Below are 115,343 nucleotides of genomic sequence, written 5' to 3' on the forward strand. Positions count from 1 at the left end.
ACGAGCAGCGAAGTGTGGGGCCATTTGACGGATTGCTCATGGCCCTCCTTCAGGTAGCGCTTACCCGTCCGATAGCCTTCCTCGGCGTAGTCAGCGACATCGTCCGCACCCTTCCGAAGCCTGTCCTTGGCTTGGCCGTAGTCACGCTCGGCTCGGGCCGCCTTCTGGCTGACGAGCCCTTCGACCGCGTCCCGTGTCGAGCCGGACAATTCGCGGACCTCGCTCTGGACCTTTCCGCCTAACTCCTTGACGGCTCCCGTCACTCTGTCCGTGTCGATCATCTGTTTTTCCTCGATAGCCAGATCTGGTCGGCGTAAGTCTTGGACGCGGTCCATGAGACGTGCCCCTTTACGCTCAACCCAATGCATCACGGCTTGTTGCGCGGTGCGTCGCCAGAGGCGGCTACAGCGTCGTCGCTGGCCCGTTCACCTTCAGGCAACTGGCCACGCTTTTCCAGTTCGGCGCGCAGCTCGCGTTCGGCTACAAGCCAGAACTGCATGTCGAGCCCCTCGGGCCGATGGTTGCGTTCCCAAAGCTCGTAGGCGCGCTCCCGGATTCGCTCGCGAGTAATCGCCTGCCGCGTAGTCGCTATTGCCCTGGCCTCCCTCGATCTGATGCGCTCAACCAGCAAGGCTGGGGTCCCGTCGGACGGGGACTTCAGCGCTCCTTCTTGAAGAACTTGCTCAAGATTTCGAAGATCTCCTTGCGGGCGTAGGCGGGCGCGAAGACGCCGTATTTGCCAACCATCGGCTTAGTCGCATGGCTACGTACGGAAACGAACGCTCATGGGCTCTCTCTATGATGAAAGGTCACAGGCGCGGGCCTGGCGAGCGAATGTTTATCCAGGACTGGCATCTAGCCCGTAGAAGGCCCGAAACATTCCATGAAAGCTTTGGGTGACGGCCGCGTAGCGCGCCAGCGACCAATCGAGGGCCCGCGTCATCGGAGGAAAGCGAGTATGAGCGTCGAGGGCTAAGCCAAGGAAGCGACCGGGTTCGTCAAGGAGGAGCTTCACGAACACGGCAAATCCCCAGAGAGCAAGGAAAAGGCTCAGGAAGGGCGCGATCTCCGAAATGAAGGTCGGATTGCGGACGGCAAGGCCCGAAGACCATCGCGCTCGGATCGGGTCATCCAGAGAAATAAAGCTGCGAAATAGGGCGTGAGGCTGCCGCCACGGCGCCGGCCATCGTCCGTCTTTCCCCAAACCGTTCCAGCCCTTCGGCAACGTCTGCTTTTTTCTGACCTGATCCCGAAAGCATCCATGGTGCTTTCGACCCAACACAATCAGCTAGACACCCAAATCGGTGCTCTAAAGCGGACATCCGCGGGCCACGCGGCGTGCATCTCATCGGACAGTCCCGCGCTTCAAGGCAGTCGTGGTCCATCGAGCTCGATACCCGCGAGGTAATCGTCGGAGCGATCCAGCCCCCCGCACCAGCACTCGATTCGTAACTACAAGATGCTGATCTGCAGGTCGAAGGTCTAGCTCCCATCAAACAGCGCCGAAGCGACCGCTTGCTCAGACTAAACATTCAAGATGGTAAGGGCCGCGCTTCCGGCGGCCCCTCGTTTCCTGTCCCAGAGCACCGGTCGGGCTAGAAGTCCCTCCCGCCACCACTAGTCATAGGCACAACTTCCTAACGAGGAGCCTCGGCCACAATAGCTTCAGTGGTCACTAGTAGACCGGCCACTGAGGCTGCGCCTTGCAAAGCCGCGCGCACCACTTTGGCAGGATCGACGATCCCGGCTTGAAGCATGTCAACATACTCCTCAGTCTGGGCGTTGAAGCCGTACGTAGCTGAGTTGTCGGCCAGAATCTTGCCCACAACGATGGAGCCCTCGACACCAGAGTTTTGCGCGATCTGACGGGTCGGGGCTTCGAGTGCCTTCAGAACGATCTTGATGCCAGCCATCACGTCCAGGTTGTCGTTCCTCAAACCCTGGGCTGCTGTCTTGGCGCGCAGGAGTGCAACCCCGCCGCCCGGAACTATGCCCTCTTCAACGGCCGCGCGGGTGGTGTTGAGCGCGTCGTCCACGCGGTCCTTTCTCTCCTTGACCTCGACCTCTGTCGAACCGCCGACGCGGATCACCGCGACGCCGCCAGCGAGCTTGGCGAGACGCTCCTGGAGCTTCTCACGGTCGTAGTCCGAGGTGGTCTCTTCGATCTGAGCCTTGATCTGGCCGACGCGGGCCTCGATGTCGGCCTTCTCGCCCGAACCGTCGATGATCGTGGTGTTCTCCTTCTCGATGCGGACGCGCTTGGCGCGGCCGAGCATCGGCAGGGTCACGTTCTCGAGCTTGATGCCGAGGTCTTCGGCGATCATCTGGCCCTTGGTGAGGATCGCGATATCCTCCAACATCGCCTTGCGGCGGTCGCCGAAGCCCGGAGCCTTCACGGCAGCGACCTTGAGGCCACCACGCAGCTTGTTGACGACGAGCGTGGCGAGAGCCTCACCCTCGATGTCCTCGGCGATGATGACGAGCGGCTTGCCGGTCTGCACCACGGCCTCGAGCACCGGCAGCATGGCCTGGAGCGAGGAGAGCTTCTTCTCGTGGATGAGGATGTAGGGGTCCTCGAGCTCGGCGACCATCTTCTCCGCGTTCGTGATGAAGTACGGGGAGAGGTAGCCGCGGTCGAACTGCATGCCCTCGACGACGTCGAGCTCGGTCTCGGCGGTCTTGGCTTCCTCGACGGTGATGACACCCTCGTTGCCGACCTTCTGCATGGCGTGGGCGATCATGTCGCCGATCTCCTTGTCGCCATTGGCCGAGATCGTGCCGACCTGAGCAATTTCCTCTGAGGAGGCAACCTTGCGCGCTCGCCCACCGATATCCTTCACGACTGCCGCCACAGCTAGATCGATGCCGCGCTTGAGATCCATCGGGTTCATGCCGGCGGCGACGTACTTCACGCCCTCGCGCACGATTGAAGCCGCCAGAACAGTCGCTGTCGTGGTGCCGTCGCCCGCCAAGTCGCTCGACTTCGAAGCCACCTCGCGCACCAGTTGAGCGCCCATGTTCTCGAACTTGTCGGCGAGCTCGATCTCCTTGGCGACGGTGACGCCATCCTTGGTGATGCGCGGAGCGCCATAGTTCTTGTCGAGCACCACATTGCGACCTTTGGGCCCGAGCGTGACTTTGACCGCGTTGGCCAAGAGCTCGACGCCGCGAAGCATCTTCTCGCGAGCATCGACGGAAAACCGTACATCTTTCGCGGGCATAGGAGGAGCCTCTATCGTGGTGGGTTAACCCTGAGGCACACCTGAGCGAGCGTCTCGATGACTTTCTGTGATTCAAGGATCAGCTTTGCGAATGCAAACGGATCGGACATTTAAGCTTCCAAGCTAAGCATGCGGATAAATTCCGCGGAATTCGTGGAGGCGGCAGAATTCACCGCCCCCGCATTCCCTGAGTCAACGACGCGCTTCTACTTCAATAGCAGCGGACGAATTCAGCGGGCTTGCGAAACATTAGCAAAGGTCTTGCTCGCTTCATCGACAGCCCGAGAAGACGTCTCCGTAAGCATCTTGCTATCTTGAATCATGCCTTCAAAGCCTTCTCGCACCAGCGTGCTCTGAATTGTCATGACTTCTTGTACAGACGTCGCGCGCGTTAGCTTGTTGAAGCCATCCATATTGCGCTGGAATTGCTTCTGACCAAGTTCGAACAGAATGCGCGAAGCATCCTGAATGGCTTGATTTAAAACGGTCCCGCATCGAGTAATCGCCTCGATGTTCTGCTTGGATTGAAAAGCGAGCCGATCACTGTCCTGTCCTGAGAAGCCGAGCTTTTTCGAAAAACGTTCAGCTGCCTGACGGGCCTGTTGAGACGCTGTTTCGACGCTGTTCTGCATGAGATGCTGGGTCGTTTCCGCCGCCTTCTCGCGCAGATCTGCGAGCTTATCAGCACCTTCCCGTGCTACCTCGACAAACTGCTTCCCCTGCTCAGCGGCACGCTTCGCACCCGTATCGCTAGCCGCCTTCGAACCCCCTGCAGAAGGAGCGCCCGCATTACTCTGCCGTCCATGGTCGTTATTTTGATTGTTCGACATACAGATATCTCCAACGCGCTTCTCAAAAACAGAAAGATATCCGGATCAATCTGAATTCGTTATGGAACAACTGGTAACGTTGTTGCAGCGCAACAGGGCGCGTTATTAGCCAAAATGGTAAGCCTTAAAATCAAAATATATCAAATAATATTTTGGAACAAAAAAAATACGAATTCAAAATCGCATAAATTGCTGAGCTAATAAGACTATTACTTGTTCACAGACATTTTATTCCTAGTAGATGAACCTCTGGTTGGACCCTGTCAAATCAGTCAATCCCAATCCTGACTGTCGAGAGAGCAGGACCCCTTCATATGATTCGCAATCGCCGTCATCAGAGCGTCGAGCGTATTGTAATGATGCGAGATCCCGTTCAGTCGGCCCGTTGATTCGATCAAGATCTCGAAATTGGACCCGTGTTTCACAGTGCCTAAGCTACGGCCCAATGGGTCTTTCAGCGTCCACGATCGCCCATCAGATCCAGTCGGCGTGAGAATGACGTCCACGGTTTAATAGCCCTCCCAAGGCGCCAAGCGCATCGCCGGCAAACACCGTAGAGCACGGCTTTTACACCGATGAACACAGCATCCGCTTCCGCGATTTCGCCCAGAAATATCTAAGAGTAAGCATCAAAGCTTCTCGCGTTGGGCGTAGGGCGGGATATCGACAAGCGTACCGATCAATCGGAGCAAGGCTTGTTGCTCTGGCTTTTCAGTCCCGTTGTTCAGGAAGGCGCCGAGTTCGACGTGGCTTCGCTGGCCTCCCGAAGGGCCGCCCGGCTGGTAGATAATGAATGCCCGGCCGTTGCTTGGTTCGCGGCCGAGGTACCACGTCTCGCCGCTAGCGGCTTGATAAAGCTCTCTTCGATCTGACACGTTGCTTCGCTCCACCAGTAGTCGAACTCCTACGTTTTCGGAGCGGAGTAACTTCTGGAATGATGTCCGTCAGTTGCGCATCTCGGGCAAGCCGGGCTGCTTTCAAGCGAACGATGTTTTCGTCGCGAGCGGTCGATTTTGCATGCACTTCGGCCCAAGCCCTTGTCGCACATTCGGCGCGGTCGGCCGCCTTCGCCAGCTTCGTAGCAGCTCGAGCTTGCTGACTAGTTTGATCCGTAATCATTCAGCATTCCAAGTATTTTTCGATTACATTAAAAAATGAAACGCGCCAGAGAAGCAAATAGCTTTTCAGGCATAAAGAGTAGCAAGGTGTATCGAAGCACCAACGAATGCTGGCACTCCGCATGAAAATATAGCCGACATCAGAATGTGACGTCCCTTGCGTTGGGCGCGTGGCTATCGGGCGTATCCCATGCGTGTCAGTGCTACCGCTCTCGCATCGCCAACCATCTGAGCCATCTCCAAGGTTGCGAAGGAGCACATGGCGTGCTCCGAATGCCCTCCATCCTCAGCAACTACGACCCATCTGAAACGCCCGGCGTTGACGGTGCAGGGCCGAGCATATGCCTTGAAAGTTCGAGTGCGCGGCCTGTTCATAAAGTATGGTGTCATAGCGTCAACAATAAATACATCTAAGTGTTAATAGTAAAATCTAAACATTTTGATGATCGAATCTCAACTTATGCATTATTATATTAGATTTGTCAACGGGCATTTTGTAATCTTCAAACAATTTTGCTAGTGCAATAGTTTTATCGTGAGAATTCAGATTCACATCTAGCAAAGATACGACAAGCGAGTCGGCTGCTGCCATCATACGAAGCTGGTGTTTGATGATAGACGTTGGTGGCAGAGATATTTTTTTACCGAATCGGATGGTGGTATTCATGCGATGGTTCCGCCGCTCAGTATTTTCACAGTTTTTTGGACTGACAAATCGGCCATGGCGCCAAAATTGTCTATGCATGTTAACGGATCATCGTCATTAAGGTTGCAGAGCTCAACCAAAGGCAGCTCATCGGGCGTGTTCAAACTCGCGAATTAGACGACAGCCGCCTTTCTCTGAGGCATCCGATGAGCTTTTCAGCTAGGCTGACGATTGGCTTCGGCTCATTTCGGGCGGATTGTCGTCGCCCATGACGGGACACCTTCCGAACGTCTTTCCGCCGCCTATCAGCGATTTAGCCCGCGTTCAGATGCGGCCAGGTCCGCCGGCGTCATCCGCCGCGATGCATGCACTCGTGCAAATAGCGACGCCAAAGCTGTCGGTATACTTCCATGTGTACGGCAAAACTTTTGCCGCCGCAGCTCATTATGGATGCCTCGGTAAAGTTCTTTCACCGCAACTCCGTATCGCCTGGTCACCGTCCCTCCAATTTGAGGGGTTGGAGCTCCAGCACTTCGATGACTTCGACAGGGCCGCCGGCCTTCGCGTCGTCGAACACGCCGATCACCAGACGCCCAGTGCCTACCGCGTAGGTGTCGAAATTTGAGCGTCCAGGCAGCAGAATGGGACCATCTCGGAACGGCGTATGGCCGTGAACCACGTGCTTGGCGCCGAGGCTGTAGTCGAAGTCCCGCGGGCAACGGTACCAGCACAGGATCTGCTCGCGCTGCTCTGGCATGCTCACGCTCGGGTCGAGGCCAGCGTGGACGAAAACCCTGTGCTCGTCCTCATGATAGAGTGGAAGCCGGTCAGCCCAGCGCAAATGGGTCAGTGAGACCCCTGCGCCGTATGAACGCACGGTGGCGGCCCCCCCGTTGCTCAGCCACCAATCAGGATCGAGCGGGGTCGAGCAGGACTTTACCATCATGTCTTCGTGGTTGCCTTTGAGGCAGATCCACGATTGACCCTCGGGAGCGCCAAATATCAGCGCTTCAATGATCTGCCGGCTCTCCGGGCCTCGATCGACGTAGTCGCCCGTGAACACGACCTTGCCGCCACCGCGCTTGCCAATTGCGCTGATCGCCTTTTCGAACAGGTCGAAGCGGCCATGCAGATCGGGAACGGCATAGGTGAAAGTCAAATCAGCCTCGCGATAAATGATGGCTTCTAATTAAGATAAATGCTGCCATCTAAATCATATGAAAGTTGGTTGATGCCACCATCTTTCAAAGATGGAATTGGCGGCCGCACTTGCCTCAGGCAGAAAGTTCCGCATGGGACGCAGGCAGATCAAAGATCCGAAAGAGACAACGACCTCTCGGTTCGCGAAAGGAACGCTCGATCGCGCCCGTGCCGTGCTAGAGCCGAAAGAGTCGATAGCGGGTTTTGTCCGAACAGCCGTTGAAGCTCTGCTCACTTGCCGCGATCGTGACCGAAAGCTGAAGCCCTAACTGATGATACCCCGTGACAATCCCAATCCCTCGGATTGTACCAAAGGGCCGGTTCGTTAAGTCGGGTCGCGGCTCCATTTGGCCGGTGTCGGCTGGCCGTTCTCGATGAAGCCGCGCATGTAGACCGACATCTCACCGAACCTCGGATCGGCCCGCACCTCCGCTCGGAAGGCCTCCTCCTGGCTCCACGCCGCGACCAGAGCGTCACGCGCTCCCCGTTGCGTGTCTTCCGAGCCCGACGTCGGGAAGCCCTGCTTGTTGAAGCCGACCGGGCGGGCCTGCGATGTCAGGCTCCACTTCCACGCGTCGGTGCTCGACCCAATGGGCCGAAAGAGCATGATCCGTCCGATGGTCTCGGATTCTGGGTCAACGGATGGATCGCGAGTGCGGACTAGGATGAAGTTGGGGCCGCCTTCGCCCCAGGTCGGTTGCCAGGTGAGACCCATTGCAGTTTGTCCACCTCAGGCGGCGTGAATTGTACCGCGAGCGCAATGATATCACCCTTGTTGACCCGCTGCCCGTCGATCTCATGCCGCGGCGGATGTCTGGTAATTACCACTTCGAATCCGTTCGCCTCGAGAAAGGCGAGCGCGTCTGCCAGCAGCCTGTACCACGCTCAACAAGCCCCGGCTCTGAGGTTGCGTCGGATCGCATTTCAAAAAAAATTAACTATTGCGACGCCAGGATTAAGACGTTCTGACGACTCGCTCCGCGGCAATATGGACCGCAAGTTTCTGTAAAACCTTACGAATGTGGTCTCGTACCGCGTTTTGCCCTGCATTCGCAGGCACGGGAAGAGGCGTAATTTTGCCGACACTTAAATGGAACACGGACTTACTCCCCCAGAGGCCTATGGTTGTAAGCCTCAATTTGTCAGAAAATCAAGCGAACATTGACTACGTAAGCTGTGGAAACTTGGATTGACTCTCGAAGGCACTTAACGATCCCGCGTAGATATTTTCGTTCATTGAATTCGAATTTCGTGCAACGTGAAGGTAAAATGCAGGAGAACATCGTGACATCGCGATATTACTTTGACGTAGAGAAGAACGGCGAGATCGTTCGCGATGAGTGTGGCGTCGAAGCTGGAAATGTTTCTGAAATAATAGAACAGGCGAAGCTTGGGCTTGAGGAGTTAAGAGAAACGCTGAAATTAGGCGGATCCGAAGGTTGGACGCTTGTCGTTCGAGACGACAGGAATACAAAACTTCTTCGGCTCTCAATGTAGCGTAACCAAATTGCCAGAATGGCGGTCGAGTTTGCTTCAACCGCGTTGGCCGCTGGATCTACTCGATAACTCCGCTGCCCACCCTAAGTCGCGAAATAGGGTCATGGCGGCAAGGTCGGAAGTGCGGCCACCGCTCTTGCTCGTGCGAAGCTCGACAAGTCATCGCGGATCCCGGCATAAGCGGACTTGGCGGCGCAGAGACGTTCATCGTTGCAATCGCGGTAAGCACGATTTCCCCCTCCTCACGCTGGACCATCACGGTGGTTGTGGTGGCCGGGCGTTGGGCCGCCTTTTGTTGAGCGCGCGCCTGGGCGATCAAACTTACGGCATGGGTTGTGATTTCGCCTGATGTCCGACACTCGCGTCCAATATCGTCCCACTCAGCAGGACCGTCATCGTGAACGTCGAAGAAGTAGCGAGGCACTCCGACACCAGCGAGATGGCATAGCTCGAAACGAGCAGTGTTATCGCTGACCGCGCCTATGTGAGAGAGTTACTCCAGGTCGAAGTCATTGTTCCTACGCCCGGGACTGGATCGCTCGGGAAGAAGGCTCGAAACGCTCAATGAAGCGCAGGCCGTCCCAAAGCTCTGCGGCCAACTCACTTGCCAAGCGCTCGGCCACAACCTTGGCGGCCTCGTCATTGGGCACAGGGATTGGTGTCGACGTCTAAACATTCCCTTCGGGATCTAGCAGCATCACACGATAGCTCAGCGGCTTGGACTCGTCCCCACCCGGTATGCCGCCCTGTGGGATATCGGACATGAGTTACTCCTTCGGCATCGGCGCGCGCGTCTGTTTCCAGCGTCCTAGAGCGATCAGCCGATATGCGCTGCCGCTCAGCTGCTCCACATGTATTCGCCACCGGGTACTATCAGCCTAAAATTCAGGCGCGCTTCAGCAGCCGCTCGTACTCCGCCTCAGCCAGACCATACGTGTCACCGACCAGAGCACCAAGTTTGTCTCGGTCCCTGACCACGATATGGCCTCGCCTGGCCTTAATCATGCCAGCCTCTTCCAAGGTTTGCGTGGCCATTGTCACGCTCGGCCGGCGGACACCTAGCATCAACGACAAAAACACATGCGTGAGAGGTAGATCGTCCGTCTGCAAGCGGTCTTGTGACATTAGGATCCAGCGAGCCAGCCTGCCCTCGATGTCCAAATCGGCATTCGCATAAACAGTCTGCCCAACCTGGACGATAAGGCTTTGCACGAACCGGCCTAGGACGCCGCGTAGACTCGGACTTCTGTGCATGGCGATCTGCAGGTCGGCTGCCGCAATACGCAACCCATGTCCCTCGCCTTGGACGAGCCCCATGTGCGGGGATTGATCGGCGCCCAGCACCAGCGGCACGCCCACAAACCCCTCATACCCAACGATGCCGACCTCGATCCGGCCGGTCTCCCTTCGGTCGGTGGCGGCCACCAGAGAAATGAGCCCGTCTTCGATGAAATACGCATGTCCGATCGGCTCGTTTGCCGCGATCAAGACTTGGTTCAACGCAAGCGGCACCTGCTCGAGGGCCGGTACGAGCAGAGCGAGGTCATCAGGATCGAGGATACTAAGGAGGCGGTTTCGCGGAGCGGAGTGGGGCAGGCCTTCTGACTCCTTGATACCGACGCCACGCTGCAGCCGAGTGTCCTCCATCCTCTTCTCCATGTCTTCGTCAGCGATAGCGCAGATCAAGCGCACGAAACTTTGCCTAAGATGGATCGCTTACCCAGAAAGGCTAACTAGGGAGCTGCGCATGCCGCGATTCTTCATCGACGTAGATGCAGATCACAGGATGACCCGGGACGAAGATGGCGCAGATTTCCTCAATTTGGAGGCGGCGCAGAAGGAGGCCCTCGCCGCGATGGAGGAAATATTGAGGGTGCGTCTTAGTGATGGCTCACCTCATGCGGCAACCAGTTCGATACGGGACGAAGCAGGCGAACTCGTCTTTATGGCTAATCTCTCCCTCACAATCAATGAAGATTGAACGCTCGGGTATCGAAGACGGAAAATGCGAAGACCGCGAAAACAGACAGCCGAGTGCGTTTAGATCTCGGATAGTTATCAGGAACTTGGCTGCAACCAAATGGCTTGCTCCTCGACAATCAGTTCGAGGAGCAACCAGATGGACAACTCAATTCTGATTATCGCGCTCGCGATTACGACCCTCGTGATCGTTGTCGTCGTTGCCGCCGTAATGCGCGGGCGCGTCGCTAAAGCAAAGGGCGACCCCGAGCGATCGAGCTTCACAAAGCAACATGGCGAGCCGCCCCGTCAGAACAGGCCGGGCACCGATCACTAGCTATGAGAAAGCCCGGCTCAGTGGGTGCTGGCCGGGCATAGGTCGGTCGACGGTGGTCCACTCGCTATGCCGCTTGCTGATTGATCTGGCTCCCAGCGAGTGCGCTGAGCCTCTCGTCGGTCGCTTTTTCCTCGTCGAGGTTCTGCTGTAGGACGCTCGCACAATCATCCCTGCCAAGCCGCTTTGCCCAGGCGATCAGGGTGCCGTAGCGGGTGATCTCGTAGTGTTCAACCGCCTGAGCAGACGCGAGCAAAGCCGCGTCGAGGACCTCTTTGTCGTCGACGTCGCCAGCTAGCTCGTTCGCCTCTTCAATGATGCCCATTGATCGCGGGGCAGGTGACGGCTTTTACCGATTGCCCATGCATCTGAAAGACCTGTTCGAGCCGTTGGATCTGCCCTTCCGTTTCGCGAAGATGCGTCTCGAAGCCCTGCTTGAGCTGCGGATTGGTCGCCTTGTCGATCATTTTCGGCAAAGCTTTGGTGATCTGGTTCTCCGCATAGTAGATATCCTGGAGTGTATGAACGAAGAGATCGTCCAACGTCTTGATGTCTTTAGTAAAAAGACCTATTATCGTCTCCTCACAGCTGAAGATTTTATGTGTGTTTGCGTACTTGCGCGGATATGAAGTCACGAAATATTCGCGCATGACCCGACAACAGGACGCGAGATCGCTTGTTCCTCATTTCGGTCGCAGCACGAAAAAGCCCGCTCGGCGAACTGGGCGGACTGCGGAACATCGGCCCCGAACGAACGCTTGCAGACCTACCAGCAAGCGGTGGGAGCAAGACCGAATGACGAGCGACGCCGTCGAACGCCAAGAGACTGCGAATCGCCTGATGGCTCAGATGGGCATGCCAGGCCGGTACCTCGTTGTCGGCGGGACGGATTGGGTTACTGTGAAAGTCCGAGACCTTACGGACGATCTACACGCCCTACTGGCGAGGAAGCTCGATCGCCTTCCTTATCGCATCGTGGATTGGAACGACCGAGAGACACCCACGTAGAAAAAGGCCCGGCTCAGCGGGTGCTGGCCGGGCCGTCGGTGCCAACGAAATCGAAGCTCGGACAATTAGAGGCTTCCTGTTCCGCCGCCATCTGGGATCGGGCCTGAAAGAAAAGGCGATTATATCATTCGCAAACCACGCGCTAAATGCACGGTATCCGAGAATTTTTCTCACTTACTGACGAGCAGGTGAGCCGGTAGTAATGGTTTGAGAGAACGATCAATTCGTAGGCAGTAGGGTGGGCCTGCGCGGCCGAGCGGAAGGTCTGGCCAATGGCGCGATTTTTCTTCGATATCCACGATGGCGTCGAAGTGCGTGACGAGATCGGACGCGAGCTTGAGCCTGGTCCAATTCTCCGAACTGAAGCCTTGAAAGTCGTTGCTAGGCTGATGGAAGCCGAGGCCGAGGATGCGAAGGAAACGACACTGCTTCTAACCGTACGTGACAGTTACGGATCTATTCATCTGAAGATCCGGCTTGTTTGTCAGGTTGAGGAGCATTAGCCGCTTCTCGCTTTGCAAGTTCGATGATCAGCATATCGAACAAGGTATTTATGCGGAAACCCATGTTTTGACCCGCCTGCTCTCTTGCCCGCTCGATTAGTGCGAGGATAGAGCTGCGATCTGCTTGATGCTCAGACATCAACCGCCCCTCGCACCACCGAACCTAAATTTATTCTGATGATAAGCGAACACAACTTGCGCTTGGATGCAATCCGTCAGCTATCGCGTGGAGGCACCTAAATTCTTAGTCTCTTCATTGCGGTTGACTGGCCGCGACAAAAAGCCCGCCGCGGCGAACCGGGCGGGCTGAAGGGAGGATCGGTGCAGCTAGGCCGATACGGAAGAGGCTTCGCCACTCCAAAACCATGCCACAGATTGCAGCAACGCGGTGTCGCCGACATGCCGCACGGCATGAGAAAACCTGCACTGGCTTTCGCGGGACTTCTCAAGCTCGCTCGACTAAATCGGATCAACTCGGATTCGAAGATTGGGAACGTCGAAGAAGACCACATTCGTCAAGTCGGCTATGGTAATCTTGGGTATGGTAGAAACCCTATCGCTGCGCTTGGTCTTGTTTTGTGGCCATGGCATCAGAAGCCTGACCCGCTGGCGCTGTGAGCGGCGCGTCAACCAACCGCCTATTGCAGGTAACTTGGGCATCACACCACCTGTGAACGAAGATAAATCGGCTATAGAGTATTTCCCACGACGAGGGCCGTGGCCATGAAAACGCGATCTCTTGACTGGTTGCGAACGCTGACCACCACATGCAGTCCATCTGCGTGAAACGGCTCGGCCGCTATTGTTTGCCCAAGCACTTGCTGGGCACGATGTCTGATAGCTTCGAGATTAGCGCATTCGGTCCCGACCTCATCATCATGAGAGAGAGTTCGATTCCGAACATCAAAGAAATACCGAGACAAGGCGCACACTCCAAGGAAGGCGGGAGCGCTCGTCTCTCTCAGTCGCAGGCACCTTAAGATCGTCCGCCAGCGATTCTCCGAGTTTAAATTATTGTACAGCAGATAACAATACGCCGTCCGTCGTTCTCGGTTTGCAGACTACGTGATCGCTCGCTGAAAATACTGCGATTTTCGGATCGATGCTGCTCTTTCAACCAGATTACTAAGAAGCCCGCTCGGCGAACCGGGCGGGCTGAGTTCTCGTTCTGGGAGGAGAGCTACACGTGGCGCCGCTCAATCCGGGCTGCCGTGCGCCGGCACACAAGGGCCAGACACAACAAAGCCCGCCCGTGAAACGCCAATTGGCCGGGCGGGCTCTGAAGCCGGGATTCGGGCTGAACTGAAACGTTCCCGAATTCAGGAGGTCTCCCAAGCCCGGCCACTTCAAGCTGGAGTGGAAGATACGCTCAGCTAACGATGTGGTTTAGGTAAGGTTTCGGATCGTTCTGCCGTACCCGTCCATATAACTGAGAGCGAGGAAGCCTCAGGGCTGTAGAACACCGTTGATGACGTGGATCACGCCGTTTGACTGCATCACGTTTGCGGTCGTCACCACGGCCGTGCCGCCTTTAGCGTCGGTCAGCATGACCTTCTTGCCCTTGGTAGTGACGGTGAGGGGCTCGCCCTGGGCGGTCTTGAGCGTGGTTTGTCCGCCGCCTTCCTTGACCGCCGCCATCAAGTCTTTCGCCGTATAGGTGCCGGGCACCACATGATAGGTCAGGATTGCGGTGAGCGTGCCCTTGTTCTGCGGCTGAACCAGCGTGTCGACCGTCCCCGGCGGCAACTTATTGAACGCGGCGTTGGTCGGGGCGAACACCGTGAAGGGGCCCGGACCTGACAGCGTGTCGACGAGGCCAGCAGCCTTCACGGCGGCGACGAGCGTGGTGTGATCCTTCGAGTTGACCGCGTTCTCGACGATTGTCTTGGAGGCGTACATCGGCGCGCCGCCGACCATCGGGTTCTTGGCCTGGGCCGCCCCAGCCGCGCTGAGCGTGACGGCGAGCGCGAGCATGCAGGCGCCACGGCGCGCTATAAGTCCCTTAAACATTGCGTTTCCTTGATCGGCCGTCTCGGTTGAGACTGACTGACCACTCCTACGGACCCATTGAGAGAAAAGTTTCGAGCAACCGACCTTCACGTGTGCGTCCAGGGTGCTCGCTGTCCGGTTCGCTACAAGCACAACAAAGCCCGCACCGGGGAGTTCAGCCGGGCGGGCTCTGAAGGTGGGACTCACAGGAATGAGACGGCCCAGGACCGGTGAACAGTTAGTGCGGGCGATGGTTTAGAAACAACAAAGCCCGCCCATGTGAGCCAATGGGACGGGCCTTGAAGCCGAGGCTCCGCTGTGTGGGGCTTGCCTCAAACGGCCCAATACGGCGGCCGGCGTCAAAAGGTTTCAGCCCAGATCACCTCTCGCAGTCACACAGTGCATCTTCATGATCTGCTCGGCCGCTATCGCACTGCCCTTTGAGCTTCCAAGGCATCGATCCGCTTCTGCATGCTCTGCAGAGCATCGCGTGGGCTAAACAAGTCATTGTAGGACTTCTTCAGGTCGTCGACCTGCATCTGCAATTCGACGTTTGCCTGCTCCTCCTTTGCCCGATGCGCACGTATTCGCCGCGCGGTACAACTTCGTCACTAAACTTTTCGATTTGCCCTATCATTCGATCTCGGCGACCGTCGGAGATCCGCTGGATGTCATCTCGTCGCTTCGATGAGGTCTCGATCTCGGCCTTCGTGGCAAGGGTCTTCGATTGCTCCTACAGATCGCACGCATCCCGGTTCAAGATGGCGATCCGTGGGCGACCCACCCGAGATCGCCGGGCCAGCTCTGCTCACCCTAGGCTTCCAGCAGGCCTTTCAGCCCATCCACCTCGGTTTAGGAGAGCGTCGGCCCGAACACCCCGCATGCGGCAAATGCGGTCGAAGAATAGGGCGCGGTTGAGCGGCATGCGAGCGGGAGTGCTCGCCGCGGAAGCGGTCATGGTGAATCTTATAAATGGTAAGATCGCTCGGCCTTACCGGAAGAGGGCGGGTGACCCGCCGACAAGAAAGCGCCGTACCGATCTGGCGGCTTGATCGTTTCGCGGCGCCAGACGTTAGCCGATGATGACGTATCGACTGATCGGTGTTGCGCTAGGCGCCTACGAAATCCATTTGCGGGGCGAGCCGGTTGGAAACCTCACTCGCACGGCTGGCACACGGCATCGGCCCGTGATCTGGCGAGCACGCCTCACCGAACGGCAAGCCATTTCAAACCACCCGCGGCCCTTCACGCGATCAGAGCACGAGTTTCGGACCTTCGCTGCCGCGCAAGCTTGGTTGGGACCGGAAACGACTGCCGCCAAAACGTAAGCGATCGGCTTCACCCGGCCGGCTGGGGTTAGATCAAATCCAGAAACACGAAGCCGCTACGAGGCCGCGTCGCCCGCCGGTCGTCTCAACACGGCGCGGGTGACGGCGGGTCGAGCGGTTTTCCTGCCCCACAGGCCGCTCGACCCGTCTGGAGCTTCGCCTCTACGGCCTCACGCGGCCTGCCCGAGTCTCAGAAGAATTCTGCAAAAACGCGGGCAGCTACTATTGTGTACCGTCTGAATCTTCTCGATCTGCCGGCAACGGACCGGGCGACCGCCTGCCCTCGAAGCGTGGTTCGGACCGTCAATCCTCGACCCGTTCCGATCAGCCCCGATGTCCGCTCTGAACCGCCGACCAACGGCTTGGAATGACCGGGTTGGGCGCGTTGCGGCCAGAGCAGCGGGAGGACGGACGTCCGCTTTCGGGCATCGCATGAACGCCCGCGAACGGCGAGGTTGGGTCGTAAGCAGCCCCCGGCGATAGGGACCAAGCGTCAGATTTCGACCACTAGGCCGCGAATCCCGGTTGATGCGCTTCCAGCCGCTAGAGACGCTCCCGCAGGAGTGCTGCCTCCGCCTCGGCGACGTCCAGCCTAGCCAGTGCCTCGTGGAGGATCTCGTCGGCGGCGGCCCTGCTTGCAAGAGTCGCGGCGCGCTCTTTCTCGAGTAGCTTGGCCGCCTCAGCTTGGGCCACGGTCCAAAGTTCGGCCGTCGCCCTAACCAATTGGCGTTGCACCCGTTCCGGTAGATCCTTGGAGACCAGGGCAGGACGATACGCCCGCTCGCCCTTCCAGTCCCGAAGCAGCGGGCCCACGTTGCGGTTCGAGCCGCCCCACTGCAGCAGCGGTATCACCTTGCGCAGCGACACGCGCTCGCCCGCCGCGTGCAGCCTGTCGGCAGCCGCGTAGACCTCGCTCTTGCCCGCCATTTCACGTTCTCCGCTACCTCGCCGTTGTCGATCGAGGACGGTTAAAGCTTCACATCCACGGACGACGGCCGCGGCGAAATCCGTGGTTGCAGGTAGCAGGTCGCGTTTCCTGCTACCTGCGTGCACGAGTAGCCGAAAGGCCCCTCCCCCCGACCCCGTCCTCCCGGACGGCGCTTCCACCGACCCCGTTGCCAGGACCGCGGATCCGGACAATCCTCGAAGGAACGGCATCGGCACCGAACGGCCGTCTGCGAAGGAACGGTAGCCGATCGTCCGCGTCGGACGTTCGGCGTTCGCCCCTCGGAAACGAAGGAACGGAGCATCGTGGTCCTCGTCCGCCGCCCGAAGACGGCCGACGCCGCCGTCGCCCGACTAGTGCGCGGTGCGCGGGCGATGCTCGCCTGGTCCCAGACTGAGCTCGCCGAACGTTCAGGTGTCGCTGCGCGGACGCTCGCCAACATCGAGACCGGCCGGCGCGTGCCGCGTGACGGCACCGTCGAGCGGCTCGCCGTCGCATTCGCCCAGGCCGGCATCGAGATGTTCGAAAGTCCCGACGGTTTCGGGCTTCTCCTCAAGATCTCGAAAGACGACGGGCAGGTCGCCTGATCCTGGAGCTTGGCAGACCTGCCCGCAGCAAGCTTTCCACAAAATCCGCAAACGCGGTCATTGACGAAGTGTGCATTAGTGCTGCAACTTCGTGAAGTCTGATCGACCCGAGCGCGACCTGCGGAGGGCGAAAAGACGACACGGGCTTCCGACGTCAAGCCAATACTCGGACTCGCTGCATCGGCCCGCTCCGCGGGCATACCCGCACCCGGCCTTCGGCCCCACCGTGCGGTGCTTACCACCCGGATCAATCGTCGATCGCCGCCGTATCCCGGCGGCCGGAGGGTAGCCATGCCGATCAGCATCGCCGGCGCTTCGAGCGCCACCACTGGCATGACCAATTGGGAGTGCCGCGCCCGCCGTCTCGCCCGCGAGCGGGCCGTTCTCGCCGAGCGCCTTCAGCGCCTCCTCGTCGAAATTCCGGACGCGGTCAGCTTCGATTTCCACGATCTGCGGCACCTTGCCGGATACCGGATCCTCGAGCACGAGGGCCTCGTCCACGCCGGTGTCTGGCGCGTGACCGGCCGCCTCACGATCATCGTGGCCGCGACACGCGTCCTGAAACGTCCGGATCTTCGACACCGTCTTTTCGCCCTCCGTGAGCTCGCCGAGCGCGAGTTCAAGCGCGTCGTCATCGCCACTCCGCGGGGCATCCTCCACGAAACCGGCCGCCTCCGTGCACGCCGCCTCGCCGGCCTCGTCGTAGCCCCGGAGCACTGACGCCATGGCCTCGACAGGAAAGATCATCCAATTCCCGACCGGCGAAACCGTAAAGCATGTGGGACCAGGTTCCGTCTTCGACATCGCCAGTCAGCTCCATCGCAAACTCGGGCGCCGGGGAGCCCTGCCCCGCAGGCCGGCGGCGCTCTCCATTCGCCTGGAGGCGCTCTGCGGCGTCGCCGACGCCACCATCCGCCGCCTTTCGGTCCTCGCGGCGGCCGGGTCGATCACGCACGAGACTGCCGCCCGCCTCGCCCTCCGACATGCCCGGGAGATCGGCGCCGACAGGTCCCCCCCGTCTGCAAAAATCCGGGGCGTCCCCAGCGTCTACGACCTCCATGTCGCCGGCCAAGCACCCGACTACTTCGCCCTCAGGATCGCATCCGGCGACGGAGCGCCATGGATCGGAAGCGCGGCGCGGCACTCCTACGGAAAGCTCCTGCGGGTGTGCCCAGACGGCAGCGCGATCTGCCTGCTCGTCGGACGCGCGCAGGGCGGCCCCATCCCTGTGAGGCTCGTCATGACACCATCGTGGCAGGTCACGATGGTCGGCCGATCGATGCGACCGAATTGGTGGACCCTGAAGCACATTCTCGTCGTCGGCGGCCTGCCGGCCGAGCCCACGGATGATTCCGACGTCACCGCCGCCGTCGTAGCGCACCTGCGATCGCGCCCGCATCTGCGGGTCCTGCCGGGAGGCCGTGCCGTGCAGCCCGATGCACCCCGCGACGCGACGGCGATCCAGGTCGTCCGGCTGCTCGCGATCGCCCTGCCCGGTCTTCTGACCGTCGACCATCATGGAGGTCGGAGATGAATGCCCGGCCCGACACTCAGACGAAATCCGCCCTCGCGGGCGCGCGGCTCTTCCTGAAGCGGCGCAAGGCCGCCCTGGCCGCGTCCGCCGGGCGTGTTGCCGGACGCCTGGGTCCGGTCCCGGCGGCCGCAAGCGTCGTCGCAGGCGCGACATTGGGGCGTGTCCCCGGTCTGATCGACGAGTTCCTCGATTCAGGCCCAGTCGTCATCGTCGTCGAGGCGGTCGACGACGACTGGGCCGCCGCGCTCGGCAGGGCCGTCCGCGACTGCGTCCTGACCAATGCGCGTATCCCGCCGAAGGCCGGCGTAGATGGGTACATCCCCGCCAAGCCCGATTCCGAAATAGGGCGCCAGGCGCGATCGGCCTCGCCCGTCCGCGTCTTCGCCGGCCCGTGTAGGATATCGGACAAGGAGTCCAAGGACGCGAGCGCAAGCATCGCCGACATGTGCTCGGTCGTCGCGATCGCAAGGGATCCCGGCCGGGAGATGCCACCCGCCGTGCTCCGGGCCGCCGATCACCGGCTCGTCGCCGAACGACTCGATGCGGATCTGCTCGTCCTCGTCGTCGCGGCGGTGACCAGCTGCCGTCCAAAAAAGATGCTGTCGGCGGAGCTGCTGCCCCTTCTCGATCTCGACGACATCCGATTGGCGGTTCACCGGGATCGGGGAGCCGACGGCTGCATCGACCGCCTCGAAGCTCTGCTCCGCCGCCGCATCTGCGCGAGCTCAACATCACCGCGCCTCGCAGACCTGCAGGGATACGGCGCCGCCGGCGAATGGGGTCGCTCGCTCGCCGAGGACCTGAAGGCCTACTTGAGATCGGAGATATGCGCCGCCGATCTGCCCAGAGGCGGCGTCTTCTGGGGACCCAGCGGCGTCGGCAAGACGCTGCTCGCCGCCGCGATCGCAGCGGAAGCCGGCGTGCCGCTCGTCGTCGGATCCCTCGGACGCTGGCAGTCCGCCGGCGAGGCGCATCTCGGGACCACCTGCAAGGCGATGCGCCAGTTCTTCGCCGATGCGCGCAGCCAGGCGCCTTGCATCGCCTTCGTGGACGAACTCGACTCGTTCGGGGATCGCAAGACGTTCCGCGACTACAATCGGGACTATTCCACGCAGATCGTGAACGCATTTCTCGAATGCCTCGACGGTGCCGAGCAGCGCGACGGCGTGGTCCTGCTCGGCGCCACCAACCAACCAGGTCGGATCGATTCAGCGATCGTCCGAAGTGGTCGCTTCGATCGGATGATCGAGATTCACATGCCGTCGAAAAGCGATCTCGCCCTCATCCTCCGGCACCATCTCGGGCCGGACCTGCCCGACGATGACCTGGAAGATGTCGCCCGCCGCTGCCTCGGCGGGACAGGTGCCGATTGCGCCGCCTTGATCAGACGCGCGCGCAGTCGCGCACGCAGAGCCGGCCGACGGCTCGAAAGAGCCGATCTTTTCATGGAGATCGGATCGGCCGTCGAACCTTTCGATCCCGAAACCGAACGGCGCATCGGCATCCATGAGATGGGGCATGTGCTCGCCGGACATCTTCTCGGCTTCGAGATCGGCAGTGTCGTCCTGCAGTCGCCGGATCCGAACCGAAGGGCCTTCGCCCTCGGTCGCACCAAGGGCGTAATGACGCCCGACCGGGCTCGCGATCTACTCTGCGTCTACGTTGCCGGGCGGGCGGCGGAGATCCTCGTCTTCGGCAGCGCTTCCGCCGGGGCGGCGCACGATCTCAAGGCGGCGACCGACATCGCATGGGACATCCACTACCGCTGGGCCTTTGGCACTCGATTGTCGGTTCTCTCCCCGCAATCGATCGACGCCGACCCGACCGTCATCGAGGACGAAATCCAGCGCGCGGCGGCGCGTGCCGAAGAAATCGTGTCTAGTCACCGAGCGACCCTCGACCAGCTGGCCGATACCCTGATCGAGCGAATCTCTTTGGAAGGATGCGAGGTCGTCGAACTGATTGCCCGATCCATCGACACTACTTCACCGGCCGCCACCCTCCCGCCGACTACGCTCCGCCTCGGCAAGGTCGAAGAGCCACGGTCGTAGAAAACGCCGCATTGTGGATCGGGCAACGGAAAGCGGCTTCCGATTCCGACTACTTCGGTCGGCAGACGGAGCGGACTCGTCGAAGCTATGCAACGGGGTTGGCGCCATGACCACGACCAGGGGAAAAGTCCGCGACCCGATTCCCGGCATGAACCGACGCTCGCGCGCTGCCGCCCGCGCGCTCGGTGGATCGGCGCGCCTCGCAGAAAGGTACGGTGCATCCGGCCCATGCAGGTCCGCGGAACCACACAGATCTCCTGTCGACGTCTTCCTGCGCGCTGCCGCACGCATGTTGGCGGATACCGATATCGATACGAACCTCGCCCGATTTAACGAAGAACCGAAGTAGAGACCGATGCCGGCATCCCGGGTCGTTCTTCGGCTTGTTCGTATTTGTTAGTCATTCTTGTTGATGGGATATCCATACATGATCGATTAGACGCCATACAACGAATTTTATCGATAAAAATGGACCGACGTCGATGAAAAGCAAGTTTGAAAAGTTGATCGACGCCGAAGACGATTACTTATCGGATGTATTCGACGTGAGCGATGCTCCGTACGTTTCGGATGATGCTTCCGACGATAATCTCAGTTCCTACGACAAATGGATCGAAGACACGCTCTTCGACGTGAATGCCGCAAAACGGATCAAGGTCAAAACGACATTCAAAGGCCAGAAACGCTTTGCCGTGTATGCACGCTTCTCACGATCCACGCAGAAGCAGTCGAGCATCGAACGGCAGAACGACAACTGCAACTACTACGTCGATCTTATCGGCGGGGTCGTCCTTGAGCATTTCGAAGATCGTGGAAAGAGCGGGGCGACGATGCGCGGGCGCTCCGGGCTAATGAAAATGCTCGAGCGCCTCGAGGAATTCGACGCGATCGTCTTCGAAGATTTCGACCGGTTCAGTCGCGAGCTCTATGATGCGGTCGAAATCTACGAACGTCTCGAGAAGGCGGGAGTGGAGCTCCATTCCGCCATCGACGAGCAGCTGCTCAGGAAAACGGACGTCACGCAAGCCGCCGCACGTGCCGAGCACGACCGGATCCGGAGACGGAACCTGACCTCGGCGGGGCTCTCTCAGCTTGTCCGCGAGGGCGGCATCCCGAGCGGCGCATGCTTCGGATACAGGGACACCGATACCCCGGGCTTTCCCGTGCCCGACGACGATCAGAAGGTCGTCGTGATCAAGATCATGGGTCTTGCGGCCGAGGGTATGACCTTCGCCAAGATCGCGAAGAAGCTTTCGGACGACGGAGATTACGCGCCGAACAACACGAAGAAATGGAACAGCAGTGGTGTCGCCGTCATCGTACGTCGCCCCATTTATACCGGTCGAATTTTCTACAGAAGGATCATCACGGTCAAAGACAGAAAATCGGACAAGGTCGAACAGTATCACAATGTCCGAGAGCGGATTGAGAAGAACTACAACAAGCGCTACCGCATCCTCTCCGACAAGCTCTTCAGGGCCGCCAACAAGGCCCGCAAACGCAAGGGGCGCCCGGGGAAGAGGAGCGATGACCTGAAGGCTGTAAATCTGTTCGGACATGCAGTCTGCGATTGTCCGGGAGCGCAGGAGCAACGCTACTGCCCCGGCGACAGACTCGCCGGTCGTCTGAACTGCAATCTTGCCGCCAAGCGGGCATCGTGTCTTGCCCCCGTCCAGAGCCTCGAGATCGAGCCGGTCGAAAGGGCAATCGTCCGTACCCTGGTCGAGACGTCAGAGCACGCCTTCGTCCAGGAGCATTTCGAACGCTACTACGATGATCGCATCGCCGAGCAGATCACGCTGTACGACGGCAGGATCACTGCGACGGAACGCGAACTCGACGAGGAACGAGCGCTTCGTCGACGGACCTACGACAGCGATCTGCGCCAGATGTATTCCGCCAAGGAGCTCGTACAGGACCGGCTGGAACGCGCGTCGCACATCAACGAGCTCGAGAACAGGCTCGCCCTGCAGATCCGGTCGAAAGCAGCTGTTTCAGAGCGGGCGGGCCGATCGGGCCAGATCTCGCGCGCCTTCGCCGCTCTGGACCTGCGTCTTCCCTTCCGCGTGCAGAACGAAGCCGATGCGGAGTTCCTCAAGATGTTTCGGAGGCTCGTGCCGGAGATCCGCATCGAACGCCATGGCAGGCCACGCGGTGAGATATCCGTCGTCATGAAGGTCGTCTGGGACGCGCTGCTGACGAACGATGAAGCCGCGATCGCGGAGGCTCCCTCCGTCACGTTGCGTGCGGATGCGTATCTGGACATCAAGTACGGGCTCAACGAATCCGCGCAGCTTTCGATGGAGGAGCAGGCCGCTCAGCGACTACACGCCCTGACCGACGAGCAATGGGCGCTCGTCGAGGCCATCCTTCCCGATACCAGGATGACGGACCATCACGGCGGTCGGGATACGACGACGAGGACCGTCGTCGACGCGATCGTCTTCAAGATGACGACCCGAATTCCTATCGGTCGGCTGCCTCTCTCGTTCGGACCCCGGAAGACGGTCTACAACGCGATCCTCCGCTTCATCTACGCAGGAGGTCTGGAAAAGCTGCGGATGCAGCTCGAGGACCGCTACCCTGAAATGGTCGGCGGATGGGATTTCGCATCGCTTTCGAGGTTCCGGCGGGCGGAGGAGGTGGCGGCAGTACCTCGCGTCGTCGTTCGACCCGCGCTTGTCGCACAGGCAAACGTGCGATCCGGCAACCATCGTTTGACGGAAGAGCAATGGCACGCCGTCGAGGACCTCATCGACGACAGCGTAAAGGTACCTGTCGGGCGCCAGGCTTGCTCGATACCGCCGCGAACCATTCTCGAACTCATGTTGCTCAAGCTCAGGACACGATGTGCATGGAGAAAGGTGCCGCTCGGCGAATTCGGATACAACGAGTTCTTCGCCGCGATGCACCGGGTCACCTACACCGGGACATGGGATCGAATCCTGCTGGTCTGGAACAGACGCTTTCCGGAACTGCTTGAGGGCGTGGACACCAGCGTCGTTCCAAGTGCCCGGTCGCGCAGGCTTGGTATCGAGGGCACCGAAGCGCATGTCAGGAAGCCTGAAGACACCCTGGCTCTCCGCATCTGGGATCCGGAGGGCAGGTTTCAGAAGGCCGCGGCGGACGATTGGATGGACCTGACCGATCGCGAGTGGTCGATCGTCGCCGACGTCCTGCCGCCGCTTTCGAAGCGCCGCCATCGTACGGCGACAAATGCTGTCCTATTCATCATGGCGACGCGGACGGCATGGCAGCAGCTGCCCTCCAGGTACGGCAGCAGAAGCTCGATCTACAAGGTCTTCGGACGCTTCGCGAAGGAGGACCGTGACGGCAGCTGCCTCATTCGTTCGATCGTTACGGCGCTCGAAGCGAACTCGCCGCAGACCCTGGCACGCATGGGGCGAGCGGGTTCTGCGCCCGGGACGAAGGCCTCGATCGTTCTGCCGGTAGAGCGGCTGACCGCGAGGCCTCCGAAGGCGAGACAGCCCACGATCAAAACGAACCTCAAGACGGCATCGAACCAACCTTCGGCGTCGCCTGCTGCGAGCGCGGACAACCCCTCCGTCAAACCATCAAGTGCGAACCAGCTCGACCTCTTCGGCTGACACGCCGAGGCACTCATCGCGAAGAGGCCCGGTGTTCACACGGAACACCGGGCCTTATTTAGTAATGCGGCATCGCGGTTTGCCTCGGCGCAAGGCCGCCGCTTTTCCAATGACCGTAAAAATAGATGCACCATATTTCAGCTGGTGCTGTTTTGACTCAAGATTTGCAGCGTCGTTCATTCTGGTCAATTAACGGCGGAATATTTCGATCAGAAACAGCAGCTTACAGATGGGATAGAGATTTTACGGCAAATCCGAAAAATCGGCGAGGAAAATACAGCAATCTGTGGATGGGCCCGATCCTGACCGCGCCATTTGGGAATTATGGCAGAAACCTCAAACATCTGAGAGATATAGATTCTTTTGCGTTCAGGAATTAGTCGCGGTCGGCCGCCGGGCCGTATACGACGCCGCGAGCTATGAAAACTAAGCCACAAAATCCTGCTGGCGTTACTTCAAGGCCATTTGGTGGTGTGATTTTACGGATCTTGCAATACGGTCTGTTTCTGCGTGATCGTCGATGGTCTGGCACGCTGCGGCGATCGGGTGGCTGCGCATCGGCGACGAGCTCGATCGTAGCGTTGCGAACAAGAAGCGCCCTACAGTTGATGCGGCTACCGGGGTTCCGTCGCTGAACCAGCGCGCGCCCAAGGGTCATGTCCTTCGACCGTTGGGACAGACGGGCAACGGCTTCTGTCGTTTTATGAAGCCCAAACCAGACTTCATGCGGCAGTCCGCAGTGATCGTCGGTTTCACGCACCGCATTTTGGAAGAAGGCTGAGAAACGTTCGCGTCGCAATGCAAACGTCGTGCAGATCGCAGGGTCCAGTGAACTCGGCGGCCGCGGGTCGATGGGCTTGCGTCCGGTCGATACGGGTGCCGAACAGCCGCCGGGATATGTCCCTAGCCGTGCGGGACGTGCGGCGGGAGGACCCCTCGTCGACTGCAAATCTGCCGAGGAACCGGTCGGCCGAGGCGTTCCGTTCGTCTCTGACAGGGGCTTCTGCACCTGGGGCCTGCAGGCAATTCAGGCCGCTGTAGATCGGGACCTGCATGGGGCATCCTTCGCCGCCATCGCGGATGTCTTCGTTGAGGTGGAAGGATCTCCGACTATCGAGATACCGCGACCGCTTCGCGATGGCGGTATCTGCAATCCTTCCTGCGAGATTTCGTCTTTCGAACAGGTCGACCATCGCGCCGAGGAGATTGTCGAGGTCGCGGCGGCATATTTCGAACCCTTCGTCGGTGCCGCGGCGATCCGTATCGGCAGCAATTGCTTCGCCGATGTCGGGGGCGCCTCGCCCATCGGCCTCAGCGCGGAGGCGCGGCTCTCCAAGGTGTTCGGCACGGGCATGTCGATCATGGTGCGGGCGCTGGTCGGCTGCCGCCGGGCCTATGGCGACGTGGTGCCCTAGTCGCTACTCGCCTTCGCCGGCAGCCAGCAATTCGTGTCCGCTGGCTTGCCCCATCGGCAGGATTCCTTCCCGAGTGGATCGCAAGCGTGCCAACCCCCGCCCCGTCGCGGGCGGACTTCGTGGTCTCAAAGATCGTCCGTGTGTTCGATTGGAGCTGCTGGTAGGGAGATCGGCGTAGGGTGCGGCCAACTATCGGCAGGCTGGCCCCACCGATCATCGTCGTAGCCGGTCCGAGCGTCTCCAAAAGAAGCGGCCGCGGCAGTACCCGGTCATCCGAGGTGGATACCGGATCCTGCCCTAGTGTCCGAGCGGTAAACGTATAGCTCTAGTAGCTCCGCAATATTACTATGGCGTCGCGCCGTTGCCGCGCCATCAGTGGAATGTCGTTGCCCCCTGCCCTCTTTCGGCTACCAGCATTGTCAGACACCTTTCAGGTGCCTCGAAGACACTGGGTTCATTGTCGTAATCGTAGGCGAGCAGCAGGGCTGCCGCTAAGGAAAGCCCATCATCAGAGCCGACGAAATACTTGAGAGATGGTTGGACGCGCGGGCAGCCACGATGATCTGCGTGATCAGTGTTCACGCTACGGACTTCGAGAGAGAAGCACGATATCGGATCGCCCCTTACGTAAGGCGTCTCGTCCTTCTCGCATGTGATGGCATAACAATTTTCCAGAGCAGCCCACAGATCTGAGAAATTGGATCGCTCCGTGACCACGGCGTCGCCCCGCAGCCCGTGTCTGACGATCGTGACCGCGAGCGGATTGTCGAGCGTCCTAGAATAGACGGACGGCTCAAGCTTCCCCTGGAGCACCCAGAGGCTCATCGGTTCCGGAGCTAGCGGAGCAGCAGGGAGCGTTCCTACGGGAAGCGAGCAGCTCATGCCTGCCGCCTTTAGCAATTCGAACTCCCAAAGGCCTCTTCGTAGATGATCGACTTCGATCGGCCCCTCGCCGTTCTCTCCGCTGCGCCAGCCGAAACAAGCGACCTGCTCGCCGAGGCGAATTTCGATGACGTTCTGAAAGTTATACCCGATCTCGGCGTACGGGGTCTTCCAGGCACCCATGGCTCGGCGGCTCATGGCACCGGGCTTTCCGCCGAAATAGGCGATAAAGAAACCCGCCACGTTGGCCGACTTCGTCACCACATGCGCTTCCGACGGGCCTTCCCAGCCAAATTGTTCGAGGAGGGCGTGTGCGGCGTCGCGAAGAAGGACGAGCACCTCCGCCTCCGAGCCGGGAATTTGATACGCGAACGAACTCTGCACGATAGGCCTCCATCTAGGCCTTATCGACCATGAATCGGTCTCGCAGACATGTCCACGCCCGGGTGTGGACAAATGAGCGAGGCTCGTCCGCGGAAGTTTCGCCCAGGCCCTGCCATCAGGAGCGACGTGGACCAAAGTTGCTGCCTCCGACATCGCTACCCGTGCCCAAGCTCGCCGAACGTCGAACGACCCAGCCTGTAGCGTAGCAGCGTAGCACTAGCGCGTAGCGCTACGATCGAGAGGAGCGTCGCTGGGTCAGCTTGGCAGGTGCCGGCTCCCCTCGACCGAGGGAGGTCCGATGCCGTCGAGCGACCGGAGCTTCAGGGTGCAGCCTGCCCTAAGTTCGCTTCTGGAGGCCGAAGCAATTGGGCTCGTGCCTAACGATGCGGTGTGCCGTTCCTTGCGAAGACCGGAGCGCCCGCGCCAAGCTGGCGATACGCAATCGAACACCGTTCGGACTTTCACATAACTCCTGAGGAAGCCCGTCGAGGATATCCCTGACCGCGACCTTCTCCTCGCCGGACGTCTGGATTAGCTCGGCCGAGGTTGGCGCCCGCGCCTGCCGAGAACGCTTCGAGCCGCGCGAGGATGCCAAGGCTTTGGCCGTTGCCCTCGAAGCCGCCGTCGTTCCCCATGCAGGAGTTGAGTGCTACCTCGCCGCCATGCCCGAAGGGCGGGTGGCCGAGGTCGTGGATCAGGCCGACAGCCTGGATCAAGGCTCGGCCGGGCAGATGAGCGGTCGCCTCATGAAGGGGAAACGTGGCGCGCAGCTGCTTGACGATGCTGCCCGCGATCTGCGCGACTTCGAGCGAATGTGTCAGACGCGTCCGATAGAAATCGCTGTCGCCGAGATTCAGGATCTGGGTCTTGCCCTGCAGCCTGCGGAACGAAGCCGAGTTGACGATGCGGCCGTAGTCGATGTCGCCGTCATCGCGGGCATCATCCGGCCGAGATGCCATCCCTCGCGACGCGCGTCCCAACTCATGATCACTCCCGCACCGAAAATACGGAAGGGACTGGTGAACCGTCACGGCGCCGGCAAGCAGCCGATTATCCATGGCTCTGGAAGCATTCGGCGACAGCAGGCCTGCTCCATGCCCCAGCCGGCGGTGTCGCCTCCTGCTTGTGCTTCAGTCGGCTTGCGAAATCGCGCTTCTCCACTTCGTAGGCATCGAGGACAGCCCTGGTCCAAAGCGCGATTCCCTCGGCCTTCAGACCGATCTTCTGGGCCTTGCTGTAGTGAATGCGGGTGACGGGAAGCGCGCGTTCCTTCATGTGCTCCTTCTCGTCCCCTTTCTTGTGCTCACGGTGAGACAGGATTGCGGAGCCGGCACCGCCGAGTCTGCGATCGTCGAGAAAGGTCTCCAGCGAGCGGCGCGCGTCGTGGGGCACCCAAGGCTCGATGCCGTGCTCGGCCAGGAGATCGATACCCACCTTCCTGGATGACCCGTCCTTGATCTTGCCGCGGACTTTTCTGCCGTCCCCCTGACCGGGCACCTTCTTCTTTCCCTTGTGGCGGATGCCCTGGAGGCGTCTTAAGAGACCACCAAGTCCGCCCACGCTTACGCACCCCTCGCCGCATGAACTGGGGAACAGCCATTTCGACCCGCGTGCGCCGCGGTTCGATCGATATCTCTCGATAATCTCGATCGTCTCCGGTGGTATTGGCAGGGAGTGCGGAAGCGGGTTGCCCTTAACCGTCTTCATCTCCTCCGGCGTCCAACTGAGGCATTTCCATCCGTCTGGAGTATCGGGCGAGATGAAGTAGCGTCCGGTCGGCGTTCGAAGGAGCTGCCCCGCTCTCTGTGCAGTCAGCACCGTCGCCCAAAGTGCTCCGACGACCGAGGCGTCGACCGCCCCCGCCCCTCGTTTGCCGTCAGAGGTTGCATGCAGGTGTTCCACGAGGACGAGCGTGCGGGCCAACTCGCGGATCGTGGGCGAGTGCTCGCGGGTGCCGCTCTTGCGCTCTGTCGACCATCGAGCCCAGAACACGAATTCGAGTTCGTCGAGCCCCGTAGCCTCGGAGTTTTCTGCGTAGGCCCAGTCCAGCATCTCCCTCGCGGCAGATATGATCCGGTATGTTTTCGCTGCCGAGCAGATTCTTTTCTTGTCGGAGGAGACCCTCTCCAGCTTCTTCTTGACGCGTTCCAGATCCCTGTATTTCAACAGCCCGACGGGTTTCTCCTCAATGTCGGCAAAGCACTCATGATGGAGGAGCGTCCCGTACTGAGAGGCCCATCTCGGCGAAAGTCTCGGAAGCTTGTCTGCAAGGAACTTCTTGCGGAGGTGAGCCCACGACCAGATCCGATCCGGCATGCCGTCATTCGGGCCGTGGATCTCGCCGTCGGCGTCGATCCACATCTCGTCCTGATATAGATGCCACGACCCGTCGTCGTAGTCCGACCGTACCTTCCGCATCTTGTCGAGATAGCGACGGGGATCGAGACCTTCGGCCTCGAAGGCCAGCACTTTCCGAGCGAGTTCGCGGGCGTCGCGGACGCCGGTGTCCTGGATCGTGCCGAGACGCCAGGAAGCCGTCCTGCGCCTGACATACCAGGTCGCCGCTGTCGAAGTGAGCCGAAGGACCAGCGCCATCTGTTCAGAATCGCGCCACTCGACCACCTGTCCCTTGGTTGCACCGCTCTCGACGTAGCGTTTGGCCTGGACGATGATGTCGTTGGTGAGTAGGAGCGTCGCCCTTTCGAGCGGCGCCACCACGCCGGTGGGTTCGGGTTTGGGCGGACGGATCCGGACGGGATCGGGCGCGCGGAAGGGTGGAATTGACTGACGCATGCCGGTCTCCATACAACCGCCGTACAACCAGGGTGTCCGGCACGGCATTTGGAGAGCAAGCCCATCTCCTTGAGAATTGGCAATGGTTTGCGTAGGTTATTGGCCGAAGAGATGGATAGGCTGGTTGATGAGATATTAGGGCAGCGGCCTTCCAAGCTGAATACGAGGGTTCGATTCCCTTCACCCGCTCCAGCCCATCTTTCTTGATTAATTTCAGATAATTGAGTGAAGCAGTCGCGTTCCGAGGACGCCTGTTTTCTCTCAGTTCTCACTCAACCCTGACATACCTTTGCTGCCTCCGGACAAGCTGGTCCGGGCGGCCGATTCGTTTCTTCCGATCAAAGGGTCCCCGCTCCTTCCACGGTCGTGGCCAGGGCGGCTTCGCATGGCGGACGCGGCAACTCACAGGCGCCACGTCTGATTGCCGGAAGCCGACGCCTAGTACTCACTCACGAGGGTATCTTTCGACCCGCGGCGGCGGGGGGATCGTCGAAATTCGATGATCCTCCCGCGCTGGGCCATTGTTGGTGCGCGCTCGCGACCCTGACGATGGGGACCCATCGGTCGGCAGAGAAGAACGCACCATGCGTGACTGTCGCCGATCAATAGATCGGAACGCACCGATCCCAGTAGTTGCTGTAGCGATAGCCGTAGCCGCACCCGCTGCCGATGTAGAGGACGCGCCGCGGACCGTAGCCGTAGCCGCCCCATCCTCCAGCATGGCGGAAGCCGCCACCGTGACCGCCGAAATGACCGTGGCCGAAACCTCCACCGAAGTGGCCGCCACCATGGCCGCCGCCGAAGTGACCTCCACCGAAGTGGCCGCCGCCGTGGCCACCGCCGAAGTGCCCACCGAAGGCGGAGGCCCCCGTCGTCGCGGCGGCGCCGAGCGGAACTGCAATTGCAGCAGCGATGAGCAGGGACTTGAACGTCTTATTGATCATAACGCTCTCCAATGTTAGGCCAAACGGTCTGTCCGGTCAGCGAACTGGAGACTTAAATAACTTTACGAATATTGATGTGCCTCGCCGCACGTGGCCAATGAAATCTTATCGTTGCCGCGAAATCCGCGTAAATCTGAATGATGCGGCGCACATTTGAGTGTGGATGGCCGATTTTACCGGGTCATTTGCACTATGTCCGTCGACCGTTACATCGTCACGGCTATCATCGGGATGAAAGTCGCGACGGTTTGCCGGATGACACGCTCAGACTCCTAAGACTTTTCGACGAACGTCGATTAGGAGGGCGCTTGTAAAGCTTCCCTACCCCGACGATCAGTTCATCAGCAAGCTTCTCAGCGATTTCCGATCGGTCTTGCCGACGCCGTTGGTCGGCAGGATGTCGAGGCTGCGGATCTGGGCCGGCACATAGATTCGAGCCAATGAGCTACGGATGAAGTCCTTGAGACCGGCTTCGTCGAGGGGCTCGCCGTCGCGCAGGACTACGAAGGCTACTGGCACCTCGCCGAGATCGGCGTCCGGCGCGCCGACGACGCAGCAATCGCGGACCGCCGGATGGGTGGCGAGCTGGCGCTCGATCAGGGCTGGCGAGATGTTCTCGCCGCCACGGATGATCACGTCCTTGATGCGGCCAGTGATGGCGAGGAAGCCGTCCGAGTCGAAACGTCCGAGGTCGCCGGTGCGCAGCCAGCCGTCGATGATCGGCTGATCGGCGCTGCCGAGATAGCCAGCCATCAGCGCGGGCCCAGTGATGCGGATCTCGCCCTCTCCGCCTTCGGGCGCGGGCTCGTCAGTTACGGGGTTGAACAGGCCCACCTCCTGGCCAACGAGAACCGTGCCGATCGTCCCGATCTTGCGGGCGCCCGGCGGGTTCATGGTCGAGGTGCAGGTCGCCTCTGAAAGCCCGTAGGAGACGAGCAGTTGCACGCCGAAGGCCGCCTCAATCTGCTCGTGCAGCGCCGGGGTGATCGGCGCCGAACCACAGCGCAGGAACTTTAGCCTCGGGAAGCGCTCGCCCTCGGTCAGGTGCGGCAGCATCCGCGCGTAGATCGTCGGGACGCCGGTCATGTAGGTCGGCCCATCGCGGCGCAGATGCTCGATCGCAATCTCAGGCTTGAAGCGGTCGGCGAGGATCAGGCTGGCGCCGGCCAGGAACGGCACGATCAACTGATTGTTCACGCCGTTGGTGTGGTAGAGTGGCATGATGTGGAGCAGCCGATCCTCCGGCGAGGTGCCGGTGTGGCTGAGAACGCCCTCGGCGTTGCAGATCAGCGCTCCGTGGCGCAGCAGCACGCCCTTCGGCCGGCCGGTGCTACCCGAAGTGAAGAGCAGTATGGCGTTGTCGTCGGGTCCGAGCGCCTCCTCGACGAAGACCCCCTCGCCTTTCACGGCGGTGACCGGCTTTATCGCCAGGGCGTTGAGCGCGGGCACGTCGAAGCGCTCGATGAGCGTTACGTCCACGACGAGGTGGCGCATGCCGACGACCTCGGCCTGCTCGGCCAGTGCCTCCGGGGCAAGCCCGGGTTCGAGGAAGCAGACGCAGGCACCGGCCTGCATCGCGCCGAAATAGGCCGAGATGCCCGCGATGGATTTCGGTGCGATCACGCCGACCGTCATGCCGCGCGCCACGCCCCAGGCATGGAAGCCGGCCGCGTAGGCATCGATCGCATCCCGGAGTGCGCCGTAGCCGACCGTTTCCGGGACGGTGATCGCTGTCAGTCCGACAGAGGCGTGGCGCGCCATCGCCTCGCGAAGGCGTCCGCTGATCGTCTCCGCCATGGTTTCGTTCCTCCCGGTTTTTTGTCAGCGCAGCTTGATCGCCGCGTCGCGTTCGAAGCTGCCATCCGCGTCGATCGCGGTGAGCGCGTCGGCTTCCGCCTCGGTCGGCCAGGACGACGGCTCGGCGCCGTCCGCCTCGAAGCTGAAGCCGGTGCGGGCGCGGACCTCGTCGAGGCTCGCCTGCGGATGCCAGGACGACAGGACGAGACGGCCGTCCCGCTTCGTGAACACCGCGATCGGCGTGACGACGCCGTGCATACCGCCCGAGGCAGTGACGAAGTCGAGGGTCTCGACCAGCGTGCGCTTGGAATGCTCGGTCCGCCACGTGACCGCGCGGCGGGCCGTGGGCAGCATCACTGCGCCGCCGCCTCCGCCGGGGAGCCGCACCTTCGGGGCGTGCCAGTCGCCGATCACCGAGACGTTGGTGCGCCCGAGCCCGTCGACCTGCGCCGCACCGAGGAAGCAGAGATCCATCTGGCCGCGGGTGCAGAGGTCGTAAAAATCCTCGTTCGAGAAGATCGAGCGCGAGCCCTCGGCGAGCACCGGGTCGGAGCTTGAGATCGGCACCTTCGAGGGGCGCGGGTCCACGCCGCCGGCGACGTTGATGTAGGTGAAGTCGAAGTCATAGGCCTGCTTGGCGAGCAGGCAGGCCAGCATCGGCAGGGCCGAGTTCACGCCGCTGAAGGTGATCTCGTTGGGGCGAACGAACCGCGCGAGGTTCGTGACGATGAAGGAGAAGCCCGACCACTCATGCATGGGCCGCCTCCCGCGCTTCCGGGGCCGCTGCGAGATGGGCCTTCAGCACGGCCTCTCCTTCCTCCATGTAGGCCTCAACGGCTGGGTAATCGACTTCGTAGTGGGGCCAGCACGAGCCCGGCCAGCCGGCATTCGCGACGACGCTGATGGCCTCGACGAGGAAGTGCGGAACCAGCGTCAGCTCGGGCTGCTCGCGGAACGAGGCACTCGGTGCGATCTTTTCCGCGACGATGAGAACCCGCTTGGCCGAGCGGCTCATGATCCGGTCCCAATGCGAGGTGCCGTAGACCCGCACGTCGCCTTCCTCGCTCACCTCGTTGGCGAGGATCACCGCGAAATCGGGGGTGATCTTCGGGATCGCGTAGACGGACTCGCCGGTGCCGTAGGGGTCCTCGACCTGTTTCCAGCCGTTGATGGCCGGCAGGTCCGAGCCGTGGATGCCGCCGCAGGGCATGAACGGCACGCCGAAGGCCGAGGCGCGCAGGCCCGCCGTCAGTGTCGCGCAGGCATGTTCTTCGAGCCGGATCTCGCCCTTCTCGACGGCCTTCCGGTACCAGGGAGCCAGGCCGAAATTGCCCTCCATAGCGACGATGCCGGCGCGAGCGCGGCCGAGCGCGCCTGCCCGGCACAGGATGTCGATGTCGTAGCCGGGGGACTGCTTGATGACCTCGAGATCCTTGCGGCCCTGGCGGATCAACTCGCGGACCAACGCGAAGGGGCCGCGATGCAGGAAGCTGCCACCGAGCGCCATCGAGCTGCCATCGGTGATCCGCCCAGCGAGATCCGCCAGCGGAACGATTTTCGAATGTCCGGAACTCACGAGGATGTCTCCCGAGCGGATGGTGTTCAGGCGGCGCGATAGGCGCGGATGCGCTCCTTCAGCCCCGGCCGTGCGGCGGAGGTGACGAGGTCGGCGAGATCTTGGGATCGGGTGTCGGCAGCGGTCGCGGCGTAGAGCGAAATGGCGGCCTCGGGCGCTAGCTGCGTCGCGGTCTCCGAAACGGTGGAGACGAGATCGGTCCATTCCGCGCTTGGGGAAAGGCGGGTGAGGAAACCGTCGGCCATGGCCTCCTTCGCGTCGAAGACGAGGCCGTCGCCGAGGATGGCTCGCGCACGGGTCGGCCCGACCCGCTCGGCGTAGCGTCGGGTGCCAAGGACGAGGCCGAAGCCCAGCCCCGGCATCCGGAAGGTCGCGGCCGGATCGGCGATGCGCCGGGCGCAGGAGCAGATCAGGTCGACGCCCGCGCCGAAGTTGCGGCCATGGGCCAGGGCGAGCGTGTCGAACGGGGCGTAGCGCACCGCCTGCAGAAGTTGCTCGATCCGGATGAAGCGCAGGACGAGATCGCCGGTCGACTGTTCTTCGTATCCGCCGAAATCGAAACCGGCGCTGAAGTTGCGCCCATTGCCCTTCAGAACGAGCAGCCGGACGCCGGACTCGGCAGCCTCGTGCACCTGGGCGAGCAAAGCCTCGACCAGTGTAGCCGAGAGCGGGTTCATCTTGTCGGGACGGTTGAGCGTCAGCGTCAGCGTGGTGCCGTCGCGCTCGATCAGAAGCTCGTCCATCATGCGCTCTTCGCCAAAGCAGCAGGCGTGACTTCGCCGAATACTTCATCGTTGTGCTCACCGAGCCCCGGCGGTTGCCGATAGATCGAAAAGCCCTCGCCCGAAAACTTCAGCGGCGAGACGAAGGTCTTGGTCTCGACACCCGAAGGCAGCGTGATCGGCTGGACCCAGCCCATATGCGCGACCTGATGGTCGGCCAGGGCATCGGAATAGCCGTTGATCGGCGAGCAGGGCACGCCGGCCTTGCGGAAGCGGGCGAGCAGATCCCCGCAGGTGTGTCTCGCGAAATCCCGTTCCAGGATCTCGAGCAGGTCCGTCTGGTGCTCGGCGCGGAGCGCCGTGGAGGCGAAGCGCGGATCGTCGATCAGGTCGGGCCGCTCGATCGCAAGGCAGGCCGCGCGATAGAGCGCGTTGTTGCCGGCCGCCATGGCGACATAGCCGTCCTTCGCCTTGAACGCCTGGTAGGGCGCGTTGCGCGGATGGGCCGAGCCGAGGCGCTCCGGATCCTTGCCGCTGCCGAAATACTGGCTTGTCTGGAGCGCGCCCATGGCGAGCGAGGCCCCGAACATCGAGGCGTCGATATGCGTGCCCGTGCCGCCATCGCGCACCTGCAGCAGCGCCGCGGCGATGGCGTAGGCGGCATAGAGCCCGGTTCCGAAATCCGAGATCGGCACGCCGCATTTCACCGGAGGCGCACCGGGCTCGCCGGTAACGCTCATGATGCCGCTCATGGCCTGCAGCGTCAGGTCGAAGCCGGCCTCGCGGGAGCGCGGACCTTCCTGGCCGTAGGCCGAAATCGAGCAGTAGACGAGACCGGGCTGCTCGACACTGACGGTCGCGTAGTCGAGACCGAGGCGCTGCATCACGCCGGGGCGGTTGTTCTCGAGAACGACATCTGCCGAGCGAATCAAGTCGCGTGCCTTCGTATTCCCGCCAGGGTCCTTGAGGTCGAGCGTGACCGAGCGCTTGTTGCGGTTCAGCGAGGCGAAGTTCTCGCTGTAGCCCTCGCTCATCGGAGGCCAGGCCCGCATGGTGTCGCCCCCGTCCGGGTTCTCGACCTTGATGACGTCGGCGCCCATGTCGGCGAGGAGCATGGCGCAGAAAGGGCCCGCAGCGACACTGCAGAACTCGATGACCCGGATGCCGGAAAGCGGTCGCAAGCTGAGTGCTCCTTATCAGACGAAGGCGCTCAAGGCGGCGGCGGGCGCCGGCCGTGGCGAAAGGGCGATGGGGTTGTACTGGAGCACCAGCGACAGCCGGCGGGCGCCGTCGACGACCGCGTCGTTGAAGCGGAGCAGTGCGACCGGATCGCTATCAGCGAGATGATCCAAGATGGTCAGGCCTCTGAGAGCTGCGCTATCCATCGTTCTAATATATGAAACATTGGTCTAATAATTTGATACTGCCTTTCGTGAGGTCGGGTCAAGCGACTGTGAGTGAAAAGTGTCCATTTCGAATCTGTCGTTGAGGGCAATGCTCTGAAAACTTTTGCCCAGTCAGTTGACGAACGGGATAAGACGTTACTACTCTAGCAAATATTGAACTGTCGTGCTAAATAATAGAACGATACAGACTGTAGGGGATGTTTTTCAATTCCTTACTCGGCAAGGCACGCAAGTGAGCTCATGGGAGGGAATGATGGACGCAACCGTGAAGGGACCGCCGACTAAGGGGGACGTCGTTCGCGTCGTCAGCGGCAACTTCCTCGAGATGTTCGACTTCATGGTCTACGGCTTCTACGCCTCGGCCGTGGCACAGGCCGTCTTCCCGAACGACAACGAATTCGTCTCGCTGATGCTGTCGCTGATGACATTCGGCATCGGCTTCCTAATGCGTCCGCTCGGCGCGATCGTGCTCGGCGCGTATATCGACCGGCACGGACGCCGCGCCGGACTGATCTTGAGCCTCGCCATCATGTCGGTGGGCGTCGCGCTGATCGCTTTCACGCCGACCTACGCGTCGATCGGCCTTGCCGCTCCGCTCTTGGTCGTAATCGGGCGCTTGCTCCAAGGCTTCTCGGCGGGAGCCGAGTCGGGCGGCGTCTCGGTCTATCTCTCCGAGATCGCGACACCCGGGAACCGCGGCTTCTATGTGAGTTGGCAATCGGCGAGCCAGCAGGTGGCCGTCGTCTTCGCGGCCGTCATCGGCGTAAGCCTACGCGGCCTTCTCACCGAACATCAGATGCTGGAATGGGGCTGGCGAATCCCCTTCCTGATTGGCTGCCTGATCGTGCCGATCCTGTTCTGGATCCGCCGCTCGATGCACGAGAGCGAGGAGTTCGCGCAGCGGACCAAGCGCCGCCAGCCGACTCTGGGCGAGATCTATGGCTCCCTCGCGCAGAACTGGGCGATCGTGCTGAAGGCCGTGCTGCTCGTCACGCTGACCAGCGTGTTCTTCTACATGATCACCGCCTATACGCCGACTTATGCTCGGCAGGTGCTGGGCTTGAGCGCCAACGACAGCTTCGTCGTCACGGTCTGCGTCGGCGTCGCGAACTTCATCTGGGTGCCGGTCATGGGAGCGGTATCCGACCGCGTCGGGCGCCTGCCCGTGCTGATCACTTTCTCGGTTCTAATCGCCATTACCGCCTATCCGATAATGGCGTGGCTCGTGTCCGAGCCTTCGTTCGTGCGACTCCTTGCGGTGCTGATGTGGATGTCGTTCCTTTATGGCGGCTACCAAGGCGTCATGGTCGTCACTCTGACCGAAATTATGCCGGCTGAAGTACGAGCCACTGGGTTCTCCCTCGCCTACAGCTTGGCGCAGGCGATCTTCGGAGGATTCACGCCGGCTGTCTGCACATATCTCATCCATGAGACGGGAAACCGTGCAATGCCTGGCTTATGGCTGACCTGCGCTGCACTGTTCTCGATTGTAGGAACTCTGACATTATTTCGAAATGTCGATCTTTTCCGCAGAGCGGTGACGCCGACAACAGCGTCCTCTTGAACAAAACATTCGGGGCGGCTCGCCGTTGGGGTTCGGGTGTCGATATCACTCTGAAGAAGGACGGCGCGTCACCGTGTCGGTGACGCGCCCAGGTTCAGATCTCTTTTCGGGCAATGTTCGCAGCAGGCTGAACGACCAAGCGGTGTCGAACGCCGCAATCCGTTCTGGAAGGGCTTTTAAATCTGCTTCCCTATTGAGTGCCCGAAAAGCCGACGTCCGGCAGGCAGCTAAAGTGGCTGCGCGCAATATGGCGGTTTTAGAGTTCTTGGGACATCGAATCTGCGGTTCTGAGTTCGGTCTATGCGCCTCGTCTGGCAGTTGCAGACGCGCGTCATCATGATTTCGAATGCCGGCTTGGCGAGTGTGATGCGGATCACAGATCGCCGACTTGAGATCTGTGAAACCGAGATTGTCTACGGCGCGACTGCCGTACAACTCGAAAGGCTCAAGTCATGAACAAGGTTTATTCCACTTTACTCATCGCGGTTGCTCTCACGATGAGCACCGCGACTTCACAGGCACGGCCGGCTCAAAAGGCGTTCGACGAGGCGCGTAGCCGGATGACCGCAACGCGCGGACAATATATGCGGCTCGACCGGTCGCCGACGAATGCGTGCGCAGCTGTCCTGGATGGCGGGGAAAACCGGTTCGACCGGATGTACAGCGGCATTGGAGCCTTCGATTGCAGAGCGGCATACTAACCGCTCTGCAAAACAGCGCCAGCATGACTTCAAATAGTTCAAAAGCCGCTTCGATCTTTCCCATACGATTTATCAAATGGAGAAGATCGCTCGGCAATCCTAATTTCGATCATGCCAAGACTAAAATCCCATGGGATATGCGGGTCGTCGTTTAGGTCGCCGACGCTTGCTCCACCCGCGAATTCTCGGCGATAACAATTTCCACTTGGCTGTTTTAAGCTGTATAGTATTCGCGGCAGAGTGACTGATTTCGAAGGCCGCCGCGATGACAAAGTCACGGTCTCACCATGGGGTTTGCGCGCCGATTCCATGGCAGTTGACGTGTCGCGTGAGCCGACGGGATGCGCTTGGCTGGCTGGCCGTCATGGCCGCAGGAATACCATCGGCACTCGCTCAGCCATCCGCCCAACCCGTTGTCGGATACCTTAGTCCCGAGTCACCTCAGCTCTTCGCAACCCGGCTCGCAGCGTTCCGCGAGGGTCTGGCCGAGGCCGGCTACGACGAAGGCCGCAACGTGATGCTCGAATTTCGGTGGGCCGAGGGACACTACGAGAGGTTGCCCGTGCTCGCTCAGGACCTCGTCGAGCACGGGATCAAGGTCCTCGTGGCGCCGGGTGGCGCTCCCGTAGCGTTTGCCGCGAAGTCGGCCACGCAGACGATCCCGATCGTTTTCGAGATGGGTGGAGATCCCGTCGCGCTCGGTGTCGTCGACAACTTGGCTCGACCGCCGGGGAACGTGACAGGCATCTCCAGTCTCAGCGTCGACGTCTCACGGAAACGCTTGGAGTTTCTGCGTAACGTTGTGCGGAACGCGTCCGCCTTTACCGTCATCGTTAACCCCACCAGCCCGACGGCACGATCGCAACTGCGCTCCTTGAACGAGGCTGCCGAAAACCTTGGTGTCGCGCTTCAGGTCTCATCCGTCAGTCGTCAGGAAGAGTTCGAGCCGATCTTCGCGAGCGTCCCCGGTGGGACAACGAAGGGGATCGTCTTTACCTCCGACCCCTACTTCGCAAATCGCAGCCAGCTCCTCGCCGAGCTGGCCCTTCGCTACGCGGTGCCGGCCATCACGCAGTCGAGAGACTTCGTTCTGGGCGGCGGATTGTTGAGCTATGGCGGCGACTTCACGCAATCGCATCTGCAGGCGGGGATCTACACGGGCGAGGTCCTGAAGGGAAAATCTCCGAAGGATCTGCCGGTGCAACTCGTGACGAAGGTCGAACTCTTCATCAACGCGAAGACCGCCGGCATCCTGGGCTTGACCGTACCGCCGTCGCTGCTCAGCGGTGCCGATACGGTCATCGAATGAGCCGAGACTCCTCTCCGTCACCGGGCTCGCACGGAACACCGTCGGAGACGGAGAAGACGGGGACTTCCTCCTTCAGCCCCTTCAACGGTCTCGATCCGAGCGAGGCAATCGCCACACGGCCGCGAAGGGGCTCGGCCAAGATCAGATCGATCAGGATTTGCCCGTCCGCTGCCGCCGCGCAAAGCCGTGCCGCGAGATTCACGACGGGGCCGATGGCGGTGTAGTCGTACCGCTCCTCGTATCCGATCCGTCCGACGGTCGCCGGTCCCATCGCGGCACCGACGCCGAAGCCGATTTGGTGGCCCTTGCCGCGCCACGAGACGATCAGCTCCTGCACCACAGCCTGCATGTCGATGGCCAGTCGAGCAGCCGCCAGGGCTGGGTCGGTCACGCGCACGGGGGCGTTCAAGATCGCCATGAGACCGTCGCCGGTGAAGGAGATCAAGGTCGCACGATGCAACGTGACCACGCGACCGAGTGCTTCGAAATAGCTGCCGAGCACCTCCATCACGGCGTCGGGTGATGAGGCGGCGGAGAAGGCCGTGAAGCCGCGCAGGTCGCAGAAGATGACCGAGACGTCCACGCGCTGGCCGTCGAGAACGTTGTCGTCTCCAGTCCGATCGACGAGCTCCGCGATCTGAGGCGAAAGGAATCGCTTCAGGCGCCTGATGCGTTCCTGTCGCTCCTGCGACAACGCCAGCTCGCCGGCCATCGCGTTAAACCGCGCTGCGAGCCGGCCCAGTTCGTCGACGGACGTGATCGAGATTCGATGGTCGAAATTGCCGGCGCCGATCTGCTCGGTGCCGTGCTCCAGACGCTGGATCGGGCCGGTCATTCGCCGAGCCAGCCAATAGGCGAGCCCCGCAGCGAGGAGCGCGCCGAGGATCAGCAGAGCTCCCGTGCGCAGCAACGCCCGAGAGATGGGCCCGAACGCCTCCGCCATGGGCACCATGACGATCACCGTCCAACCGACCGCTGGGATCGTCGACATCGAGCCCAGGACGTGTAGCCCCGAGGCGTCCATTCCTGTCGCGATCCCGCCGGAAGCGTGAATGACGTTGCGCAGTGCCACCAGCGGACGTGCTGCCGGGTCGTCAGCGCCGCGGAGGACGAGATTGATGTCGGGATGCGCTATGAGCCGGCCCGGGCTGTCGAGGACGAAGGCTTGCCCGGTTTCACCCACCTTGATGCCTGAGACCACCTCTTGAATCAGCTTGAGGTTGATCTCCGCGAGCGCGTAGCCAGCCGACGTCCGGTTACCGGCCACCGCGATCGTCATAAAGGGCTCTGAGCCACGGTGATAGGTGACCGGGCCATACCAGATCCGGCTCGCCCGAGCGCCCAGGACGCCCGGATCTGCGGCAAGGTCGGAGCCACGATCGAACCTGTTCAACTCGACCCGGGAGACATGCAGTCGCTCCCGCGCGTCTCCGTCAGCGAGCGTGAGGCTCACGATTGCGGGTACCCGCCGGAGCAGCAGTGCGGCATCAACCTTGTGACGATCAGCGAACGACGCCGTCCACGAGAGCTGAACCATCCAGGCTAGCTGCTCTCGGATGTTGTCGATGAACGCGTGGATCCGAAAGGCTGCGGCGCGTGCCTCCAGACCGAGCTGGTCGTGCAGTTGCTCTCGTCGATCGCGATAGCCCAGCCAGGCCTCCACGCTCCCGTTCGTGAAGAGTGGGAGTGCCACGGCGGCGAATAGCGCGACGAAGTACTTCCCGAACAAGGACCGACGAGGCCGCGTTTCTGCTCCAATCATGGCGCGTCCGGCTCGGGCTCATTTGCTTCATCCGGGGCAATGCTTGGACGGATCGAGACCAAGCTCATCACCACCCCGTCAAAACCTCCGGGTCGAGAGATCTCGGCGAACTGAACCTTCAATGACGCAATCGTACGCGGACCAATTCCGACGCAGGTGATCTCATCGAGCGCGAATATTTTCTTATGATTCTACAATGGCGATACCGCTCGCCGGCAGTATTCAAATGATTTTGTGACGGACACGAATCGGATTATTTCCGGGAGCCCTCGTCTCGGCAAGAGCAAAGATTCTGGCCTCAGAAATTCCCACTATTTACTGATAGCCGAGTGGCTCCGATGCTGGAATCCGTCAAGCTAGGCCGAATCCTATCGGCTAATCCTCTGTTCGCAGGAATCAGTGACGAGGCTCTGCAGGCGGTTGCCCGCCTCTCCGTGAGCCGCGAGCTGGCCGCCCACGAAATACTGTTCCAGAAAAACGACTTCGCGGATGCACTTTATGCCGTACGGCGCGGCGAAGTAAGGATTGTCACGCGAACGGCCGAAGGGCGCGAGCTTACGCTGAACCTGCTCGGTCCCGGTGATGTCTTCGGTGAAGTCGCCCTTTTGGACGGAGGGCGCCGCACTGCAGACGCGATCGCTACCGAAGTGACGACTCTCTCCGTCATTCGTCGATGCGATTTTCTCGACCTGCTCGCTCGGGAACCGGCTCTCGCACTCCGCTTGATCGACCTGATGTGCGCGCGCGTGCGGTGGATGAGCGAGCGCATGGAAGAAACGAACCTGTTGTCGCCCGCTGCACGCATCGGACGCCGCCTCGTGGATCTCGCCGAAGATTATGGCGATGACGTGCAAGTCACCCAGGACGAATTGGCCGTCTTTGCCAACACGACCCGCGAGACGGTCAACCGACAACTACAAGCTTGGAAGCGCCAAGGCTTGATCGAAGTTGGCCGCGGGCATTGCCGCATTCTGAGTCGACATGGACTTGAAAGAGCTACGTCGGAGTGCGGGCTCTCGCGGCGATGATCGCATGCCCATCTGAAGGCAACCGCTAATACTGAACGCTTGAGGTCCGTGCGGCAGCCGCTCAACCTACTCTGAAGAGAGCTACCTTTCCTCGATTGACAAAGTTGATTCTGTGGCGCGCGAGGCAAAAACTTGGCTGTCGTCGTGATTGTCGCCGTCCCGCTTGTCGAAATGTTCGGCGCGCCGGACACATCCAGCGAAGATTAATGTCCTTGAACGTAGGGGGCGTTGAGCACTCCGAGGATGCTGCCCAGGCGTCGTCTCGATCGGCCAGAATGCGAGCGCCGACCCGCCCTCTTCGACCAGCTTGGTCATATCACCGAGGTCCTCTCCGGTCGTGATCTATGCCGCTGTAGTTGCAGGTATCCGCAATCATATTCTGCCACAGAACCGGCTCGGGACTTAAGCCAAAAGGCCATGTTTGTGCAAAGATCTATTGATTGTGGGGAATATCGGTTCACGGTTATTCTACGCACCATCCAGCGATGGGGTGGAATTATGATTGTTAACCTGATTAAGCGGTCGCTCGCTCTGCACAGCACTTATAAGCTTGTCAGGGACTTCAGGACCGTGCCGTCTTCGAGATGGTCGCACTTGGCCGCCTTGCAAGACATTTTCAAGGTGTTGCCGAAGACGATGCTTCCCATGCCCCGCCTGTTCGATCTTCATGAAGCCGTAACGACCGTGAACGCTGAAGGCATTGCCGGCGCTTTCGTGGAGTGTGGAGTCTGGAATGGAGGAGCAGTCGGCCTCATGGGCCTTGCCGATCGTCGCTGCCCCGGTCCCGAGCGAGTGATTCATCTGTTCGACTCCTTCGAAGGGCTGCCACAACCCACCGAGAAGGACACGGATGTATACCAAGGCTACCTCGATGAGGGTCACCCAGAGGAGAGTTCAGATGCACTGAGAGCCATCGGCGCCTGCCGAGGTGAGGGTGCGGTCACTGTCCAGACATTTCTGACAAATCATGTCGGCATACCCCGAGACCAACTCGCTTTCCATGTGGGTTGGTTCCAGGACACTGTTCCAACCGCGGCAACGGCGCTCGGTCCCATAGCAATCCTGCGGCTCGATGGAGATTGGTATGAATCGACCAAGGTATGTATCGAGAATCTCTACGATCTCGTCGTTGAAGGTGGTTTTCTTGTCATAGACGATTACGGTACTTTTACAGGCTGTCGCGAGGCAATCGACGCGTTCTTTAAGGAACGTGGAGAAGCTCCCGACTTCATCCACTCGGATGATATGTGTGTTTATTTGCGAAAGCCTCGTGTAACCTATGGAAAGAGCATCAACTAGGGAGCCGCTCTCCAGTTGGGCGAGCGCGGCTGCATGACCTCGTGGCAGCAAGACGCTCGACCTTGGCGTTTCCCAACCCATCTGGCATGGCCGAGAAAAGAAGGCCAGTCGTCGCGCCACTACTAAGGTCTGCTGGCCGCCCGACGCAAACCAACAGCTGCTGGCAGCTACTCGCGCGTTGAACCTGCCGCGATGTATGCTTGCTTGATCAGCGTTGGGCACGACGCTGCCGAAACTAGTCCCTCGATCGTTCGGCGCATCACGTCACATAACACTACCTTTCCGCGTCGCGAGCGACTCAAGGTATTAGGGATCGGTCAGCAACATCGCTACTGCATGTCGCTCCATGCGGACTATCTAGCCGCAATCCGATCCATCTTACTTCGTTGCCTTCATTGCGGGAAGTATAATTGAAATTTACTGCCTGAGTTGGGCGCGCCGCTAAGGTCAGGCTTGATTGGCTCCCGCTCCAATGGGGAACGAAAGCGGCAGCGGGGAGGCAGGAATAACACTACTCAACGGAAATCTAGTAGTCCCGTTCGTCATCGTTGAAGCGGCAATCTTGCAGTATTCCTTAAGTGACGCTCGAACTCCTAAACAGAAGGCAGCGTATAGCCAGACGCCATTCCAATAGAAGACCGTAAATCCGATCAGCCCAAAAAGAATGATTGCCAGCGAAAATCCCGTACACCAGGAATCGATATCAACTTGATGTCTTCGAATGCGAGCGGAGCCGCGAGCAGGTGTCACGACAGTCACACCAATGAGTGCGAGGAGAGTGACCGCTGGAATGCCGTAAGCGAGGGCCAAACCAAGCCAAATGCTATCAACTGATCCATCCACAAATGGATTTCCAGTTAACTGCGCTCCTTTTCCGGTCCAAAAATTCGCGTGAATGTAAGGCATTGCCGCGTCCCATACGAGGATGCGGAAGTAACCAGTTTGTGGATCAAACGTAAGATTTCGAATAATCCAGGTGACTGGATTATTCGAAATTATACTGATTAATATGAGAAAGATAGTGACCAGCGCCAACAGCGCCTTCCAGCGCCACGCCGCACGCATCAGTGTCAGATCGTAAAGCTTGAAGGCGACGGCGATCCCGAGCGCAAGGATCGCAGCCGATGAGAGAGCAATCACGCACCCGAATCCACAGAACAAAAGGCCAATCAATCGAATGCTCGACGGCTGCATGTAAATCAGTACGCACGCCGAGATCGAACAAAACATCCCAAAGAGGATAGGATGATCAAAAGTGGACGCCGCTCTCAATAACTCTACACCAAAAACACTACGATTAAGTTGCGGGTAGTTTGCGTCGAGCGGCTCGCCTGGCGAATAAAATATTGGATTCAGTGTTTCACTCACGACATAATGATGGGTGAGCGTATCAAGTAAACCAATCATTGTGACAGCAACGACAACAACGGCGAGCGCTCTTCCGAATATCGAAAGTGCATCGCTTCCATAGAAATACGCACGCCCGATTACGTAGCTGCCGAAAAACTCGAGTCCTTGCGAGGCTGCCCCGACGATGACGTCACTTCCGGAGGCGGTGATCGGCGCGGCCACCAGCCAAAATGTCAAAGCAATCGCGAAAAAATCGGCCATAATAAAGGAGCGACGTCGTGCCAACGCGCCATTTGCGAGGTTAAATATTGCGGGAATTACAAGAATTAATGTGAGCAATTTCCCCGGCGTCAACTTGAGGGTTCCGACATAAACTGTCAGCATGTAGGGTGCGAACAACGCTATTGGCGTGATCCATATCAGGAACGGATTGCATCGCACCTTGAGAAGGTCGCGTTGCTTGGCCGCCATAGGCTGCTGTGTCGGCATCCGCTTCCATCATGAGTTCGCATCCCTTGGAGGATGTCCAAGCTGAATTCGTTCCGGGAAACCCAGGGTGCGCGGTCATTGAGATCAGTCATTTTGGAGTATGCACGCCTGCTTTAACGGTACAAGGCACGCATCTCAGTACAGGTTTCATCCATTCGGGCTACGATGTAGCCCACAACGCTTGCTTCTCCTAGCCGGTGCCGCGGGCCTTATTGAGTCGAGGGGCTCAATTCGCAGCCAGCGCTACTACTTCTGCAGATGCCAGATACAGTGCTCACGCCGGGTCCGGAACGTCGGCGAACATATCACTACCTCTAATGTAGAAGTCGGCGACCTCCGTGTACTCGGGCTAACCTATCGGATGGTGAAGGTGCCTGCACACGCGCATCGAGCATAGAGATTCCGAGCGCACAGGCGGGTGGAGGAGTCCCCTAATGTTGCAGAGCGATGCGCGTATGCCGCTTACCCGGCAGATTTGGGGGCGAATGCGTTCTCCCGAAGCGGCGCCGGGGGTGCTCATCATCGTCGAGAATCTCTCGGTTCCTTTCGATCGGCGAGCATGGGCCGAAGCGCTCGCTCTACGGGAGGCGGGCTACAAAGTTAGCGTTATATGCCCCAAAGGAAACGGTTTTTGTGCGAGCAAAGAATGCTTGGACGGAATACATATTTTTCGGCATTGGTTGCCGATCGCGTCTGGTGGGCCATTATCTTACATTTTGGAATATGTAGTGGCATTGATATTTCAGCTATATCTATCATTTCGGATAAAAATCACACATGGATTCGATGTCATTCATGCCTGTAATCCGCCTGATCTTATCGTATTGGTTGCTGTTTTACATAAATTATTGTTTCGGACGAAGTTTATATATGATCAGCATGATCTCAATCCTGAACTGTTCGAGGTAAAGTTTGGGCGACGGGGCATATTCTACAAAACTCTAGAAGTATTTGAGCGTTTGAGTTTCATGTGTGCCGACGCGAGCATTGCGATGAACGAAACTTGTAAGACGCTGGCCATTGAACGCGGGCGCATGCCTGCGGAGCGTGTTTGGACGGTCAAGAGTTACCCGGAGCTCAAAACCTTCCGGCCTGTTGAACGCGACGAAACGTTGCGTGGTGAATTCCGCCAGCTCGTCGGCTGGGTGGGCATCATGGGAGAGCAGGACGGTGTGGACATACTCGTCCGAGCGGCAGCGCACGTCGTCCACACCCTCGGCCGCACGGACATCGGCTTCATGATCATTGGAGACGGGCCGGAATTCAAGCGAATGCAGGCTCTCGCAAGGCAACTCCAGGTCGAGAATAACGTCAAGTTCACCGGCTATATTTCGGGCGAATCCCTCCTGCGGCACATGTCCATTCTAGACATTGGCGTAATTCCGGACCCGCCCAACCCATTCAACCATCATATATCGATGAACAAAGTGTTCGAATACATGGCCGTGGGCCTTCCTTTTGTCTTGTTCGATTTGGTTCAGAGTAAGAGCGAGGCGGGTGAAGCTGCGTTGATTGTGGATCGACCTACTCCCGATGTTTTGGCCAATGGGATCGTGACGCTTTTGGCGGACGCTCCGGCACGAGAGCGCATGGGTCGATATGGCCGTAGGCAGATTGCCCATGAGTTCAGCTGGACAAACGAGAAACCGAAGCTATTGGCGGCATATCGCCAAGTTCTTGGCGAATGGCTGCCTGCGACCGACGTGGTGACTGGAATTGTTCGCGAGCAGTCGTAATGCAACGGCCGTCGATTAGTGTTGTCATCCCGCATCTGAATGATCCGGGTGGGCTGAGGCGGTGCCTAATGTCGCTTTTCGCCCAAGCTTTTGACACGCGCCGTGTCGAAATCATCGTCGTAGACAACGGTTCGACGTCTCTTCCGGTCGAGATTAGGTCTGAATTCCAAGGAGTTGTGCTTGCTCAGGAAGAGGAGCCGGGCCCTGGTCGAGCGCGCAACAGGGGGGTCAGCGTCGCCACGGCGCCACTGATCGCCTTCATGGATGCCGATTGCGTGGCAGATCGCAATTGGCTTGCGACAATCGAGAGCGCCTTCGCCGACCAGGCGCTAGAGGTCGCCGGCGGTCAGGTGCGGATTGCAATGGCAAATCCCTCCCGGCCGACAATGCTCGAAGCGTACGAAAGCGTCTTTTCGTACCGCCAGAAGCACTACATCGAGAAGCTCGGCTTCTCTTGCGGCGGCAATCTTGCCATGCGCCGTTCGGTTTTTGATAGGGTCGGACCGTTTGCAGGTATCGAGATTTCAGAGGATCGTGATTGGGGCCAGCGTGCAACTGCCATGGGCGTGCGGACCCACTTCGTTCCCGAAATGACTGTCTATCACCCGCCGAGTAAGCTCCTCAGTGAACTCTATCGAAGGTGGGATCGGCACATCAGCCATGACTTCGCACGAAGACCTCGCGGATGGGTGGGGCGGACAAATTGGATCCTGAGGGCGGTCGCTGTGCTGTTTTCGCCGATCGTGGAGGTCCCGCGTACGTTGCCTTCGGCTCAGCTTGCGACGTGGAGGGAACGCTATCTGGTGTCGGTGGCGATTGGGAAAATCCGCGTGCATCGCGCGAAGCGTATGCTTGAGCAGGTTTTCGATCCGGGGCGCGCTGTAACGAGCCTGGACTGGAACAGGCCCAAAAGCAGCCGGCTGCATGCGTCCGCCTCGGAAAAGCAGGCGACTTTGGGTTAGCGCCAGCTTCGCAGGGCGCTGATCGTTCCCTCGGCATCGACCAAGCGGCATCCGGCTCGGACCAAATGCGCGACCTGCCCTCGTGAAGCGGCTTCCCCGGGCGACTAAGTCGAACGAACTAGCGACAGCTGTTGGGGTGCCGGACGAACAGTGGTGAGGTCGCTGAGCAACCGCACGCTGCGCTACGAGACGGTTTTCGGACGCAGCCCTGAGCGGCTAGTCGGAGGCCGCCCCTGCGTTGGTCGGATAAGCGAAGTCGCTCGTTATTGCCCTACACTGCAATGGATTACGCCGGTTCTGTTTTGTGATCCGCCTATTGCATGAATTGCTGGGTTTATTTCGATCCGTACTCTGTGAGACGTCACAATTCACGCCATTCGAGTCGCACCGAGTCAGGGCGGCGTAACGCGGGGGAAACTGATGCGCATATTGGTCACTGGAGGTGCCGGCCTGATCGGCGCTCACCTCGTCTCGAAGATCATTGCGGCCGGGCATGAGGCAATCGCCTTCGATAGTTTTCAGTTCTCGCATTTCGCGCCCATGAATAGCTTCGAGGCAGAGGCGCTCGCGTATCGCTTCGACGTGCTTCTTGCCGGGGCAACCACCCTGCGCGGGTCGACGACGAGTAAGCGAGAGCTTGCCGGCGTCCTGAGCGATCATTCCCCGGACTGCGTGATACACCTGGCTGCAACTCCGCTTGTGACCATGGCGACGTCCCACCCTGAGGAGGCCAAGCTTTCAATTTTTGATGGCACCATCAACCTGCTGGAACTTCTCCGTCAGAAGACGAGTGTGAAGCGTTTCGTCTACATCTCCTCCAGCATGGTTTATGGCGACTTCACGCAAGACCCGATGCCAGAAACCGGTCCGACCCGGCCAGTGAACATTTACGGAGCGCTCAAGCTCGCGGGGGAAGTCGCCACTGCCAGCTACCTGCGTAACAGCCCCATCGAGCCTGTGGTCGTGCGTCCATCGGCAGTCTACGGACCAACTGACGTCAACCGGCGAGTCGTCCAGCTCTTCTGTGAGAACGCTCTGTTGAACCGGCCTCTTCGCGTGAAGAGCAGCCGCGATACCGTAATGGACTTCAGTTTCGTGCAGGACGTGGCTGATGGTCTCCTGCTGGCCGCCACACAGCCTGGCGCTGCCGGTAGGACTTTCAACATCACGCGCGGCGAGGGCCGTTCGCTGGATGAATTGGCCGAGGCTGTCCAAGCCTATGCCGGCCGGCGTGTACAGATTGAGCGGGAACCAAGCTTTGATACCGATCGTCCCCGTCGCGGTTCGCTAGATATTTCGCAAGCCCGGGAATTCCTGGGATACTCGCCGAAATTTGGACTCGAGCAGGGTGTTGCGAACTACCTGCGGCATCTCCGGAGCCAGCCTGACAGCGTACCGCAGGTGGCATGATGCATTCGGTCATTCCGTTTTTCGGCAGCGCACGAGAGAACACTGAGATCGCATCCGAGGCGAGCGCAGCTATCCATGCTGTGCTTTGCTCTGGTCAGATGCTGCAAAGCAAATGGGTGGAAGCTTTCGAGGATGGGATCTCGGCTGCCGCCGGCCGCCGGCACACAGTCGCAGTCGGGTCGGCCACCGACGCGCTATTCTTCGCGCTGATCGCTCTCGGTGTAGGCCCGGGAGACGAGGTCATCACGACCGATCTCTCCTTTATCCCCTCGGCCTCATGCATCCTTCGAGCTGGTGCGACGCCTGTCTTGGTCGATGTCGCAGACGACTGCAATATCGACCTTGACAGGGCCGCTGCAGCGATCGGCCCGCGCACCAAGGCAATGATCTTCGTGCATCTGTTCGGCGGCCTGACCGACCCCGCACGGGTCGCCGCTTTCGCATCTCGTCACAGAATCGCACTGATCGAGGACGCTTCTCAGGCGTTCGGTGCTGCTTATGGGGATCGGCCCGCGGGAAGTACGGGCGACATCAGTGTCTTTAGCTTCGATCCTACCAAGGTCTTGAGCGCGCCGGGATCCGGCGGCTGCGCAATGACCAACGACAGCGCGTTGGCCGGTCAAATGCGGCGCTTGCGCTACCATGGAAAGGAGCAGGGCGCATTTCTCGAGCCGGGATACAATTCACAAATGTCGTCTCTGACGGCGGCAGTGCTCGACATTAAGCACCAGCGTCAATCGGTGTGGGCGGACCGCCGTCGACAGATTGCCGAGGTATACGACAACACACTCGACCGGCTTGGCTGGAAGCGCCCTCGTTGGGATCCGGCCGTCGTTCATGGACGCCACAAGTATGTATTTCTCGCACCCGACCGCGATCGTCTGCGGGATGAATTGCTATCCCATGGTGTGCCAACCATGATCCACTATGCCGTCCCATTCCACGAAGAACCTATTTTCTCCGCATTTGTTGACGATCCGACGGCCTATCCTCGGTCCAGCTCTTTCGCTCGTGCCACACTCTCTCTCCCGATCAATGGACATCTCGAGGACGAGGAGGTTGCGCGAATTGTGAGTGCGCTTGAGGCCTTCCAGACCAGTGCTGAGATCGCGGTAGACACATCGATGGACCCAGCGCCCATGGCTCGGAAGGTTGGCTAAGCGCACCTTGGGGATAGATCTGTCCCCAATAGAGGAAGTGTGACCTACCTGTCACGCTTCGCGCTCAGAAGATAAGCGGGACGGCGACCAGGCTCGTGCCGTAATGCGCCTTGTTCCCCCACCTCGGCTGCGCCCGGCAACCGTCGCGATCTCGATGGCCGCTGGGCCAGACGGCCACCGACGCTCGATTGCGTGGTCTTTTGCCTGGTTGCCGATCAGAAGCAACCCAAAGCTCGCGCTTGTAGAACTGAGCCCACGCAGCCAAGCGAAGGCCCTTCGGCCACGTCTGGCATCTCAGTTCACCGATTGCCTCGATCACGTGACCACTCAACTAGTCATGTTCCGCGTTGTCTGATCTCGCTGCCAGACAATCTCGTCGCCGAGCCCGGCTCTTTTTCCGGGCGTCCGCTGGCGAGTACGGGCGCGAGCACGGGCTGTAAGGCTGACGTAGAGATAGATCGCAATGCCCGCCCATAGCTGAGGTTTTGCCGCGAGCTTGGCGAGCGCGACACCATTCTCGACGCTTCTATGGCTGCGGTCTGCCGGGAATAGAGACGAAAGCTCGAGTAGACCATGATAGATCCTGCTGCGGACGGCTAACAAGGATCTCAAGTCGCGTGGAGCATATACGGTTGAAGTTTCAGATTTAAGGGATGCACGCTCTCTCGGATCGAACTGTAAGCGTACGAACGAATCGTCGGCAAGAACATTGGGAAAAGTCCCGAACCTCCTACGTCCAGCCTCTGATAATGCATAGACGCCCGAGCCGCCCACGCCCTCGCCTGCCGATGGCAAACATGCTCTAACGCGAAAATACTGTCGCACCGGCCATGAGCTCTTACTTACTTCGTACTGGCCGACTGGAGAGCAGACAAGTACGTCACCAACTTCGAGACGACGCGCGAGCGCGCGCAGCACGTTGGGTGTGACCATAACATCAGCATCAACGTAGAAGCGCGGAAACCATGTCGCTGAATCGTCGCCCACGTTCAAAGCGTAGACTTTGCTTGCCACCGAAACCTCGATGACCTCGACCGCGGATCCGAATTTCCTCGCAATGTCTGCAGTGTCGTCGATACACCCATTGCAAACTACAATAATTTCGAATTCGGTCCGTGACGTGCGTTCGAGCAATGTAGCCAGTAACCTTCCGATCACAGTGGCTTCATTGTGCGCAGGGATTATGATCGACATCATGGCGGCGTGTCGGTCGCGGTGAGTGTTTGATGTTTAATTATGAAATTTCAAAAATCATAATATTCAAGAAACAAAATGATCCTTTTGGCGATAATGTGATATGTAGCGACTCGCGTACATTGTTTTATAGTTGGATTCATAGCTCTTATATCTGCCCATGTTTACTTTCGACAAGACGACGCCTAGAAGATTTTCTTGAACGTTCTTGGCAGACTTCAAGCTCTTTTCTACGAGCTCTCGCTTGGTTCGCCCCCACTCGACAACAAGAATAAATCCTTCGATGAATCTAAAACTTGTTCTAACGTCGACGAGGGGAACCATCGGCGGAAGATCGGCGATGACGTAGTCGTATTCCGAAAGAAGCTTCTCGAAGAGCGTGACGGTTCCCGGCGCCGAGAAAAACTCGCTGCTATGGGCCGGCGTGGGGCCTATACAGCCGGGAAGGAAGTCCAACCGGGTGAGCGGCTCATGCCATATGAGTTCGCGAACCTTTTCGTGTTCAGAGGCAGCCTCGAGGATTCCGCCAGGTGCGCTCGGAGCGAGCTGCTGAGAGAGGCAAGGATTGTTCAGGTCGCAATCCACGAGAACGACGCGAGCACCGACGTGAGCCATCAGAATTGCCAGGGACGCGGCTGTCGACGACTTCCCCTCGTCTGGCAAGGTCGACGTAATCCCGATGATGCGGCTGGATCGGCCCACTCGAGGAGCGAGTGTCGACTTCAGCAGAAGGAATGCGTCCGCAAAGTGTGAGTGCGGCGCGTCGACGACGTTCCAGATCACATCATTGCTTCGCAAAATCGTCCGCTCAGAGCATGGCAGCGGAGTCGCCCCGCCGTGCCTTCGTTCATTCCGACCGGATGTCCTAAGCAGCGGAACCATGGCCAGGCACTCGGACTGTAAAACGTCGTTAATCTGATCGCTCGTTCTGAAGACGTTGTCGAACGTCTCACGCAAAAAGCCGAGGCCGGCTCCAAGCAGCAAGCCCGCCAAGGTCGTGCCCGCAAGAACGAGATTCGCCTTCGTTTGGTTTGTTGCGGTTGGAACTGTTGCACGAGCCATAATGGTTGCGATGCCGGCAGGAAACGATTGCTGCTGAAGTAACTCAGTATAACGCTGCGCTAGGTTGTTCGAGAGAGACGAGTAGGTTTGCGCCGAACTTTCTAGATTCCGTAGAACTGACTGCGCCTGATTGGTGGTGCGCGTCGTAGTGATCGCGTCATCAAGTCGCTTCTCGACGCTGCGCTGCCGCTCCATCGCGATTTCCAAGTTGCTCTTATAAGTCTCTGCGATGCTCTTCGTCTCGCTTGCGATAGCCGAGTTGATGACCTGCAATTTGCGCTGGAGGTTCTCAACGGCTTGATGCTTCGCGCCGTATCGGGCCGACCAATCGGCAATGCGCGCAGACAACTCGATAAATTCCGACCGCAATTTCGCCATGCCTGGGCTATTCGCCACATCGGAGACTGTAGCGGCGCTTCGCGGATCGACTTGATTTGCTTTTATGACGGCGTTGATGCGATCGAGCCGTGCGCGCGCTTCGGTGCTGCGTTCGCGCGCCGCGGCCACTTCGGCATTCAAAGCTCCGAGTTCCTGATCATTGAGGAGATGACCTTGCGCCGTTACGATCTTGTTCTTCGATTTGAAGTCGATCACGGCTTGGTCAGCCGCCAAACTCTGTAGATGAAGTTCGGCAAGCCGCTCCTGCATCCAGGTCGATGCGGCTAGGGTTCCTGCGGATCGGATGTCGCGTTGCCCATCGATGTAAGCCGAGGCGATTCCATTCGCGACATTGGCCGCCCTTAACGGATCGGACGCTCGGAACCTCACAGCGACTACATAGCTCCCGCCGACCCGCCAGACTTCCAGCCGAGCCTTCAGCGCTTCGATCGCCTGCGCCATCAACGCATCGCTACTAGGAGCGACTGCATCTTTCCCTTCTTTCTCGTCCGTGGCGAACAACGCAGCGACAAAATTCCGTAGTCGCGCGAATGCGCTTTCGGGCGGCTTCGTGAATTCGGGCACGTCCAAGAGGTGCAACTTGTCGATCACGGCGGCAAGGTTCTTGTCGGATCGTATAATCCCGATCTGCGTCTCAATGCCTGACCCATCGAGGGGGGCTTCGTCATAGACCGAAGCGTTGTTAAAGATCTGCACCTTGCGAGCTTCGACGAGCAGAGAGACCTCCGCACTGAATGTCGGCTGGACATTCCTCGTGTAAGCAAAGCCGATCCCCAGCCCGCATACCGCTGTCAGCATCATCAGGACGGCTTGTCGTCGGAGCATGCCACCGATGGACTTTAGCATCGGGCGAAGAGTATCCGGCTCTCGCGCGGTCTCTGCTTTCCATGGGATCGTTTCGGTGACACTGTTGAGCATGGTCTGACCGACTGTACCCGTAGCGAGTTGTGGCTGAGACGCGTCCAGCAGTCCTTTTCGTCGATTGCATCGACGGGATGCCAGCGAGCAGCTGCTCGGCCGAGTATGAAGATTGCGGTATGATTAGATATTCGGAATAGGTAGTAGTCGCCTCATACCAATGTGGTAGGTTTCAGATTAAAATTCGATCGATCGTATGTAGCTGGATGGCAGATACTTAGACCGAAGGTTGAGTTTTTCGCCCGGTTGCCGAGGGGCATAATGCGTGGGGGCGCCTCGAAGCTTGTTTGTATGCTATGGTATGGGCATTCTAAGCAGTGCAAAGCCGATCATGATTTGCGAATTCGGCCAAATAAGCTCTACTTAATTGTCGAAAAAATGCCTGCCTCGCTTCGAGGCGACTGGCTTTATGCCGTAGTTGGTCCGTGGGGTATTGTCGTGAGGGCACGCGCTGCTTTGGGGTCGCGATATTCACTACATGCCCTGCGTTAATGATTGGACGAGAATGAGCAGAATTGGATAGCGAGATGGGGCGGCCGCATTATTCTTCGTGAACATTGTTCATATCCGGCATCAGAATGCCGTCGGGCCGTTGACACTAAGAAAAAGTTTGCATTACGCTTAAACTCCAATTCAAACCGAGCCTCGTGGTCAAAATTTGAATTCGGCTGGGGGCGGATAGAAATCTCCAGTTTAAGTTCAGGATCGACAATAATATCGCGTTTGTTCAGTACAAATAGAGCGCAATAGGATGTCGATCATTTAAGTGGTTTGGGTCGAGTGCCATTTTAATAGTGGAGGGAGTCATGCAGCCGGCCGAACATGAGCAGATCGACCTTCCAATTAAAGTGGACAACGGTCCAAGGAGTACGCTTGGCCGGCTTTTCGGTCGCGTCGAAGCCAATAGAAAGCATCGTCTTGTGCTTATCATTGAGAGCCCAGTTCGGCGCGAAAGCCTGCATTTTCTGCTGGCTAACGTCCTGGAGGAGTGCACAGTAGAAAGCTATGCGGGACTCGATGAGATCTCGCGGGAGCAAGTCGATTTGATGCTGGTCTGCCAGTCATCCATTCCGCGGGCGATGTCGGAAGCGCGCGAGTATATCGATGCGGTGAAGGCAAAGTTCGCCTCGGTGGCTCTTCTGGTCATGTCCGACGAAGACGATATTGAGCTAGCAAGCGCTGTTCTGCGCTGCGGTGCAAAGGGCTATGTGATGGCGTCCCTCGGAACGTCGGCCTTCGTTGCGGCTATCCGGTTAGCCATGGCGGGAGGCGTCTACGTTCCAACGTCTCTAATCGAATATTGGACTTGCGGGCATAGGCCGACGGCCGACAGCTTACCTGACGATGATCAGGTCGGTGCAGATCATGACAGCAGTTGCGAGGCTGTCTCCTCCCGAACTAGCCCCGCGACAAACGTCTTCACGTTGCGCGAACTCGACGTCATCGAGCAGCTGAAGAGTGGGCAACCGAACAAGTTGATCGCTTATGGCCTCAATATGAGCGAGAGCACCGTAAAGGTGCACATGCGCAACATTATGCGTAAGCTCGGGGCCACCAATCGAACGCAAGTCGCGTTTTACGTTCGGGGTGGGGTCGCTCCTACGCCCTCGCAGCGCGTTCCGTCCATGGTCGCACAGAAGCTCTCCACCTCGTCTACTGCGCGTGCGGCGTCTTTGAGCGGCATGAACAGCGGAAGTCAGTCGTGTCTCGACGGACATCCTGAAAGTGATACTCAAACCTCGGGTCTGAAGCGGTTCGGATAACTCGGATCCGTGTCGTGACATCGTGAGATACGGCCATGCCCATTCGTGATGACGTCACTCTCGGAGATGGTGTCCGGATTTTCCATCCGGACCTGGTCAATCTCTACGGTTGCGCGATTGGTCCGGACAGCCAGATCGGTCCATTTGTGGAAATCCAGGCCGATGTCGTCATTGGAGGACGGTGCAAAATCTCGTCGCATTCCTTCATTTGCTCTGGCGTCCGCATCGATGATGAAGTGTTCGTAGGTCACGGAGTAGTCTTCACTAACGATCGCTGGCCATGTGCCACCAACGATGCCGGGAAGCTCCAGGGCGTGGACGATTGGACAATGGAGCCGACAATTGTGGCTCGCCGGGTCTCGATTGGGTCCAATGCAACGATCCTGTGCGGTGTCTCTCTTGGCGAAGGCGCGATGATCGCCGCGGGCGCCGTCGTTACGAGGGATGTCCCGCCCGGCGCTCTCGCCATGGGTGTGCCGGCCCGCATCATTGACCGTTACGATCGAACCCAGAGACTGACCGACCTGCGACCGCCGGCCAAGCTAGCGGTTGAATCTGTGACAGGTCGGGAGAGCCGTCCGCCCTCGCTGGCGGCCATACCCGCCGAGGCGGTCTGAATACGTTCGTATCGATAGGGCTGATAGTAGCGTCCATTGCGGCGCGCTGCCGGACGTTACGTAGTTGAATGGAGTTCGAAGGCGGAACTGGCTCCTTGTTCTTTCGAACATGCCATTGATTGCGCTTGCGAATTCGACGAGGCTCGTAACGATGGTTATCGGCATCACGCGATGGCGCCCTGACATCGGGGCAAGCGTTTGCATCTTCGGCGCTGCGTTTCCAGATTGTTATTCTGTGAGGTCAGGGGAACGATATTCTGACCTTTGGCGTAACGGGCTATTTCCGCCGCTACCGTGATCCGAATGTACGGGTCTCAATTGTTGCAGCGTTCGCGCGTTTCGAGTGCGCCGATCCTTCATTGCCAATCTAGCAGCTCGCGCTGCTGGTGGATGACAGCGTGCTGAAGCCTACCCGAGCGTAACGGCAGCGGTGACTTTAGGTTCTATGGCGCTTGTCCGAGGCACATCGTGCTGGCGTGTGATCATCGTGAGATCAATTAAACCGCCTTTCGGCCTTGTGGTGCTGGCCCTGAGCCTAGGCCCCGCGTTTGCCCTGAACAGTTCGGCCGATTCCGGGATGGATACGGCGGGTGTTGTCCAGCGGGCGGGAGCTTTTGACCGATACCCAACTCGACCGTCATGGAAGGTCAGTGGCATCGATTACGCTGTCGGAATCCCGGCAGGCACAGTCTTGAAGCCACCGACATCAATCTCAGACAAGCGGGTCTCAATTCACGCAGACGCGAAGCGCGTGGACATCGGGGGTAACGGGGTCGTGCTGGATGCATACGATTTTTCCGGCTGGCAGATCGAGTTGCTGCCGGGCGCTGGCAACCTCACGATCACACGATCGCGGTTCATCTCCAATTCCAAACAGAAGCTGTCATCCGTATACGCGCTTCGAGGCGGGACGGTAAAACTGATACACAATCTCTTTGATGGCGGGGGAGCAGCAAGCGCCGTCAACCCTCTTGTATCCGCGGGCGCGGGTGGCGCAATTATCGAGTACAATGTCTTTCGCAATGTTCCGAACGATGCCATCAACATAACGCAAGATGGTGATTATACGATTCAATACAACCTATTCGACTCACTTAATTTTGGCGCTGGCCACACGGATTGCGTTCAGACATTCTTCACGGGTATTAAGAGCCTAAAAATCAACTATAATACGGTCTATCAACCTGCTCCAGGGGTGGACGGATTTCCCGGAGGGGGCAACTCTTTCGTTCGCGTCGGCGATCAGCGCGGCCAGACCGTCGAGGCTCTCGAGATCGGGCATAACACCTTGATCTTTCGCGGAGAGGGCACAGCCCGCTTCGCAAACGTCTTCGATATCTCGGTCGACGGCGGTGCGGTCCTCAATCCGACCATCCACGACAATTTTGTAGATTCGACAGGGGTCCTCTACGGGATCTGGTCGCCCTATTACAACGAACTGACCAACCCAATTTATTATGACAATCGTGATCTCACGAAGGGTGCCCCGTTGCGAGCGGGACCGTACAACAGTCGAACAGCCGGCGTTCCAACTCGCTCGCCGGCACCCCCAGTCGTAACGAGCCTTGCGCGCGAGGGCGAACGGATCACTCTGAAGGGAACTGCACAGCCGGGCACGCAGATCAGCCTAACGACCGCCTCCGGTCTAAGGACTGGTGCCAAAGTCGAAAGAGATGGCGGTTGGATGATCGTCGCTACCTTGTCGCCTGATATCAAGCTTGGCGACCTGCGGGCGGTCGATACGTGGGGAAACGCAAGTCCTGCCACAGTAAGTCCTCTCAACCCGATCGAGACAGATAAGAGGGTTGGGCACGGCAAAAGCCGTTGAGTGCACGCCCCAAGTTTTATGGCTTCCCCATAACCCACTACAGGCGGTGCCTCGCGGGCAAATGGGGTGCACACGAGCTCATCTATCATCGGACGCAAGGCCGAGCGCGTACTCGTCAGAGCTTCTGATCTGTCGCTAGAACGCCATCTGGCTGCCGTCGTACCAGCACGCCCGTGAGGAAAGAGGGGCATTCCCGGCTGATACGTGTACGGTAGTCCGGGCAAGCAGGCTTTCGCTGCCACAGCAATCCGTCGGCCCAATGATAGCGCTTGGTGAGCCCGCAAAAGAGCGCCTTGGATTTCGCATCGTCTTTCATAGCAACAACCAGGATCCCGCTTGGCGTCAGCATTTCGGCGTATCGCTCGACCTCGCGCTGCGCCTCTTCGAGTCCGAGATAATACAAGACTTCGCTAAAGACGATGACGTCCCACATGTCGCTCGATTTGAATTCCCGAAGGTCGATCGCCTCGAAATGCGCTCGCTTCAACTGCAAATGATCCAAACATTGCGAGGTCTTTCGTGCTTCATCGATTGCAAAAGTACTGATATCTGTCCCGCGATAGCGACTGCATGACGACAACGCCGCTAACAGTGTTCCGCCGCAACAGCCCACATCCAAAACGGATGGGTTCGGGGGGGCTCTGAATTTGATCAGAGTCGCAGCAGCACTGTTGCCGGCATCGACGTTAATAGTTCCTCCGAGGTATGTGGAAAATTGGGGGCTCGAGAGAAGCGTGTCCCAGCTTTTGGCGGTACTGCCCGTCGATTTGGGCTCAAGTCTGCGACGCACCGGCGCTAGGCCATAGACAGCTTGTCGAAGCCAATAGCGCCCGAGATTGATCAGATTTGAGGCGAAACCCAATTTGTTCGGATAGTGGTCGGCTAGGTCCTGACGCATCTTAGTCATGGACGCCCCTTAACTTTTGTGTGGTGCAATCGACCGGTTCAGCATGTTACTTCATCCGGCATCAGGCAACCTGATCATTTGCATGATCCGCGGTGGGGCCTCGGCAAATGGCTAGGTTGCTGAATTCGGCATAGTCTCGTTTCTGCCGCTAATTCGAGGATCGCGCTTGAGTAGATCGAGAAAAGTTTGGATATAACATTTAGAAATCGATAAACGTCAAAACCGTAGTTTTCTAATGAAAATAACTTAGAACGACTGTTAAAAACTGAGGAGCGATATGGGATAATCAACTACGAAAAGGTGTCGCGCACGTATGGCTGCAACGTCTAGGTGCCGGAAAAGTACCTGCAACCCATAGATTCCAACATCGTGACTAGGTCGAGGTGTAATGAAAATTCTCGTTTATCCGCACGTGATGGAAATCGGCGGATCGCAGCTCAACGCGGTGCAGCTTGCCGGAGCCGTGCGCGATCTCGGACATGAGGTGATCGTGCTTTCTGAGCCGGGGCCGATGGTGGCTAAGGTTCGCGAGCTGGGGCTCGAGCATCTCGAGATCCCACGCTCGCGCGGCGTTCCGTCGGCTATGGTCTCAAATCGCCTCGCTCGCATAGTGCAAGATCGTCGAATCGATGTTGTGCACGGCTCCGAATGGCCGAGTGTGATAGAAGCCTTCTTCGGCCCCGGACTACGTTACCGAACACCCGTCGTCGGCACCGTCATGTCGATGTCTGTTGTCTGGTTCTTTCCCCGCACTGTACCTCTCTTCGTAGGTACCCAGGAAATGCATCAGGCGGCCATCAAAACGGGACATCGTCGGGTCATGTTGTTGGAACCTCCGGTCGACACCGAAGGGGATGATCCGTGCGTTGAGGACGGCAGAGATTTCCGACGTCGACTGGGCATCGGAGATGATGAGGCCATGATTGTCATGGTGTCTAGGCTGGCGTCGACACTCAAGTTGGAAGGCCTGATAGCGGCGTGCCAAGCCGTCGGCGAGATTGCCGCGGGTTCTGAACGTCGCGCGCGCTTGGTCATTGTCGGCGACGGCCCAGTACGCGAACAGGTGGCTGCCCAGAGTGCGGCCGCTAATGCCGCTGCCGACAGAGACGTTGTTATCCTGTGTGGCGAGATGGCCGATCCGCGTCCCGCTTATGCATCGGCCGACATTGTCATAGGGATGGGCGGATCCGCTTTGCGAGGACTGGCGTTCGCCAAGCCGCTCGTGGTCATCGGAGAGGAAGGCTTCAGCGAGACTCTCACTGACGATACCCTCGGCTACTTTCTGCAGAAGGGCTGGTACGGTCGCGGACCTGGATCGCTCGGCGCTGGGGTGCCGGCGCTCCGGCGAGCCCTGGAGCGCTTGATCGACTCTCCGGAAATGCGTTTCGGTCTAAGTAAGATGTCGCGGCAACTTGTGATCGACCGATTTAGTCTGAGACGGGCCGCCCGTTTTCTAGAGCAAGAATACTATGCTGCGATAGAAGATCCAGTTGCCACACACGTACGGGCAAAGGACGTCGCGCTTACCGCAGGAGGCCTGGCGACCCGATTAGTATGGAGAGAAATTATTAGACTTTCTGGTGTCTCGCGTCGGCAGTATTCGGGGCAATGACAGCACATAAACCCTCTACAAAATTACATGAATACTAATGTGGCGGCGTCGCGCGGCCCTGATCGATCGGATCGTCATGGTCTGAGCTGGTCCTTTGCCCTGCGAGGGCCTCGCCCTGATGTATGGCTTCTGAGTCGAGCCAGCCGATGACCCTCGCGGGAACGCCGGCAACCTTGGCCCGAGCCGGCACGTCCCGCGTCACAACCGCACCGGCGCCCACGATGCTTCCGCGCCCGACGGTCACGCCGGGCAAGATGACCGCGTTGACGCCGACATCTGCCCAATCCTCGATACGGACCGGTGCAACCCACAGGTCCGTTTGAATGATGGGGACGTCGATTGGGTATCCGGTATGTTCGGAACCGAGCGCCTTGGCACCTGGCCCCCATCCGACATGATCCCCGAGTTGCAGGTCGCGAGCGTCGAGGAAGCTCTGGGGACCAATCCAGGTCCCGCTTCCGATGACGCAGCGCCCATCGTGCCGGCCCTGGAGGACGGCTTGGTCGCCGATGAACACCCGCTCGCCGATCTCCATCGTCTCCGGATGGACCAACGAGATGTTCCGACCAACGCGGGCACCCGATCCGAGGCTTTTGACGAGGCTGCGCAGGACGACTCGCCTCATCATGGTATCGAAGTGGCCGGTGCCGGTAGCGTGTCTCGTGAAGAGATCCATCAACTGTTGCTGGTCGAGGCGCCGTCGCAACTCGTCCGCAAGGCCCAGCTCATGGTCTGGATCGGGTTCGCTGTCCCGCAAGCCATGGACGGCTCGCACAAAGCGCTCTCCATTCATGGAAGCACAGCCCCTACTTCGATAGGCTGTTCGCGCAAAATAGCTGGAGCCGGCGCCCGCAACTGAAATTTCCGTTGCTTGATCGGGATCGGTGCGCCACGCGCCGCGATCGACTGGGAGGTCGCTTCCAGTATTTCGACCACTTCGAGCCCGCTGAAGCCGTCGGTCGTTGGAGCTTCGCCCTTGTCGATGCAATCGATGAAATGCTCCAGTTCGGTCTGAAGGGCCTCCTTGGCCGCCAGGTGCGGCGCCCACATGTCCCCGGCGCGATAGCCGACCCGCAACTGCTCTGGTTCGGCCATATTCGCGATCGTGATGCCTCGATCGTAGACTTTGACCTTCTCGGTCGCTTCCAGGTCGTTGTATACGACCATCTTGCGTTCGCCGCCAACGAAAGTCTGCCTGACTTTGACGGGCGACAGCCAATTCACGCTGATATGCGCCACACATCGACTTTCAAAGTGTAGCGTTATGTGCGCCATGTTCTCCGGGCGTCCCGGAACATGACTCACGCCCGTCGCTGAGACCGCCACGGGGATTTCGTCGAGCAGATAACGAATGATCGACAGATCATGAACCGCAAGATCCCAGACGACATTGATATCGCTTTGAAATAGTCCAAGACTCGCACGTGTGCTGTTATAGTAATATATGTCTCCAAGGCCGCCACTGGCAATTAATTGGCGAATCTTTTGCACTGCAGGTGTGTATAGGAAAGTGTGATCAACCATTAGGACGAGCTTGCGCTGCTCAGCCTCCTCAATCAAATGAGCGACTTGTGCGGAGGTTTGCGCTAGCGGCTTCTCGACGAGCACGTGCTTGCCGGCCCTGAGGGCGGCCAGTGCCAATTCGTAGTGGGTGTGAGTGGGTGTCGCGATCGCGACGGCGCGTATACTCGGATCGCTGAATACCTCGCTTGCCGACGCCGTTGTGCGTATCCCTTGGTGGGCTCGCTCAGCTGCGCTCCGGCGAAGCGGATCACGATCCACCACAGCAACTAGCCGGGCTTCATCGAGTGCAGCGAAATTGCGGGCGAGATTGGGTCCCCAATATCCGTATCCGATGACGGCGACGCCGACAGGATCGAAGACCATAGCAATCACTCCCCCGCTGAAATCCTCACCGCGCTGCTGTTGCTGCCAGTGCAAATGTTCTGGCTGGCACGTTGAGACGCTGCATTACGGCACGGACCGACACGGCAAAGTATTCGTCAGTTTGAGGTACGACCGGCGTCTGGCCTCGGGCGATTCCCGACGTGCAAGATCGCGAACGACGCCGGCTACGTAAGCCATGTCGTCTTCCTCGAGACCTTGATGCACCGGGAGCAGGATAAGGCGTGATTTCAGGGCCAAGGCGTCGGGGAAGGATTGCCAATCCAGCCCTCGAAAGCAGCCGGTCCACCAGGGCGTCACGAAGATGCCGGCCGCCTGCAGGCGGTCGCACCAAGCGCGCTTGTCCGAAACGAGGATCGGCAGACCGAGCGGACACATTCCAGGAGGCAATTCCTCCTCGTCCCATAGGAATGTAATGCCGGGCGTGTCGGCCAGCGCGTGCCGAAGGCGCGCATAATGGGCGCGCCGCCGTGTCACGACGACCGTGGGATCAGTCCGTCTCAGAAGGCCAACTGCGAAACGCGAGGCGCGATGAAGGCTCGCACCGGTCGGCCATTCGTATGATTTGGGGAGATCAGGCAGGGCGTCACCATCGGCCGCGCCAACGGAGGTTCTCCTCCGAATGCGGCGACCGGGCAAGCGCAGGCTGTTGGACTGAAAGAACCAGCTTTCAGCCTGTCGGCCGAAACCTTTGACGATGGCAGCAGCATGCGGGCGGAACAGGGGCGGAGGCATCTCCTCCGTGCCCGGCATCCAGAGGAGACCTCCGTCGATTGCCGGCAAACTTTTGGGGAGGCTGAAAACCGAAGCATCCCCGACAAGCCCAGTCGCGGCGCTGAACAGTGACAGGGCGCAGTCCTCGAATAGCTTAATACCACGCTTTGAGCAGATTGCGCGGAGCTGACCTATTTCGGCCGCGCGGCCGAAATAGTGGATGATGTAGACGACCCGCGTTCTCGATGTGATGCGGCCGACGAGGTCGGCCAAGTCGATCCGTGCTGCCCCATCGACACGGTACAATATCAGTGTCGCACCGGTGGCGGCGAGTGGGCCGATCTCTGAACCGCAATTATACGCCGGAACGAGGATCTCGTCGCCGTTGCCGATCTTCCAGATCTGCGCGGCCAACGCAATCGCGCTTCGTCCTGAGGTCGTGAATACGGTCCGGCCGTCTCCCCAGGAGGGACCGCCTTGCCAAGTCGGTGGGTTCGCGTCCCCCCATCCAGTCAACCAATCCGCGGCGCTTTGCGCGGGGCTTCGACCAATGGCGCTGCAAGGGAGCGCGCCGGTCACAGCCGCGACCGAATCCAAAGGCGCCAGAGCGGCCTTCGAGGCATTCCGAGACGCGGGGCAAGCCGCAGAAACCAGATGCGGTAATAGAGGAAGTGAAGAAGATCGGCGGCTCTGAGAAAAAGCCCTGCCTTCAGAGCCGCACTACGACGGCTGGGAATAATCACGAACGAGCGGATCTCCTGCTCCTCGGCGCCGTAGCGAAGCTTGTAGTCATAGTGGCCGACGCCCCCATCGATCTGGGAAACGCCTTCTGCGATCATCGCATCGATCAACTGCACGAGCCCAAGCACACCTAGGCCGAAGCGGCCATATCGCAGTTCGGGAACACGGGCTGTTAGCCGCCAGTTGCAGTGCCCGGCAATGACAAAGGCGTACTGGATCGCGACGAATTCTCCGTCGATGGCGAGGCGATGGAACCGCATCCGACCGGACCGGGAAAAGGTGTCGACGAGGTCTCGGTTGAAGGCTTCGGATGCTGGCCAATCACCAAAATGCCCGAGCTTGCCCTCTGCTTGCCATTGACGTTCGTGCATGGCCGAGAAGGTCCTGAAAACGGATCTCGCCTCGAATGGGTTCGTGACGATGCTACTCGTACAGCCGAGTTCCGTTTGTAGTTGGCGAAGCTGACGGCGATAGTTTTGACGCTGGCTCTTTCCCAGTTGTCCGAGATAGGCTTCGAACGTCGAGGGCAGATGAAAGACGCTTTGGACGCCAGTCGGCGCATCGCGCGCTACGCTGATATCCGTTCGAAGCGTGCCGCAAAGAGCCCGGAGCGTATCAAGAGCCGAATCGTCGCCCGGAACGGAACCAAAACAGAGGGCCTCGCAGCCCTCGTTGCCTACCAGGTCGGTGATGAGCGCCCGGAAGACCGCCTCGGCGCTGTCTGGCAGGATCGGCAGCGAGAAGACAGCCATAGCTGAATCCGCACCGACGCGCTTGGCCGTCCTCAGGCCTATTGGACCCAGGCGAACGGTCTCAACGAACATCGGAGCGAGGCCCACGAGGCGGCTTTCCTGGCGGAACACGTAGATCCGCAACCGGCGCCCGTTTCCATAGTGGCGCCACCAGATGCGGCACCAATCGTAAGTGAGGTAGAGGGAAGCTCCGGTGCGCTGGATGTGCTCGTCCCAGAGTTCCGCCGACAAACCGTCGCCCCCGAAGGAATCGAGCACCGTCGTCTGGAGGGCGGCCGGTTCGGCGGGACTGCCAACGGTGAGCGCAAGCGAGGCCGTCACGTTGGCTCTATCCCTCGTAAGTGGTAGCGCAAGGCGGCGGCGGCGGCGGCAGACTTCGCACGCAGACCCGGATCGCCCGTCACTCGAGCGGAGACGAGCCACGCGGCCGATCGCCCGAGATCAGAAGCGATGTAAAGCATCTTGCCGACGGTCCACGACACCGGCCCAAGATGCTTCCTGAAATAGATCAGTAGACTCTTCTGAAGCTGGATAAACATGCGTGTATTGATCTGCGAGCTGCTCTTCCCTCCGCCATCCAGATGAAGGATGCGAGCCGTAGGGGTGAACACCCGCCGCCAGCCGGCTTTGGCAAAGCGGTAACACCAATCCGCCTCTTCCGCGTAAACGAAGAAGCGCTCGTCCATGAGGCCGACTTGCTCAATCGCTTCGCGACGGACAAGCATGAACATTCCGGACACGACATCGAGGTCCAACTCGCTGTCACGATCCCACCATCCCAGTTCAGGCCGCCCGAAGATGCGCGATTTCGGAAAGCATCGGCCCAATCCCGATAGGACCAGAAATAGGTTCCATGGCCCTGGAAACGCGAAGCCAGTCTGCTGGACCGTGTCTTCGTCGGTAAAGACCTTGCAGCCGACGACCCCAATATCCGGACGCACATCCGCGAAAGCGACGCACCGTGTGATTGCCGCGTCCAGAATGACGGTGTCCGGATTAAGCAGCAAAACATGCCGCCCCCGGGAGATACGGATTCCTTGGTTATTGGCAGCTGCAAAACCCCGATTTTCATGATTGGCAATCAAGGTCACTGCCGGAAACTCAGTAGAGACGGCCTCAACTGATCCATCGCAGCTAGCGTTATCGATCACAATCACTTCAATAGAAATATCGGTCGTCTGCTCGAAAATCGAAGATAGACAACCCCGCAACACGTCACATGTGTTCCAGTTGACGATGATGATCGAGACGTCGACCCCACGCTGATCCGGCAAAGGCTTCAAGGCGTCACCGTTCCTTGGTGAATCTGCAACGTGCCCTATCGGCACGAAACTCCAATCTCGCTCTGATCGTATAGAATAGTGAGTGCTTGGGTATCCTTCAAAAGTGCTAGAAGAAATGGATGTATCTACGTAAAATCCGGCAAAGTCGGCGAAATGTATTTATAATCCTGCTGACCGAGTTAGTCGACCGAATTGATGAGTTTTCATCGATAAGGCTAGGGTTGTTTCGCTTCCCAGAGCGCGCGTAGACTTCTCTTAATGAATGAGAGATTTTTTCGGACATGCTTCGGGTGGCTGGCAGAATTGCTCAGCACGCGCGCGGATTCGCTCGGTCCCAAAGTAATTGAAGATCCGTGCGCCTCGATCAAGAGGCGATCGTCTTAGGGTAGAACATTGTAAACTTATGTTTTTTTGTAATCCCAGATGAACTTTCTGTGCCGGAGTACGACTCGGATTCAATTGAACGGAACATGCAGTAAGAGATATGTGCGCGGCAAGTATCCTCGACAGTCGCAGCCAACGCGTTGAGCCTCCCATGCGGACCAGGCCGGGAACCTTCATTTTCAATTTTCACGGGATTGGAAAAATCTCGCGACCCTACGATCCAGGCGAAGCCCCCTTCTGGCTGAGCCAGCAAGAATTCAAGGAAGCATTGGACGCGATAGAGCTGAAACCGTCCGACCTTCAAGTGGCGATCACCTTCGACGACGGTAATGTTTCGGATCTGGAAATTGCAGCACCCGAATTGATTAGGCGCAACATTCCAGCGGCGTTTTTTGCCCTCGCCGGTCGGCTTGGTCAGGCTTCCTTCTTATCAAAGACTCACCTGCGTGAGCTCACCGACGCGGGATTCGAGATCGGCTCGCATGGGTACGATCATGTGGATTGGACACGTTTGCGCCGCCGCGATCTTGAGCGTGAAGCCTGCGCCTCCAAGGCCGTGCTTGAGGATACGATCGGCGTCGCGGTCCGACGTGCCGCAATTCCGTTCGGACGGTACAACTGGCGTGTTCTGCGCGCTTTGGAGAGAGCAGGATATACCGAAGTGCTAAGTAGTGACGGTGGTCCCCGCTTGAGTTCTGCATGGCCGGTTCCGCGCCGATCGCTGCGCGATGGGCGCGCCGTTTCGAGCGTGTCGGATCTACTGGCGGGTGGCCACGCCGTGGGGAGGCGAGCGACCTGCGAGGCTCGGCTGGTCGTCAAAGCCTCGTCGCCGATGAGAGCACCCCCAAACGGCTTTCTGGGGGGATGGATGCTGGGGCGATGACCACAGCAACCGGCACCGAACGGCTGAACAATTTCGGCACACTCCGATTGCTCTTCGCCGGGCTCGTTGTCGTATCACATTCGCCGGAACTGATCGACGGCGACCGCTTGCGTGAGCCCCTCACCCGGCTTTTCGGCACGCTGTCACTTGGAGAAGTCGCTGTCGATGGCTTCTTTCTGATCAGTGGCTATCTAATTGCCAAGAGCTTCCGAAATTCACGATCCGTCTTGGACTATCTCGCCAAACGTATCCTCCGGATCTACCCAGGTTTCATCGCCGCTTCGCTGGTATCGATCGTGCTGGTGGCTCCTTTAGTCGGCGGCGAGCTTACGCAAGTATCGCCGACGACAATGCTGGCGAGGATCGGCTTGCTCAGCCGTCCTGTCGTCCCCGGTGTGTTTGGAGGGCTACCTTACCCCGACCTGAACGGTGCGATGTGGACGGTGGCTTACGAATTTCGATGCTATCTCGTGATGATTTTCCTTGCTCCAATTTTGTTTTCATCCAATCGGAGCGCCCAGGTAATCGCTCTCGCAGCTCTGGCGGTTCTCTATATCTTTCGATCTCAAGTTCCGGATGTTCCCGTCGGCCGTGCGGTGTTTGGGCAGTCGACCGAGATGATCCGCTTTTGCTTCATTTTTGTTATCGGAAGCGCGTTCTACGTCTGGCGCCTTCGCGTCTCGTATACGGCGCGTGGCGCTCTGCTCGCTGCATCGATCCTCGTCGTAACGCTCTTCATCGCTCCCGTGGCCGAGCCTGCAGTCGCAATCCTCGGAGGCTACCTGATCTTCTGGTACGCCTTCGCATGTCCCGTAAATCGGATTAGCCAATGGATGGAGAGTGTTGATCCATCTTACGGGCTATACCTGTATGCTTGGCCGATCCAAAACCTGCTGATTTTTAACGTTGCTGGCATTACGCCGCTGGTCGTGACCGCGGTCACGTTGCCGATGGCCCTCACGCTTGGGGTGATCAGCTGGTATCTCATTGAGAAGCCAGCTCAGCAGTATAAGCGTCTGCTCGCTCGCCCAATGCGCGTCGGCTCGGACAATTCCGAAATGAAGCCGATGGACAACCTTTAGCGCGCTCCTCGCAGTCTCACCACATTAGGGAGTCGGGGACCTTCTCGAGATCGGTTGAGGTTGCGGCTCACGTCGTAAGGCGGCTTATCCATCTATCGGAGTATTTGATTCAGAACTTTGGCTGACTCGACAGGCACTCCGCGAAATCCGACTCTCGGAAGCTGAACGATGTCGAGAGGCAATGGCCATCATGCTATCGAAGTTCTGGATTGCGTTCATATTCTCCGTTCTTGGTGGGCTGGGTATAGCGCAAGGTTATGGCTGGGGAAGCGGATCCGGCTCTGGTTCGGGACACGGCAGTAACCCCGGCGGCCCGAAAGCTGCGCCTGGACCAATTGCCGGTGCTGGTTTGCCGGTGCTTCTCGTGGCCGGTGCGTTGGTTTACGTGCGGCGGAGGCGACGGAGACTGGCGCAGGCCCCGAAAAGCGATTTGCTCTGAGCGTTCGCCGGGTTAGCGCATGGCGTCTGGTCTAGCCTCGATCATTGCCCGACCGGGCCCGCTGACACGCGGTGGCCTGTTCGCAGGTCTCTGCGTCCTAGGCGCTGCAAACGGCGTTGCTGATCGCATTACTTCGTCGGTGAGCGCGTCCGGCCCGATCGGTGCGATTCTCGAAACCTGCGGTATCAGCGTTCTCGTTTGGGTCGCGTTCTGGATGTGCCCGAGCTTGATGCTGGAGGCGCAAGAAGGACCGCCGACGCGGACCGACTTCGCCGTTGCGGTAGGCGCGTTCGGTACAATCCTACTGCCGATGGCATGGCCGAGTTGGATCGCTCTAACGGGTATCGCGATCTATCTCTTGGGCGCGCGACCGGTCTCGGCTGACGGGCACCAGGATCCGTTGCGGCGCGCCGCCTGGATTCTTCTTGCCACCACTACGGTGATGTACTGGGGCAGACTGTCGCTGATCATCCTGGGCGAATTCCTGCTGACCTTTGACGCGTCGCTTGTCGGACTTGCGACTGGCAGCCCACACTCCGGCAATACTGTGCGAATGGCCGATGGCGAGTACCTTTGGGTAGAGGAGGGATGCTCGTCCCTATCTGGCATATCCCTTGTGATTCTCTGCTGGACGCTCGTTTCACAGTGGCGGGCCTTGCCATGGTCGCCGGTCAACATGATCTGGTGCGGATTTGCGTGCGTTGCTGTGAGCTTGGTCAATGTCGGCCGCATGTCGCTAATGGTGTTGTTCCCGGATCGGTACGACCTTATCCACGGGCCGATCGGCGCTGCAATTGCCGGATGGGTCACGCTTGGCCTGATCGTTTCGATCTGCCTGCGAGGTGTGCGGAACAGGTCGTGCGCACATGCCTAGGCTGGTGCTCGTTCTGCTCCTCGGGTTGACCTTAAGCATCAAGGTTGCGCTCGGCCACAGCCTCGGTTTTCAAGCCGCCGCCGCTGCCGATCCCGAACTCTCGGCAGCCAGAGGCGATGTTGAGGCCTTTCTCGTCGATCACGGCTTCCTCATCGAGCGCTGGCAAGGACAGGATGACATGCGGTTTGTCTCGGCAGAGCGTGACGTTTGCCGCGTTGTCCTTGCCCCATTGTCGCCTCTCAGCTGGCACCGCCACCTTCTTCATCGCTTGGCTCCGCACAACGGCTATGTTTTCTTCGTGTTTGCCGGAGTCATTCACGGCGATCAGCCGCGCTGGCAGTCCTGGAGCGCCTACTTCTGGCGCATGACGGGGCGAGCGGTCGGACTGAACATCCGCTACGAGCCGCTGTTTGGAGTCGCGGCTCGCGATGGCTGTCACGATCTGGCAATTCCTTGGACCGAGATGGGGGCCGGCGGCGAACGGCGTAGCCATTCGATCTCTCAACTCGGTCCATAGACTGGTCGGCGTAAGTCTCACGGAGCGGCCACGTGCCTGATCTGGCGTCCTGCGCTGATGCGCCTAAACGCGCATCACTCGCAGCGCCGACATTTCGAACCGCGCGATTTTTTTTCGGCCCAAGATCGAACCGGATACTTAGCCGGCCGGCGCAAGTCGGCCATATCGAACCGCGGTAATCAGCCTTTGACTAGCACCTTTTGATAAATGGTCGATTAGCTCTAAGTATGAGATAGAAACGCGTGTATTTGTAAATCTTGGCGGATTATATTATATATATCTGCGATCGATATTTCTGTAATGGCCGTTAATGACATGATGTAGATTGCATTATACAAAACAGAGGTGCAGATCTTTTGATGTCGTCAAAATCTGTAGAAAGTCGCACTAAGATTATGGCTGTTGCATCCGGTGGTGGCCATTGGGTGCAGCTTTTGCGCATCTGCAAAGCTTTCGATGAGTGCGAGGTCGTATTTGTCACGGTTCATGAGGCGTATCGGTCTCAAGTAGGCCGATCGGAGTTCTACTCGGTTCGCGATGCGAACCGCCGCCAGCCGCTCCGATTACTCATGACGGCTTGGCAGCTTCTGGGCATCATTCGAAAGGAAAGGCCGCAAGTCATCGTGTCGACGGGGGCAGCCCCAGGTTACCTCGCCTTGCGGTTCGCTCGCCTCATCGGAGCGAGAACGATATGGCTCGAAAGCATTGCAAATGCTGAGCATCTGTCGATGTCCGGCCGAAAGATTGGTCCTTATGCCGATCTTTGGCTGACCCAGTGGCCAGCCCTCGCTCGGCCGGAAGGCCCTGTCTACGCTGGGTCTGTGCTATGATCTTCATAACCGTCGGCACCCAAGGTCCTTTCGACCGTCTCGTCCGTGCAGTGGACGATTGGGCCGGCCAGACCGGACGGCGCGACCTGTTCGCGCAGGTGGGCCCGTCCGACTACAGCCCGAAGCAGTTCAAGGCCAAGCAGTTCCTTCATCCCGACGAGTTTCGGGCAAGCGTCGAGACGTCGGAATTTACAATAGCCCATGCTGGCATGGGGTCCATTATTACGGCACTCGAGTTCGGTAAGCGGGTCATCGTGATGCCGCGCCGCTGCAATCTGCGCGAACATCGCAACGATCATCAGGTCGCGACCGCGGAGCGTCTCTCCCAGCTTGGCCTGGTACAAGCCGTCTTCGATGAGGCGGAGCTTCATCAACTGCTCAATCGACTTGAGGTCGCCAAGGCTGCCGATCGGCTCAGTGCTACGGCTTCGCCGCAACTGCTCTCGGTTTTGCGGAGTTTCGTCAAGACCGGGACGCTGCCCATGGGAGTCCCAGCGTGAGCATACGGCTGAGCGTTCTCCTCCCTCCGCCGCTTGCTGCTCGGGGAACCAGCTATACTTGCGGGCAAATCGTTCGCGGGATGGCAGGCGCGGATTTCTCAATCACGGTTGTCACACCGCGCGCACGACCCTATTCGATAGAGCCGGCTGAAACGATTCAGGTCCTACCGCGATGGGCGAGATCGTTGCCGTATCCCTGGCTGAGGCCCTTCGCAAGAAATGCCGTCGAGGCTGCTTTTCTTGATCGAGCGACGGCACCAGCGCCGGAGCAGCGCGCAGCCTACATCTGGGCGGACGCGTCCCTCGGTACACTCCGAGGCTTGCGCCAAGGTGGCGTTCCAAGCTTCCGCGAAATGATCAACGGGCCGCGTGGGGCAGCCAAGGGTATCCTCGACGCTGCCTACCGGGATCTTGGTGCCAAGCCTAGTCACGGCATCAGCGATGCTTCGGTCACTGAAGAAGATGAGGCGCTCGCCCTCGTCGACTATGTCTTTTGCCCAAACGCGATGGTCACGGCTGCCGTGCAGAGACGTGGCGTGTCGTCCGACAAAATCGTGGAGGCAAGCTACGGCTGGGATCCAGCGCGGTTCAAGGGTACCGGCAAGGCGCTCGCGCCGATCAATGGGCTTACTGCGCTGTTTGTCGGATCCCTGTCGGTCCGCAAGGGAGTGCATTTGCTGCTGCGCTACTGGTCGTGCAGCCGCATCCGCGGCCGGCTCATCCTGGCCGGCGCCATGGAGCCCATCATCCGCGAGATGTGTGCGTCCGAGTTGGCGCGCGACGATGTGGTCGTGCTCGATTACGTCGATGACGTCGGCGCCTTGTTCCGCTCGGCTGACGTCTTCGTCTTTCCAACGCTCGAGGAGGGCGGTCCACAGGTCACCTACGAGGCCTGCGGCTGCAGGCTGCCCGTGATCACGACGCCGATGGGTGCAGGGCGGATCGCGCGTCACGGATGCGAGGGGTTTGTGCTGGACGCCTACGACGAGGCCGGGTGGATCGAAGCCCTGGCGATGATGGCTGGCGATCCGGATGGCCGCGAGGCGATGGCCCGATCCGCCGCCGCACATGCCGAAGCATTCCAATGGCACAAGGTGGCGTTGCGCCGGCGAGAACAGATCGAGGCGTTGGTGAACCCAGGCGGTCTGTCGGGCGGAATTGATCCTCCGGGGATATGGCGCGAGGCCGACGCAGCATGACCCCGACAGTCCGATCCCTTGCGGAAACCGACCCTCGCGACCGCGTCGGAGCGTCGGTCTCTGTCGATCCCAGCTGGAAACGCGGCGCATGCACGAGAGACTGAGTGTCGAGCGCCTGTCGAGGGAGGACTGGGATCGATTGACTCCCGGTTTTCGTGATCTCTCCTATCGCCAATGCGGGACCTATGCCGAGGCGGCCGCGAACGAGATCGGTGCGCAGGCCGAACTCGTGGGAATTTCGGAAGGCACAACGATCGTCGCGCTCGCTGCCATCCGCGTGAAGATGCTGCCGCTTTTGCCGGTGGGGGTCGCCTACGTGAACCACGGCCCCGTGACCATGCGAACCGACGCATTCCTGCCTGAAACATTTGCGGCCAGTGTCGCGGCACTCAGAGCAGAATATGTCGACAGGCGCGGCCTCCAGTTGCGGATCGCGGCGCCACAGGGCGGCGCAGAGTACAACTCGGCGCAGACCGCCTGCTTGGCGGAACAAGGATTTAGACTGTCCAACGAGCCTCATTCTCTCGAGACGTTCATTGTGGACCTCAACAAGCCTCTCGGTGCAATCCGCAGTGGTCTCGATCGCAAATGGTCCGCCAGCCTGAGGCGGGCGGAGCAGTCCAATATCGTCATCACGCGAACCCAGGATCCCGCAGATTTCGAGCGCTTCGAGGCGCTCTATGACGGGATTGTCGAGAGGAAGGGCTTCTTCGCACGACAAGGTGCCCGCTTCTTCTCCGACGTAAGCCGCCGGGCTCCTGCCAGCGACAGGATATTCGTTCACCTTGCCTGGCACGAGAACGAGCCGGTGGCCGGGCATATCGGCAGCTTCGTGGGGGACACTGCGCTCGCGATCCTCGCTGCCGCAGGTCCCCGCGGTCGAGAGGTCTGTGCCTCTTTCGCTCTCTGGTGGGCCACAGTCGAGTATGCGTTGGAGACCGGCAACCGGTACTATGACCTCGGCGGCATCGATCAGCGCGAGAATCCGGACGTCTATCGCTTCAAGAAGCGCTTCGGGGGGCGCCACGTCACTTCGGCCGGAAACTTCGAGATAGCGCCGGGCCGGTCGCAGAAAATGCTCATCGATACTGCCGAGCAAGCGTGGACCTATCTTCGATCCGCGAAGGTAGGACTAGCCAAGTGGCGAACCGGATCGATGCCGGCACAATGAAACGGTCCCCTCGCAAATACGTGCTAGGTGTTTAGTCGCAGCATTTGATGAAGCGGATCGCGCTTGAGGCGGTCTGGCTCTGCAGTGCAAGCTTCGCAGTGACACGCCCGGAAGACCGTCAAAACCGCGGCCTGATCCATTCCACCGCTAGGGGCCAACATCAGCACATCACCAGCGCTGTGTCGTTCGCCGCGCTTCCGCGTATGCTCACCCTCAAGCAAATTGTCGGAAGTGTCAAAGCTCTCGGGCGTGCTCAGGATCGCGCAGAGAGACCAAGCTAAAGTACATTTTCTTGGCAAACCGAAGATTTGTTAGCCGGACAAAATCCGCTACTGCAGCGATGGGAGCGCCAACCAAAGGAGAATACCAGAGACCGAGAATCCGCATCAACCTTGCAAGCCTTGAGTGAGGCTCCATCCAGTGATCTTGCGCCAATAGAAGCGGTCGATAGCGTCGCGCTGCGAGCGTGTATGGTGACAGGTCGAGGTAGAGGGTATCGACGAGATCACGAAAATTCTCGGACCGCCGCGGATGCTTGAATTTCGTCCAGGGTTTGAAAACCTGCGAATGAATGAAGGCCGGAGGACCTCTGAAAATGTGCCTGAGCCGCTCGGAGCACGTATAACCACTTAATCCAAAATATTGGATGATGTCGGCTCCCCTCATAAGGAACTTCACCGGCACGTCCATGAACTGCATGCTCGTCAAAAGGGCGCTGATGACATCCTGATCGCCGAATAAGTGTGTTGGGCGCGCGTCCCAGGGCTGTTCCTGGGCCGTTTGATAGCTCGCGTCATCCAGAAGTCCCTCCCATGCTAGCAGGAGAGGAATGTGATGAGCCGTGACGCGGACAACCGCTGTGTTCGCGACAAACGGGAACGAACGGCCGACCGCGAGCCCCCACAAACGGGCCCGCATTGCATCCGGGTCGCGATAGGCTCCGAACAACGCCTCTTCCGTCAGAACCAATGTTTCAGAGTCGAGCGCGCCGAAATGCTTTCGGAAGTCTTGCGTGACAATTATGTCAGAGTCGAGCCAGACGACCTCGCCATAGCCCTCGCCGAGAAGATCGAGCAACGCCCGCGGTTTCGCGTTCCATCCGCCGGAGCGACCGGCGGCCGCGCCACTCAAGGCAACCTGCGGGCAGTGTAAGAGCCACTTTCGAAAAGCCGCGTCAGCCGCCGGATATGATAGCCGGACTGGGATGTCGCGGCAATGCTTAGTAAGACTGAGCAGCAGCAGCTTTAGGGACGTTTCCGAAGTTTTTCGATCCTCGAGCACACAGATGATCATGCCGCACTCCGGGTTGGTCTGACGTGGTCGCGACCAACAGCCAATTTATGACGGTGATACTTCGCCACAATACGTCTGAGCTCCTAATCGAGAAAGATGCTTTGAAGAACTACAACTTTCTCTCGAGCCGGCTGCCTGAATCGTCTATTTGCCAGTCTTGTAGGTAATTTCGACAGTTTCGGCTCGCCATGGCAAATGGCAGCACGCTCGCAGCGGAGCGCTCGGCCTACCTCAAATTGCCGAGTTCCACCCCAAGAACTAGCTGCACTATGACGGATGAACGAGCTTCGGGAGCCGTCGCCCTGGCATATCTCTGAGCACTCAAGTTACTTCTTAAAAAGATCTTGTGCATCCGATCTGCGAAGTGGCGACAATGAACTCTGTTCGGCGATCCCTCATATTCTCGGCCTTAGAGCGGTACTGCAGTGTCGTTCTCGTGATGATTGCAACCGCCGTGCTGGCCCGGCTGCTGACGCCGCACGAGTTTGGGGTCTACGCAATCTTGAGCGCTCAAACAGCTGTAGCAAGTGCTGCATTCCAGGAATTCGGCGGCGCAAATTATCTCATCCAGAAACCTATTCTTACTGAGAGAGACGTACGGACAGCCTTCACCGTCACTTTATTGTTGTCGCTTGCATTCGCAGCAGCCCTGTTTGCGAGCCGCGACGCAGTGGCGACCTTCTTCGACAACGGTGGAATGCGAGTAGGTATTGCCGTTTTTTGTCTGTGCTTCTTACTGTCGCCTTTCGCGATCACCCTGTCAGCATTACTGCGACGCGAGATGCGCTTCGACGTTCTTGCACGCAGCAATGTAGCCGCAACTGTCGTCAATGTCGGCGCGACTGTAATCCTCGCCTTGAATGGCTTCAGCTTCATGGCCCCGATTTGGGGTGTCGTTGTCGGCAATCTATTCCTGATCGCGTCGCTTTGGTTGAGTTGCCCGAGGTTGGGTATATTTCGTCCGAGTTTTACTGGTTATCGCGAAGTGTTGCGGTTCGGGAGTTGCTCTAGTGCCGTCGTCGTCGTCAACGTCTTCTACCAGGCGTTCCCGCAGTTCATCCTCGGACGTCTGCACGGCTTCGATGCGGCCGGCTTGTTCGCGCGCAGCATGAGCATCTCCCAATTATACGATCGATTGGTTGTGCAGATCCTGAATCCAGTGATCATGCCAGCCATGTCGGCCCAGTCGCGAGCTGGCGGCGATCTCGGGCGGATCTACCTGTCGTCGATCGAGATGATCACCGCGATACAGTGGCCGATTCTGCTATATGTCACGTTGATGGCCCAGCCCCTCATCGAGATCTGGCTCGGAGCGACATGGTTGCAGACGGTTCCGCTGGTGCAGTGCCTCTGCCTTGCTGCGCTTTCGCTGTTCGCGGCTTGCCTGACCTACCCCACCCTGGTGGCTGCCGGAAAGGTACGAGACACGCTCGTCTCCAGCCTGATATCGCTGCCGCCATCGATCCTAATCGTTGCACTAGCGGCACCTCACGGCGCTCAAGCGGTCGCCGCGTCAAGCCTCGTGACATGTCCGCTTCAGGCCATAGTGGCAATTTCTTTTATTGCATATCGCCTGAATATCCGTGCGCCAGACATCCTGCGTCATCTCATCAAGAGTGCTTTCGTCGCCGTTTGCAGCGTGGTGGGGCCGTTGCTCATTGCAGGACATATGGTGGCCGGTGATCGGGGCCTCGATCTTGTAGCCTTGCTTGCCGCCGGCACGACCGCCTTCGTGGGATGGCTCTCTGCACTATTTTTTGTCAGTCATCCGCTCGCTGATCAGATTCGCCAATTCGCACCAAGGGTATCATCTCTATGGAGAGAATTCGATTTTACTGTCTCGCGCGATGCCCGGCCGGAAAATTTGGCTCCATGACCGGAATCGCGATTCTAATTTGAAGTCAAAATCTATAATAATCGTGCTCTTGAATCGCACGTCTCAAATAACGTATCGTAGTTATTGGTTGATATAATCTATGTATATATAAAATTAAGCTCATGTTGCTGGGTATTGAGTGATGCCATATTGATATAAAAAGTGCAATTGTCTGGATTAATCTCAAAGAGGTATTGTTCTGTTGGAAATTTGACGGCAAGTTCGGCCAAAGCGGCGCGCAACAGTCGTTCCAAGCGTGGGATATCCCTAAAATCTACACGGAGCCGTCGTATTATGATCGGCAATCTTGAGCCGGAGTACGTCTCCAGCCCGCTAGCACCTGCGCTCGATGCTCGAACACAGCAATGGGTGCCGAAAGCACTCCAGGGCTCGCAGCAGAAACGCGCAATTGGGCACCGTGTCGCAAAGCGAGGCGCTGATGTCGTTCTCTCGCTGTTGGGATTGCTTGTCCTCATGCCAGCACTCGTGTTGGTCGCTGCTCTCGTTCGGGTGACGTCGAAAGGGCCGGCATTGTTCTGGCAGCAGCGTGTCGGGCTTAACAACAAGATCTTCTGGTGTTGCAAGTTTAGGACGCATTACGCGCATTGCTGCGACGCATCGGGTGTCCGGCAGACGCTTTTGGGTGACCCGCGTGTCACACCCCTAGGCCGATTTCTGCGTCGCCACAGCATCGATGAGCTTCCGCAGCTCTGGAACGTGCTGCGTGGGGATATGTCGCTCGTCGGACCACGGGCCCATGTCGCTGACATGTTGGTCTGCGGCGTTCGGTTCGATCAGGTCGTGGAGCGCTATCAAGACCGCCATCATGTGCAGCCAGGCATCACTGGGCTCGCGCAAGTGCGAGGTTTCAGAGGACCTGTCCTGGACCTTGATCACGCCAGGGGCCGCGTAGAATGCGACCTCGAATACATCGAGCAATCGTCTCTAAGGCTCGATTTAGCGATCATCGCTCGGACGTTGATCCTCGAAATGTCTCATGGCTCCGGAACCTAAGTTTGGCGATTTGTGTCAAATATTTACATATCATAATCTAGTAGAGAAGTCGCAATGATCCCATTCGTCGATCTGAAAACACAACTCAAGGCGCTCAGGCCGGAGATTGACGAAGTAATCTCCAGGGTGATCGATCAGGGTCACTTCGTTCTCGGACCCGCTGTCTCTGCTTTCGAGGAGAAGTTCAGCACCTATTGCCGGACAGATCATTGCGTCGGTGTCAACAGCGGAGCCTCAGCTCTCCACTTGGCGCTGCTCGCGGCCGGCGTCGGGCCTGGAGACGAGGTCATCACGGTTTCGATGACGTTCGTCGCGACGGTCGCCGCGGTTCTCTATTGTGGCGCCAAACCGGTCTTCGTCGATGTTGATCCGGACCGGTGGACAATGGCTCCCGAGTTGATCGAGGCGGCCATCACTCCGCGGACCAAGGCCATCCTGCCCGTCCATTTGCATGGGCTCATGGCTGACATGGACCCGATCATGGCGGTGGCGCGTCGGCATGGAATCGTCCTCGTCGAAGATGCCGCGCAGTCCCACGGTGCCGAGTACAAAGGCCGCCGCGCCGGATCGATCGGCGATATCGGCTGCTTCAGCTTCTATCCAGGAAAAAATCTCGGCGGCTTCGGCGAAGGGGGAGCCGTGGTAACCCGCGATGCCGGTCTAGCTCGAACGGTTCGCCTGCTGCGCGATTGGGGGCAGGAAGAGAAGTACCGGCACGTCCTGCCCGGCTACAATTATCGCATGGACGCGATCCAGGGGGCGATCCTCAATCTCAAGATGGACTACATTGAGGGCTGGACGGAAGACCGACGACGGCTTGCTCAAGTGTATGATCAAGAACTTGCGGCCATTGGTCAAAAACGCCCGAGCGCGCCCTCAGATACTCGACACGTCTACCACGTCTATTCGATCGAACATCCGCGCCGAGATGCGTTGCAGGCCGCGTTGACTACTGCCGGCATCGGGACCGGCATCCACTATCCGGTCCCTGTCCACCTTCAGCCCGCATACGAGAATCTGGGCTACGGCCGTGGCGATCTCCCCGTGACCGAAGCCCTGGCAGAGCGGTTCCTGTCGCTACCAATGTATCCGGAACTCGCGCCCGACCAGGTCGTACAGGTGTGCCGAGAGCTGGAGCGGGCACATGCGGCCGAGCAAATTGAACCGGCTTCGCGAGCACCGTCCGCTCGCGAGACGAACAAAGTTCTCGAGAGTGTGTAAGGAGGGACCCTTGGTCAATCTCGCCGGCAAGACCGTCCTCGTCACCGGAGGCGCAGGGTTCATCGGTTCTCACATCGTCGATCTTCTTTGCGCGGAAGGGTGTGCGGAGATCATCGTCCTCGACAATATGATCCGGGGCCGCCCTTCCAATCTCGCTTGGGCGAGTGGGCATGGTCCCGTACGCCTCGTTCGCGGCGACATCTGCGATCGCACTCTGCTGGCATCCCTGGTGCGAGGTGCGGACGTCGTGTTCCACCAAGCCGCCCTTCGCATCACCCATTGTGCGGAGGCGCCCCGCCTCGCCATGGATGTAATGGTCCGGGCGACCTTCGATCTCGTCGAACTTTGCGTGGAGCACGGCATCGAAAAGCTCGTCGCTGCGTCCTCCGCCTCCGTTTACGGGATGGCCAGTACCTTCCCGACGCCTGAGGAAGAATCGCCCTACGACAACAGGACTCTCTACGGAGCAGCGAAAGCCTTCAACGAAGGGCTGTTCCGTAGCTTTGCCGAGATGAACGGCCTCAACTACGTCGCACTGCGCTATTTCAACGCCTATGGCCCACGCATGGACGTGCACGGGCGCTATACAGAGGTGCTCATTCGTTGGATGGAGCGCCTTGAGGCCGGGGAGCCGCCGATCATTTTCGGAAACGGGCGTCAGACCATGGACTTCGTCGACGTCCGTGACATCGCCCGCGCAAACCTCCTGGCCCTGAAGAGCCCAGCGAGCGATGCTGTTTTCAACATCGCCAGCGGCACCGAGACCTCGCTTCTCGATCTCGCCCGGGCCTTGGCGAAAGTCATGGGTCGGCCGCAATCCGAGCCCGAATTTCGACCCGAACGGGCCGTGAACCCGGTGCCGCGCCGTCTGGCGTCGACCGAACGTGCCGAGAGGATCCTCGACTTCCGCAGCACGATCGGGCTGGAGGAAGGATTACGCGACCTTGTGGATTGGTGGCGGCTCACTCGGAGCAGCGACGCGACGCTGTCGCTCGCGTCATGATCCCGATCGCTAAGCCACTTCTCGGCGAGGCGGAGGCCGACGCGGCACGGGAGGTTGTGCTCTCGGGCTGGGTCACTCAGGGGCCGCAAGTCGCTGCCTTCGAGGGCGATTTTGCCCGGTACGTGGGCTCGCCCCACGCCTGCGCGGTATCGAACTGTACGACAGCCCTCCATCTCGCGCTTACCGCGGCCGGTGTGCGGGCGGGCGACGAAGTCGTCGTACCCAGTCACTCCTTCATCGCGACGGCAAACAGCATCCGGTACTGCAGGGCGACCCCGGTCTTCGTCGACATCGATCCAGCGACCTTCAATCTCGATCCGGTTCGCGTGGAAGAAGCGGTTACGTCGCGGACGCGCGCCGTGCTGGCAGTCCATCAGATGGGCATGCCCTGCGCTATGGCCGAACTCTCCGCGATCGCGCGCAGGCACGGCCTCACGCTCATCGAAGACGCGGCCTGCGCGGCGGGAAGCGCCATCCGCATCGAGGCAGAATGGAAGCAGATCGGAAGCCCGATCGGCGATATGGCCTGCTTCTCTTTCCATCCGCGGAAGGTCGTCACCACCGGCGAGGGTGGTATGATCACCACCGCCGATGCAGACGTCGACGACCGGTTCAGGAAACTGCGACAGCACGGGATGAGTGTGTCCGACGCGGTACGGCACGCTGCGTCGCAGGTGATCTTCGAGACCTACGACGATGTGGGCTATAACTATCGAATGACCGAGATGCAGGCCGCGGTCGGCCGCAAGCAGATCGAGCGGCTACCGGACATTATTGCGCGCCGCCGGATGGTCGCCGCCCGATATGCCGAAATGCTTGGCAACTGCGAAGGTCTCCACTTGCCCTTCGAGCCTGATTGGGCGCGTTCCAACTGGCAGAGCTACTGCGTGCGCCTGCCCGCTTGGGCGGACCAGAGGTCCACCATGCAGACGCTGCTTGACCAAGGCATCGCCACACGGCGCGGCATCATGTGCTGCCATCGCGAGCGCTGCTACGCGGACGAATCCTTGCGCCACGATCTCAGCCGGTCAGAGGAGGCGCAGGATCGTGCGATCTTGCTGCCGATCTATGCCCAGATGAGCGAGGATGAGCAGGTTCGTACCGCAGACACGCTGCGTCGCGCGCTCTACGGCTGACGAACGAAAATGCTAGCGAAGCGATAGCCCCTTGCCGAATCACCTCGCGGGTTTCGCCGCGTACCCGTGCAACTGAGTGATCAGGCTAGACAATCACGCATCTCGCCAACTCGGCGCCGACGAGCCGGCCTAATCTTGCTAGTGCGGACCGTCAAATAGCCATCGCGCGACGCCTGAAATAAAAATTAAGGAAATCATTGGCTTATAGTGATCGCTGGTGAGGTGCGGCGTCTTCGTGACTTCGCGACCGACTTAGCGCCGGCTGTGGTACGCGGGACACTGCATGGCTGTGATCCTGGGGGTATGCTGGGCGAAGCATCGACTGTGGAATGCCAGATGGTAGCCGCAGTTTTCAGACTTGGGACGGCTTTGGTTATCGGAACCGTGCGCTTCTCCACACGCAAGACACGGCTCGTCCTGAGGGGGGCGCTCCTGTGCATGCCCTTTCTCCAGGGGTGCGCCACTGTCCCGTTTATCCCGAAGGATGGGCCGACCGGTCTCGAGGTGCAGACTCGGGCCGACGTCACGCTGCAGGACCCGGGTCGTCTGAGCTACGTTTTCGTAAAGCTCAGCCCGCTCGTACTCTCCAGCCTGCAGACTGAAGCCCAACCTACGGCTCTGTTCAGCCGCCTCGCGCAGGTCAGAGGCGCTACGGACGTGAGGATCACCGCATCCGACGTTGTGTCGCTCGCAATTTTCGAGGCGCAAGCCGGCGGCCTGTTCATCCCGTCCGAGGGCGGTACGCGCGCGGGCAACTTTGTCCAGATCCCGCCTCAGGAACTCGATCCTGAAGGCAGCATATCCGTTCCCTTCGCGGGCACGGTGCGGGCTATCGGCCGCAGCCCACGCGAGATCGAAGCCGACGTTGTCGCCAAGCTGAAGAATCGGGCCATCGATCCCCAGGTCGTCGTTACGGTGGGCGAACGCGCTGAGAATTCGGTGAGCGTGCTGGGCGATGTCAGGTCGCCCACCAATATCCCGATGCGCCCAGGGGGATTGCGCCTGCTTGCTGCGATCGCTCGAGCGGGGGGCTCTATTCCGCCAGCCTATTCGGCGGTGGTCACGATTCAGCGCCGCGGAAAGAACGAGCAGGCGCTCCTGACGTCGGTTCTGAGAGACCCGCGGCAGAACATCCAACTCGCGCCGCAGGACGTGGTTTATGTCGCGAGCGAACCGCGCGTCTTCATGGCTTTCGGGGCCGTAGGCGGTGGCGGAAGCGTCCAGATCAGCAGCGGAGCCGGCGGCGGGACATCGTTCAGCAGCGGCCGGCGCTTTGCGATGGACCGCGAGAATATGACAGTGGCAGAGGGGCTTGCGGCCGCCGGTGGCCCAACGAGTGGCAATGCCGACGCCCGGTCGGTCTTCCTGTTCCGCTACATGCCACGTGCGCGTCTCGCGAAGGCTGGCGTTGACGTCAGCAATTTCCCAGCGGCGCAGGTCCCGACAGTGTTCTCGGTCGATCTTAGCCAGTCGGAAGGCTATTTCTTGGCAAATCACATGTATATGAAGCACAACGATATCATATACGTATCTGAGGCGCCTGCTGTCGATTTGGCAAAGTTCCTGAGCATCATCACGAATATTACCGTTGCCGGAACACAAGCGACAACTTTTGGGCTTGGTATTCAAGCTCTCGAAGCGGGTTCCGGAAACGTAGCAATCGTCTCGTCGGCGGCTGGTGTCGCTCGTTGAGATTTAAAGGCAGGATGTCGAAGGCGACCAAGTGAGCAGTTCGCGCAGAAGGAAGCCCGCGATGAAATCCTCCCTGCCGTTCACCGCAGTGGTTTTCATAGGTTCGTCATTGTATTCGGCTCAGGCTGCGGATTTTCCCCGCTATCCTGCGGCTGAGGCCCCAGTCGTGGTGCGAGCAAAGCCTCCGCGCTATGCGAGATTTGTTCCAGGTTGCCACGAGAATTCTCAGTCTCTTCTATTGAAGTGCGTTGATGACGCAATTGTAGCCGAGGATCCTGATGCAGACTATTCGGTTCCTCTACGTGTGATTCCGCGCCAGCGGCGCAAACCGTATCCGAGCCTGTTCTCCTGGTCTTATGGGGGGAATTAATACTCGGAGGCCTCGGGGTAGACGTTTCGGACAGCACCCAATTAGATTGGATGCGTTCGCTTACGCCGAGTTTTTACAAATCACCTGACAGTATTCAGCTTCCGACACACACCCAGGCGCTAAGCGTTATTCAAAAAGCTCGATGAGCTCAGCGAGCGTCTCCAGTAGGTTTGTAATCTATCCCTGAGATTAAGACCCAGAATTTTCAAATTTGATGTTCTTCGGAAAATTCAAAGACGCAGTTTTGCGAGATGAAAATTAATGCCTCAAGTAAATTATAAATGAGGTAAGGGAATAAGTAAAAGCGAGGCTCGGGCATGCGGAAGCCATCGCCGCGGCTTTGATCTGGCGATCGGACGGCTCGACGCTGGGTAGGGACGTTTTGCTTTTGAGGAGAGATGCGCTTTTTCGCTGGCGTCACTGAATGACGATGCGGCTAAGCTCATTGTGCTGCTCGTCGCGGACCACGAGCATCCACTCTTCGTTCGCGCTGGGTAGCTCACCGGCCTCTCTCATTTCTGCGAACGCTTTAGAGGCTTGCGTTACTGCCGTTTCCGCATCGTCAGCCAGCACCCCTTCGTCATCGCGAATGGATTCGAGCCCATGTTCAAGATGGAAAAAGAAGCGTGGCAAGCGAGTCTCCTAAAGCCGTGATGGGAGGCGCAATGGGCCCTATCCTCTATCTAATTTGAGGTTACTCTAAGATGGTGAAATACAATCTACGGTTAAAATAAGTAATTCATAGCCAGCTTTTGGAGTTTGCACCGGCTTACGTAAACAAAGCTACTAATCACTAAGAGGATTAAAGGGCTATGAGTTTAAACTCGAGGCTTGCCTAGGTCGCCTTGATGCAGCTTTCCGGCGGCTCTTGCGGCGAGTGGATTAAGTCGGGAAGTGGTATCGAACTGCGCGCTCCAGCCTTGCCGTGCGCTCGCGTTCAATTCCCGGTATCGCTCCACTCCGATTCATTCTCCGCCACATGACCGAAGTGCTGTCGGATCTGTTTATTCGGCGCTGGGCGGACGGACGCACTTCGTTGATGCGTGAAGTTGGGGGCAGAAGGTTTCAGGGTCGGCGCCCCGATAGTCTCGTAGGATGTGACCATCCCGCATCGTGCTTCAAAGCTGCCAGCCCTGCGCGCGAGCCCACTCATTCGTAGATTTCTCGGTGTCGCGCCCGCCCTCGCGCAGCCATTCGCAGAAGCTGCCAATCAAGTGCCGCGCCTCGCAATCAGCCCGATAGAATGCGCCGTACTCGCGACGACGCAGGCCAAGGGGCCCGAAGGGGACGCAGAGACGCCGCTCAATCAGATCGTCGATCACCAGGAAAAGCGGCAGCAGGGCGATTCCCATCCTCTCCTGGACGGCGTGCAGCGCAAAATACATCTGCTCGAAGCGCAGGATGCTCTGGGTCGACGACAAACCTGGAGCGCCGGCCTGCTCGAGCCAGCTTCCCCAATCGTAGGGCTCGGTCAGGTAGGTGATCAGAGTATGCCCGCAAAGATCGTCTGGCATGGTGAGTGCCGAACGGTTGAGCAGGTCGACGTGGCAGACCGGAGCGATGAACTCGGTCATGAAGGGAGTGCGCTCCCAGCCGTTTGGCGGGGTCGTGACCCCACGGATGCCGACATCGAAGCCGAACTCGGTGGCGCTGATCGGTGCGACCGAGGTCGTCACGCGAAGTTCTACCTCCGGGCGCTTCTTCTGGAAGGTTGATAGCCGGCCGATCAGCCAGCGCATGGTGAAGGTCGGGGGCGCACTGACCCGTAGGGCGGTGGGCGTTGCGTTCTCGATCATGTGCATCGAGACCAGCGCGAGCCGGTCGAGCAGCGGGGTCACCTCGGTGAGGTAGAGCTGCCCGGCGTCGGTGAGCGTGAGTTGCGACGGCGTACGCCGGAACAGCTTCGTCCCGAAATACTCTTCGAGGCGCGCCACCTGACGGCTGACGGCGCCATGCGTGACGAAGAGCTCTTCGGCCGCCTTGGTGAAGCTGACATGGCGCGCGGCCGCCTCGAAGGCGCGGACGGCATTGAGCGGCGGCAGTTTCCTCATGGTGCCCTTCGGGCGCTTGTCATCTCCTGATCGAGGAGAGCTTCAGCTCGGTCTAACCAAAACGGAGACGGGACAACAGGCTTCGCTTCCTTGCTCGAAAGACAGTGTGCGCCAGCTCCGCCATTCCGGAGACGCATCCTGAAACCGGATATCGACCGCATCCGACGCCAGATATGATCCAGGCATCAAGTGTAGAACCCGGGCTCTCGCCGAAGGCGAGCCCCGGAATGATCGTGGTACAAGTTGTGTCCCTTCTACCGGCCGACCGCCGCCAGATGCGCCATCAGGGCAGCATCAAAGAGGGCCGGCTGATCGACCTGCGGCAAGTGTCCGCCACCGACGATCTCGGCGTAGGTCGCTTCGGGGATTAGCGGCGCCAGAGCGCGCATCGGCGCGAGAAGAGCCTCGTCGTTCGTGCCGATCAAGAGCGCGGTCGGTACCCTGATCTGTCCGACTGCATCGAGGTAATCGAGCCCTTGGATCGCCCGGGCGCAGCCGATGAAGCCGTCGGTCGCGGTACCCGCGATGCAGGTGGCCAGTTGCTCGACCAATCCCGACTCGTTCGCCACGAAGGCATCTCCGAACCAGCGCGCGATGGTCGGACCTGCCAGCGCTGCGGCACCTTTGTCGCGAGCGAGCGCGATGCGATCGTCCCAGGTGGCTGCGAAGGGTGCTGGAGCGTCGGCACGCGCCGCGCAGACGCAGAGGCTGAGCAGCCGGTCTGTATGGGCAATGCCGAGTCCGAGTCCCGTCATGCCGCCGAGCGACACGCCCACGAAATGCGCCCGTGCGATAGAAAGCCGATCGAGCACCGCCACGACGTCGGCGACGAGATCCGCCATGGCGTAGGGCGCTGGCGGGGCGCTCGAACCGCCGTGGCCCCGGGTGTCGAGCACCGCGACGCGGTGGCCATGCTCGGCGAGGCGCCGCGCCTGCCCGGACCAGATCGCCCCGTCGGTGAGGATCGAATGGGCGAACAGGATCGGCTCACCCCCAGCCGGGCCGCCGATCCGGACGCTCAGCGTGCCGGCAGCGCCCGGGCTCTCGATTCGCGAAAAGCCCGGCCAGTCGCCACTATCGATCGGCTGCCACTCAGTCATTCTTGGCCATCGACTCAATGACTTCCTTGGCAACGCGGAAGCTGTCGATCGCCGCCGGCATGCCGCAATAGATTGCGACCTGCAGGAAGACCTCCTGGATCTCGGCCTCGGTCAGCCCGTTGGCAAGCGCCCCGCGGACATGGGCTTTCAATTCGTGTGGCCGGTTGAGCGCCGCGATCATGCCGAGGTTGAGCAGGCTGCGGCTGCGCCGGTCGAGGCCCGGGCGGTTCCAGATCTCGTCCCAGCAATACTCCGTGGTCAGCACCTGAAGCGGCCACGTGAAATCGGTGGCCGCGTTCAGCGCGGTGTCGACATAGGCGTCGCCCAGAACGGCCCGGCGCGTGGCCAGCCCCTTCTTGAACTTCTCGCTCTGGGGTCTGTCGGTCGTCATCGTCGTTGGGCTCCGTTTTTTCGTTCAGCTCGCTACGGCGAGGTTGGAATCGGCGGATACGAGGGGCGTAGTCCAGGCGTCGTAGCCGTAGACCCAATCGGGATCGGTCGGATCACGCAGCCATGTATTGGTGCGCGAGCTCGCCTGGACACGCGAGGTGCGCGGCTTGCGCGTGGCCTCGAAGCGCAGAAACGCTTCGGCGACACCGTCGCGGTCGACACCCTGCAGGCAGCGCGAGAGCACGGCGGCATCCTCGATCGCCATGGCGGCGCCCTGCGCCATGTAGGGCGTCATCGGGTGGCAGGCATCGCCGAGCAGTGTGATGTTCCCATCCGACCAGCGCTGCAGCGGCTGGCGGTCGACGAGCGCCCATTTGTGGACCGAGGGGCAGGCGTCGAGCACGCGGCGCACTTGCGGATGGAACTCGGAGAAGGCGGCGCGCAACTCTTTCACGTCGCCCATCGCCGACCAGGATTCCACTTGGAAGCCCGGCTCGACTTGGCTCGTGACGAAGTAGACCTCGCTGCGGTCCGGCTTCACGTAGTAGATCACGATGTGCCGATCCGGCCCCCACCACTTCGTACAGTCGTCGATTTCGTAACCATTGAGTAGCGAGGCTGGGAAGACCGTGCGGTAGGCGATCCGGCCTGTGAAGGTCGGCTTCTCCTTGTCGAAGAGAGTCTCCTTCACGAAGGAATGTACGCCGTCCGAGGCAACGACCGCGTCGTGGGTTGCGGTGACGCCGTTAGCGAAGCTCAGGCGAACGCTGCCGTCGGCCTGTTGTTCAAGCCCGGTCAGCTTGTGATCGAGATGGATGTCGCTGTCCGGCACGGCGCTCGCGAGCGCGGCGTGCAGGTCGCCGCGATGGGCGAGAAGGTAAGGGGCGCCCCAGCGCTCCTCGGCGGATTCGCCGAAGACCATGTCGAAACGGATCTCGCCGGTGTCGTATTCTTTATTGTTCCACGAACGTGGATAGAAGGCGGCCGCGCGTAGAGCGGGCTCGAGGCCGAATTCGCGCATCACCTTCATGGCGTTGCAGCCGATCTGGATGCCGGCGCCGAGGCGCGTGAAGCGCTGCGCCTGCTCGTAGACGGTCGTCTCAATCCCCACCCGGCGCAGCGCCGCAGCGGTTGCCAACCCACCCATGCCTGCACCGATGATGGCAACGGAAAGGCTCTTCATGCCCCGATCCTCCTCGAGTCCTCCGGATGTGTTGACGGTCGGGCGCAGGCCTGACGGGCAGCCGGTTTGGACGGATGCCGGACGATCACTGCCTAACCCGATCAGCGCAAACCATTTAAGCTGACCCGGCGTGAGGTTCCTTCACAGCGATCGGACCGCATCCTTTGGCCGAGGTATCTATGTGGTGCGCCGCAACAAAAGCCGAGACGATCTCTGGTGTGAGCAAACCTCACGGACTGCGAGGTAACGTGGTTTGCAAAGGCCTTTGGGCGCGGCCTAGGCTCTCCTCGGCGCCACTCATTCCACGCTGAGTCCGCCTGAAATGGCGACAATGTCACGCGAGCAACGCGTGCGGGATGCCGAGAGGAAACGCACAATGGACGCTGCAGTGGCGAACGCGGCCTTTGCCGAAGTTCCGATCAAGCGCGAGGCTTGGTACCGGCGCCTTTGGCTCCAGGTCCTGATCGCCATCGCCCTCGGCGGAGCACTCGGCGCGATCTTTCCGGAGGTCGGCGAGTCCTTGAAGCCGCTCGGCGACGCGCTGATCAAGGCGATCCGCATGACCATCGCGCCGATCGTGTTCTGCACGGTGGTCCACGGCATCGCCAGCATGAGCGACATGCGCCGCGCCGGCAGGATCGGCTGGAAGGCCCTGGTCTATTTCGAGGTAGGCACGACGCTCGCCCTGCTCGTCGGCCTCGTCGTGATCAACCTCGTGCGGCCGGGCGCCGGCATGCACGTCGACGTCGCCACCCTCGACGCCAAGGCCGTGCAGGGCTTCATCAGCCGCTCGCAGCACGAGACCGTCACGGGCTTCCTGCTCGACATCATCCCGAACACCGTGGTCGGTGCCTTCGCCAATGGCGAGATGCTTCAGGTGCTGTTCTTCGCGATCCTGTTCGCCATCGCCGCACAGCGGGTCGGCGAGCCCGGCCGGCGCATGGTCCAGATGGTGGACGACCTCGCCAAGATCTTCTTCGAGTTGCTCGGCACGATCATGCGCTTCGCGCCGATCGGCGCCTTCGGAGCGATGGCCTTCACCATCGGCAAGTACGGGCTCGGCGCGGTGGTCTCGCTGTCGCAGTTCATGCTCTGCTTCTACGCGACCTGCCTGCTCTTCATCTTCGGCGTGCTCGGCGCCGTCTGCCGGATGATGGGCTTCAGCGTCTGGAAGCTGATCCGCTATCTGAAGGAGGAGCTCCTTCTGGTCTTCGGCTTCTCGGCCTCCGAGCCCGTGCTGCCGCGCTTCATGGTCAAGATGCAGAAGGCCGGCTGCGCCGAGCCGATCGTCGGCCTGGTGATCCCGACCGGCTACAGCTTCAACCTCGACGGCACCTGCATCTACCTGACGATGGCGGCGCTGTTCCTGGCCCAGGCCACGGATACCGATTTATCGCTCGCCCAGCAGGTCGGGATCATCGGCGTGCTGCTGCTGACTTCGAAGGGCGCGGCCGCGGTCACCGGCAGCGGCTTCATCGTGCTGGCCGCGACGCTCGGCACCGTCGGTCACATCCCGGTCGCCAGCATTGCGTTGATCTTCGGTATCGACCGCTTCATGTCGGAGGCGCGGGCGCTGACAAACTTCATCGGCACTGCGGTGGCGACGGTGGTGGTCTCGAAATGGGAGGGTGAGCTCGATGAGCGCGCCTTCGAGCGAGCCCTCGGATAGGCCCACGGCTCAATCGCCGAGGCGCACGTTTGGGCCGCCCCGATCATCCACATCAGAGGCGTTGTGCCGCGCATCGGCCGCTTGTTCTCGTGGGTTGATGGTGAGCCATGGGACGGGCGGCAATCAGTTGAAGAGTGTTTGATGCGTGACGAAGAGGGTTTGTCTCCGGAGAACCGCGCGGCGGTGCTGGAGCGGCAACGTACCCTCAAGATGGCCAAGTCCGCGCACGCCTATGTCCGCGGCAATACCCTCAAATTTTACGAGTGGTTGGACGGGCTCCGGCGGGGGACTTTGCCGGAGGGGCCGCCGGTCTGGATCTGTGGCGATTGCCATCTCGGCAACCTCGGTCCCCTCGCCGATGCCGATGGCCGGGTCGAGGTTCAGATCCGCGACCTCGACCAGACGGTGATCGGTAATCCGACCCACGACCTCGTGCGCCTCGGCTTGTCTTTGGCGAGCGCGGCCCGCGGCTCTGACCTACCCGGCGTCGTTACGGCCCGGATGCTGGACGAGATGGTCCGGGGCTATGCGCGAGGCCTGGGGGGCCTCGACAGCGATGAAGCGCCGCCCGAGCCGGACGTGGTCCGCACGGTCCGCCGGCGAGCGCTCGGTCGGCATTGGAAACACCTCGCCCGGGAGCGCTTGAAGGACGTCGAGCCGTCGATTCCGCTCGGTCGAAAATTCTGGATGCTCGACTCCGAGGAGCGCGCGGCCCTCGACGATTTGTTCGGTCAGCGCGAGGTCCGCAGCCTCGTCCTGGCGCTCAATGGGCGCGGCGAGGAGGCCAAAGTTCGCCTGATCGATGCGGCCTATTGGATGAAGGGCTGCAGTTCACTCGGCTTCTTGCGTTATGCCGCACTCGTCCGCATCGCCGAACACGAGGGGAAGCGCCGCCTCGCGCTCGTCGATCTCAAGCAGGCGGTGGAGGCCGCCGCGCCGGCGACTCCCGGCGCCGAGATGCCGATGGATGCAGCCGAGCGCGTGGTTGCCGGAGCGCGCGCGCTCTCCCCGAATCTGGGGGAGCGCATGCTGGCGGTGCGCCTTCTCGGCAAGCCCGTGGTGATGCGCGAGTTGGCGCCGCAGGACCTGAAGCTCGACGTCGACCAGTTCAGCAGTGGGGAGGCGGTGCGGGCGGCGCATTACCTAGCCTACGTGGTCGGCAAGGCGCATGGCCGACAGATGGACGAGGCGACGCGTTCGGGGTGGCGCCGCGAGGTCACGCGATGCGCGATCGAGGCTGAGGGAGCGCCGTCGTGGCTCTGGTCGAGCGTGGTTGAACTCGCTGGCCGGCACGAGGTCGGTTACCTAGACCATTGTCGGCGCTATGCGACTGTCGATGCCACCTGACGCTCGCGTGTACCTTCGGCCGCCGCGCTCAAGGGTAAGCATGGGCTGCTTGGCCGATCGTACACCGCTCCGTGTCCCGGGCCTTGTGCCTAGAAATGGATTTGTTGCGGGTTAGTCTTAACGAGTCATGTTCTGGCGGATTGATTGCTATCAAGAGTTCGAAGGTAGAGAATCGTCGAGAATACGGGCGCAGTGTCTCGTTCAAACCTTGCTTCGGAGCCATTGGCCGTGACACTCGCCAGCGCGACAACCGATCGAGCCGCGATTGCGATGAGCGATGCGAGCCCTGACATCGTGTGCCCGCCGGGTGAGGCAGGGGCGAGCCTCGCGCAGGTTCACGCGAAGCTGCAGGCGCTGCTTCCTGCAGGGGATATTACGATCTACGAGGCTGGCGGCGGCGCGGCTTCGTTCCTGACACCGGATTTGCTGCGGCGCGCCCACATCACGGTCGTTGATATCGATTCGACGCAGATCACCAACAACCGCTACGCCGAGACCAAGATCTGCGGCGACATCCAGGCCCATCGCCTGCCGCCCGAGAGCATCGATCTCGTGACCTGCTACAACGTCATCGAGCACCTGCCCGACGTTCCCGGCGCACTCGACCGGTTCGCCGAGGCCGTGCGGCCCGGCGGCCTGCTCCTGATCGGGGCGCCGCATCCGTTCTCGCTCTCGGGGCTCGTGACCAAGTACTCGCCGCACTGGTTCCACGTCTGGTTCTATCGGACCATTCTGGGAGAGAAGCGGGCCGGGACGCCGGGCGTCGGACCGTTCCGGGTGCACTACCATCCGCTTGTTTTGCCGCAGCGCCTCGAGGCCTATATGGCCGGGCATGGCTTCGAGACGGTTTATGAACGCGTCTACGAGAGCCCGCGCTTTCCCGAGATGCGGACCCGGCGTCCGGTTCTCGGAAAGGTCGTCGACGGCATCACCGATCTCATGAATCTCGCGCTCGCACATCGCGCGAACGTGCGCGACGGCGACTACCATCTGCTGCTGCGCAAGCGCGCCGCCTGATCGGCTGCGGAAGCTCGTTCGCGCACCCGCATACGGGCACTCGGGCTATCCACACTCATCCACAGACTGCCTTGACTCCACGCGGGCAACGGAGCCGTTATAAGAACAAATCAGGAACATTGATGCCCGCGGCTCACCCCACCACGCTGTCTGCCCTACGTCGTGCCGTCTCCGCCCTCGAACCCGGCGAGGCGGTGGCTGCGGCCGGTCGTTTTCCCCTCGGCATGCCGGATCTCGATGACTGGCTCGGCGGTGGCCTGGCGCGCGGCGCCCTGCACGAACTCTATGCCGAGCGCGTCGCGGACGGCGCGGCCGCCGCGGGGTTCGGGCTCGGCGTGGCGGCGCGGGCGGCCGGGCGGCGTCCGCTGGTCTGGGCACGGCAGGACCTCGTCGGGGTCGAGACCGGCCAACTTCACGGCGCGGGACTCGCCGCCTTCGGCCTCGATCCGGCGGCCCTGATCCTCGTGCGCGTACGCGATCCCACCGCAGCACTGCGGGCGACGGCCGAGGCGGCGCGCTGTGCCGCAATCGGTGCCGCCCTCGTCGAGATCTGGGGCGAGCCGCGGGTTCTGGACCTCAAGGCGAGCCGCCGACTGGCTCTGGCTGCCGCCGCCTCGGGCGTGACCCTGGTGATGATCCGGCTCCAGGCCGAGCCCGCCCCGAGCGCGGCGGCCAGCCGCTGGAGCGTCGCGGCGGCGGCGTCCGTGCCGCTGGAGGCGAATGCGCCGGGGCGCCCGGCCTTCGCGATCTCGTTGCTGCGTCATCGCGCCGGGCTCGGTCGGCGTAACTGGAGGCTGGAGTGGGACCGTGACAGCGCCGCCTTCGCCCCAACGTCGCTACCTCGCCCTGTGGTTTCCGTTCCTGCCCATCGACCGGTGGCGGCGGAGAACGGTGCGTTCTGGCGGCGGGCCGGTTGAACCCCTGGTGCTCACGCAATCCATCAAGAGCGCCCTGCGGCTCTCTGCCGTGAGCCGGGAGGCACTGGCACTCGGACTCACCACGGGCATGACGCTGGCCGATGCCCGCGCCCGCATTCCGGGGCTCATGGCCGTGGAGCACGAGCCTGCCGAAGATGCGGCCCTGCTCGGCCGCATGGCGGAGGCTTGTGAGCGCTGGACGCCCCTCGTCGCCCTCGCCTCGCCCGACGGGCTGCTCCTCGACGTGACCGGTTGCACGCATCTCTTCGGCGGCGAGGCCGCGTTGCGGGAGCGGGTCGTCGCTGCGTTCCGGCGCGGAGGCGTCTCGACTCGCGGCGCGCTCGCCGGCACGCCTGAGGCTGCCCGCGCGCTTGCCCGCTTCGGCGAGGCCAGGGTCGTCGCGCCGGGCCGGGAAGAGGAGGCCGTCCGCCCCCTGCCCGTGGCGGCTCTGAGGCTGCCGGAGGCGGACCGCGCGGCGCTCTCTCTCGCCGGCCTCAAGCGCATCGCCGATCTCGCCGACCTGCCGAGCCAGCCGCTGGCGGCCCGCTTCGGCGAGGGCCTGCCTCGTGCATTGCGGCGTCTGCTCGGTCGGGAGGATGCGCGGATCACCCCGCTGCGCCCTCCCCCCGCCTGCTGCGTGGAGGAGCGTTTCACCGAACCCGTCACCCAGCAGCACGTGATCGAGAGTACCCTGCGGCACCTGATCGAGCAGGCCGCCAGCATCCTGGACAAGGCCGGGCACGGCGGCCGGGCTTTCGAGTCGAGTTTTTTCCGTGCCGATGGGGAGATGAGGCGGATTGCCGTCGAGACCGGCCGGCCTTCGCGGGATGCCGCCGCGATCCTGCGTCTCTTCCACGAGCGGCTAGACACCCTCGCCGATCCCCTCGACCCCGGTTACGGCTTCGACCTGATCCGCCTCGCGGTGCCGGTCGCCGAGCCGCTGGCGCCGGTCCAGGTCTGCCTCGACGGCGAGATCCTGGGCGATGCCGAGGTCTCCGATCTCGTCGACCGGCTGGTCGCGCGCTTCGGGCCGGCGCGGGTACTGCGCTTCACGCCCGTCGATACGCATGATCCGGTGCGTGCCGCACGAGTCTTGCCGGCCTCGGCTCCCTCTCCCCCACCCGTCGCATGGCCTCTGGCCGAACCGGGCGATCCGCCCCTTCGGCCCCTTCAGCTTTTCGAGCCAGCCCAGCCCATCGAAACGCTGGCCGAGGTGCCCGACGGGCCGCCGATCCACTTCCGCTGGCGGCACGTATTGCACCGTGTCGTGTGGGCGGAGGGGCCGGAGCGCATCTCTGCCGAATGGTGGCGCTGGCGCGAGGCGCCGACGCGGGATTACTTTCGCGTCGAGGACGAGGAGGGTCGTCGCTTCTGGCTGTTTCGCGCCGGCCTCTATGGCAGCGAGACCGACGTACCGCGCTGGTATCTGCACGGCCTGTTCGCATGAGCGCGCAGGATAACGAGCCGCCCGATCCGCTGGCCTATGCGGAACTCGCGGCGGCGACGAATTTTTCGTTCCTGCGCGGTGCCTCGACACCGCAGGACATGGTGCTGACCGCCCTCCTCCTCGGCCAGAGCGGGATCGGCATTGCCGACCGCAACACCGTGGCCGGCGTCGTGCGGGCCTACCGCGCCCTGAAGGAGTTGCGGTCCGAGGGCCTGCCGCTGCCCGAAAAGCTGCGCGACGGTTCCGGGCCGGGTGAGTTCGTCTTCATCGAGCACCCGCTCGCCCCCGCGATCCCCTTCGCGCAGGCGGAACTCAGGCGGCGCGCTGCAGCGTTCAAGCTGGTCGTCGGCTCGCGCCTCGCCTTCACCGACGGCGCGCCGGACGTGATTGCCTATCCTGTGGACAGGGCGGGATGGGGCCGCCTCTGTCGCCTTCTCACCCTCGGCAACCGCCGCGCCGACAAGGGCGAGTGCATCCTCCATCTCGACGACCTCCTGGCCGATCCGGCTGGCCTTCTCCTCATCGTGATCCCGCCGCGCCGGCTCGATGGGCTCGGCGACATCCTCGCGCGCATCACGCAAGCGGCGCCGGGCACCGCCTGGCTCGGCGTGGCGATGCATCGGCGCGGCGACGATCTGCGGCGGCTCACCCGTCTGCAGCGGATTGCCGGGCAGGCGCGCATCCCGATCCTGGCGATCAACGATGCGCTCTACGACACGCCCGGTGCCCGCGACCTGCAGGACGTACTCAGCTGCATCCGCGAGGGCGTGACCATCGAGAATGCGGGGCGGCGGCTCGAAGCCAATGCCGAGCGGCATCTCAAGTCGCCGAGCGAGATGGCGCGCTTGTTCCGGACAGCTCCAGAGGCCGTGACGGAGACCGGAACGCTCTTGGACTGGATCGGTTTTTCGCTCTCGGAGCTGAAATACAACTATCCCGACGAGCCGGTGCCGCCAGGCTACAAGGCGCAAGCGTGGCTTGAGAAGCAGACCTGGCGGCGCGCCGCGATCCGGTATCCCAACGGCATCTCGGACAAGGTCGCGGGGCTGCTGCGCGAAGAGCTCGCTCTCATCGAGACGCTCGACTACGCTCGTTACTTCCTGACGATTCTCGACATCGTGCGGGTCGCCGAGGATAAGGGCATCCTCTGCCAGGGGCGCGGGTCGGCTGCGAATTCCGCGGTTTGCTACGCGCTCGGCATCACGGCGGTCGACCCCGACGAGCACGAAATCCTGTTTGCGCGGTTTCTTTCGGAAGAGCGCCGCGAGCCGCCCGATATCGACGTCGATTTCGAGCATGAGCGGCGCGAGGAGATCATCCAGCACATCTACGAGCGCTACGGCCGGCACCGGGCCGGGATCGCCGCTACCGTGATCAGCTACCGTCCGCGCAGTGCCATGCGCGAGGTCGGCAAGGTGCTCGGCCTCACCGAGGACGTCACCACCCGCCTCGCCTCGACCCAGTGGGGAAGCTGGGGCAGCGACATCAGCGACGTGCATATCCGCCAGACGGGGCTCGATCCGGCCAACCCGTCGATCGCCCGCGCCATCGCCCTCGCCCGGCGGCTGCTCGGTTTTCCGCGGCACTTGTCGCAGCATGTCGGCGGCTTCGTGCTGAGCCGCGACCGGCTCGACGAGATCGTTCCGATCGGCAATGCGGCCATGCCGGATCGCACCTTCATCGAGTGGGACAAGGATGACATCGACGAACTCAAGCTGATGAAGGTCGACGTGCTGGCGCTCGGCATGCTGACCTGCATCCGCAAGGCTTTCGACCTGCTGCGCGATAACGGCAAAGGGGATTTCGATCTCACCACCGTCAAGCAGGGGGACGAGGAGGTCTACGCCATGCTGCAGCGCGGGGACTCACTCGGCGTGTTCCAGGTCGAGAGCCGCGCGCAGATGAACATGCTGCCGCGGATGAAGCCGAAAGAGTTCTACGACCTCGTCATCCAGGTCGCGATCGTCCGGCCCGGCCCGATCCAGGGCGACATGGTCCACCCGTATCTGCGCCGTCGGGCCGGGATCGATCCGGTGGAGTATCCCTCTCCTGCGTCGGAGCACGGGGATCACGACGAACTCTATCACGTGCTCAACAGGACCAAGGGCGTGCCGCTGTTCCAGGAGCAGGCGATGCGCCTCGCCATGGTCGCGGCCAAGTTCACGGACGTTGAGGCCAACCAGCTCCGCCGAGCCATGGCCACGTTCCGCAACGTCGGCACGATCGGCACGTTCGAGAAGATCATGGTCGAGCGCATGGTGGCGCGGGGCTACGAGCGGGACTTCGCGCAACGCTGCTTCGAGCAGATCAAGGGGTTCGGCTCCTACGGCTTCCCCGAGAGCCACGCGGCCTCCTTCGCCAAGCTCGTCTACGTCTCCTCCTGGATCAAATGCCACCATCCGGCGGTGTTCGCCTGCGCGCTGCTGAACTCGCAGCCGATGGGTTTCTACGCGCCGGCGCAGATCGTGCGCGATGCCCGTGAGCACGGCGTCGAGATTCGCGCGATCGACGTGAATCACAGCCGTCACGACAACACGTTGGAGCGCGATGCGAAGGGCGAACTCGCCCTGAGGATCGGCTTCCGGCAGGTCGGCGGCTTCGCAGAGGCGGATGCGATCCGCCTCGTGGCTGTTCGCGGCGATGGCTTCGTCGATGTCGAAAGCCTTGCCTTGCGTAGCCGCCTGCCGGCGCGGGCCTTGCGCCTGCTCGCCGATGCCGATGCTTTCCGCTCCGTCGGCCTCGATCGGCGCGCCGCCCTCTGGGCCGTACGTCGCCTGCCGGGCGACGATCCGCTTCCACTCTTCGTGGCAGCCGATGCGCGCGAGCTCGGTACCGAACCGGAGGTGGCGCTGCCCAAAATGTCCTTTGGCGCGCAGGTCGCGGCCGACTACCAGACCACCCGGCTGTCTCTGAAGGGCCACCCGATGCAGATTCTACGGCCCCTTTTCGCAGCCGAGGGCATCTCCACCTGTGCCGAGACCTCTGCCAAGGCGGACTCCGCCTTCTGCCGGACGGCGGGGGTGGTTCTGGTGCGCCAGCGCCCCGGCGCGGGCAATGCCATCTTCATCACCCTCGAGGACGAGACCGGCGTCACCAACGTCGTGATGTGGGCGACCACCTTCGAGCGCTACCGCCGTGAGGTGATGGGCGCGCGGCTGTTGCTGATCGAGGGGCGCGTTCAGAAGAGCCCCGAGGGCGTGGTCCACCTGATGACAGATCGCGCCTTCGACCGCAGCGCCGAGCTGGGGCGGCTCTCGCGGGATCGCGACGTACCGATCGAACTGACCCGCGCCGACGAGTTCACTCACCCGCAGCAGCCGCGCGGGCCGCAAGGGCATCCGCGCAACGTGCGCATCCTGCCGAAGTCGCGGGACTTTCACTGACGAGGCTCCGAAAAAGAAAAAGCCCCGGAAACCGGGGCCCTTCTTTCCAGGAAGTGAGCTGCTCGCTCAGACAGCGATGCGATCCTCGCCTTCCATCGGCTCGCGCAGAACGTAGCCGCGGCCCCAGACGGTCTCGATGTAGTTCTTGCCCTGCGAGGCGTTGGCGAGCTTCTTGCGCAGCTTGCAGATGAACACGTCGATAATCTTGAGCTCGGGCTCGTCCATGCCGCCATAGAGATGATTGAGGAACATCTCCTTGGTGAGGGTGGTGCCCTTCCGGAGCGAAAGCAGCTCCAGCATCTGGTACTCCTTGCCGGTGAGGTGCACGCGGCTGCCGGAGACTTCGACCGTCTTCTGGTCGAGATTGACGATGAGATCGCCCGTGGTGATGACCGATTGGGCGTGGCCCTTGGAGCGGCGCACGATCGCATGAATGCGGGCGACCAGCTCGTCCTTGTGGAAGGGCTTGGTGAGGTAGTCGTCGGCGCCGAAGCCGAGGCCCTTCACCTTGTCCTCGATGCCGGCCATGCCGGAGAGGATCAGGATCGGCGTCTTCACCTTGGCGACGCGGAGGCTGCGCAGGACCTCGTAGCCCGACATGTCGGGAAGGTTCAGGTCGAGCAGGATGATGTCGTAGTCGTAGAGCTTGCCGAGATCGACGCCCTCTTCACCGAGATCGGTGGTGTAGGTGTTGAAGTTCTCGGACTTGAGCATCAACTCGATGCTCTGCGCCGTGGCGCCATCGTCCTCGATCAGAAGTACGCGCATCGTCGGTCCCCAGCCCGGCCGGCCGTCTAGAAGGCGGACGGGCGCACCCCCGCCATTCGCTCGCCGACGGCCTCGGCGGGCGCTGCTTCGTTTATCTTTCGAAACGCTAACTTTTAACCGTTAACAAAACCCGAATCCCGGTTGCAAGAGCGCTCTTTTCGAAGGTTGGCCCAATTTTTCGCGAGTCGTTGTCGATCTGTTCACGTTCGACGCTGATTCGGGGCCAAAGAACCTGTCAAGCTTCCCGCTAACCCATTCTACGATAACGCACTCGTCGCCATGTGTCCTTCCGGACACATCGACGACGCCCCCGTTAACGAAGCGATCCGCACAGTGTTAAGGAGGGAGGTAAATGAACCGTTGAGGTTGAGCGCATGAGCGAAGATCGCCGCGGAACGGCTGCTTCGCGATCCGGACCGAATCTCGCGGCGGCAATTGAGGCGCTTTCGGGCGTTGAAACGCTCGAGGTCTACGGACGCGTCACGGCGATTCGCGGGCTGCTCGTCGAGGTCGCGGGGCCGATTGCAGCGATGCGGCTCGGCGGCCGAATCGACATTGCCGTCGGAGCGGCCGGTGTGGGCCTCGTGCCCTGCGAGGTCATTGGGTTCCAGGGCGACCGGGCGCTCGCCATGCCCTTCGGCTCCCTCGACGGCGTGCGCAAGGGTTGTCCTGCCTTTGTCCGCCAGGATGCTGCCGGCGCGGTTCGCCCGACGCAGGCCTGGCTCGGTCGCACGATCGACGCGCTCGGCAGACCGATCGACGGGCTCGGCGACCTCCCTCAGGGGCCGGCAATCTATCCGCTGAGGGCCGATCCGCCTCCGGCCCATGCCCGCCGCCGTGTCGGGGCACCGCTCGATCTCGGCGTTCGCTGCATCAACACCTTCCTGACCATGTGCTCGGGCCAGCGCATGGGCATCTTCGCGGGCTCTGGCGTCGGCAAGTCGGTGCTGCTCTCGATGCTCGCCCGTTACACCGCGGCTGACGTTGCGGTGATCGGGCTCGTCGGCGAGCGCGGTCGCGAGGTCCAGGAATTTCTGCAGGAGGATCTCGGCGCGGCGGGCCTCGCACGCTCGGTGGTGGTGGTGGCGACCTCCGACGAGCCGGTGCTCATGCGCCGCAACGCAGCCTACCTCGCCTTGACCGTCTCCGAGTACTTTCGCGATCAGGGCGCGCAGGTGCTGTGCATGATCGACTCGATCACGCGCTTCGCCATGGCTCAGCGCGACATCGGCCTCGCAAGCGGCGAGCCGCCGACAGCGAAAGGCTACACGCCGACGGTGTTTTCGGAGTTGCCGCGCCTGCTCGAACGCGCGGGACCCGGGACTGGCGATGGCTCGATCTCCGGCCTCTTCACCGTGCTGGTGGAGGGCGACGACCACAACGAGCCGGTGGCGGATGCGGTGCGCGGCATCCTCGACGGCCACATCGTCATGGAGCGCCGCATCGCCGAATCCGGGCGCTACCCGGCGATCAACGTTCTGCGCTCGGTCTCCCGCACCATGCCGCGGGCCTGCGAGCCTGCCTGGCTGCCTACGGTGAAGCGCGCGCGGAAGGTTCTGTCGACCTATGCCGACATGGAAGAACTGATCCGGCTCGGTGCTTATCGGGCCGGTTCTTCGGCGGAGGTCGATGAAGCCGTGGCGCTGATGCCAGATCTTGAGGCTTTTCTGGGGCAAAGTAAGGAAGAAGCAACCTCCATCAGCGAGGGTTACGCGAGATTGGCCGCGATCGTCGGCGCCGGCTGAAACGCCGGGCGCCCGAGAAGGGCCCGTTGCCTGCGTTGCGTTGAGAGGGATGGCCTCAGATGAAGTCGCGTGACACGCTGATCCGGCTGCGCCGGTTTCAGGTCGATGAGAAGCGTCGCCGCGTCGCCCAGATCGAGATGATGATGGCGGACTTCAACCGCATGGTCGTCGAGCTCGATCGCGAGGTCGCCCATGAGGAGGCCCGCGCCGGCATTACCGATCCGGGGCATTTCGCCTACCCGACCTATGCTCGCGCCGCCGCGACCCGACGCGACAACATGCGCCAGTCGGCCCTCGCGCTGGAAGGCCAGCTCGCCGAAGCCAAGGCCGAGCTCGGCGAGGCCTTCGAAGAGTTGAAGAAGGTCGAGATCCTCGAGGATCGCGAGCGTTCGGCCGAGCGCGCTGCTGCAGGCGCCCGCGAGCAGGCCGAGATGGATGCGATCGGGCTCGGCCGCGCCCGCGCCTGAGCCGGTTTCCCGGCGCAATGCCGCCGGCGGCACGACAATGTCATGATCTTGGCCCAAGGGTGCGCGCATCGAGAGACCTGATCGGTCCCGCTTGCGAACCCCGGCACGGTGGCGCATCAGGAGCCGGTCTCCGAGGGCGCGGCCGGATCGTATGAAGAAGATCAGTGAATTCCTCTGGCCGATCATCGGCCTCGGGGCTGTCGTCGTTTCCTGTTACCTGCTCTACGGACAGCTCAAGACGCTGTCCTGGGTCCAGCTCCAGGCGGCCTTCGCGGCGATTCCGCTGCACCACTTCCTTCTTGCCGCCGTTTCGACCCTCGTCGCCTATGCGGCCCTTGCTTGGTACGACCGGATCGCGCTGATCCATCTCGGCGTGCGCCATATCGGCTGGCTGTTCGTCTCGCTCTGTTCCTTCACGACCTACGCGCTCTCGCACAATATCGGCGCCTCGGTCTTCTCAGGCGCGCTGGTGCGCTACCGGGCCTACACCTCGAAGGGGCTCTCCACCGCGCAGGTTGCGGTTCTCGTCGCGCTCTGCTCCTTCACTTTCGGGCTCGGCACGCTGCTGCTCGGCGGCTTTTGTCTGGTCTACGATCCCTACCTGCTCGCGCGCCTCGACACGATGCTGCCGAGCCTGCTCACCAATCCAACCACCGCCCGCATCGCCGGCTTCGCAATGCTTGGGGCCGTCGGGCTCTACGTCCTCGGCTCGATTCTCCATTTCAAGCCGCTGACGATCCGCTCGTTCAAGGTCGAGTATCCGCGCCCCGGCATCATGCTCCGGCAACTCGTCGCCGCTCCGATGGAGCTTCTGGGCGCGGCCGGCATCATCTACTTCGCCCTGCCCGACAGCCTGAATCCCGGCTTCATCCCGGTCCTGGCGATCTTCCTGGCGTCCTTCTCGGTGGCGCTCGCCTCGCACGCGCCGGGCGGCCTCGGCGTGTTCGAGCTGGTCTTCCTCGCCGCCATGCAGATCAATCCGGAAGACCCGAGCGCCGCCGCGCAGAAGGCCGCCGTGGTCGCCGCCGTGCTAATCTTCCGCCTGTTCTACCTGCTGCTGCCCTTCGCCGTCGCGATCGTGGTGGTGCTGCTGTTCGAGCGCTCGCGCCTCGCCGGAGCCCTGTCCTCTCGAAAAGGCTCCGCAGACGTTCCGGAGCCGCCCCTCGTCGCTCCGGGCCTGGAGCCCGAGGAGATCGAGCGCCGGCTGGAAAAGACCCCGGTCTGATCTCGTGAATTGACGCTTCCTGCGCGGGATGGGACATCGCAGGCATCATGCAGAAGCCCGAGATGACCTTGCCGCTGCCGAGCGAGAGCGACCTCGCCGCCCTCAAAAGCGATGCGGCCGCCTGGTTCGCCACGCTCCGCGACCGGATCGTGACGGCTCTCGAGACGCTGGAGGATCAGGTCGCGGGCCCGTTCCATCCCGATGCACCGTCTGAGGCCGGAAAATTCGAAAAGACGCCGTGGCAGCGCACCGATCATAGCGGTGCGCCCGGCGGCGGCGGCGTGATGTCCATGCTGAAGGGCCGGGTCTTCGAGAAGGCCGGCGTTCACATCTCCACCGTCCACGGCGAGTTCGCGCCTGAATTCCGGGCGCAGATGCCGGGCGCGTCGGAGGACCCGCGCTTCTTTGCCACCGGCATCTCGCTGATCGCGCATCCATGGAACCCGAACGTGCCGACCGTTCACATGAACACCCGGTTCGTGGTCACAACGAAAGCCTGGTTCGGCGGAGGGGCCGATCTGACCCCGGTGCTCGACCGCCGCCGCAATCAGGAAGACCCTGACACCAAGCTGTTCCACGCCTCCCTCAAGGAAGCCTGTGACGCCCACGCCCCGGCGGCGAACTACGAGAAGTACAAGGCGTGGTGTGAGGAGTACTTTTTCCTCCCGCACCGCAAGGAGCCTCGCGGGATCGGTGGAATTTTCTACGATTATCACTGGACCGGCGATCCGAAGGCCGATCTCGCCTTCACGCGGGACGTGGGCCAGGCCTTCCTCAAGGCCTATCCGGAGATCGCCTTCGCCAACCTGTCGAAAGACTGGACCGAGGCGGACCGTCTGGAGCAGCAGGTCCGGCGTGGGCGCTACGTCGAATTCAACCTGCTCTACGATCGCGGGACCATCTTCGGGCTGAAGACCGGCGGCAACGTCGCCTCGATCCTATCCTCGCTGCCGCCGACCGTGCGCTGGCCGTGACGGCCGATCTTCCGAGCGCCTACGCCCCGCAGCAGGAGGCGGCGCTCAAGGCCATTTCCAAGTGGATGAAGGGCGGCGGCGAACAGGTCTTCCGCCTGTTCGGTTATGCCGGCACCGGCAAGACCACGCTTGCCCGCCGCATCGCCGACGATGCCGACGGCCTCGTCCTGTTCGGCGCTTTCACCGGTAAGGCCGCCTCGGTGATGCGCCAGAAGGGCTGCCACGACGCCGCGACGATCCACAGCCTGATCTACCGCACCAAGGAAGGCGACGAGGGCGGCCCGACCTTTACGCTGAACCGGGCCGGGCCGGCCTCCAAGGCCGATCTCATCGTCATCGACGAATGCTCGATGGTCGATTCCGACCTCGGCAACGACCTTCTCGCCTTCGGCAAGCCGGTCCTGGTGCTCGGCGACCCCGCCCAATTGCCGCCGGTGCGCGGCGGCGGCTTCTTCACGGAGGCCGAGCCCGACGTGATGCTCACCGAGGTCCATCGCCAGGCGGCCGACGACCCCATCGTGCGCATGGCGATGACCGTGCGCGAGGGCGGCCGGCTCAGTCTGGGCGAGTTCGGCGACAGCCGCGTCGTCTCCCGCCGAACCCTCGACCCGGCCGAGGTGCTCGATTGCGATCAGGTGCTGGTCGGCATGAACAAGACGCGCCGGCTCTACAACAACCGCCTGCGCGAACTCGCCGGCCATACCGACCCAATGCCTTCCGTCGGCGAGAAGCTGGTCTGCTTGAGGAACGACCGCACCAAGGGCCTGCTCAACGGCTCGACCTGGACAGTGCAGGCGCTGCGCCCCCCTCCCCGCCCCGATACAATCCGCCTCGACGTGGTGCCGGAGGATGATCCGGCACTTCGCCGCCGCGCGGTCGACATCAAGGTGCTGCGCCAGGTCATCGAGGGCAGCGAAGAGGAGATCCCCTTCTCCATGCGCCGCGAGACCGACGAGTTCACCTACGGCTACGCCCTCACCGTCCACAAGGCGCAGGGCTCGCAGTGGGACAGGGTGGTGCTGTTCGACGAATCCTATGCGTTCCGCGAGCACAGGGCGCGCTGGCTCTACACTGGGCTGACGCGGGCGGCGCGGGCGATCACGGTAGTGGTGTGAGGAGAAGCCCATGAAGATGTACGGCAACTGGCGCTCGGCCGCCGCCTTCCGGGTGCGGGCGGCGCTCAACCTCAAGGGCATCCCCTACGAGGAGATCTTCCTCGACCTCGATGCCGGTGATCAGCACAAGCCGGAATTCCGCAAGATCAACCCGCAGGGCGCGGTGCCGGCCGTCTTCGTCGATGACGGGCCGCCGCTGATGCAGTCGCTCGCCATCCTCGACTACATCGAGGAGACCCATCCGCAGACGCCGCTGCTGCCGGCCGATCCGCGCGAGCGCGCACGTGCTCGCTCGCTGGCCCAGGTCGTCGCCTGCGACACCCATCCACTCTACACGCCGCGGGTGCGCAACCGCCTGATGGAAGCCTATGACCTGCCGCGCGAGCGCATGCTCGAATTCCTGCGCTTCGCCTTCGAGGGTGGTCTCAAGACTCTGGAAGCGCGCCTCTCCACCGAGCCCGGCACTGGCCGCTTCGCGCAAGGCGACTCGGTGAGCCACGCGGATCTGTGCATCGCCAGCCTCTGGGTCGGCACTGGCATCTTTGGCGTCGACACCGCGCCCTATCCGACGGTGAAGCGGGTTGCGGAGGCTTGCCTCGCCCTCGACGGCGTCGCCCGCGCGCATCCGCTGAAGCAGCCCGGCGCGCCGTCAGCCTAGCCGTGGGTGGGGATCACTTCCCGTTGACGCGGAAAGTTTCTGCAACCGTCGGATAAAGATATTCCAAAGCGGCTTCGCCCCGTCATGAGGTATGACGGTGGCAGGCTCTCTGGTTTGCGATGCGGGGTAAGGGATGGTTCCAGGGGAAACGGTGACCGACCGCCACAAGATCGTGGTGGTAGGCGGCGGGGCGGCCGGCCTCGAGTTGGTGACCAAGCTCGGCGACCGTCTCGGCAAGAGGGGCACGGTGCACGTCACGCTCGTCGACCGTGCGCGGACCCATATCTGGAAGCCACTGCTGCACGAGGTCGCCGCCGGCAGCCTCGATGTGGGTCATCATGCCGTCGACTACCTGCACCACGCCCACGCGCACCATTTCCGCTATCGTATCGGCGAGATGACTGGCCTCGACCGCGAGCGGAAGGTCATTCACCTTGCCGCCAGCCACGATGCCGAAGGCCGCGAGGTCACCCCGGTGCGCGAGGTCCCCTACGACACGCTGGTCATGGCGGTCGGCTCGACCACCAACGATTTCGGCACGCCGGGCGTGAAGGAGCACGCCATCGCCCTCGACACACCGGACCAGGCGGTGCGCTTCCACCAGCGCTTGATCAACGGCATGCTGCGCGCTCACACGCAGGTCGGCCCGGTGTTGCCGGGGCAATTGCACGTGACGGTGATTGGGGCTGGTGCCACCGGTACCGAACTCGCGGCCGAGCTACACCGTACCACACGTGAGGTCGCAAAGACCGGCCTCGACAAGATCGACCCCTCGAAGGATCTCAAGATCACGCTGGTCGAGGCGGCCGACCGGATCCTGCCGGCGGTGCCCGAGCGTCTTTCGGGCGAGGTCATGTCGCTGCTCTCTGGAATCGGAGTCGAGGTCCGCATCAAGGCGCGCGTCACCGAGGTGAAGGCGGATGGTGTGCAACTCGCCGATGGTGGCTTCATCCCCTCCGAGCTGGTGGTCTGGGCGGCCGGCGTGAAGGCACCGCCCTTCCTGCAGGGCGTCGGCGGTCTCGAAACAACGCGCTCGAACCAGCTCGTCGTGACACCGATGCTTCAGACGACGCGCGACGCGGATATCTTCGCCATGGGCGATTGCGCCTATCTCGTCGAACAGGGCTCGGACACTCCGATTCCGCCGCGCGCGCAAGCCGCGCATCAGGAGGCTTCGCACCTCTACAAGCAGATCCTGGCCCGCCTCGACGGTAAGCCGCTGACACCCTTCAAGTATCGCGACTTCGGCTCACTGGTCTCGCTCGGCCACTACACGACCGTCGGCAACCTGATGGGCTTCATCCAGGGAAAGAACATGTTCATCGCCGGGCTCTTCGCCCGGGTGATGTACCGATCGCTCTACAAGATGCACGAGATGGCGGTGAACGGTATGGTCAAGACCGGCCTCGACGCTCTGGCACGGGCCCTCACCAGCCGCGGCACCGCGCGGGTCAAGCTACACTGAGACGCCATGATTAGGTTTGAGAGCGGGGAAGCGGCCTGGCGCCGCTTCGCGACGGGTTTCGTCGCGACAGTAGTCCTGCTCGGCCTGGCCGCGGTCGGCTTCATCGCGTGGCTCGACCCCTACGGGCTGCGGGTCGGACCCGGCCGTGCGCCCGGTCCGATCATGGATAAGAGCCAGCGCTTCTTCTACCCGCAGATCGTGCGCTCCGGTCTGTACGACGCCGCGGTGTTCGGCACCTCGACGTCGCGGCTGCTCGATCCCAGAGATCTCGACGCGGCCTTCGGTGCCCACTTCGCCAATCTGGCGATCAACCGTGGAGCGCCGCATGAGGAAGCCGAACTGGCTCGATTGTTCCTGCGTCACGTCGAGGCGAAGGCGTTGATTTTCGGCCTCGACTCGAACTGGTGCGAGCCCGACACGGACCAGTACCGGTACGGCTTGCCGTTTCCGGCATGGCTCTACGAGGCGGTATCCTACAAGACGTACTTCCAGCAGGTGAGCTGGCGGACCCTGACGATGGCGCAAGGCGTGCTGCTGAACCGGTTCGGTCTTGCAAAGCCGAAGATGGCGGCCAACGGCTTCACCGTGTTCACTCCGCCCGAGCAGAGCTACGACGCGAGGCGGGCATCCGCGCATATCCACAACGACGAGAACCCACTGGATCATCTCATGCCGGCGGGGCTCGACATCTCCGACCCCAAGGGACCGATGCCGGCGCTTGCCTGGCTCGACAAGATGCTCGCCGACGCGCCCCCGGCGGCGCTGAAGATCGTCGCCTTCATGCCTGCCCACGTCGCTTTCCAACCCCGGGACGGCACACCCCGCGCCGAGCGCGAGCGCCTGTGCAAGGAGCGCGTCGCGCGCATTGGTGCCCAGCGCGGCGCCACCGTCGTCGATTTCCGGATCGCCTCGCCGGTGACCACGGACGACGCCAATTACTGGGATGCCCTCCACTACCGCCTGCCGGTCGCACGCCGGATCGTCGACGCGCTGAAGGCGGCACAGGCCGGCGGTGGGGACGACCCGGCCGGCTTCTACAAAGTCTTGACGGCGCACTGACCGAGTCACGGCCACGTCTTCGTCGCACTCTCGTCCAGATCGCTTGGTTTACGCCGGCCGCCCGGCCAGACCGGGGTGTTCGAGAGACGTATTCATGCTGGTCCGTACAACCGCTGCCCTGCTCTTCACTGCGAGCGCTGCCGTCGCTGCGCCCGAAGCCAGCCGCGAGGCACTGCGTCAGTACTGCACGGGCGACTATCTGAGCTTCTGCAGCGATTTCGCGGCGGACAGCCCGGAGGTGAAGGCCTGCTTCAAGCAGAACAAGACCAAGCTCACCCCGAATTGCCGCGCGGCCATCGCCAGCTACACCAAGGCGCAGAAGCGAGGCTGACGCCATCGCCGACGGGACGTGAGCCTCAGGCTGCGCGCGCGGCCTCTGCCTGTGCCCATTCCTGCTTGGTCTCGCCGATGAAATCGGCGAGGCGGCCCGCCGCGATGGCGGCCCGCATCCCAGCCATCAGCTGCTGGTAGTAGGCGAGGTTGTTCCACGTCAGGAGCATCATCCCCAAAATCTCGTCCGAGCGGACGAGGTGGTGGAGATAGGCGCGTGAATAGTCCCGTGCCGCTGGGCAAGAGGAGGCCTCGTCGAGCGGTGCCGTGTCCTCGGAATGCCGCGCGTTGCGCAGATTGATCCTGCCGTACCGGGTATAGGCGAGACCGTGGCGTCCGGCCCGGGTCGGCATCACGCAGTCGAACATGTCGATGCCTCGCGAGACCGACTGCATCAGGTCGTCGGGCGTGCCGACGCCCATCAGGTAGCGCGGCTTGGCGATCGGCAGGTGCGGCTCCACCGTCTCGATCATCGCGAGCATCACCGCCTGCGGCTCGCCGACGGCGAGGCCGCCGATGGCGTAACCCTTGAGGTCGAGATCGGTCAGCGCCCTTGCACTCTCGATCCGTAGCTCGGGAATGTCGCCCCCCTGCACGATGCCGAACATTGCCTTGCCCGGCTGCTCGCCGAAGGCGACGCGGCAACGCTCTGCCCAGCGCAACGAGAGCCGCATGGCCTTCTCAATCTCGGCGCGCTCCGCGGGCAGGCGCACGCATTCGTCGAGCTGCATCTGGATGTCGGAGCCGAGAAGCCCTTGGATCTCGATGGAGCGCTCCGGGCTCATGTGATGGGCGGTGCCGTCGATATGCGAGCGGAAGGTCACGCCCTGCTCGTCGAGTTTTCGGAGTGCCGAGAGCGACATCACCTGGAAGCCGCCGGAATCGGTGAGGATCGGCCCGTCCCAGCGCATGAAGCGATGCAGGCCGCCGAGCCGCGCCATCCGCTCCGCGCCGGGGCGCAGCATCAGGTGATAGGTGTTGCCCAGGACGACGTCGGCACCGAGCTCTCGGACCTGCTCCGGGTACATCGCCTTCACGGTGGCGGCCGTGCCGACGGGCATGAAAGCCGGCGTCCGAATGGTGCCGCGCGGCATGGTGATCGCGCCGGTGCGCGCTGCGCCGTCGGTGGCGTCGACGCGGAAGCTGAAGGTGTCGGTCATCGGCTCGGGTCAGGAAACAGCAGACTAGAATCGCCGTACGAGTAGAAGCGGTAGCCGCTCGCAATGGCATGGGCATAGGCCGCGCGCATCGTCTCGAGCCCCGAGAAGGCCGAGACCAGCATGAACAGCGTCGAGCGCGGCAGATGGAAATTCGTCATCAGGGCGTCGACCGCGCGGAAGCGATAGCCCGGGGTGATGAAGATGTCTGTCGCGCCCGCAAAGGCATGCAGCCGGCCAGCCTCGTCCGCCGCGCTCTCGAGGAGGCGCAAGGCTGTGGTGCCGACGGCGACGAGGCGGCCGCCCGACGCCCGCGTACGGTTCAGCGCCTCGGCGGTGTCCGCGCTCAGCGTGCCGATCTCGGCATGCATTCGGTGAGCGGCCGTGTCGTCGGCCTTGACCGGCAGGAAGGTGCCCGCGCCGACATGCAGTGTGACCGCGTGGCGGGCGATACCGGCCGCATCGAGCTCCGCCAGCATCGCTTCCGAAAAATGCAGGCCGGCCGTTGGGGCTGCGACGGCGCCGGGCTCGCGGGCATAGACCGTCTGGTAGTCGGTGGCATCGCGCGCGTCGGTCGGGCGCTTGCCGGCGATGTAAGGCGGCAGCGGCAAGGCGCCCTGCGCGGCGATGGCCTCGTCGAGTGCGGGGCCGGACAGGTCGAAGCGCAGGGTGACCTCGCCGCCCTCCCCCTTGCTCTCCAGGGTCGCATCGAGCCGGCCGAGCTCGCAGGTCGCGCTCGCGCCCTCGTCGCTGCCGAAGCTCAGGCGGTCCCCGGGGGCGATGCGCTTGGCCGGACGGGCGAAGGCGCGCCAGCGGTCCGGTGCCTCGCGCATGTGGAGCATCGCCTCGATACGCTGGCCCGACGCGCCGGGGCGCCGGCGCACCCCGGTCAGGCGGGCCGGGATCACGCGGGTATCGTTGAAGACCAGCGCATCGCCCGCCCGGAGCTGCCCGGCGAGATCGCGCACCGCGCGGTCCGCGAAGGGTTCGGCAGGACGCACCACGAGCAGCCGCCCGGCATCACGAGGGCTTGCCGGGCGCAGGGCAATCGAGGCCTCCGGCAGGTCGAAATCGAACAGGTCCACGCGCATGATGCGCCAACTGCACGGAACGCCGTGACGAATCAATTCGCGGGAGTGGGAGGCTGCATCGCGCGCGGCCTGCGTGTTCAAGAGGCCGTGTACGGCGGCGACTTCCGGTTGATCAGGCGCCGGGCGTGGTCGAGGATCACCAGATGACGGACGAAACCGACCCGAAGCGTATCACCCTCGACGGGCAACTCGTGAAATACTGGGAGCGCGAAGCCGCCCGGCTCGACGATCTCGCCAGCCGGGCGATGTTCAAATGGGCCTCCCGCGGCTACGCCCGCAAGGCGGACAGGGCGCGCTCGCTCGCCAAGGCGGGCCGCGTGCGGGAGGCTGCGAGGGGACGCGGGCCGGATTCGGACCCCGATCAGGTTTGATCGGAGGCGATCGCCCTCAGTGGCTGTGTAGGATCAGGGTGATCAGCACGGCAGCCGCGCAGATGAACATCACCACGCCGAGCACGAGGCTCGCGAGCGTCGTCGTGGAGATGTACGTGCCCGCGACCGTCCCGAGGACGCGCAAAACACCCTGACGGTCGCTGCCGGAGGGATGTCCGCAGGACGGGCAGGCTACGGCCTGGGCGGAGATGCGATGATCGCAAGCGGCGCATTGGACCAGGGCCATGTCGCTTTCCTCCTCTTGAACCGTTTCGCGGGGCAGCGTTCGCCGTCCCTGGAATCGATATCGGCACGCTCGAGCGTGGCCGCAAGATCGCGGCCCGCACCCCCATAGCCACGGCTAAAACCTTTGCCGTGGCCTTCCGCCGGGCTGACCGTTATGGGCGCGGCATCTCCTCTCCACGATTGCGCGAGCGCCCGGGCCCGTCATGACCCGCACAGAGAAAGCCGCCCTGCTGAGCGCCGCCATCGGCGTCTTGGTGACGGCGCTGAAATTCGCGGCCTTCTGGCTGACGGGCAGCATCGCGCTCTATTCCGATGCACTGGAGAGCATCATCAACGTGGTCGCCGCGGTCTGCGCCTTCGTGGCCCTGCGGGTCGCCGCACAGCCGGCCGACGACGACCACCCCTACGGCCACCACAAGGCCGAGTATTTTTCTGCGGTGATCGAGGGCACGCTGATCATCGTCGCGGCCCTGCTGATCCTGCGGGAGGCCTATCAGGGCATCGTCACGCCAAAGGCCATCGACACGCCAGTTATCGGCCTCGCCGTGAACGGGCTGGCCACCGTGATCAACGCGGCCTGGGGCTGGGTTCTGCTGCGCCGTGGCCGGGCCTGGCGCTCGCCGGCCTTGGTCGCGGATGCGCGCCACGTCATTGCCGACGTGGTGACCTCCGGCGGCGTCATCGTCGGCGTGGCCCTGGTGCTGCTCACCGGCGTCCTGGTGCTCGACCCGCTGGTCGCCGGCCTCGTCGCCCTGCAGATCCTGTGGTCAGGCTGGACGATGATGCGCGACTCGATCAACGGCCTGATGGACCAGGCCGCTTCTCCCGAGATGATCCAGAAGATCCGGGAGCTGATCTCGATGCATGGTGAGGGTGCGCTGGAAGCCCACGATGTCCGCACCCGCCATGCGGGCAGCGCGACCTTCGTCGATTTCCACCTCGTCGTTCCGGGCGAGATGAGCGTCGCCAACAGCCACGCCATCTGCGACCGGATCGAGGACGGCATCGAATCCGCCGTCGAGGGCGCCGTCGTCACCATCCACGTCGAGCCGGGCGACAAGGCCAAGGCGCGCGGCGTGCCGGTGATCTGATCAGGCTGCGTCGACGGTCGGCCCGAAAATCGGCTCGAAGGCCGCGCGCAGGGCCATGTCCGCCTCCGGCATCGACACGATCAGCCCGAGATCGGCGAGGCTCGTCACGCCGTGCTGGCGGACCCCGCACGGCACGATCCCGGAGAAATGCGAGAGGTCCGGCTCCACGTTGAGGCTGATGCCGTGCAGACTCACCCAGCGCCGCACGCGGATGCCGATCGCCGCGATCTTGTCCTCCACCCCCTCCCCCTTCTCGGGACGCCGCACCCAGACGCCGACGCGGTCCTCGCGGCGCTCGGCGCGGACGTTGAAGGCGTCCAGCGTGGCGATGATCCAGGCCTCCAGGCTGGCGACGTAGGCCCGCAGATCCTGGCGGCGGCGGCCGAGGTCGAGCATCACGTAGGCCACGCGCTGGCCCGGTCCGTGATAGGTGTATTGCCCGCCTCGCCCCGTTCGGTGGACCGGGAAGCGCTCGGGCTCGACGAGATCGGCTGCCTGCGCCGAGGTTCCCGCCGTGTAGAGCGGCGGATGCTCCAGCAGCCAGACCAACTCGGGTGCCTCTCCGCGCGCGATGGCAGCAGCCCGCACCTCCATGGCCTCCACGGCCTCGTCGTAGCCCACCGGCCCGTCGCTCACCTGCCACGCGACCGGCGGCGAACCGGGCGCGGCCAGGAACGAGACCGGGCTCACGGACAGGCGTGGCACCGATTCCGGGGGGCTGATCGTCGTGTCGTTTACCAAGGCTTCACCATAAAGCGCGGAAGGTCGATGCCGGCATCATGTCGACGGCGCTGGCTGCGCCGGTGGTGAGGCCGTGGGCTCAAGGATCGTGGCGTGGCCGTTCTCGAAGACCTCAAGGTCGACCTCAAGGTGGTGCTCGGGCGCAGCCACATGCCGCTGCACATGCTGCTGCGCATGGGCCGCGGTGCCGTGATCGAGCTCGAATCCACCGAAACCGATATGGTCGAGATTCTCGCCAACGACCACCCGATCGCCCGCGGGCAGATCGTGGTCACCGGCAACCGCATCGCCATCGAGGTGACCGAACTCATCCGCAGGCCGGCCGTCATCCGCGAGCCGGGCATGACCATCGGCGAAGGCGAAGTGCCGGTCCTCGAGCACGCAGAAGCGTTGCTTTGACGCCTTCGGGCCCACGAATCCGCAAACCGCGCTTGTGCCCGCCGAATCCATCTGTTATCCGCTCCGCCGCTCACACGGGCTCACCGGCCCCCTCGCGGCGCTGGCCCCGGGACATGTGGCGAGCGGCCATGGCGGAATTGGTAGACGCGCTAGCTTGAGGTGCTAGTCCCGCGAGGGGTGGAGGTTCGAGTCCTCTTGGCCGCACCAACCTAACGGTTGGTGCTTTTTCTTGATCGACGCTTCCAACGATCGGGGCACGGTTTCGGCCTCGGAGGCGAGCGCGTAGCTCAGCTGGTAGAGCAACGGACTTTTAATCTGTAGGTCCTGGGTTCGAGTCCCAGCGCGCTCACCACTTCCCCAGCGTTTATAACAGTTTGGCGGCGGTAGCCTTTGCGGCCAATCCTTCTGTGTGCCCATACTTTCTTGCGCGCTTGAGGCTGCGCGCCACCGCCGAGACGGTTTCTTCCGGGGCTCAGCTCAAGCCTCGTCGAACTCGCACATTGTGATCCTCGCCAACGGCCCGCTCACCAGCAAGCCCGTGCTACGGCTCGCCCAGACACGGCCGACATTGGCGACCGGGGCCACACGGACTGAGACGGGTCATTGCAGGTGAAGCAGACGGTGGAACGCGGCCAACTTGGCCGATCGTTCCTGCGGCGTCGTTCGCGCCTTGGCTCCCCGCTTCGCGGAGAGCTTTTCGTGGCGCCTTCAGCGCCAAGGTAGGGCGACCGCACTGCGCACGACCTGCGGCATGTACCAATCCCAATGCGGCAGGTCGCGGAAGAGCGCGTGATTCAGTACAAGCGCATCGAGAGCGATGACAACGGTCAGCCCAGCCGCGAAACCAAGCACCATGCCGCCGAACGCGTTTTCGCGACCACGCTTGCGAACCGGCTCCTGCTCGCGATCGGGCATGTGAAGACTGAACATGATCGCACGTCTTCCAGTAATGGCGTCAAATTTGATTGTTTTCGCGAATAGATGGAATTTTCGTTAATTGAATAGCTGGCAAGCTTGGGTTTTGCGACGCCCAGGCTGCGTCCGCTGATCCCGGCTTGTTCGTTGCCGCTGAATTGAGCGCTACGCGAGTCTCGCCGGCTCCGACCGGAGCAAGGGGAAGACGACAACACAGGTCAAGCGCGCGTGCGTGGCTATTTGTTAGCAAATCGAGAGCCGAAAGTTTCAGAAGGGCAAGGACAGCTTCGACTGTCGTTTGTGCGGTCAGGAGGCCGGGTCCTGGGCACCAAGCACTGGCCTAAAGTCGCGTGTTGATTGGGAAACGCCCGAAGCCGAGTGTCCAACCGTCCTCTCGTCGGGTCGACCGATCGAGCGACGATCGCCATGCTCAGCAGCCGATTGATGGTCTCGCTGCTGTCGATCAGCCAGTTAGCCAGACGCGTACCGACAACTGACCCGGCAGGTTAGTTATTCAACCGGTCAGTCGGCTTTCGCAGACCGCTCGCGCTGCGCATCAGCTGTGAGCGCCTCGCTATACCGATCGGACTGTTCGGCCCCCTTGTTAGGCAGCCCTGCGTTCTTTCCACACGAAGTCTAGGTCCTGCCCGGGCCCGGCAATCGCTGTCATCACGACACCCTTGCCGAGTTCGTGAACGATCACGCTCGTCACGAGGTGCAAGTTTGCTCGCGCCCGCTGCTTGGCGCGGGCTTCGGCCAGTAGCTGCTGAGCATGCTTCTCGACATCTTCGCGCC

Annotated in this window: 101 protein-coding genes, 2 tRNA genes and 2 pseudogenes (1 of these 105 running past the window's edge); 56 read left to right on the plus strand and 49 right to left on the minus strand. The window is 61.1% G+C overall.

Annotation, left to right across the window (positions count from 1 at the left end):
* The 8 genes from HCU64_RS14615 to HCU64_RS14650 form a co-directional block, all read right to left on the minus strand.
* Positions 1-281 (minus strand): CsbD family protein (locus tag HCU64_RS14615; protein ID WP_233384776.1); only part of this gene is annotated, 281 nt, incomplete at its 3' end.
* Positions 282-367: 86 nt separating this feature from the next.
* Entirely contained in the window at positions 368-631 is a 264-nt protein-coding gene (locus tag HCU64_RS14620) for a DUF2934 domain-containing protein (protein WP_325169978.1), read from the minus strand.
* 1,006 nt (positions 632-1,637) lie between these two features.
* Positions 1,638-3,221, minus strand: a complete 1,584-nt coding sequence (groL, locus tag HCU64_RS14625; protein ID WP_233384777.1) for a chaperonin GroEL — start codon at positions 3,219-3,221, stop codon at positions 1,638-1,640.
* A gap of 230 nt (positions 3,222-3,451) precedes the next feature.
* Positions 3,452-4,051: a phasin family protein gene (locus tag HCU64_RS14630; RefSeq protein WP_233384778.1), complete on the minus strand. Its 600-nt coding sequence runs from the start codon at positions 4,049-4,051 to the stop codon at positions 3,452-3,454.
* Positions 4,052-4,680: 629 nt separating this feature from the next.
* The gene (locus HCU64_RS14635; protein ID WP_233384780.1) at positions 4,681-4,941 is read right to left on the minus strand and encodes a hypothetical protein; all 261 of its coding nucleotides are present in this window, start codon (positions 4,939-4,941) and stop codon (positions 4,681-4,683) included.
* Between the two features lie 658 nt (positions 4,942-5,599).
* Positions 5,600-5,836, minus strand: a complete 237-nt coding sequence (locus tag HCU64_RS14640; protein WP_233384782.1) for a hypothetical protein — start codon at positions 5,834-5,836, stop codon at positions 5,600-5,602.
* A 472-nt stretch (positions 5,837-6,308) separates the two neighbouring features.
* Positions 6,309-6,974 (minus strand): metallophosphoesterase family protein, encoded by a 666-nt coding sequence (locus HCU64_RS14645; RefSeq protein ID WP_233384784.1) that lies wholly within the window; start codon positions 6,972-6,974, stop codon positions 6,309-6,311.
* Between the two features lie 366 nt (positions 6,975-7,340).
* Entirely contained in the window at positions 7,341-7,622 is a 282-nt protein-coding gene (locus HCU64_RS14650; RefSeq protein ID WP_233384785.1) for a hypothetical protein, read from the minus strand.
* Between the two features lie 662 nt (positions 7,623-8,284).
* On the opposite strand from HCU64_RS14650, the gene HCU64_RS14655 reads away from it, so the two are divergent.
* Complete coding sequence (locus HCU64_RS14655) at positions 8,285-8,512, plus strand: DUF6894 family protein (protein ID WP_233384786.1); 228 nt, start codon at positions 8,285-8,287, stop codon at positions 8,510-8,512.
* A gap of 58 nt (positions 8,513-8,570) precedes the next feature.
* Here HCU64_RS14655 and HCU64_RS25620 read toward each other — a convergent pair whose 3' ends face one another.
* Both HCU64_RS25620 and HCU64_RS14660 read right to left on the minus strand, forming a co-directional pair.
* Entirely contained in the window at positions 8,571-8,936 is a 366-nt protein-coding gene (locus HCU64_RS25620; RefSeq protein WP_442785967.1) for a DUF6894 family protein, read from the minus strand.
* A gap of 461 nt (positions 8,937-9,397) precedes the next feature.
* Positions 9,398-10,159: a Crp/Fnr family transcriptional regulator gene (locus HCU64_RS14660; protein ID WP_233385061.1), complete on the minus strand. Its 762-nt coding sequence runs from the start codon at positions 10,157-10,159 to the stop codon at positions 9,398-9,400.
* 100 nt (positions 10,160-10,259) lie between these two features.
* Here HCU64_RS14660 and HCU64_RS14665 point away from each other — a divergent pair, with 100 nt between their 5' ends.
* Together HCU64_RS14665 and HCU64_RS14670 are read left to right on the plus strand one after the other, a co-directional pair.
* Positions 10,260-10,493, plus strand: a complete 234-nt coding sequence (locus HCU64_RS14665) for a DUF6894 family protein (RefSeq protein WP_233384787.1) — start codon at positions 10,260-10,262, stop codon at positions 10,491-10,493.
* A gap of 138 nt (positions 10,494-10,631) precedes the next feature.
* Positions 10,632-10,808 (plus strand): hypothetical protein, encoded by a 177-nt coding sequence (locus tag HCU64_RS14670; RefSeq protein ID WP_233384788.1) that lies wholly within the window; start codon positions 10,632-10,634, stop codon positions 10,806-10,808.
* Positions 10,809-10,872: 64 nt separating this feature from the next.
* Here HCU64_RS14670 and HCU64_RS14675 read toward each other — a convergent pair.
* Positions 10,873-11,377: pseudogene (locus HCU64_RS14675) on the minus strand (YciE/YciF ferroxidase family protein).
* Positions 11,378-12,085: 708 nt separating this feature from the next.
* Here HCU64_RS14675 and HCU64_RS14680 point away from each other — a divergent pair.
* Positions 12,086-12,316, plus strand: coding sequence for a DUF6894 family protein (locus HCU64_RS14680; protein WP_233384789.1), 231 nt, complete (start codon positions 12,086-12,088; stop codon positions 12,314-12,316).
* Between the two features lie 689 nt (positions 12,317-13,005).
* On the opposite strand, the gene HCU64_RS25625 is transcribed toward HCU64_RS14680, so the two are convergent.
* The 3 genes from HCU64_RS25625 to HCU64_RS14690 form a co-directional block, all read right to left on the minus strand.
* Positions 13,006-13,248 carry a DUF6894 family protein gene (locus HCU64_RS25625; protein WP_442785968.1) on the minus strand — a complete coding sequence of 81 codons (243 nt, stop codon included), beginning with the start codon at positions 13,246-13,248 and terminating at the stop codon, positions 13,006-13,008.
* A 514-nt stretch (positions 13,249-13,762) separates the two neighbouring features.
* On the minus strand, positions 13,763-14,326 hold the full coding sequence (locus HCU64_RS14685; protein WP_442785969.1) for a fasciclin domain-containing protein: 564 nt from the start codon (positions 14,324-14,326) through the stop codon (positions 13,763-13,765).
* 1,850 nt (positions 14,327-16,176) lie between these two features.
* A complete protein-coding gene (locus tag HCU64_RS14690) occupies positions 16,177-16,560 on the minus strand; it encodes a DNA-binding protein (protein ID WP_233384790.1) in 384 nt (127 codons plus the stop codon).
* A gap of 324 nt (positions 16,561-16,884) precedes the next feature.
* On the opposite strand from HCU64_RS14690, the gene HCU64_RS14695 reads away from it, so the two are divergent.
* From HCU64_RS14695 to HCU64_RS14725, 7 genes are all read left to right on the plus strand, one after another.
* Positions 16,885-17,166: a helix-turn-helix domain-containing protein gene (locus HCU64_RS14695; RefSeq protein WP_233384791.1), complete on the plus strand. Its 282-nt coding sequence runs from the start codon at positions 16,885-16,887 to the stop codon at positions 17,164-17,166.
* Positions 17,167-17,457: 291 nt separating this feature from the next.
* Positions 17,458-17,886: a hypothetical protein gene (locus HCU64_RS14700; RefSeq protein ID WP_233384793.1), complete on the plus strand. Its 429-nt coding sequence runs from the start codon at positions 17,458-17,460 to the stop codon at positions 17,884-17,886.
* Between the two features lie 4 nt (positions 17,887-17,890).
* On the plus strand, positions 17,891-18,700 hold the full coding sequence (locus tag HCU64_RS14705) for a hypothetical protein (protein WP_233384795.1): 810 nt from the start codon (positions 17,891-17,893) through the stop codon (positions 18,698-18,700).
* Entirely contained in the window at positions 18,697-20,751 is a 2,055-nt protein-coding gene (locus HCU64_RS14710; protein WP_233384796.1) for an AAA family ATPase, read from the plus strand. Before HCU64_RS14705 ends, HCU64_RS14710 begins: the two co-directional genes overlap by 4 nt.
* Positions 20,752-21,233: 482 nt before the next feature.
* A complete protein-coding gene (locus HCU64_RS14715) occupies positions 21,234-24,359 on the plus strand; it encodes a transposase (RefSeq protein ID WP_233384797.1) in 3,126 nt (1,041 codons plus the stop codon).
* Positions 24,360-24,879: 520 nt separating this feature from the next.
* Entirely contained in the window at positions 24,880-25,140 is a 261-nt protein-coding gene (locus HCU64_RS14720) for a hypothetical protein (protein WP_233384798.1), read from the plus strand.
* Positions 25,141-25,453: 313 nt separating this feature from the next.
* The gene (locus HCU64_RS14725) at positions 25,454-25,774 is read left to right on the plus strand and encodes a hypothetical protein (protein WP_233384799.1); all 321 of its coding nucleotides are present in this window, start codon (positions 25,454-25,456) and stop codon (positions 25,772-25,774) included.
* A gap of 372 nt (positions 25,775-26,146) precedes the next feature.
* Here the strand turns inward: HCU64_RS14725 and HCU64_RS14730 are convergent, their stop codons facing one another.
* The 10 genes and pseudogenes from HCU64_RS14730 to HCU64_RS14775 all read right to left on the minus strand — a co-directional run bounded on the left by HCU64_RS14730 (position 26,147) and on the right by HCU64_RS14775 (position 36,224).
* Entirely contained in the window at positions 26,147-27,040 is an 894-nt protein-coding gene (locus tag HCU64_RS14730; RefSeq protein WP_233384800.1) for a hypothetical protein, read from the minus strand.
* Between the two features lie 536 nt (positions 27,041-27,576).
* A pseudogene (gene dgt / locus HCU64_RS14735) lies at positions 27,577-28,025 on the minus strand (dGTP triphosphohydrolase); the annotation flags it as partial.
* A gap of 65 nt (positions 28,026-28,090) precedes the next feature.
* The gene (locus HCU64_RS14740; RefSeq protein WP_233384802.1) at positions 28,091-29,833 is read right to left on the minus strand and encodes a hypothetical protein; all 1,743 of its coding nucleotides are present in this window, start codon (positions 29,831-29,833) and stop codon (positions 28,091-28,093) included.
* Positions 29,834-30,435: 602 nt separating this feature from the next.
* Positions 30,436-30,777 carry a hypothetical protein gene (locus HCU64_RS14745; RefSeq protein ID WP_233384804.1) on the minus strand — a complete coding sequence of 114 codons (342 nt, stop codon included), beginning with the start codon at positions 30,775-30,777 and terminating at the stop codon, positions 30,436-30,438.
* A 333-nt stretch (positions 30,778-31,110) separates the two neighbouring features.
* Entirely contained in the window at positions 31,111-32,574 is a 1,464-nt protein-coding gene (locus HCU64_RS14750) for a class I adenylate-forming enzyme family protein (protein WP_233384805.1), read from the minus strand.
* Between the two features lie 24 nt (positions 32,575-32,598).
* Entirely contained in the window at positions 32,599-33,330 is a 732-nt protein-coding gene (locus HCU64_RS14755) for a CoA-transferase subunit beta (RefSeq protein ID WP_233384806.1), read from the minus strand.
* Positions 33,323-34,150: a CoA transferase subunit A gene (locus HCU64_RS14760; RefSeq protein WP_233384807.1), complete on the minus strand. Its 828-nt coding sequence runs from the start codon at positions 34,148-34,150 to the stop codon at positions 33,323-33,325. The genes HCU64_RS14755 and HCU64_RS14760 overlap by 8 nt, the downstream gene beginning before the upstream one ends.
* A 26-nt stretch (positions 34,151-34,176) precedes the next feature.
* Entirely contained in the window at positions 34,177-34,896 is a 720-nt protein-coding gene (locus HCU64_RS14765) for an enoyl-CoA hydratase/isomerase family protein (protein WP_233384808.1), read from the minus strand.
* Positions 34,893-36,053, minus strand: a complete 1,161-nt coding sequence (locus HCU64_RS14770; protein ID WP_233384809.1) for a CaiB/BaiF CoA transferase family protein — start codon at positions 36,051-36,053, stop codon at positions 34,893-34,895. Before HCU64_RS14770 ends, HCU64_RS14765 begins: the two co-directional genes overlap by 4 nt.
* Positions 36,054-36,068: 15 nt before the next feature.
* Positions 36,069-36,224 (minus strand): hypothetical protein, encoded by a 156-nt coding sequence (locus HCU64_RS14775; protein WP_233384810.1) that lies wholly within the window; start codon positions 36,222-36,224, stop codon positions 36,069-36,071.
* Between the two features lie 307 nt (positions 36,225-36,531).
* Between HCU64_RS14775 and HCU64_RS14780 the strand changes: the two genes are divergently transcribed.
* Positions 36,532-37,842, plus strand: a complete 1,311-nt coding sequence (locus tag HCU64_RS14780) for an MFS transporter (RefSeq protein ID WP_233385065.1) — start codon at positions 36,532-36,534, stop codon at positions 37,840-37,842.
* A 1,137-nt stretch (positions 37,843-38,979) separates the two neighbouring features.
* Here HCU64_RS14780 and HCU64_RS25435 read toward each other — a convergent pair.
* Positions 38,980-39,132 carry a hypothetical protein gene (locus HCU64_RS25435; protein ID WP_325169984.1) on the minus strand — a complete coding sequence of 51 codons (153 nt, stop codon included), beginning with the start codon at positions 39,130-39,132 and terminating at the stop codon, positions 38,980-38,982.
* Here HCU64_RS25435 and HCU64_RS14785 point away from each other — a divergent pair.
* Positions 39,061-39,852 carry an ABC transporter substrate-binding protein gene (locus tag HCU64_RS14785; RefSeq protein WP_325169982.1) on the plus strand — a complete coding sequence of 264 codons (792 nt, stop codon included), beginning with the start codon at positions 39,061-39,063 and terminating at the stop codon, positions 39,850-39,852. The two genes, HCU64_RS25435 and HCU64_RS14785, sit on opposite strands and share 72 nt — an antisense overlap.
* Here HCU64_RS14785 and HCU64_RS14790 read toward each other — a convergent pair.
* The gene (locus HCU64_RS14790) at positions 39,842-41,614 is read right to left on the minus strand and encodes an adenylate/guanylate cyclase domain-containing protein (protein ID WP_233384812.1); all 1,773 of its coding nucleotides are present in this window, start codon (positions 41,612-41,614) and stop codon (positions 39,842-39,844) included. The two genes, HCU64_RS14785 and HCU64_RS14790, sit on opposite strands and share 11 nt — an antisense overlap.
* 338 nt (positions 41,615-41,952) lie before the next feature.
* Here HCU64_RS14790 and HCU64_RS14795 point away from each other — a divergent pair, with 338 nt between their 5' ends.
* Both HCU64_RS14795 and HCU64_RS14800 read left to right on the plus strand, forming a co-directional pair.
* On the plus strand, positions 41,953-42,642 hold the full coding sequence (locus HCU64_RS14795; RefSeq protein ID WP_233384813.1) for a Crp/Fnr family transcriptional regulator: 690 nt from the start codon (positions 41,953-41,955) through the stop codon (positions 42,640-42,642).
* 636 nt (positions 42,643-43,278) lie between these two features.
* On the plus strand, positions 43,279-43,941 hold the full coding sequence (locus HCU64_RS14800) for a TylF/MycF/NovP-related O-methyltransferase (RefSeq protein ID WP_267922393.1): 663 nt from the start codon (positions 43,279-43,281) through the stop codon (positions 43,939-43,941).
* Between the two features lie 447 nt (positions 43,942-44,388).
* Here HCU64_RS14800 and HCU64_RS14805 read toward each other — a convergent pair whose 3' ends face one another.
* On the minus strand, positions 44,389-45,780 hold the full coding sequence (locus HCU64_RS14805) for an O-antigen ligase family protein (protein ID WP_233384817.1): 1,392 nt from the start codon (positions 45,778-45,780) through the stop codon (positions 44,389-44,391).
* Between the two features lie 434 nt (positions 45,781-46,214).
* On the opposite strand from HCU64_RS14805, the gene HCU64_RS14810 reads away from it, so the two are divergent.
* The 4 genes from HCU64_RS14810 to HCU64_RS14825 all read left to right on the plus strand — a co-directional run bounded on the left by HCU64_RS14810 (position 46,215) and on the right by HCU64_RS14825 (position 51,048).
* Positions 46,215-47,516, plus strand: a complete 1,302-nt coding sequence (locus tag HCU64_RS14810; protein WP_233384818.1) for a glycosyltransferase family 4 protein — start codon at positions 46,215-46,217, stop codon at positions 47,514-47,516.
* Positions 47,516-48,478 carry a glycosyltransferase gene (locus tag HCU64_RS14815; protein ID WP_267922379.1) on the plus strand — a complete coding sequence of 321 codons (963 nt, stop codon included), beginning with the start codon at positions 47,516-47,518 and terminating at the stop codon, positions 48,476-48,478. Before HCU64_RS14810 ends, HCU64_RS14815 begins: the two co-directional genes overlap by 1 nt.
* A gap of 420 nt (positions 48,479-48,898) precedes the next feature.
* Entirely contained in the window at positions 48,899-49,888 is a 990-nt protein-coding gene (locus tag HCU64_RS14820; protein ID WP_233384820.1) for an NAD-dependent epimerase/dehydratase family protein, read from the plus strand.
* Positions 49,885-51,048: a DegT/DnrJ/EryC1/StrS family aminotransferase gene (locus tag HCU64_RS14825; protein ID WP_233384821.1), complete on the plus strand. Its 1,164-nt coding sequence runs from the start codon at positions 49,885-49,887 to the stop codon at positions 51,046-51,048. The genes HCU64_RS14820 and HCU64_RS14825 overlap by 4 nt, the downstream gene beginning before the upstream one ends.
* Positions 51,049-51,375: 327 nt before the next feature.
* Here HCU64_RS14825 and HCU64_RS14830 read toward each other — a convergent pair whose 3' ends face one another.
* Together HCU64_RS14830 and HCU64_RS14835 are read right to left on the minus strand one after the other, a co-directional pair.
* The gene (locus tag HCU64_RS14830) at positions 51,376-52,245 is read right to left on the minus strand and encodes a glycosyltransferase (RefSeq protein WP_233384822.1); all 870 of its coding nucleotides are present in this window, start codon (positions 52,243-52,245) and stop codon (positions 51,376-51,378) included.
* Between the two features lie 63 nt (positions 52,246-52,308).
* Positions 52,309-54,621: an AAA family ATPase gene (locus tag HCU64_RS14835; protein WP_233384823.1), complete on the minus strand. Its 2,313-nt coding sequence runs from the start codon at positions 54,619-54,621 to the stop codon at positions 52,309-52,311.
* An 806-nt stretch (positions 54,622-55,427) separates the two neighbouring features.
* Here HCU64_RS14835 and HCU64_RS14840 point away from each other — a divergent pair.
* The 3 genes from HCU64_RS14840 (at position 55,428) to HCU64_RS14850 (ending at position 58,829) form a co-directional block, all read left to right on the plus strand.
* Positions 55,428-56,384: a response regulator transcription factor gene (locus HCU64_RS14840; RefSeq protein WP_233384824.1), complete on the plus strand. Its 957-nt coding sequence runs from the start codon at positions 55,428-55,430 to the stop codon at positions 56,382-56,384.
* Between the two features lie 35 nt (positions 56,385-56,419).
* Complete coding sequence (locus tag HCU64_RS14845; protein WP_233384825.1) at positions 56,420-57,001, plus strand: acyltransferase; 582 nt, start codon at positions 56,420-56,422, stop codon at positions 56,999-57,001.
* A gap of 478 nt (positions 57,002-57,479) precedes the next feature.
* Positions 57,480-58,829: a hypothetical protein gene (locus tag HCU64_RS14850; RefSeq protein ID WP_233384826.1), complete on the plus strand. Its 1,350-nt coding sequence runs from the start codon at positions 57,480-57,482 to the stop codon at positions 58,827-58,829.
* Between the two features lie 115 nt (positions 58,830-58,944).
* On the opposite strand, the gene HCU64_RS14855 is transcribed toward HCU64_RS14850, so the two are convergent.
* On the minus strand, positions 58,945-59,736 hold the full coding sequence (locus HCU64_RS14855; protein WP_233384827.1) for a class I SAM-dependent methyltransferase: 792 nt from the start codon (positions 59,734-59,736) through the stop codon (positions 58,945-58,947).
* A gap of 388 nt (positions 59,737-60,124) precedes the next feature.
* On the opposite strand from HCU64_RS14855, the gene HCU64_RS14860 reads away from it, so the two are divergent.
* Positions 60,125-61,348 (plus strand): glycosyltransferase family 4 protein, encoded by a 1,224-nt coding sequence (locus tag HCU64_RS14860; RefSeq protein ID WP_233384828.1) that lies wholly within the window; start codon positions 60,125-60,127, stop codon positions 61,346-61,348.
* A 34-nt stretch (positions 61,349-61,382) separates the two neighbouring features.
* Here HCU64_RS14860 and HCU64_RS14865 read toward each other — a convergent pair whose 3' ends face one another.
* The 5 genes from HCU64_RS14865 to HCU64_RS14885 all read right to left on the minus strand — a co-directional run bounded on the left by HCU64_RS14865 (position 61,383) and on the right by HCU64_RS14885 (position 66,743).
* Positions 61,383-62,141 carry an acyltransferase gene (locus HCU64_RS14865; RefSeq protein ID WP_233384829.1) on the minus strand — a complete coding sequence of 253 codons (759 nt, stop codon included), beginning with the start codon at positions 62,139-62,141 and terminating at the stop codon, positions 61,383-61,385.
* Entirely contained in the window at positions 62,138-63,235 is a 1,098-nt protein-coding gene (locus tag HCU64_RS14870; RefSeq protein WP_233384830.1) for a Gfo/Idh/MocA family protein, read from the minus strand. Before HCU64_RS14870 ends, HCU64_RS14865 begins: the two co-directional genes overlap by 4 nt.
* A gap of 84 nt (positions 63,236-63,319) precedes the next feature.
* The gene (locus tag HCU64_RS14875; RefSeq protein WP_325169979.1) at positions 63,320-64,546 is read right to left on the minus strand and encodes an aminotransferase class V-fold PLP-dependent enzyme; all 1,227 of its coding nucleotides are present in this window, start codon (positions 64,544-64,546) and stop codon (positions 63,320-63,322) included.
* A complete protein-coding gene (locus HCU64_RS14880; protein ID WP_233384834.1) occupies positions 64,543-65,781 on the minus strand; it encodes a GNAT family N-acetyltransferase in 1,239 nt (412 codons plus the stop codon). The genes HCU64_RS14875 and HCU64_RS14880 overlap by 4 nt, the downstream gene beginning before the upstream one ends.
* The gene (locus HCU64_RS14885) at positions 65,778-66,743 is read right to left on the minus strand and encodes a glycosyltransferase family 2 protein (protein ID WP_233384835.1); all 966 of its coding nucleotides are present in this window, start codon (positions 66,741-66,743) and stop codon (positions 65,778-65,780) included. The genes HCU64_RS14880 and HCU64_RS14885 overlap by 4 nt, the downstream gene beginning before the upstream one ends.
* A 535-nt stretch (positions 66,744-67,278) precedes the next feature.
* On the opposite strand from HCU64_RS14885, the gene HCU64_RS14890 reads away from it, so the two are divergent.
* The 3 genes from HCU64_RS14890 to HCU64_RS14900 all read left to right on the plus strand — a co-directional run bounded on the left by HCU64_RS14890 (position 67,279) and on the right by HCU64_RS14900 (position 70,405).
* The gene (locus tag HCU64_RS14890; RefSeq protein WP_233384836.1) at positions 67,279-68,010 is read left to right on the plus strand and encodes a polysaccharide deacetylase family protein; all 732 of its coding nucleotides are present in this window, start codon (positions 67,279-67,281) and stop codon (positions 68,008-68,010) included.
* Positions 68,007-69,092: an acyltransferase family protein gene (locus HCU64_RS14895; protein ID WP_233384837.1), complete on the plus strand. Its 1,086-nt coding sequence runs from the start codon at positions 68,007-68,009 to the stop codon at positions 69,090-69,092. Before HCU64_RS14890 ends, HCU64_RS14895 begins: the two co-directional genes overlap by 4 nt.
* A 458-nt stretch (positions 69,093-69,550) precedes the next feature.
* Complete coding sequence (locus tag HCU64_RS14900) at positions 69,551-70,405, plus strand: hypothetical protein (RefSeq protein WP_233384838.1); 855 nt, start codon at positions 69,551-69,553, stop codon at positions 70,403-70,405.
* Between the two features lie 31 nt (positions 70,406-70,436).
* On the opposite strand, the gene HCU64_RS14905 is transcribed toward HCU64_RS14900, so the two are convergent.
* Positions 70,437-70,844 carry a hypothetical protein gene (locus tag HCU64_RS14905; RefSeq protein WP_233384840.1) on the minus strand — a complete coding sequence of 136 codons (408 nt, stop codon included), beginning with the start codon at positions 70,842-70,844 and terminating at the stop codon, positions 70,437-70,439.
* Between the two features lie 473 nt (positions 70,845-71,317).
* Between HCU64_RS14905 and HCU64_RS25275 the strand changes: the two genes are divergently transcribed.
* From HCU64_RS25275 to HCU64_RS14925, 4 genes are all read left to right on the plus strand, one after another.
* Complete coding sequence (locus HCU64_RS25275; protein ID WP_267922396.1) at positions 71,318-71,752, plus strand: UDP-N-acetylglucosamine--LPS N-acetylglucosamine transferase; 435 nt, start codon at positions 71,318-71,320, stop codon at positions 71,750-71,752.
* Positions 71,749-72,252, plus strand: coding sequence for a glycosyltransferase (locus tag HCU64_RS14915; RefSeq protein WP_233384841.1), 504 nt, complete (start codon positions 71,749-71,751; stop codon positions 72,250-72,252). Before HCU64_RS25275 ends, HCU64_RS14915 begins: the two co-directional genes overlap by 4 nt.
* Before the next feature lie 353 nt (positions 72,253-72,605).
* Positions 72,606-73,451, plus strand: coding sequence for a glycosyltransferase family 4 protein (locus HCU64_RS14920; RefSeq protein WP_233384842.1), 846 nt, complete (start codon positions 72,606-72,608; stop codon positions 73,449-73,451).
* 283 nt (positions 73,452-73,734) lie between these two features.
* Positions 73,735-74,622, plus strand: coding sequence for a lipid II:glycine glycyltransferase FemX (locus tag HCU64_RS14925; protein WP_233385070.1), 888 nt, complete (start codon positions 73,735-73,737; stop codon positions 74,620-74,622).
* Positions 74,623-74,856: 234 nt separating this feature from the next.
* Here the strand turns inward: HCU64_RS14925 and HCU64_RS14930 are convergent, their stop codons facing one another.
* On the minus strand, positions 74,857-75,915 hold the full coding sequence (locus tag HCU64_RS14930; protein ID WP_233384843.1) for a hypothetical protein: 1,059 nt from the start codon (positions 75,913-75,915) through the stop codon (positions 74,857-74,859).
* Positions 75,916-76,288: 373 nt separating this feature from the next.
* Here HCU64_RS14930 and HCU64_RS14935 point away from each other — a divergent pair, with 373 nt between their 5' ends.
* The 6 genes from HCU64_RS14935 (at position 76,289) to HCU64_RS14960 (ending at position 83,857) form a co-directional block, all read left to right on the plus strand.
* Positions 76,289-77,791 (plus strand): oligosaccharide flippase family protein, encoded by a 1,503-nt coding sequence (locus HCU64_RS14935; protein ID WP_267922380.1) that lies wholly within the window; start codon positions 76,289-76,291, stop codon positions 77,789-77,791.
* Positions 77,792-78,085: 294 nt separating this feature from the next.
* Positions 78,086-78,805 (plus strand): sugar transferase, encoded by a 720-nt coding sequence (locus HCU64_RS14940; RefSeq protein ID WP_233384845.1) that lies wholly within the window; start codon positions 78,086-78,088, stop codon positions 78,803-78,805.
* 54 nt (positions 78,806-78,859) lie between these two features.
* A complete protein-coding gene (locus HCU64_RS14945; RefSeq protein ID WP_233384846.1) occupies positions 78,860-80,026 on the plus strand; it encodes a DegT/DnrJ/EryC1/StrS family aminotransferase in 1,167 nt (388 codons plus the stop codon).
* Between the two features lie 10 nt (positions 80,027-80,036).
* Positions 80,037-81,029, plus strand: coding sequence for an NAD-dependent epimerase/dehydratase family protein (locus tag HCU64_RS14950; protein ID WP_233384847.1), 993 nt, complete (start codon positions 80,037-80,039; stop codon positions 81,027-81,029).
* Entirely contained in the window at positions 81,026-82,165 is a 1,140-nt protein-coding gene (locus tag HCU64_RS14955) for a DegT/DnrJ/EryC1/StrS family aminotransferase (RefSeq protein ID WP_233384849.1), read from the plus strand. The genes HCU64_RS14950 and HCU64_RS14955 overlap by 4 nt, the downstream gene beginning before the upstream one ends.
* 438 nt (positions 82,166-82,603) lie before the next feature.
* On the plus strand, positions 82,604-83,857 hold the full coding sequence (locus HCU64_RS14960; protein WP_233384850.1) for an SLBB domain-containing protein: 1,254 nt from the start codon (positions 82,604-82,606) through the stop codon (positions 83,855-83,857).
* Between the two features lie 787 nt (positions 83,858-84,644).
* On the opposite strand, the gene HCU64_RS14965 is transcribed toward HCU64_RS14960, so the two are convergent.
* The 5 genes from HCU64_RS14965 to HCU64_RS14985 form a co-directional block, all read right to left on the minus strand.
* Complete coding sequence (locus HCU64_RS14965) at positions 84,645-84,860, minus strand: DUF6894 family protein (protein WP_233384851.1); 216 nt, start codon at positions 84,858-84,860, stop codon at positions 84,645-84,647.
* 485 nt (positions 84,861-85,345) lie between these two features.
* Complete coding sequence (locus HCU64_RS14970; protein WP_233384852.1) at positions 85,346-86,278, minus strand: LysR substrate-binding domain-containing protein; 933 nt, start codon at positions 86,276-86,278, stop codon at positions 85,346-85,348.
* A 254-nt stretch (positions 86,279-86,532) separates the two neighbouring features.
* The gene (locus HCU64_RS14975; RefSeq protein ID WP_233384853.1) at positions 86,533-87,378 is read right to left on the minus strand and encodes an alpha/beta fold hydrolase; all 846 of its coding nucleotides are present in this window, start codon (positions 87,376-87,378) and stop codon (positions 86,533-86,535) included.
* A complete protein-coding gene (locus HCU64_RS14980) occupies positions 87,371-87,769 on the minus strand; it encodes a carboxymuconolactone decarboxylase family protein (protein ID WP_233384854.1) in 399 nt (132 codons plus the stop codon). Before HCU64_RS14980 ends, HCU64_RS14975 begins: the two co-directional genes overlap by 8 nt.
* A 24-nt stretch (positions 87,770-87,793) precedes the next feature.
* Positions 87,794-88,951, minus strand: a complete 1,158-nt coding sequence (locus HCU64_RS14985) for an FAD-dependent monooxygenase (RefSeq protein ID WP_233384857.1) — start codon at positions 88,949-88,951, stop codon at positions 87,794-87,796.
* Between the two features lie 376 nt (positions 88,952-89,327).
* Here HCU64_RS14985 and HCU64_RS14990 point away from each other — a divergent pair, with 376 nt between their 5' ends.
* The 6 genes from HCU64_RS14990 (at position 89,328) to HCU64_RS15015 (ending at position 98,731) form a co-directional block, all read left to right on the plus strand.
* Entirely contained in the window at positions 89,328-90,620 is a 1,293-nt protein-coding gene (locus tag HCU64_RS14990) for a dicarboxylate/amino acid:cation symporter (RefSeq protein WP_233384858.1), read from the plus strand.
* 141 nt (positions 90,621-90,761) lie between these two features.
* On the plus strand, positions 90,762-91,967 hold the full coding sequence (locus HCU64_RS14995; RefSeq protein ID WP_233384859.1) for a DUF2252 family protein: 1,206 nt from the start codon (positions 90,762-90,764) through the stop codon (positions 91,965-91,967).
* A gap of 270 nt (positions 91,968-92,237) precedes the next feature.
* A complete protein-coding gene (locus HCU64_RS15000; protein WP_233384860.1) occupies positions 92,238-92,984 on the plus strand; it encodes a class I SAM-dependent methyltransferase in 747 nt (248 codons plus the stop codon).
* A 122-nt stretch (positions 92,985-93,106) separates the two neighbouring features.
* Positions 93,107-93,901, plus strand: a complete 795-nt coding sequence (locus HCU64_RS15005; protein ID WP_233384861.1) for a hypothetical protein — start codon at positions 93,107-93,109, stop codon at positions 93,899-93,901.
* A 7-nt stretch (positions 93,902-93,908) separates the two neighbouring features.
* Positions 93,909-95,348 carry a Y-family DNA polymerase gene (locus HCU64_RS15010; protein WP_233384862.1) on the plus strand — a complete coding sequence of 480 codons (1,440 nt, stop codon included), beginning with the start codon at positions 93,909-93,911 and terminating at the stop codon, positions 95,346-95,348.
* A complete protein-coding gene (locus HCU64_RS15015; RefSeq protein WP_233384863.1) occupies positions 95,345-98,731 on the plus strand; it encodes an error-prone DNA polymerase in 3,387 nt (1,128 codons plus the stop codon). The genes HCU64_RS15010 and HCU64_RS15015 overlap by 4 nt, the downstream gene beginning before the upstream one ends.
* A 66-nt stretch (positions 98,732-98,797) precedes the next feature.
* Here HCU64_RS15015 and ctrA read toward each other — a convergent pair whose 3' ends face one another.
* A complete protein-coding gene (ctrA, locus tag HCU64_RS15020) occupies positions 98,798-99,499 on the minus strand; it encodes a response regulator transcription factor CtrA (RefSeq protein WP_147046195.1) in 702 nt (233 codons plus the stop codon).
* A gap of 374 nt (positions 99,500-99,873) precedes the next feature.
* On the opposite strand from ctrA, the gene fliI reads away from it, so the two are divergent.
* The 9 genes from fliI (at position 99,874) to HCU64_RS15065 (ending at position 108,538) form a co-directional block, all read left to right on the plus strand.
* Positions 99,874-101,244: a flagellar protein export ATPase FliI gene (fliI, locus tag HCU64_RS15025; protein WP_233384864.1), complete on the plus strand. Its 1,371-nt coding sequence runs from the start codon at positions 99,874-99,876 to the stop codon at positions 101,242-101,244.
* 59 nt (positions 101,245-101,303) lie between these two features.
* A complete protein-coding gene (fliJ, locus tag HCU64_RS15030) occupies positions 101,304-101,711 on the plus strand; it encodes a flagellar export protein FliJ (RefSeq protein WP_233384866.1) in 408 nt (135 codons plus the stop codon).
* A 151-nt stretch (positions 101,712-101,862) separates the two neighbouring features.
* On the plus strand, positions 101,863-102,936 hold the full coding sequence (locus HCU64_RS15035) for a UPF0104 family protein (RefSeq protein WP_233384867.1): 1,074 nt from the start codon (positions 101,863-101,865) through the stop codon (positions 102,934-102,936).
* 47 nt (positions 102,937-102,983) lie between these two features.
* On the plus strand, positions 102,984-103,910 hold the full coding sequence (hemF, locus tag HCU64_RS15040; RefSeq protein WP_442785970.1) for an oxygen-dependent coproporphyrinogen oxidase: 927 nt from the start codon (positions 102,984-102,986) through the stop codon (positions 103,908-103,910).
* Entirely contained in the window at positions 103,907-105,025 is a 1,119-nt protein-coding gene (locus HCU64_RS15045; RefSeq protein ID WP_233384868.1) for an ATP-dependent DNA helicase, read from the plus strand. Before hemF ends, HCU64_RS15045 begins: the two co-directional genes overlap by 4 nt.
* 10 nt (positions 105,026-105,035) lie before the next feature.
* Complete coding sequence (gene maiA, locus HCU64_RS15050; protein ID WP_233384869.1) at positions 105,036-105,683, plus strand: maleylacetoacetate isomerase; 648 nt, start codon at positions 105,036-105,038, stop codon at positions 105,681-105,683.
* A 133-nt stretch (positions 105,684-105,816) separates the two neighbouring features.
* Entirely contained in the window at positions 105,817-107,148 is a 1,332-nt protein-coding gene (locus tag HCU64_RS15055; protein ID WP_233384870.1) for an NAD(P)/FAD-dependent oxidoreductase, read from the plus strand.
* A gap of 6 nt (positions 107,149-107,154) precedes the next feature.
* Positions 107,155-108,207 carry a hypothetical protein gene (locus HCU64_RS15060; protein WP_233384871.1) on the plus strand — a complete coding sequence of 351 codons (1,053 nt, stop codon included), beginning with the start codon at positions 107,155-107,157 and terminating at the stop codon, positions 108,205-108,207.
* 94 nt (positions 108,208-108,301) lie between these two features.
* Complete coding sequence (locus HCU64_RS15065; RefSeq protein WP_233384872.1) at positions 108,302-108,538, plus strand: hypothetical protein; 237 nt, start codon at positions 108,302-108,304, stop codon at positions 108,536-108,538.
* 25 nt (positions 108,539-108,563) lie between these two features.
* On the opposite strand, the gene tgt is transcribed toward HCU64_RS15065, so the two are convergent.
* Both tgt and queA read right to left on the minus strand, forming a co-directional pair.
* The gene (gene tgt / locus HCU64_RS15070) at positions 108,564-109,697 is read right to left on the minus strand and encodes a tRNA guanosine(34) transglycosylase Tgt (protein ID WP_233384873.1); all 1,134 of its coding nucleotides are present in this window, start codon (positions 109,695-109,697) and stop codon (positions 108,564-108,566) included.
* Positions 109,694-110,785 carry a tRNA preQ1(34) S-adenosylmethionine ribosyltransferase-isomerase QueA gene (gene queA / locus HCU64_RS15075; protein WP_233384875.1) on the minus strand — a complete coding sequence of 364 codons (1,092 nt, stop codon included), beginning with the start codon at positions 110,783-110,785 and terminating at the stop codon, positions 109,694-109,696. The genes tgt and queA overlap by 4 nt, the downstream gene beginning before the upstream one ends.
* Positions 110,786-110,928: 143 nt before the next feature.
* Here queA and HCU64_RS15080 point away from each other — a divergent pair, with 143 nt between their 5' ends.
* Positions 110,929-111,156 carry a hypothetical protein gene (locus HCU64_RS15080; protein ID WP_233384876.1) on the plus strand — a complete coding sequence of 76 codons (228 nt, stop codon included), beginning with the start codon at positions 110,929-110,931 and terminating at the stop codon, positions 111,154-111,156.
* 16 nt (positions 111,157-111,172) lie between these two features.
* Here the strand turns inward: HCU64_RS15080 and HCU64_RS15085 are convergent, their stop codons facing one another.
* Positions 111,173-111,403 carry a hypothetical protein gene (locus HCU64_RS15085; RefSeq protein ID WP_233384877.1) on the minus strand — a complete coding sequence of 77 codons (231 nt, stop codon included), beginning with the start codon at positions 111,401-111,403 and terminating at the stop codon, positions 111,173-111,175.
* Between the two features lie 202 nt (positions 111,404-111,605).
* Here HCU64_RS15085 and HCU64_RS15090 point away from each other — a divergent pair, with 202 nt between their 5' ends.
* Entirely contained in the window at positions 111,606-112,493 is an 888-nt protein-coding gene (locus tag HCU64_RS15090) for a cation diffusion facilitator family transporter (RefSeq protein ID WP_233384878.1), read from the plus strand.
* Here HCU64_RS15090 and lipB read toward each other — a convergent pair whose 3' ends face one another.
* On the minus strand, positions 112,494-113,198 hold the full coding sequence (gene lipB, locus HCU64_RS15095; protein ID WP_233384879.1) for a lipoyl(octanoyl) transferase LipB: 705 nt from the start codon (positions 113,196-113,198) through the stop codon (positions 112,494-112,496).
* 129 nt (positions 113,199-113,327) lie between these two features.
* On the opposite strand from lipB, the gene HCU64_RS15100 reads away from it, so the two are divergent.
* From HCU64_RS15100 to HCU64_RS15110, 3 genes are all read left to right on the plus strand, one after another.
* Positions 113,328-113,633: a FliM/FliN family flagellar motor switch protein gene (locus HCU64_RS15100; protein ID WP_147046180.1), complete on the plus strand. Its 306-nt coding sequence runs from the start codon at positions 113,328-113,330 to the stop codon at positions 113,631-113,633.
* Positions 113,634-113,755: 122 nt separating this feature from the next.
* Positions 113,756-113,840, plus strand: a tRNA-Leu gene (locus HCU64_RS15105).
* A 69-nt stretch (positions 113,841-113,909) separates the two neighbouring features.
* A tRNA-Lys gene (locus HCU64_RS15110) sits at positions 113,910-113,985 on the plus strand.
* A 356-nt stretch (positions 113,986-114,341) separates the two neighbouring features.
* Here HCU64_RS15110 and HCU64_RS15115 read toward each other — a convergent pair.
* A complete protein-coding gene (locus tag HCU64_RS15115) occupies positions 114,342-114,563 on the minus strand; it encodes a hypothetical protein (protein WP_233384880.1) in 222 nt (73 codons plus the stop codon).
* A gap of 589 nt (positions 114,564-115,152) precedes the next feature.
* On the minus strand, positions 115,153-115,343 hold the 3' portion of the coding sequence (locus HCU64_RS15120; RefSeq protein ID WP_233384881.1) for a hypothetical protein. Its footprint extends 73 nt past the window's final position; only the last 191 of its 264 coding nucleotides appear in the window; its start codon lies off the right edge, out of view; it ends in the stop codon at positions 115,153-115,155.

It is taken from the genome of Methylobacterium sp. C25 (genome assembly GCF_021352225.1).
GTDB lineage: Bacteria > Pseudomonadota > Alphaproteobacteria > Rhizobiales > Beijerinckiaceae > Methylobacterium.

What these genes read in the sequence shown, in the direction of transcription:
- groL (WP_233384777.1), bottom strand. Translation starts at nt 3,221, where the DNA reads ATGCCCGCGAAAGATGTACGGTTTTCCGTCGATGCTCGCGAGAAGATG.
- HCU64_RS14630 (WP_233384778.1), bottom strand. Translation starts at nt 4,051, where the DNA reads ATGTCGAACAATCAAAATAACGACCATGGACGGCAGAGTAATGCGGGC.
- HCU64_RS14640 (WP_233384782.1), bottom strand. Translation starts at nt 5,836, where the DNA reads ATGAATACCACCATCCGATTCGGTAAAAAAATATCTCTGCCACCAACG.
- HCU64_RS14650 (WP_233384785.1), bottom strand. Translation starts at nt 7,622, where the DNA reads ATGCTCTTTCGGCCCATTGGGTCGAGCACCGACGCGTGGAAGTGGAGC.
- HCU64_RS14655 (WP_233384786.1), top strand. Translation starts at nt 8,285, where the DNA reads ATGCAGGAGAACATCGTGACATCGCGATATTACTTTGACGTAGAGAAG.
- HCU64_RS14660 (WP_233385061.1), bottom strand. Translation starts at nt 10,159, where the DNA reads ATGGAGGACACTCGGCTGCAGCGTGGCGTCGGTATCAAGGAGTCAGAA.
- HCU64_RS14665 (WP_233384787.1), top strand. Translation starts at nt 10,260, where the DNA reads ATGCCGCGATTCTTCATCGACGTAGATGCAGATCACAGGATGACCCGG.
- HCU64_RS14670 (WP_233384788.1), top strand. Translation starts at nt 10,632, where the DNA reads ATGGACAACTCAATTCTGATTATCGCGCTCGCGATTACGACCCTCGTG.
- HCU64_RS14680 (WP_233384789.1), top strand. Translation starts at nt 12,086, where the DNA reads ATGGCGCGATTTTTCTTCGATATCCACGATGGCGTCGAAGTGCGTGAC.
- HCU64_RS14685 (WP_442785969.1), bottom strand. Translation starts at nt 14,326, where the DNA reads ATGTTTAAGGGACTTATAGCGCGCCGTGGCGCCTGCATGCTCGCGCTC.
- HCU64_RS14690 (WP_233384790.1), bottom strand. Translation starts at nt 16,560, where the DNA reads ATGGCGGGCAAGAGCGAGGTCTACGCGGCTGCCGACAGGCTGCACGCG.
- HCU64_RS14700 (WP_233384793.1), top strand. Translation starts at nt 17,458, where the DNA reads ATGCCGATCAGCATCGCCGGCGCTTCGAGCGCCACCACTGGCATGACC.
- HCU64_RS14705 (WP_233384795.1), top strand. Translation starts at nt 17,891, where the DNA reads ATGGCCTCGACAGGAAAGATCATCCAATTCCCGACCGGCGAAACCGTA.
- HCU64_RS14710 (WP_233384796.1), top strand. Translation starts at nt 18,697, where the DNA reads ATGAATGCCCGGCCCGACACTCAGACGAAATCCGCCCTCGCGGGCGCG.
- HCU64_RS14715 (WP_233384797.1), top strand. Translation starts at nt 21,234, where the DNA reads ATGAAAAGCAAGTTTGAAAAGTTGATCGACGCCGAAGACGATTACTTA.
- HCU64_RS14720 (WP_233384798.1), top strand. Translation starts at nt 24,880, where the DNA reads ATGGTCTGGCACGCTGCGGCGATCGGGTGGCTGCGCATCGGCGACGAG.
- HCU64_RS14740 (WP_233384802.1), bottom strand. Translation starts at nt 29,833, where the DNA reads ATGCGTCAGTCAATTCCACCCTTCCGCGCGCCCGATCCCGTCCGGATC.
- HCU64_RS14745 (WP_233384804.1), bottom strand. Translation starts at nt 30,777, where the DNA reads ATGATCAATAAGACGTTCAAGTCCCTGCTCATCGCTGCTGCAATTGCA.
- HCU64_RS14750 (WP_233384805.1), bottom strand. Translation starts at nt 32,574, where the DNA reads ATGGCGGAGACGATCAGCGGACGCCTTCGCGAGGCGATGGCGCGCCAC.
- HCU64_RS14755 (WP_233384806.1), bottom strand. Translation starts at nt 33,330, where the DNA reads ATGCATGAGTGGTCGGGCTTCTCCTTCATCGTCACGAACCTCGCGCGG.
- HCU64_RS14765 (WP_233384808.1), bottom strand. Translation starts at nt 34,896, where the DNA reads ATGATGGACGAGCTTCTGATCGAGCGCGACGGCACCACGCTGACGCTG.
- HCU64_RS14780 (WP_233385065.1), top strand. Translation starts at nt 36,532, where the DNA reads ATGGACGCAACCGTGAAGGGACCGCCGACTAAGGGGGACGTCGTTCGC.
- HCU64_RS14785 (WP_325169982.1), top strand. Translation starts at nt 39,061, where the DNA reads ATGCTCGAATTTCGGTGGGCCGAGGGACACTACGAGAGGTTGCCCGTG.
- HCU64_RS14790 (WP_233384812.1), bottom strand. Translation starts at nt 41,614, where the DNA reads ATGATTGGAGCAGAAACGCGGCCTCGTCGGTCCTTGTTCGGGAAGTAC.
- HCU64_RS14795 (WP_233384813.1), top strand. Translation starts at nt 41,953, where the DNA reads ATGCTGGAATCCGTCAAGCTAGGCCGAATCCTATCGGCTAATCCTCTG.
- HCU64_RS14800 (WP_267922393.1), top strand. Translation starts at nt 43,279, where the DNA reads ATGCTTCCCATGCCCCGCCTGTTCGATCTTCATGAAGCCGTAACGACC.
- HCU64_RS14805 (WP_233384817.1), bottom strand. Translation starts at nt 45,780, where the DNA reads ATGCCGACACAGCAGCCTATGGCGGCCAAGCAACGCGACCTTCTCAAG.
- HCU64_RS14810 (WP_233384818.1), top strand. Translation starts at nt 46,215, where the DNA reads ATGTTGCAGAGCGATGCGCGTATGCCGCTTACCCGGCAGATTTGGGGG.
- HCU64_RS14815 (WP_267922379.1), top strand. Translation starts at nt 47,516, where the DNA reads ATGCAACGGCCGTCGATTAGTGTTGTCATCCCGCATCTGAATGATCCG.
- HCU64_RS14820 (WP_233384820.1), top strand. Translation starts at nt 48,899, where the DNA reads ATGCGCATATTGGTCACTGGAGGTGCCGGCCTGATCGGCGCTCACCTC.
- HCU64_RS14825 (WP_233384821.1), top strand. Translation starts at nt 49,885, where the DNA reads ATGATGCATTCGGTCATTCCGTTTTTCGGCAGCGCACGAGAGAACACT.
- HCU64_RS14830 (WP_233384822.1), bottom strand. Translation starts at nt 52,245, where the DNA reads ATGATGTCGATCATAATCCCTGCGCACAATGAAGCCACTGTGATCGGA.
- HCU64_RS14835 (WP_233384823.1), bottom strand. Translation starts at nt 54,621, where the DNA reads ATGCTCAACAGTGTCACCGAAACGATCCCATGGAAAGCAGAGACCGCG.
- HCU64_RS14840 (WP_233384824.1), top strand. Translation starts at nt 55,428, where the DNA reads ATGCAGCCGGCCGAACATGAGCAGATCGACCTTCCAATTAAAGTGGAC.
- HCU64_RS14845 (WP_233384825.1), top strand. Translation starts at nt 56,420, where the DNA reads ATGCCCATTCGTGATGACGTCACTCTCGGAGATGGTGTCCGGATTTTC.
- HCU64_RS14855 (WP_233384827.1), bottom strand. Translation starts at nt 59,736, where the DNA reads ATGACTAAGATGCGTCAGGACCTAGCCGACCACTATCCGAACAAATTG.
- HCU64_RS14860 (WP_233384828.1), top strand. Translation starts at nt 60,125, where the DNA reads ATGAAAATTCTCGTTTATCCGCACGTGATGGAAATCGGCGGATCGCAG.
- HCU64_RS14865 (WP_233384829.1), bottom strand. Translation starts at nt 62,141, where the DNA reads ATGAATGGAGAGCGCTTTGTGCGAGCCGTCCATGGCTTGCGGGACAGC.
- HCU64_RS14870 (WP_233384830.1), bottom strand. Translation starts at nt 63,235, where the DNA reads ATGGTCTTCGATCCTGTCGGCGTCGCCGTCATCGGATACGGATATTGG.
- HCU64_RS14890 (WP_233384836.1), top strand. Translation starts at nt 67,279, where the DNA reads ATGCGGACCAGGCCGGGAACCTTCATTTTCAATTTTCACGGGATTGGA.
- HCU64_RS14895 (WP_233384837.1), top strand. Translation starts at nt 68,007, where the DNA reads ATGACCACAGCAACCGGCACCGAACGGCTGAACAATTTCGGCACACTC.
- HCU64_RS14900 (WP_233384838.1), top strand. Translation starts at nt 69,551, where the DNA reads ATGGCGTCTGGTCTAGCCTCGATCATTGCCCGACCGGGCCCGCTGACA.
- HCU64_RS25275 (WP_267922396.1), top strand. Translation starts at nt 71,318, where the DNA reads ATGGCTGTTGCATCCGGTGGTGGCCATTGGGTGCAGCTTTTGCGCATC.
- HCU64_RS14915 (WP_233384841.1), top strand. Translation starts at nt 71,749, where the DNA reads ATGATCTTCATAACCGTCGGCACCCAAGGTCCTTTCGACCGTCTCGTC.
- HCU64_RS14920 (WP_233384842.1), top strand. Translation starts at nt 72,606, where the DNA reads ATGATCAACGGGCCGCGTGGGGCAGCCAAGGGTATCCTCGACGCTGCC.
- HCU64_RS14925 (WP_233385070.1), top strand. Translation starts at nt 73,735, where the DNA reads ATGCTGCCGCTTTTGCCGGTGGGGGTCGCCTACGTGAACCACGGCCCC.
- HCU64_RS14930 (WP_233384843.1), bottom strand. Translation starts at nt 75,915, where the DNA reads ATGATCATCTGTGTGCTCGAGGATCGAAAAACTTCGGAAACGTCCCTA.
- HCU64_RS14935 (WP_267922380.1), top strand. Translation starts at nt 76,289, where the DNA reads ATGAACTCTGTTCGGCGATCCCTCATATTCTCGGCCTTAGAGCGGTAC.
- HCU64_RS14940 (WP_233384845.1), top strand. Translation starts at nt 78,086, where the DNA reads ATGATCGGCAATCTTGAGCCGGAGTACGTCTCCAGCCCGCTAGCACCT.
- HCU64_RS14945 (WP_233384846.1), top strand. Translation starts at nt 78,860, where the DNA reads ATGATCCCATTCGTCGATCTGAAAACACAACTCAAGGCGCTCAGGCCG.
- HCU64_RS14955 (WP_233384849.1), top strand. Translation starts at nt 81,026, where the DNA reads ATGATCCCGATCGCTAAGCCACTTCTCGGCGAGGCGGAGGCCGACGCG.
- HCU64_RS14960 (WP_233384850.1), top strand. Translation starts at nt 82,604, where the DNA reads ATGCCCTTTCTCCAGGGGTGCGCCACTGTCCCGTTTATCCCGAAGGAT.
- HCU64_RS14970 (WP_233384852.1), bottom strand. Translation starts at nt 86,278, where the DNA reads ATGAGGAAACTGCCGCCGCTCAATGCCGTCCGCGCCTTCGAGGCGGCC.
- HCU64_RS14975 (WP_233384853.1), bottom strand. Translation starts at nt 87,378, where the DNA reads ATGACTGAGTGGCAGCCGATCGATAGTGGCGACTGGCCGGGCTTTTCG.
- HCU64_RS14980 (WP_233384854.1), bottom strand. Translation starts at nt 87,769, where the DNA reads ATGACGACCGACAGACCCCAGAGCGAGAAGTTCAAGAAGGGGCTGGCC.
- HCU64_RS14985 (WP_233384857.1), bottom strand. Translation starts at nt 88,951, where the DNA reads ATGAAGAGCCTTTCCGTTGCCATCATCGGTGCAGGCATGGGTGGGTTG.
- HCU64_RS14990 (WP_233384858.1), top strand. Translation starts at nt 89,328, where the DNA reads ATGGACGCTGCAGTGGCGAACGCGGCCTTTGCCGAAGTTCCGATCAAG.
- HCU64_RS14995 (WP_233384859.1), top strand. Translation starts at nt 90,762, where the DNA reads ATGCGTGACGAAGAGGGTTTGTCTCCGGAGAACCGCGCGGCGGTGCTG.
- HCU64_RS15000 (WP_233384860.1), top strand. Translation starts at nt 92,238, where the DNA reads ATGAGCGATGCGAGCCCTGACATCGTGTGCCCGCCGGGTGAGGCAGGG.
- HCU64_RS15005 (WP_233384861.1), top strand. Translation starts at nt 93,107, where the DNA reads ATGCCCGCGGCTCACCCCACCACGCTGTCTGCCCTACGTCGTGCCGTC.
- HCU64_RS15015 (WP_233384863.1), top strand. Translation starts at nt 95,345, where the DNA reads ATGAGCGCGCAGGATAACGAGCCGCCCGATCCGCTGGCCTATGCGGAA.
- ctrA (WP_147046195.1), bottom strand. Translation starts at nt 99,499, where the DNA reads ATGCGCGTACTTCTGATCGAGGACGATGGCGCCACGGCGCAGAGCATC.
- fliI (WP_233384864.1), top strand. Translation starts at nt 99,874, where the DNA reads ATGAGCGAAGATCGCCGCGGAACGGCTGCTTCGCGATCCGGACCGAAT.
- fliJ (WP_233384866.1), top strand. Translation starts at nt 101,304, where the DNA reads ATGAAGTCGCGTGACACGCTGATCCGGCTGCGCCGGTTTCAGGTCGAT.
- HCU64_RS15035 (WP_233384867.1), top strand. Translation starts at nt 101,863, where the DNA reads ATGAAGAAGATCAGTGAATTCCTCTGGCCGATCATCGGCCTCGGGGCT.
- hemF (WP_442785970.1), top strand. Translation starts at nt 102,984, where the DNA reads ATGCAGAAGCCCGAGATGACCTTGCCGCTGCCGAGCGAGAGCGACCTC.
- maiA (WP_233384869.1), top strand. Translation starts at nt 105,036, where the DNA reads ATGAAGATGTACGGCAACTGGCGCTCGGCCGCCGCCTTCCGGGTGCGG.
- HCU64_RS15055 (WP_233384870.1), top strand. Translation starts at nt 105,817, where the DNA reads ATGGTTCCAGGGGAAACGGTGACCGACCGCCACAAGATCGTGGTGGTA.
- HCU64_RS15060 (WP_233384871.1), top strand. Translation starts at nt 107,155, where the DNA reads ATGATTAGGTTTGAGAGCGGGGAAGCGGCCTGGCGCCGCTTCGCGACG.
- HCU64_RS15065 (WP_233384872.1), top strand. Translation starts at nt 108,302, where the DNA reads ATGCTGGTCCGTACAACCGCTGCCCTGCTCTTCACTGCGAGCGCTGCC.
- tgt (WP_233384873.1), bottom strand. Translation starts at nt 109,697, where the DNA reads ATGACCGACACCTTCAGCTTCCGCGTCGACGCCACCGACGGCGCAGCG.
- queA (WP_233384875.1), bottom strand. Translation starts at nt 110,785, where the DNA reads ATGCGCGTGGACCTGTTCGATTTCGACCTGCCGGAGGCCTCGATTGCC.
- HCU64_RS15080 (WP_233384876.1), top strand. Translation starts at nt 110,929, where the DNA reads ATGACGGACGAAACCGACCCGAAGCGTATCACCCTCGACGGGCAACTC.
- HCU64_RS15085 (WP_233384877.1), bottom strand. Translation starts at nt 111,403, where the DNA reads ATGGCCCTGGTCCAATGCGCCGCTTGCGATCATCGCATCTCCGCCCAG.
- HCU64_RS15090 (WP_233384878.1), top strand. Translation starts at nt 111,606, where the DNA reads ATGACCCGCACAGAGAAAGCCGCCCTGCTGAGCGCCGCCATCGGCGTC.
- HCU64_RS15115 (WP_233384880.1), bottom strand. Translation starts at nt 114,563, where the DNA reads ATGTTCAGTCTTCACATGCCCGATCGCGAGCAGGAGCCGGTTCGCAAG.